Here is a 113264-nt window from a genome sequence, read left to right on the forward strand (position 1 = left end):
CGCTGACCGTCGTCACCCTCCAGTTGGCCAGTAGCCAGTTCTCGCCGCGGCTGCTGCGCACGTTCACCAGCGACGTCTTCGTCCAGGCCACGCTCGCGGTCTTCCTGTCGACGTTCACCTACTCGCTGACGGTCTTGCGCGCGATCCGCAGCACCGACACCGGCGCCGGATTCGTACCTCGCATATCAGTCACGGTCGCGTTCCTTCTCGGGCTCGTCAGCGTCCTTGGCTTGGTGCTGTTCCTGGCCCATCTCGCCCGCCAGATCCGGGTGGAGACGATGCTGCGCGAGGTTCATGACGACACCAACGCCACGTTGCGCAGCGCCACCGCCCCCCTCGCCGACGCGGTACCGCAACCGCCGCTGCCCTCGCCGCCCGCGAATGGGTCGGTCCTCATGGCCCCGTCGTCCGGGTTTCTGACCCACATCAACAATGGCAAATTGCTGGCAGCCGCAACGGAAGTCGATGCTTGCCTGATCATCGACCGCCATCCCGGGGATTCCCTCGTGGAAGGCGTGCCGATCGGTGTCGCCTGGAGGGCCGACGGCGATCTCGACACCGATGCCGTCGGTCGACTCCAGGCCGCGATCCACAACGCCATCGGAATCGGCTACGAGCGCACTGGAGCTCAGGACGTGGGCTACGGGCTGCGCCAGCTCACCGACGTGGCGAACAAGGCCCTCTCGCCCGGAATCAACGATCCGACGACGGCGGTCCACGCGCTGGGCCACGTCTCGGCCATCCTCTGCCAGCTTGCCCACCGCGACCTCCGTCCGGTCGTTCTGCGCGACCGCGACGACGCGGCCCGGGTATTCCTTCGTCGGCCCGGCCTCGATGAGATCGTCGACGCGGCGATCAGCCAACCGCGCCGCTACGGCTCCACGGACCCGCAGGTAATGAAACGCCTGTTCAGCCTGCTCGCGGAGCTCAGCTGGCATCTCGACGACCACACCATGGTCCGTGAGCAGCTCGACCGAACGCGCCAGACCGTCCGGCGGGCGGACTTCGATGAGACCGAGCGACGTCAATTGGAGATCGCCGCCGCCAGCGTCGAGCGGGCGATCGCCCACCGCGTCGAGTAGAGCGCACCATGACCGCCGTGCTGCACGCCAGCTGCCGACCTCAACTGGCTCCGGATCAGCACGCGGCGCACGCCGCTCGTGGCTCACGTATTGGCGTTCGGCTCGTTGTACCAGATCAGCGTCTCGCTGTCGGGATTGGCCACTCGCACCGCCTCTGACCTGCGTCCAAAAAGTGGAGCTAAGGGGATTCGAACCCCTGACCCCCACACTGCCAGTGTGGTGCGCTACCAACTGCGCCATAGCCCCTCAAGTCGTGCTGGTCGACGGTACACCAACCACCACACGCGGTTCAAAACCGGTGGTCAGGGCACGTCGCCACCGGTGTCCGGGCCGAGCGGCCGGGCGGGCGTGTGCTCCGAACCGGCCCGTGGCCTGGTCTCGGGCGCGAAGATCCAGAAGACCGCCGCGGCCAGCAGGATGCCGCCGCTGATGGCGAACGCGGCCCCGTAGGACAGATGCTGGGCGATCTGCCCCACCGCCAATGAGCCCAGGATCGCGCCGAAGTCAGAGGTCATCTGGAAGGCCGCCACGGCCGTGCCGCCGCGGGCCTTGCTGCCGACGATGTCGGCCACCGCCGCCTGCTGCGGTGCGATGAAGATGCCCGTCGCCGCTCCCGTGACGAACGCCGCCACCAGGAACAGCGGCAGCGATGTCGTAAAACCCACCGCCACGGTCGTCGCCGCGGCCACCGGCAATCCGATCAACAGCGGAATGCGCCTACCGACCCGGTCGGACAGGTAACCGCTCAGGATCACCACTGACACATTCCCGATCGCGAACGTCGCGAGCGCCAGCCCGGCGATTCCCGCCCCGCGGTGCAGCACCTCCACTACGAACAGCGGGACCAGCGCGACCCGCAACCCGAACGCCGACCACCCCGTCGCGAAGTTCGACGCCAGCGCCGCCCGGTAGGCCCGGTTGCGCAACGCTGTCCGCACGCTCAGCGCCGGCTCGCTCTGCTCGTCGGGTGCCGCTAGTGACGAACTGCGCAGCACGACCAGCACCACGGCCGCCGCGATCAGCAGCGCGACTCCGTAGATGATGAACGGCATCGACAGCCCGAACCCGACCGTCAGGCTGCCCAGCACCGGCCCGCCCACCGACCCGACGAGGAAGGCCGACGTGAACATCCCCGACACCCGGCCGCGCGCGTTGGCCGGTGAGATCCTGATCATCAGGCCCAGCGACGACACGGTGAACATCGCCGACCCGAGACCGCCGAGGGATCTGAACGCCAGCAGCTGCCAGTAGGTCTGCGCGAACGCACACGCCCCCGTGGACAGAGCGACGATCAGCAGTCCCGAGACGTAGACCCGCCGTTCCCCGAGCTTCTGCACGAGCAGGCCGGCAGGTGGCGCGCCTACCAAACGCATCACCGCAAACGCCGTGATGACGAAGGTGGCCGCGCTGATGCTGACGCCGAAGTTGCGGGCGTACTGCGGCAGGACCGGCGCGACCACCCCGTACCCGAGGGCGACGATCACGTTGCAGAAGATCAGTACCCAGACTTCGCTGGGCAGCTTGTCCTTCGGGGGCGTTCTACAGTCTGCCTCCGCGTCGGTACTCACTCAATCGACCCTATTGGATGACGGAGTTGACCACGTCCTTGGCCGCCCGCTGCACCTCGGCCAGGTGCTCCGCACCCTTGAACGACTCGGCGTAGATCTTGTAGACGTCCTCGGTGCCGGACGGCCGGGCCGCGAACCACGCGTTCTCCGTGGTCACCTTCAGCCCGCCCAGCGGTGCCCCATTGCCCGGCGCGGTCGTGAGCTTCGCGGTGATGGGCTCGCCCGCCAGCTCCGTCGCGCTCACCTGCTCGGGTGACAGCTTGGCCAGCCGCGCCTTCTGATCCCGGTTCGCCGGGGCGTCGATGCGCGCATAGGTCGGCGCACCGTACGTCTCGGCGAGTTCGGCGTATCGCTGCGACGGCGTCGACCCGGTGACCGCAAGGATCTCCGAGGCCAACAGGGCCAGGATGATGCCGTCCTTGTCCGTGGTCCACACCGACCCGTCCTTGCGCAGGAACGACGCACCCGCACTCTCCTCCCCGCCGAAACCTATTGTGCCGCTGATTAATCCGTCGACGAACCACTTGAACCCGACGGGCACCTCGACCAGTTTGCGGCCGAGGCCGGCCACCACCCGGTCGATGATCGACGAGCTCACCGCCGTCTTGCCGACCGCGGTCGTGCCCGGCCAGTCCGGCCGGTGCGAGTACAGGTAGTCGATCGCAACCGCCAGATAGTGATTCGGGTTCATGAGTCCGCCGTCGGGGGTGACGATGCCGTGCCGGTCGGAGTCGGTGTCGTTACCGGTGGCGATCTGGTAGTCGCCAATGTTGCCGATCAGCGATGCCATGGCGTTGGGCGAGCTGCAGTCCATCCGGATCTTGCCGTCGGTGTCGAGGGTCATGAACCGAAAGGTGGCGTCGACGAACGGGTTGACGACGACGAGGTTGAGTTTGTGCCGCTCGGCGATGGCTCCCCAGTAGTCCACGCTGGCGCCGCCCAATGGATCGGCGCCGATTCTGATCTCCTCGGCACGGATGGCATGGATGTCGACGACGTTGGGCAGGTCGTCGATGTAGGCGTTGAGGTAGTCGTGGCGCTCGGCGGTCTGAAGGGCCTGCGCGAGCGGGATCCGCTTCACGTCGGCCAACCCGCCGCGCAGGATGTCGTTGGCGCGCTTGGCAATCACGCTCGTCGCGTCGGTGTCCGCGGGCCCGCCGTTGGGCGGGTTGTACTTGAAGCCACCGTCGCGCGGCGGGTTGTGCGACGGGGTGACGACGATGCCATCGGCCAGATCGCTGTCGCGGCCCCGGTTGAATTGCAGGATCGCGTGGCTGACCACGGGCGTCGGGGTGAACCGGTCGGCACCGTCGATCATCGCCACGACGTCGTTGGCGGCCAGTACTTCGAGCGCCGACACCCACGCGGGTTCGGACAGGGCGTGCGTGTCGCGGCCGATGAACAACGGTCCGGTCGTGCCCTGAGCCGCCCGGTACTCGACGATGGCCTGCGTCGTGGCGAGGATGTGCGCCTCGTTGAACGCGGTGTCGAGGCTGGACCCGCGATGCCCCGACGTTCCGAACGCGACCTGCTGGTCGACGTTCTCCGGGTCCGGCACCAGGCTGTAATACGCCGTCACCACCTGGGCCACGTCGATCAGGTCTTCGGGGAGCGCTAATTGTCCGGCACGGGGGTTGGCAGCCATGAAGCTCATTGTTCCCCTTCAGCGGGTGTCGCATGCACCCGTCGCCGAGAATTCAGATCCGGTCATCTGGCGGGCTCCGGCACGAGCAGGACCGGCCGGCCATGCTTGCGCGTCAACTGGTGGGACACGGACTGCCCCGCGAGCGTGTCGATGAACGAGTGCATGCCGCCGCGCGGCGCACCGACGACGATCATCAGCGCGCCGACCTGCTCGGCGAGGTCGGCAAGGACATCCGACGGCCGCCCGTGAAGGGCATGGTAGGTCCACCCGGACCCCAGTTCCTCGAGGATTGCGCGGGCGCCGGAAGCGTGCGCCTCGACCGTCTGGTGGAACTGTTCTTCCCAGTCCCAGGCGTCCGGATCGATCGGCAGATCGTTGGCGTCGGCGATGTGGACGACGTGCACGTGCGCGTCCAGGTGCCGAGCGAGACCGACCGCGAACCGCAAGGCCGCAGTGCTCGCGAGTTGGCCATCCCACCCCATCACCAATTGCGCTGCAACGTCATTCATGTCGCGCTACCTCCCTCACTCCTAGAGCACCGCGACCGCGGCGAGCCCGCCCGCGCAGGCGGCCACGGACAGGACCAGCGAACCGATCGCGTTGAGCAGGGCCAGCATTCGCTTGTTCTGCTGCACCAACCGGACGGTCTCGAAACTAGCCGTGCTGAACGTCGTGTACCCGCCGCAGAAGCCGGTTCCGAGCACGGTCTGCCACGCGGCCGGCTGGCCGTGAAAGAGCACCAGGCCCGCCAGCATTCCGAGCACCAGTGATCCCGTGACGTTGATGGTTACGGTCGCCAACGGGAACGGAGACCGCCAGTGTCGCTTGATCGACGAATCGAAGAGGAACCGGGTGACGGCGCCGATGGCCCCGGCGACGAGGGTGAGGATCACGATCATGCGCGCGCCCTCCGACGGTGGACGCTCGACGCGACCACGATGCCGAGCCACGCGGCGACGACACCGCCCACGACGCTGAGACCGCCGTAGCCGATCGCTGTGCCGACGTGTCCGTGCCGACCCAGGAGGACGGCCTCCAGAGCAAGGGTGCTGTACGTGGTGAAGGCCCCACAGCCGCCGGTGGCTGCACAGAGACGGGCGCGCTGGCGCCACCCCGAGTCGTCACCGAGCCTCGCCAGCCCCTCCAAGAGGGCACCCAGGACGAATGCGCCAACGAGGTTGATGAGAAAGGTTCCCCACGGCCACGCCGAGCCGTCGTGCGGCAGGAGTTCTTCCACTGCGTATCGCAATGCGGTGCCAACGATGCCTCCCGCGAACACCCACCCCAGCGCCGACGGCCGCAGATGCAGCGGGCGACTCGGTGCCGAGGAGACGTCGGGATCGGTGGGCAACTCGACGTGGGAGTCGTCACCTGAACGATTCATTGGGTCTACCTACTCATCTGATCGACGGTAGGAACTATCAGCCATCTGGGCGGTTCGAGCAACGGCGGCTCGGGCGAGATCCATCACCACTGCAGGAGACCCTACCGCCTGCCGGAGGCCGAACTCAGACGGTGTCAACTCAGGACGGGCAGCCACCGGGCGGCGAGATCAGCCACCCAGTCCGCGGCCGCGGCGGCGTCGTCGGGCGGACCCTCGACGAGGACCAGCTCGTCGATGCCGAGGTCGACGAGTTCGGCGGCGTCGGACGGATGCGGATCGCGCAGCGCCACCGCCAGACGCAGGGTGGCGGCGTTGCGGCCGCGTTCCTCGCACCACGCTCGGATCTTCGCAACGTGCTCGGCCGCGGCCGCCGGTCCCTCGACGTTGAATCCGTACCAGCCGTCCCCCCATTCGGCGACCCGTCGCAGAGCGGCGTCGCTGTTGCCGCCGAGCACGATCGGAATACCAGCGGCACGAACGGGTTTCGGGTTGACCCGCACCGACTCGAACCCGACGAACTCGCCGCCGAAGGACGCGACGTCGTCGCGCCACAGCGTCCGGATCGCCGCGACGTACTCCGCGGTGCGTGCGGATCGTCGCTCGAACGGCACGCCCAGCGCCTCGAACTCCTCGCGCGACCAGCCCACACCGATTCCCATCGTGAACCGCCCACCCGAGAGCGTGTCGAGCGTCGCCGCCTGCTTGGCCACGAGGACCGGATTGTGTTCGGGAAGCAGCAGCACCCCCGTCGCGATACCGATGGTCGACGTCGCCGCCGCGACGAAGCTGAGCCCGATCATCGGATCCAGCCAATCCGCTGCCGACGGAACGGCGATCTGGCCGTCAGCGGAGTACGGATAGCGCGACGCCGATTCGTCGACCATGACCACGTGCTCGCCCGACCACAGCGTGGCGAACCCCGCGTGCTCGGCGGCAATGGCCACCGAGTCGATCACGTCCCGCTTGGCGCCCGCTCCGATGCCGAGCGCGTGGAGGCCCAGTCTCATCGCGCCATGCTCTCACGCACCGATGAGCAGGGCCCCCGTCCACACCAGGGCGATCACCTTGACGAGTTCGAGCCCGACATAGGCGAAGTGGGCCCGAGAACGCCGTCCAGCCTCACCGACGAGGACCGCATTTGCGGGGGTGGCGCCATCGGGGGCGTCACCCTCGAGCACGGCGGCGGTCCGCCGGGCCAGCAGCGGACGGACCGCGATGGTCTGCGTCAACAGGGCGCCCACCGCCACGCACACGGCGATGTTGAGCGCGGCCGACGTCTCGTGGGTGAAGAGCGCGACGGCGATCACCAAGACGAACACGTACTCGAAGACGTTCAGCGCACGGAACACCAATCGTCCGATGCCGAGTCCGACCTTCAGCGTGACGCCCGGTGCGCGAAACTTCAGTGGCGCCTCGACGAACGAAATGGCCAGCACCATGCCAAGCCACACGAATACCGCGGCGACCGCCAATCTCGTACTCGAATCCACCGCCGCAGCCTACGACGGGGATGCGATCGTGAACGCATGCATGGTGATACCCGCGATCGCGTGGCCGAGCTAGTGCGGTGGCAGGAGGCCGGCGCCACCTGGCAGGTGGTGGGGCAGTCGGCGCAAGGCATGACGATCGCCCTGATGCGGTGCGACGGCGGCGAGGAGGTCGACCGGTTCACCTCCGACGATCCGCACCTTCTGGCGTTCGTCGAGAGGAGCCGATCGGATGCGGACTGACGACCGTCGACGGACTACGTGCCTGCTGGCGGCCCTCGTGCTGCTGACGGGCTGCACTCCGGCCGCCCAGACACCGAGAGTGACGACGCCGGAGACCCCGTCCACGCCGGCGGCCACGAGCCCGATGGTCACCACCACGGCGCCGACTCCGACGGCGCGGACGGTGAACTGGTTCGACCTCGACATTGGCGACTGTCTGACCGACCCGCCGCCGGTGGATCCCACCGTGATCATCGTCGCCGTCGTCGACTGCGCGACCCCCCATCGGGCCGAGGTATTCCAGCGTGCGCCAATGGCGGTCAACACCGCGATCGCCGACGTCGTCGACCGCACCTGCGCGCAGGGTTTCGCGGAGTACACCGGCCGCTCGGCAAATGACGGTACCTACTCGTCGACGTACCTCATCGACTCCAATCAGAACCGGACGTCGTCCAATCCCGAGCCGAGCACGGTCATCTGTCTGCTCGAGGCACCGGGTGGCGGGTTGCTGACGCAGTCCGCCCGCCGGTGAGCGCTACGCCGACTCCTCGACCTCCGGTGGCGCCTCGACCAATAGCGACATGCCATGGTGGCGCGGCATTTCCACCGCGAAGCTGTGCAGATCGTCGACCGTACCGACGGTCTTGCCGGTGAACATGTCCATCACGTGACTCCCCGGCGGCAGGTGTTCGGATCGCACGGTGCCCGCGATGTCCTCGTTGGCGAAGTTCAGGATCGTGAGCTGGTGTTGGGTCGGATCCTCGAGCTGGTGCACCAGCACCAGCATCCCCTTCTGCGACACCTCGGGGATGTCGACCTGCCGACTGGTGGCGATGCCGTAGTGCGAGCGCACCCGCAGGATCGCCTGCAACTGGCGCAGAAAACTGGTGTCGTCGTCGAGCTGCTCGGGGATGGAGCCGTAGAGGCTGCGGCCGCGCGGCATGCCCGCCATCGACCGAGTCGCGCCTTCGTTGACGCCCATGAGGTCATGGCCGGCGCGGTGGATCCACCGGGTGTCGCCGCCTCGCATCAGTTCGGCGACGTCGCTGGACGGCAACGTCAACATGCCGCACATGTCCCAGCCCGACAGTGCGAACACGCCGGGCTGCAGCGCGTTGAACATCGCCAGCAGCAGATGGGCCCGGCGGATCGGGTCGATGTCGACGATGTCGTCGAGGTCGGCGATACCCAACGCCGCGGCGACGACGGTCGCGGTGGTCGACGCGATGCCATTGGTGGTGAACACCAGGTTGTACGGCGCGTTCGGTCCGGTGAGCTGGTTCAGCATGTCTTGGCGGACCGACTCGCCCAGTTCCTCGCCGGTGACTTCCTCGCCCTTGTAGGTGTAGACGTCATCGCGGTGGCCGGTGGACCAGTGCACCAGTTCGTAGGTCAACTCGTCGTGGTTCTGCAGGGCGTGGATGAGCGACGCGGGATCGACCCCGAGTTCGTTGGAGGTCCGCAGCGTCAGCCGCAGGAACTCGGAGTCACCGGTGGCCAACGCGTGCTGGTAGGCGGGCCGGTTGATGAAGTCGTAGGACAGGTCCGCGCCGGCTTCGCCGATCTCGCGGATGTCGTCGATGGTGAGGTTCAGCTCCTGGAAGGTGAACCCACCGACCTTGCGCACCATGCTGGCGATGAGGTGGTTGGCCGCTTCCGACAGCGGGTGGCCCTCCGACCAGGCGGGGCTGCCCTCGGCGGCACTCTTCTCCACCCCGAGGAACCCGTTGGCGTCCAAGCGCAGCGCCCCGGTGCCCATGTCGGTCAGCGAGTGCAGCGCGTCGCCCATCACCATGCGCATGCCGGCGAAGCTTGGGTCCAGCCAGTTGATCGAGGGTTGGCCGTCCTTGAAGTAGTGCAGATAGACCCACCGGCGTTCGACGCCGTCGACCCCTACGACGGGACGCGTGACGCTCCAGTTGGTCTCCTTGACGCCCTCGGCGTAGAAGATCACCCGCTGCAGCCGGCCGATGATGTACCCGGCCTTGTCCAGCCACTCCTCGGTGGCGGCGTCGATGTTGACCGAGTCCACCCCGGGCGGGGTGGCGGGCAGCTCGTGCCAATCCCGCGGGTCGATCTCGACCATGTGATAGATGCCGGGGTAGTCCGCGTACTTCATCTCGGCGAGGCGGAAGTCCGCGCCCTTGCCGGTGTGCCCGGGCACGACGTCGTCGATGATGGTACCGCCGTACCAGTTCGCGGTCGCGCACATCTTCCGGAACTCGTCCTCGGTGCCGAAGGCCGGATCGATCTGCGTGCTGATCCGGTCGAAGTGCCCGTCGACGCTCGGCGTGTACTCCCATCCCGAGATGCCTCCCGCCCGCTTCACCGGACCGGTGTGAATGCCCTCGATGCCGATCTCCGAGAACGCCTTCCACATCGCCTCGTCGGCCATCGCCGTCAGGAAGGACTCGTCGGGCCGGGTGATCAGCGAGAGCGGGTAGGCCGTGAACCACACCGACGCCGTGGAGACCGCGGCCCGCGGGTTGGGATTGGCGAACGGGTTCTGCCACATCGAACCCTGGCCGGAGAACTGGGCGCTGATCTGGTTGGCGTCGCTCAACATCGACTCCGACAACAGCCACGACACATACGCCGGGTTGTCGGCGGTCGGCGGACCGTCCTGCGCCAACGACCGCCGCGCGAACGGAGCCTTCACCCGCGGCCGGAAGCGCAAGGTGCCAGGCCGGGCGGGGTGCAGATGTTCGTCGTAGGTGATCTCGGTGGGTTCGCGCGCCTGATCGTCGCTGGCCGTGTCCGTCATCTAATCCTCACCACTCGTTGCTGCCTGTCCAGACGCCTGCTCGCGGCCCGCCGTCCGCGACGTATAGCCACTGACGGAATCTTGAAACTCGGGGCGCGCCACTCTTGGGGCCCCACCAATGTATGCGGGCCCGACGACTGCGGCGCCGCGACCGGGTGGGCGTGCAACGATCGATCGGTGAAGGAGTTCCTCGAGTTCCTCGGTGCGCAGTCACCGTACGACCGGCTCGACGACGACGACCTCCACCGCCTCGCCGCGTCGGTCGAGGTGGAGTACTTCGTGTCGGGCTCGGTGATCGTCGAGGCCGACGCGGCACCGCTGGATTGTCTCTACGTCGTGCGGGTCGGCGCGGTCGAGGTCGTCGACCGTGGGCGGGTCACCGACGTCCTCGGTGCCGGCGAGACGTTCGGCCACATCTCGGTGTTGTCCGGGCTGCCGCCCCCCCTGCAGGTCCGAGCCGCCGAGGACACCCTGTGTTACCGGCTGCCCGATCCTCGGACGCTCCTGAGGCACCCCGACCGGCTGCGCTTCGCCCATTACGGCGGCCTGGTGGCGCGTGAGCGGCTGATCGACTCCGGCGGTTCGTTCACCCGGCTGGAACGTCCGATCGGCGAGGTGGCGCACCCGATCACCTGGTGTGATGGCGACGACTCCGTCCGCACGGTCGCCGCCCTCATGACCAGCGCGGGCCGGTCCTGTGCGCTGTTTCAGCGGCGCGGGCAGATCGGCATCGTCACCGACGACGACTTCCGCCGTCGCGTCGCGACCGGCGAGGTGGGCGTCGACGCGCCCGTCTCCACGATCGCCAGCACCCCGGCGATCGCCATGAGCACCGACCGCACCGTGAGCACCGCGTACCTGTTCATGGTCGAGCACGGCATCCATCACCTCGTCGTCGTCGACGCCGTCGGCACCGCGGTGGGCGTGGTGCGGGTCGTCGACATGGCGGCCACGGAGGTGCGCAATCCGCTCGTGATCCGCTCTGCGGTGGCGTCGGCCACCACCATGGACGAACTCGTCGAAGCGTGCCGTCTACTGACCCCCACCACGGTCGAACTCTGGGACGCCGGCCTGCCGGTCGAACACCTCGGCGCGCTGCTGTCGGCGATGGTCGAATCGATCTTCCGCAAGGTCATCGACCTGCACACGACGACATCCCCGTTCACCGAACTCGATTGCTCCTGGATGCTGATGGGCTCCCTCGGCCGCCGCGAGCCCCTGCCCAACTCCGATGTCGACACCGCTTTGGCCTGGGCGGTGACCGGCGACACCGTCTTCACCCGCGAGCAGGTCGCCGCGGCCACCGCACCCCTGATCACGGCGCTCACCCGCTGCGGTCTCGCGCCATGTCCGCAGGGCCTCAACGCGTCGGCACCACTGTTCAACCGGTCGCAGCGGCAATGGCGTGACGTCGCCGACGTCTGGCGTGCCCATCCCGACAACGTCGACTACCTGCTGATGGCCTCGACGGTGCTGGATGCCCGGCCCATCACCCGCCCGGTACTGATCCAACCGCTGCGCACCGCGCTGGTCGGCGGCATCGGCCGCGACGCGTTCACGCGAGCGCTGAGTCGCTTCTCCATGAACGACCGCCCGCCCAGCGGCTTCGTCCGGGGATTCGTCGTGGAGCACTTCGGTGAGCAGAAGAACCACCTCAACCTCAAGAAGTCCGGTCTGCGTCCGGTGGCGTCGCTGGCTCGCGCACTGGCCCAGCGCACCGGCGACCCCACCGGTACCACCCCCCAGCGGCTCGACAGAGCCCATCGCAGCGGCCTGCTCACCGCCGATGAGGCCGACGCCCTCTCCGGTGCGTTCAGCCTGTGTTACCACCTGGTGTTCGACAGTCAGGTGGCCGCGATCAAGGAAGGCACACCCGTGGAGTCGGCCATCGATCCCAACCGGCTCGACCCCCTCGAACGGCGACACCTTCGCAGCGCGTTCCGGACGGTCAGCGGCATCCAGGACCGGTTGAGCCGCAAGTGGTTCGGCTACGAGGGCATATGACGCCGATGATCGACTGGGCCCGCGGAGTCGCCAGCCGTCGGCCACGGCGGACGTCCGCCGCCGACGTGGACTGGCGGACCGACACCTTCATCGTGATCGACCTCGAGACCACCGGTCTCGATCCCCGACGCGACCACATCGTGTCCTTCGGCGCGGTGCCGATCCGCGACGGCAGGGTCAAGACGGCCGATTCGGTGTACGGGCTCGTCCACGTGCCGGGCATCGTCCCCCCGAGCTCGACCAAGTTCCACAACCTGCGGACCCAGGACCTCGAAGCCGCCCCGCCCCTGACGGATTGCGTGGCGACCCTCGACGAGCTGATCGCCGGCCATTCCGTCGTCGCACACTGCGCCTGGATCGAAAGATCGTTCCTGCGCAGGGCCTTTCGCCGCTCTTACCGGACGTTCGACAGCCCGATCGTCGACACCGCCGTCCTGGCCCGCCGCGTCCTGGACGTCGACCTCGGACCCGATCAGGCGGTGTCTTTGGAGTACGCCGCCAATGCCCTCGGGCTCCCGGTGCACTCCCCGCACCACGCGCTCGGCGATGCGGTCACCACCGCCGGCCTCTTCATCGCACTGGCCGCTCAGCTCGAGCGCGGCACGTCGCTGACCACCGCCAACCTGATCGCCATGTCGGAAGGACGCCCATGACGACGACCCCCGAGGTCTTCGGAACCAATCCCCGCACCGGCGAGCCACTGGCGCCGGTCACCCGCGAAACGACCGAGGCCGAGGTGGCCGCGGTCGCTGCGGCCGCGGCCGAGGCGGCGCCGGGATTCGCCCGCCTCGACCGCGGCGCCCGCGCCGAGATCCTGCACGGCATCGCCGACGGCATCGACGCTCGCCGCGCAGACCTGATTGAGATCGCCGCGGCGGAAACCGGATTCGGCGTGACCAAGCTCGACGGCGAGATCAACCGCGCCGCGTTCCAGTTCCGGTTCTTCGCCGACGTGATCGGCGAGGGCAGCTATCTGGAGGCGATCCTGGATTCGGCGGGTGACACCCCGATGGGCCCGCGCCCCGACCTGCGCCGGATGCTTCACCCGATCGGCCCCGTCGCGGTGTTTGGATCGAGCAACTTTCCCTTTGCGTTCTCCGTCCTCGGTGGCGACACCGCCTCGGCACTGGCCGCCGGCTGCCCCGTGATCGTCAAGGCGCACCCGTCGCACCCGGCCACCTCACGGCTCTCCTTCGACCTCCTCGCGGCCGCGCTCGCCGACAGTCCGGCGCCCCGTGACGTCCTCGGGATCGTCTTCGGCACGTCCGCCGGCGCCGTGCTGGTCGCGCAGCCCGCCGTGAAGGCCGTCGGGTTCACCGGATCGCTGCGTGGCGGCAAGGCGCTGCTCGACATCATCGACACGCGCGACGAACCGATCCCCTTCTACGGCGAGCTGAGCAGTCTCAACCCCGTGGTCGTCACCCAAGGCGCCGCCGCCGAGCGGGCCGAGGAGATCGGCGCAGGACTCGTCGCATCGTTCACCGTCGGCTCGGGCCAGATGTGCACGAAGCCCGGTTTCGTCCTCGTGCCCGACGGCGCCGACGGGGACCGACTGGTAACGGCCGTACACGCCGGACTGGACACGTCATCGGGGCACGTCCTCCTCAACGAGGGCATCTACCGCACGTTTTCCGACGAGACGGCGGCCCTGCGGCAGCGGACCGATGTGACGAGCCACGCCGCTCCCGCTGCCGACGGCGGGGGTTTCACCGCCACGCCCATTGTGGTCGAGACCGCGCTCGACGGGCTGGACCCCGAACTGGTCCACGAAGTGTTCGGGCCGCTCACCATCATCGCCAGGTACCGGGTCGATTCGGTGATTGCCTCGGCGACAACGGTATTCGAGACCTTCCCGCCGTCTCTGACCGCGACCGTGCACTATGCCGATTCCGATGCCGATGCCGATGGGACCCTTCAGGCGCTGACGGACCTGGCGGCCGCCCGGGCTGGACGCGTGATCTACAACGGGTTCCCCACCGGTGTCACGGTGTCGTGGGCCCAGCATCACGGCGGTCCGTGGCCGTCCACGAACTCACTGCACACCTCCGTCGGAGCCACTGCGATCAGGCGTTTCCTGCGGCCAATCACTTACCAGAACGCACCGCAGCGGGTCCTTCCGCCGGAACTGCGCGACGGTTACGACGACATCCCCCGGCGTCTCGACGGCAGGTTGCGCGCCACCGGGGCGTGAGCACCGTACTGTGTCCCCGAATGACGTCGGGGGACGGGCTCTAGACCGAGCCAACGCCGTTCTTCAGCCGTTTGATCGATGTGACATCAGACCCAAGTGTTTCGTCCGGTTTAGGGATGGGAACAACTCGCGCACAGTCCACGTTGTCGCGACAACGCCACTGGACTCGAAAGGACGAAAATGGCCACTGATTATGATGCGCCACGCCAGAAGGAAACCGACGACGTGGTCGACGAGTCACTCGAGGCGCTGGCCGGACGTCGCAACGACGCCGCGACCGCGGTGCTCGACGTGGACGACGGTGAAGAACTCGACGACTTCGAGCTACCCGGCGCGGACCTCTCCGGTGAGGAGTTCACCGTCCGGGTCGTGCCCAAGCAGCGAGACGAGTTCACCTGCTCGAGTTGTTTCCTCGTCCAACACAGCCATCGTCTGGCCCGCCAGGTCGGCGATCGCATGATCTGCGCCGACTGCGCGTAGGTCTGCGCGGGTCTCGTCCGCCAGCCGTGCGGGCGGGGCCGCCCGGCGTGCTGTCGAAAGCATGCGACGGCCACTCCCGTGGCGCCCTGTCCGCCTCCCCGCACAGAACATCACCCCAGCGGGTCTTGCACCCCGGCGACCACCGTTAGCGTGAATCCGCTACGCCGCTGGCAGGGTCAAAGTGAACGTCGCTCCGCCGCCCGGTGTCGGCTCGACCGAGACGTCGCCGCCGTGGGCCAAGGCGATCTCCCGAACGAGCGCAAGTCCGATGCCGTAGCGCTGGCGACCCTCCGAGGCAGTGTGACTCTGCCCGTGGGCGAAACGGGTGAACAATGAGGCCACGGCGTCTGGGTGGACCCCCACCCCGTCATCGCTGACGTCGATGACGACGTCCGCTGCGCGGCGCTCGATGCCGATGACGATCGCCCCGCCGCGGTGTTCGTGGGCAAGTGCATTGTCGACCAGAGCCGTCAGGGCGCGCCGCAGTGCGGCACCCGATCCGAGAACGACGCCGTCCGCCGCGCTAGTCCCGCCCCGCCGGTTCACGCTGAGGCTGACCCCTGCCGCGTCCGCATGTTCGGCCATGCTGTCGCGGACCGCCTCGGCAACAGCGGTGACGTCGACGCGGTCGCGGGCCACACCGTTGTTCGCCATCGTTGCGGACGCCAAGAGGTCTTCGATGACCTCACCGAGCGCCCTGGTGTCCGCCGCCAGCGCATCGATCTGTTTCTTCGCCTCACCCGAATCGTCGTCGTCAAATCGGCGCGCCAACAGCTGAATCCTGGTGTGCAGCACTGTCAATGGGGCGCGAAGCTCATGCGAGGCGTCGGCGACGAATCTGCGTTGCAGAGCCAAGGCGTCGGTGAGCGGGCGAATCGAGCGGCGCGTGAGCAGGACCACGACGGCGACCGAGGCGAGGATTCCCGCGAGTTCCGCGGCGCCCAACGACAGCAGAAGGCGGCGCCGGCCCTCCTCGTAGGACTCCAGCGCGAGCATGGCGACCACCCTCCCGTCGGGCTTGTCGGCCACCAGGAAGCGGTACTCCTCGCCGTCGATCCGGGCCTCCGAGAACCCCGGAGGCCGTGCCAGAAGGTCCGCCACCGGGAGGCCCCCGTCGCTCGCCTGCACGTTGCCCGTGAGGTCTCGGACCACGAGCTGCATGCCCGGCGGCGGATCGGTGGCATCATCAGCCGTCGACGCCACCGAGGTCAGCTGATCGGCGATCTGTTGGTCTTGCACTCGGAGATCGACGAGGAAGACCACCGCTCCGACGACCAGCAGGACCGCAGCCAATGCCAGCGACGCTTGGATCGCGGCGATCCGGCCTGCGCGCCGGACGACGGCGAGATCGCTGCCGTGTGTCATGGCGCCCCGAATCGATACCCGGTGCCATGAATCGTCCGCACCGCCGATCGCCCAAGCTTGCGGCGCAGATAGTGCACGTAGGTATCCACGACTCCGGGCGTGTCGACACCGTCGAACGCGGCGCCGAGCAGCTGGCCGCGGGTGAAGTTGCGGCCAGGGGCAAGCATCAGCACGCTCAGCAGCGCCGCTTCCCTCTCGGACAGCTCCACGTCCGCGAACCCCCAACCGCTCACGGTGCGGCTGACGCGGTTGAGCACCAGTCCATTCACCCGCAGCGTCGAGCCGTCGTCGGGCCGCCGGAGCAATGCCCGAATGCGAGCCAGCAGTTCGGGCACCTCGAACGGCTTGACCAAGTAGTCCTGAGCGCCGGCGTCGAGGCCGTCGACACGGTCTTCCGTCGCACCGCGCGCGGTCAGCAGCAGAATCGGTGTCGCGATCCCCCGCGAACGCAGCACCTCGACCAGTTCGACCCCGTCCATCACCGGCAGGCCACGGTCGACGATCGCCGCGTCGTAGGAACCGGTCAACCCGCGGTGAAGGCCCTGCTGGCCGTCATGGGCAACGTCCACGCGATAACCCTCCTCGCGGAACAACGTCTCGAGCATCCCGCTCAGAGCGCGATCGTCCTCGACGATCAGCAGCGTGGGTGCTGCAGTCCGGTCCGCCACCCGCTGAGCGTGCCACGGGAATTCTTCGAAGGCTTGAAGAAACGGCTGTCAGCATCATCGGCATGGACTCACCCCGTTCGGGATTCCGACGTGCCGCGGCCGCCTCGTGGGCGTTGATGGGGCTCGGCGTCGCCGGCGTGGCAGGTGCCTCTGCCCTCGCCTACGTCGACACCGTGAAGCCCCCGGTGGCGACAGCCGCCGTCGAGTCGGCGCCGCCGCAGGTAATTCCGCCGCTCCTCTCGCCGCCCTTCTCGCCACCCATCGTGGAACCTCCGCCGGTGCCCGACGTCTCGACGACGACCGTCGAGCCGGCACCCGAACCGCAGTACACGCCGGTGCCTGAGTACACCCCGGTGCCCCAGTACACGACGCAAGCGCCCGCACCAAGAGCCAGCACTCCCCCGACGACCAAGCGGCGCCTCGCCCCCACGACGGTGATGGCGCCGAATTACTCGCCGCAGATCACCGTCTCCCGCGGCTCGTGACCCTCACCGCAACGCAGACCGCCGACGTCCGGTGGCAGCGATGGAGTCTGGACATGCAGATCGTCGTCACGGACCCGTCTGCACTCGCCGTGGCCAGGCGGGAGACCGATGCCGAGCTCGACGTCGTCGAAGCGGCCGCGTCACGCTTCCGCCTCGACTCCGAAATCAATTCACTGACACTGACATCCGGCCGTCCGACCCGTGTCAGCGAGACACTGGCGGACCTTCTGGATGCCGCGCTGACGGCGGCCCGGCTGACCGACGGCGACGTCGACCCCACGGTGGGGGCGGCCATGGTCGCACTCGGCTACGACGCCGACATCGCCGACGTCCGAAGTGCCTCGCCCGCAGTGCCGGTCTTCACCACGCCCGCCCACTGGTCGATGATCGCGTTCGACGGTCACGTCGTCACCATGCCCCCGGGGGTCTTGCTCGATCTGGGCGCCACTGCCAAGGCGGTAGCCGCGGACCGCTGCGCCCAGCGCGCCCACACGGTGACGGGGAGCGGCGTTCTGGTGAATCTCGGCGGGGACATCGCCACGGCCGGCCCGGCGCCTGACGGCGGCTGGCAGGTCCTGGTGCAAGACGCGGACGACGAGCCGGCGAGTTCGCTTGCGCTGCCGGCGGGATCCGCGCTGGCGACGTCGAGCACCCTTCGTCGACGGTGGCGCAGCGGTGACGAATTGATGCACCACATCCTCGATCCGAGGACCGGGCGGTGTGCGGACCCGGTGTGGCGGACCGTGAGCGTGGCAGCGCAGACGTGTTTCGCCGCGAACACCGTCGCCACCGCCGCCGTCGTCCGTGGCTGGCCCGCGCTGGAGTGGATCGGCAGGCTCGGGATGGCGGCCCGACTCGTCGACGTGTTCGGGGACGTGCACACCATCGGCACCTGGCCGACCTCCGGAATCGAGGCGCAGCGATGACCGACCAGGCGCTCTGGGCGCTGGGCCGCGGCACCGGGATCACGGCACTCGCCTTCTTCACGCTGTCCATCGGTCTCGGCATCGCCACGCGGTCTGGTCGTCGACTGGCGGGGTTGCCACGCTTCGCCGTGGTCGACGTGCACCGATTCGCCGCGCTGGCCGGAACACTACTGGTGGCAATGCATCTCGGGCTGCTGTTCTTCGACCCGTACGCCCAACTGCGGTTGCTGGACTTCGTGATCCCGTTCCAGGGCGCCTATCGGCCGCTGTGGCTCGGGCTGGGCACTCTCGCGTTCGACGTGCTCCTGGTGGTGATCGTGACCAGCCTGCTCCGGCATCGACTGGGCGTCAACATCTTTCGCGCCGTGCACTGGGTGACCTATGCGTTGTGGCCGATGGCGATGGCTCATGCCCTCGGCAACGGTACCGACGCCTTTCGACCGTGGTTCCTGGCGTTCGCGGCGGCCTGCGCGTTGCTGGTCGCAGCGGCCCTGACATGGCGGGTGAGGGCGAACTTCGTCGAGTACGCCGATACGCGAATTGCGGTGCGTCGATGACGGATCGAGGCCGCCTGCTCACCGCTCGAAGCCCCGGCTTGGCGGAACACCACACCCGGTTCGGTCGCCCACCCACCAAGGCAGTGGACGACCTCGTATCATCGCTCGAGCGGTCCGGTCTGACGGGTCGGGGTGGTGCCGGGTTCCCCACCTGCCGCAAGATCGCATCCGTCACCGGACGGAAGCCGGTCGTGATCGGCAACGGCGCCGAGGGTGAGCCGCTCAGTCGCAAAGACGCGGTGTTGCTCGCCCGATCGCCGCACCTGGTGCTCGACGGCCTGCAACTGGTGGCCGAGACCATCGCCGCCACGACGATCTACCTATATGTACCAAGCCGATTGGCGGCGGCCGCACGGTGTGCGATCGACGAGCGCACGGCCGCCGGTTGGGACCGGCAACCGGTGACCGTCGTGGAGGCACCCGATACGTTCGTCGCCGGGGAGGAATCGGCAGTCGTCGCGCGCGTCGAAGGGCGGCCTGCACTGCCCCGCGATCGCACTGTCCTGACGACGATCGCCGGCGTGCGGGGCCGCCCGACACTGGTCAACAACGTCGAGACCCTGGCCCACGTCGCGCTCATCGCCCGGTACGGCGCCCGCTGGTTCCGGTCCGTCGGAGACCCTGCGCAGCCCGGCACCATGCTGGTCACGTCGTCGGGCGCGTCCGACCGGCCGTCCGTCCTCGAGGTACCGACCGGAACTCCGCTTCTCGACGTGGTCACACACGGCGACCCCCGCCGCACGAGGGCGGCGCTGATCGGTGGCTACCACGGCAGTTGGATTCCCTCGTCCGAGTTCGCCCAGGCCACCCTGTCGCGAGCCGGCCTCGCCCACCTCGGAGCCAGCCCCGGCGCCGGTATCGTCCATACGCTTCCCGTCGACGAGTGCGGCCTCGTACGTACGGCGGAGATCGTCGCCTACCTCGCCGACCAAGGCGCCGGGCAGTGCGGACCTTGCCTCAACGGATTGCCTCGGCTTGCAACGCTGTTCGACGAACTCGCGTACGGAAACGTCGACCAGACCTTGCTCGCCGAGATACACCGAATACTCGGCCTGGTGGACGGGCGCGGGTCATGTCGTCACCCGGACGGCACCGTCCGGATGGCGCGCAGCGCACTCACCGTCTTCGCCTACGACATCGACGAGCACCGCTCGGGCCGCTGCGACGCCGCCTTCGCCACGGTGCAGAGTCAGGGCCGCACGTGACAAGGCACCCAAGCCCCGTGCGACTGCACGTCGACTGGACCAGATGCGACGGACGGGGGCTCTGCACTGAGTTGCTTCCCGCCGTGCTCGACCGAGACGAGTGGGGTTATCCCCTGGCGCGCAACGGCTCTCGCGAGCCCGAGATCCCCTCCGGCGACCTCGCCGAGGCACGCGCTGCCGTGGATCGCTGCCCGCGACTCGCCCTTTCGTTGCTTGCACCACGTCCATCGTGAACGGGCAGCGTCGCCCGACTCCAGTGTTCCGCCAACCTCTACAAGGAATCAACTCGTGACAACGTTCAACGGTCTCCCCATCCATGCGCTGCTGGTCCACTTCATCGTCGTCCTCGCACCCCTCACGGCAGCCCTGGCAATCCTCTGCGCCGTATGGCCAGCCGCGCGAAAACGCCTGACCTGGCTGGTGCTTGGCCTCGCCACCATCACCGTGGTGCTCACGCCGCTGACCACCGAAGCCGGCGAATGGCTCGAAGACAAAGTCGGCCGCTCACCGCTGCTGCACGAGCACACCGAACTCGGAGACACGATGGTGTACTTCGCCATCGCCATGCTCGTCGCCGCGGCGCTTCTGGCGGCCATTCACGTACTCGAGGTTCGCGGCAAGTCCGTCAAACCCGTCGCATCGTGGATCGTGGCCGTCATCGTGGTGGTCCTGAGCATCGCGACCACCGTGCAGGTCTATCGCATCGGCGACTCGGGAGCCGCGGCCACCTGGAGCGACGTGGCCGGCGCCGACGCCAAACCATCCAACTGATCGGGCGACGCCGTGCCCTAGTGCGACCGCGCCACGATGACCGGCATCCGGGACGACTGCGCCACCGCCGAGCTGACCGACCCGAGCTGCATACCGGCGAATCCACCGCGTCCGTGGCTGCCGACGACGACTAGCTGCGCCTGCTCCGCATTCTTGATGAGCATCTCGGCGGGGCGATCGACGACGGCGATCGCGTTCACGTGTACGCCGGGATGGCGCTTCTGCCATGGTCCCAGACGGTCGCTGAGGATCTCGTCGCCCAGCGACTTCATCACCGAGGAGTCGACGGAGGGAAAGTCGCTCAAAGCGGCGTCGCTCCACGCGTGCAAGGCAATGATGTCGACGCCGCGTCGTTCCGCCTCGTCGAAGGCGATCTCGGTCGCCAACTCCGATGCCGGCGAGCCGTCCACGCCGAGCAGGATCGGGGCCCGCGCCGGGTCCGGCATCAACGGATCCTCATCGTGGAGCACCGCGACGGGGCAGTGCGCGTGGTGTACTAGCCCCGCACTGACCGAGCCCAACAGCAACCGCCGAATGGCCCCTATGCCGCGACAGCCCACCACGATCATCACCGCGTCCTTGGTCAGGTCCACCAGGCTGGGGACGGTGGACCCCGCGAGGACGTGACGGTGAATTTCCAGCAACCCGTCGTCCCGGGTGGCGGCCTCCGCGGTCTGCACCGCGGCTCGGATGACGTCATCGGCTTGGGTCTGGTGCCACTCCGCGAGACCCGGCAATCGTTCCGCCTCGCTCCACACCAACATCTCCGGGGTGGGGACGACGTGAACGACGGTGAGCGGGACTCCCCGCAGCAGCGCGTCCCTGGCCGCCCAGTCGACCGCGACCCGCGATGCCGGTGAGCCGTCGACTCCGACGACGATGCCGTGGTGCTTGTCCTGTTTGGCCACGATGGGCTCCCTCTGATTCGCCGACGCCGACCCACGGTCAGCGGATTGAAATGGACTCTCCGGTCACGGATTCGATGTCACCCGCGGTGGTGACGAACAGCTGGCGCGTCAAGTGGGTCAGGGCGCGTGCGACGGCGAGTTCCTCGCCGACCCGCTTGGGATAGCGTTCGCCGTCCTCCAGCTGTGCGTCGCCGACGCCCACCAGGTCGACGTCGTGCCAGCGCAGGCTAGCGGTGGCGTGCGTGCCGTCACCCTTGCGATCGACGTCAATCGTGACGAGGTGCTCGGACTTGCCATGTTTGTTGTGGCTCACTGCAATTCCCTTCTTCGTCTCCCCAGGAGTCTGCCGTCACCAGCGACCCGCTGGCCAGGGTCTTTGGTCCTCGGCCGCCGCGCTACGGATGTCTGGCGACGATTACGGGAACAGTGGCAGACGCGGCGACCGCCGCGCTGACGGAGCCCAACAACATGCCTGCGAATCCCCCGCGTCCGTGACTACCGATCACGACGAGCTGTGCCGACCCGGCGTGGCTGAGGATCGCCTCGACGGGATGCCCGCACACCACGATCCGGTCGACCGCGACGTCGGGGTAGCGCTCCTGCCAGCCGGCCAGACGTTCGGCCAGCGCCAGCTGCGCCTGCGTCCCCGCCCTGGAGAGGTCGTACCCGGGGAGTTCGAAATCCGTCCAGTCGCTCCAGACGTGCAGGGCCCGCAACCGAACACCGCGACGGGATGCCTCGTCGAACGCGATTGCCGTCGCCGTCTCGGACGCAGGGGAACCGTCGATTCCGACCAGTACCGCGGCGTCGGCACGAGGCGGGTCCGCCGACACCTCGTCGGGTATCACCCCGACCGGGCACTTGGCGTGATGCAGCAAGCCGGAGCTCACCGACCCCAGCAGCAGGCGATCGACCGGACCCTGTCCCCGGCCGCCCACCACGATCATGTCGGAGCCCTTCGACAAGTCGACGAGCGTCGGAATGATCGGTCCCACCGACACCTCACCATCGACTTCGACGATTCCTCGCCCAACCGCATCGACCACGACCTCACGTGCTCGCGCGACGACGGTGTCACCGTATTCATGTTGGAGTTCAGACGAATCCGACCACACCATCGGTAAAGGCCAGGACATCTCCAGGGGCATCGGTTGCACGCTGACCAGCGTCAGCGGCACGCCGCGTGATGCGGCCTCGTGCGCGGCCCAACCGATGGCGGCGTCCGACGATGGTGATCCGTCGACCCCCACGACGACCCTGCGTTGACCCGTCGACTCGATCATGGTTCCTCCCGCATGGGTGAGCTTGGTGGAGACCGCCATCGTGCGGCACCGCTCCCGTCGTATGGACGATAGGCCGAAAGACCAATGGGCCCAATGGACATTGGTCACCAACTGCAGGGGCCTTGGTCGGTGCCGGGTCCAATGGCCCGACCGCGGGGACCAAAGACCCTGGTACGCATGGTGGCAATCCCTAGGCTGACATAGGCAGGAGGTCCGTGACCATGACTCGCACGACGGTGGACACCCGAATCGTGACCCAGGCGATTCGGTTGGCCTGCCGGGCGCCCTCCCTGCACAACAGCCAGCCGTGGCGCTGGATCGTCGACGACGTGGCGGTGAGTTTGTACGCCGACTACCGACGCGTCGTACGCTCGGCCGACCGTTCCGGCCGCGAGGCCATCATCAGCTGTGGAGCGGCCCTCGACCATCTCCTGGTCCTAATGACCGTCGCGGGTTGGACGACCACCGTCGCCTCCTTTCCCGATCCCGACGAGCGCGACCATCTTGCATGTCTCGACTTCAGCCCAGCCGAACTGGAGGCCACCGCCGCCGAAAGGTCCCGCGCCGAAGCGGTCGCCTGTCGCCGGACCAATCGGCTCCCGTTTCGGGCTCCCCGCGATTGGGATCGCGTCGAACACATGCTGCGCGAGAGCGTCGATCGGAGCACCGTGACCATCGACGTACTCGCCGACGACGCGCGTCCGGCATTGGCGGCGGCCTCCCGGCGCACCGAGGCATCCCGGCGAACCGATCGGTACTACCACGACGAATTGCGTTGGTGGACCGACCCTCTGCGGTCCTATGAGGGCGTGCCGCCCAGCGCCCTGGTGTCCGAAGACGAGCGCGACCGGGTCGACATCAACCGCGAGTTCCCCGTTGCCCGTTCCAGCGATACACGGTGCGACGTCGCTGTCGACGAAGCCAAGGTGCTGGTGTTGTCCACCCCCGGCGACACCAGGGAGGATGCTCTCGCCTGCGGTCGGGCCCTCTCCACGGTGTTGTTGGGCTGCACCGCAGCCGGCGTGGCCACGTGCACGCTGTCCCACATCACCGAGTTCGCGTCGAGCCGTGCCGTCATCCGCGACCTGACCGGAGGCCAAGGATGCCCCCAGGTGTTGATCCGGGTCGGTGATGCGCCGGTGCCGGATCGGGTTCCAGCGCCCACGCCGCGTCGCCCGTTGAGCGAAGTCATGCAGTCCCGTCATTGAACGAGGAGTATCCGAATGTCGATTAATTGGCGCACAGCAGGAGTAATGGTCGGCGTCGATGGGTCTGCGGAGTCCGACGCCGCGATCCGCTGGGCCGCTCGTGAAGCGGTGCTTCGTCACGCGCCGTTGACGTTGGTCCACGTGGTAGCCCCAGTGGCCGCGCGATGGCCGATGGAACCGATGTTCGCGAACATCACCGAGTGGCAACAGGACAACGCGCGACACGTCCTCGAGCAGGGGCTCAAGACCGCACACGCCTGCATCGACGACAACGAAATGACGGGGATTGCCGACGTCCACACCGAAACGCTGAACGCGAGCGTCGTGCCTGCACTGGTCTCCGCCTCCGATAATCAGAGGATGGTGGTCGTCGGCAGCCGCGGAACGGGCGCGCTTGGCCGGATGCTGCTGGGATCGGTCAGCACGGGCCTCGTCCACCACGCGCATTGCCCCGTCGCGGTCATTCGTCCCGAAGCCGAGGGGGTGGACGCCAGCGCTCCCGTCCTCCTCGGGGTAGACGGCTCCCCCGCGTCGGAGGCAGCGACGACCATGGCCTTCGAGGAGGCGTCGTTCCGCGGCGTGAGCCTGGTTGCCCTGCACGCGTGGAGCGACGTCGCGGTCTTCCCGATGCTGGGAATGGACTGGACGCAGTATGAAAATCAGGGCCACGAGATCCTCGCCGAACGGTTGGCGGGCTGGCAGGAGCGGTATCCGGATGTGCACGTCGAGCGACGGCTCGTCTGTGATCAACCGGCTCGCTGGCTGATTCGTGAATCGGAGGATGCTCAGTTGGTGGTGGTCGGAAGTCGGGGCCGGGGCGGCTTCTCGAGCACCTGGTTCGGGTCGGTGGGCTCGGCGGTGGCTCAGTCGGCCAACGTTCCCGTGCTCGTGGTGCGCGGTACTCCCCCAGGCTCGAAGTAGACGAGCCGGTGAAATCCTCAAGCGAGCGAAGCAGATTCGGCGCGGACATCGTCACCTTGACGATGAATCCGGCGCTGGACGTCACCACCGGCGCCGACTGCGTGGTGCCCACGGACAAGGTCCGTTGCCACGGCGCCCGTTACGACGCGGGCGGCGGTGGCATCAACGTCGCCAGGGTGGCGACCGTCCTGGGCGCATCGGTGACTGCGGTGTTTCCCGTCGGGGGACCCACCGGCGACCTCGTCACCGAACTCGTCGCCGCGGCCGACGTACCGTACCGCCGTGTGGCGATCTCCGAGCCGACGCGCGAGAGCTTCACCGTGGACGAGGGTTGCAGTGGTCGGCAGTACCGTTTCGTCCTGCCCGGCCCTCGATTGACGACGGCCGAACAAGCGAAGTGTCTCGACGAGCTCGAATATGCCGCGCGCTCGGCGCGCATCGTGGTGGCCAGCGGCAGCCTTCCACCCGGCGTTCCGCTCGACTTCTACCAACGGGTCGCCGACATGTGCGGTGAGATCGGGGTGCCGCTGATCCTGGACGCCTCGGGCGGCGGCCTGCAGCACGTCAGGTCCGGGGTGTTCCTGCTCAAGCCAAGTGTCCGTGAGCTCAGGGAGTGCTTCGGACGCGAGCTCGCGACCGAGTCCGAACAGTTGGCGGCCGCGCACTCACTCATCACCGCTGGGGTCGCTCAGGCCGTCGTGGTCTCCGTGGGATCCAAGGGTGCGCTGCTGGCGAGTTCAGCTGGCAGCCAACGGTTTCCGGCAGTACCGGTACGTGCCGTCAGCGGTGTCGGCGCGGGTGACGCGATGGTCGCGGCGATCGCCGTCGGCGTGACCCGTGGATGGCCGCTCGCCAAGTCGGTGCGGTTCGGGATCGCCACGGGCGCGGCCATGTTGATGACACCCGGTACCGCGCCCTGTCAGCGCGAGGAGTCGGAGCGGATCTTCGAGTCGTCTCCCGAAGCCGAAGACGTGGTCGACGGACCGTCGCCGAGCTCAGCCAGCACCGCTGCGACGGCCTTCGGTAGGGCGGCCGCCACGGCTGCCGACAGCCCGACCCCCTGAGCGGTGTCCGCCACCTCTATCGCGATCAGCACGACGGCGTCCGGTAGCCGATCGAGCACCTCGCCGAGCGCGAAGACCGTCGCGAGGTCGACACCGTGCGAGCTGGTGGTCGTCACCGGGTGCAACTGGTCCACCGTGCAGCGATGGATTCGGCCGGGCACCGCTGGCGAGGCGACCGCGGCATCGACGATCACGGCCAGGCGCGCACCGGCCCAGGCGTCGAGCACGCGGCACGGGTCACCGACGTCGCCGATGACGCGGACCCCGGGTGGTGCCTGCGAGGCGACGGCGGCGGCGACGGCGAGACCGACACCGTCGTCACGGCGGAACCCGTTGCCGACGCCAATCACTATGACATCGCCGCCGAGATCGCCGCCGAGGCTCATTTGCGTTCGACGGTCAGGTCGAGGAAGTGCGCCGAGCACGAGATGCATGGGTCGTGGTTGCGAATTGCTCTCTCGCACAATGCCGTCAACGACGCATCGTCCATATCGAGGTTGGCGGCGACCAGCCGGCCCATCTCGTGTTCGATGGCGGCCTGGCTTTGCGCGGTGGGAGGCACCATGTCCGCCGCCTTGATCAGCCCGTCGTCGCCGATTTCGTAGCGGTGGTAGAGAAGGCCGCGCGGGGCTTCGCTGACGCCGTGGCCCACCGCGGCTCGGGACGGAACGTCGACGAAGGGTCGGGACGGTTGCTGATACTCGTCGATGATGCGCAACGCCTCCTCGATCGCGTAGACCACCTCGACCGCCCGAACGATGATGCTGCGAAACGGGTTTCGGCACACGCTGCCGAGCCCGGCGTCGGTGGCCGACTGCCGCGCGATCGGCGAGAGTGCCGCCGAATTCAGCGCGTACCGCGCGAGCGGTCCGGTCAGGTAGCGGCCCCCGTCCAGCGTGGCGTGCAGCGCGGTGGAATGGGCGACCTGCACCTCCCGAACGTGGTCACGGAAATCTGCCACCTCGAACGTGGGTCCGCCACTGCGGGCGATGGTTCCGTTCTCGATGGGGTAGCGGCCCGGTTGGGTCAGCGACAGGAACTCGTGGTCGGATTCCGCGTCGGGGAAGTCGAATTGGGCCACCGACCGCACCGTGAACAGGGCATCGTCGAGGGCGCGGCGCAATTCCTCCGCCATGGAGTCGAGGTCGACACGACGGGGCACCGAGTAGAAGCCGCCCAGCCGCACGTTGATCGGGTGGATCGCCCGGCCACCAAGGAGTTCCATGAGCCGGTTCCCGGTCCGCTTCAGTGCCAGCCCGCGTTCGAAGAACTCCCGGTGGTCCTTGGCGAAGCTGATCGCGTCGGGGTAGCCGAGGAAGTCCGGTGCGTGCAGCAGATAGATGTGCAGGGCGTGGCTGTGAATCCACTCGCCGCAGTACAGTAACCGCCGCAGCTCCACCAGTTCGTGGTCGACGGTGACCCCGCAGGCGGACTCGATCGCGTTGCACGCACTGATCTGGTAGGCGACCGGGCATATACCGCACACCCGCGCGGTGAGGTCGGGCGGCTCGGTGTAGGCGCGCCCGCGCAGGAACGCCTCGAAGAACCGCGGCGGCTCGTAGATGTTGAGCTCGACGCGTTCCAGGATGCCGTTGGCCAACGTCACGTGCAGCGCGCCCTCACCCTCGACGCGGGTCAGCGCACCGACGGTCAGGGTGCGGGTCTCTGAGGTCACTCGTCATTCCGTTCGGCGTTGAATGTGGTGACGTTGAACGTCGTGAACACGCGCTCGACGTCACCGTCGGACATGCGATCGCGGCGCAGCAACGGGATCAGGGCGGCGGTATTGGGGGTCGCCGTGGGCCCGAAACACCCGTAGCAGCCGCGGTGGAACGATGGGCACAACGCCCCACAGCCGGCGTGCGTCACCGGTCCGAGACACGGGATGCCCTCGGCCACTGAGATACACGTGACGCCCCGCATCTTGCATTCGGTGCATACCGTCTTGTCCGACAGTCGTGGTTTGCGTCCGGCCAGCAGTGCGGCGAGGGTGTCGAGCAGCTGCCCGCGATCGATGGGACAACCCTGCAGTTGGTAGTCGACCGCGACGTGCGCCGACGCCGGGGTGGACGTGGCCAGGGTGTCGAGATAGTCGGGTCTGGCGTAGACCACCGAGGCGAATTCCTCGACGTCGGCGAAGTTTCGCAGCGCCTGCACGCCGCCCGCCGTCGCGCACGCACCGAGAGTCACCAGCACGCCGGACTGCTCGCGGATCTCCTTGATGCGACGCTCATCGGCGGCGGTGGTGATCGATCCCTCCACGAACGACACGTCGTAGGGCCCGCCCATGACGGAACTGGACGCCTCCAGGAAGGTCGCGATCTGCACCTCCTCGGAGATGGTGAGCAGCTCATCCTCGCAGTCCAGCAACGTCAGTTGGCAGCCGTCGCACGAGGCGAACTTCCACACCGCGAGGGTCGGGCGACTCATCTACAGCTCCTTCACGCGCAGCAAGGGTTCCGCGACCTCGTAGGTGACGACGGGCCCGTCGCGGCACAGCAGCAACGGGCCCAGCTGACAATGGCCACACCAGCCGATCCCGCACTGCATGTTTCGTTCCAGCGAGACCCGGATATCGTGACCGGACATGCCCTTTCGAAGCAGCTCAAGCGCACCGTTGCTCATCATCGACTCCGGACCGCACAGGAACGCCGTGGTGTTCTCGGCTCGCAGTGACAGCCTGCGCAGGGGCTCGGTGACGAATCCGACCTCGCCGGGCCAGCCCTGCACGGGAACGTCGACGGTCACGTGGACCTCGAGCGCGCCGTCCTGCTCCCAGCCCGCGAGTTCGTCGCTGAACAGGAAGTCGTCGCGGGTCCGGGCACCGGCGATCAGCGTCACCCGTCCATAGCGGTCGCGGTCGGCCAGCGCACCAAGGACGACCGGCCGAAGCGGTGCCAGACCGACCCCGCCCGCGACGATGACCAGATCACGGCCCGCGGCCTTCTCGAGACCCCAGTCGGTGCCGAGCGGTCCGCGCATCCCGATCACGGTCCCGGGTTGGGCGTCGTGCAGCGCACGGCTGATCGCCCCGACGGAGCGAATGGTGTGGGTGACGGCTCCATCGGTCTCGGTGGGACAGCCGCTGACGGAGATCGCCACCTCGCCGATGCCGAACGCGTACATCATCATGAACTCGCCAGGCAGCGGTGCCTGTAGCGATCGGCCCACGGGTTCGAGGCACAGGGTGGCCGAATCGCGGTTCTCGACGACCCGGCTGCGCACCCGGTACGGCACCGGTGCCATCGCCCCAGACGCAGCCTCAGCCATCGCCCGCTGCCGCGTCGCGTTCCCGGTCCTCGGCGTCGAGCCCGGCGAGTGTGGTCATCTCCTCGGTGATGTCGATCCCCGTGGGGCAGAACGCGATGCAGCGTCCGCAGCCCACGCAACCGGAGCTGCCGAACTGGTCGTGCCAGGTGCCGAGTTTGTGGGTCAGCCAGTGCCGGTACCGCGATGGCGCAGACTTCCTGGTGCTTCCCTCGTGCACGAACGTGAAGTCGAATTCGTAGCACGATGCCCAGTTCATCCACCGTTCGGCGTGCTCACCGGTGAGGTCGGTGACGTCCTCCACCGTGGTGCAGAAGCACGTCGGGCACACCATGGTGCAGTTTCCACACGTCAGACACCGGTCCGCGACGTCCTGCCAGTGTGGCGAGTCCCGCGACCGCACCAGCAGCTCGCGGAGGTCACCGCTGGGCATCTGTCGGCCCATCTTGTTCGCGGCCTCGGCGACGGCCGTTCTCGCCGACTCGATCTCGGCGCGCTCGGCATCCCGGTGCACGAGTTCGGCCAGGACCGCAGCACCGGCGTCACTGCCCACGTCGACCACGTACCGGCGACCGTCGCCGTCGATCTGCTCGGTGAGCGCGAGATCGTACCCCGGACCGACGGCGGGTCCGGTGTTCATCGAGGCGCAGAAGCACAGGCCGCCCGGTTCGGTGCAGTTGACCGCGACGACGAAGATCCGGCCGAGCCGGCCCACGAACCCCTCATCGGGATGGGTCCCCACGCCGAGCACTCCGTTCAGCATTGCGATCGCCGCTAGGTCACAGGCGCGCACACCGATGAACGCATACGGCGGCGCCACGTCGGGCTCGAGGCCGTCGGAGGACCACAAGCGTTGCCGGGCGGGGTGCAGGAACTGCTTCCACGATTGCGGTCCTGCGGAGTGACCGAAGAGCGCGTCGTCGTCGCGTCGGCGCAGGCGGTAGTGGCCGGGACCCACGTCGACCCCCCAGCCCTTCGGCAGATCGTCGGCCGACCGCAGTTCGTCGAGGACGATGGCGTTCTCGGACAGGGTCGGACCCACGACGCGGTATCCGCCGTCGAGCAAGGTGGACACCAACTCCCGCAATCCCCCGGCGTCGATCACCGTGGTGTTCACGGTTGGCGTGCCACGATCACCGGCGTCCGTGCCAACTGCACGACGGCCGAGCTGACCGAACCCAGCAGCATGCCCGCGAAGCCGCCGATGCCGTGACCGCCGACGACGACGAGTTGGGCGTGCCGGGACTGGTCGACGAGGACGGTGCCCGGATCGTTGCGGACGCTCTCCCGCTCCACCGGCACGTCGGGATAGCGCTCACTCCAACCGGCCAGCCGCTCGGCCAACGCCTCGTTCTCCACCGTCGCCAGCTCGCTAGTGGCGGTCTTGTTGAACCCGATGTCGGCCATGGCCAACGCACCAATTCCCGTCCACGCGTGCAGGGCCACCAACCCGACGTTGCGCCGCGAGGCTTCGTCGAACGCGATCGCCGTGGCCAGCTCGGCTCCGCGCGACCCGTCGATGCCCACCAGCACCGGCGCCTCGGAGGGATTGTCGAGCGCCGAGTCCTCGTCGTGGATGACCGCGACGGGACAGTGGGCGTGATGGACCACCGCCGAGCTCACCGAACCCAGTGGCCGGCCCCGCATCGTCCCGTTGCCGCGGCGGCCCACGACGAGCAAATCTGCATCCTTGGACAAGGAGACCAAGGTGGAAACTGCTCCGCCAGTGAGCATTTCACAGCTAGTAGGTGGCGGGGCGCCGTGACAGCTCTCCGCGACGACGGCGAGTGCCTCATCGAGCACCTGACGCGCCGCTTCTTTTTGCCCCTTGGTCCACTTCGGTGGCAGCGGGGCACCCAGCCACGTGCCGGCGGTGGCGGTGAGGACGTGCGCGAGGGTGAGCGGGACGTGACGCAGCTCGGCGTCGCGCGCGGCCCACCGGACCGCACGTGTGGACGCAGGCGATCCGTCGACGGCGACGACGACCCCGCGGGACTCGGTGGACTCGGACATGAAGGCTCCCTTGCTCATTCCCTCGCTCAGCGGGTCACGCGACCAGACCGACGAGGTCGACGAGGCGGTGGGAGTATCCCCACTCGTTGTCGTACCAGCCGACGATCTTCACCAGGTTCCCGGTCACCTTGGTCAGCCCCGAGTCGAAGATGCACGACGACGGGTCGGTGACGATGTCGGAGGACACCAAGGGAGCCTCGGTATAGGCGAGGATGCCCTTGAGGTCACCGTCGGCGGCGGCCGCGAACGCGGCGTTGACGGCCTCGACGGTCACCGGCTCGCGGACGGTGACGGTCAGATCGGTGGCCGAGCCCGTCGGCACCGGCACCCGTAGGGCATACCCGTCGAGGCGGCCTTCGAGTTGCGGCAGCACGACGCTGATCGCCCGTGCGGCCCCGGTGGACGTGGGTATCACGTTGATCGCCGCGGCGCGGGCCCGGCGAAGATCGCGGTGCGGGCCGTCCTGCAGGTTCTGGTCGGGGGTGTAGGCGTGGATGGTGGTCATCAGGCCGTGCTCGATGCCGAACGCCTCGTCCATCACCTTGGCCATGGGCGCCAGGCAGTTGGTCGTACAGGACGCGTTCGAGACGACGGTCTGCGAACCGTCGTAGTCGCGGTGGTTGACGCCCATCACCACGGTGAGGTCCGCGCCCTTCGACGTCGCGGACACCACCACCTTCTTCGCGCCACCGTCGAGGTGGCCCCTGGCTTGTTCCGCGGCGGTGAAGCGACCGGTGGCCTCGACGACGACGTCGACGCCCATCTCCCCCCAGGGCACCGCAGCCGGTCCGCCGGCGATGGACCACGCCCTGATCGATCGATCGCCCACCCGAATGTCGTCCCCGTCGACGACCACGTCGTCTGCGAGCCGACCGAGCACGGAGTCGTACTTGAGGAGGTGCGCGAGGGTCGCGTTGTCGGTGAGGTCGTTCACCGCCACGATCTCGATCTCGGTGGTGCCCGCCGCACGTTGCGCATCGACTGCACGGAAGAAGTTGCGACCGACGCGACCGAAGCCGTTGATACCCACGCGAATCACCATGGCCCCAATTCTGACGACCCCCGGCCTACGGCGGCAGAGGACAAAGTCCCAAGTCATTTCGGACTGTTGACCATTGGAGTGACCTTCGGCCCTGTCTCGGGATTGGTGGGCGTGCGAGCGTTTGCACCCGTGACGAGCACACCTTCCTATGTCCAGTTCTTCGAGGCCTTCGGCATCGACGACGTGCCACTCGTAGGTGGCAAGAACGCCTCGCTGGGCGAGATGTTCCAGCACCTGTCCGGACAGGGGGTCCGCATCCCACACGGGTTCGCGATCACTGCCGCGGCGTACCGCCACATGCTGGACGAGGCGGGCGCCTGGGAGCGCCTGCACGCCGAGCTGGACGATCTGGATCCCGACGACGTGGCGGCCCTGGCGCGAAAGGCCAAGCGCGCCAGAGAGATCGTGTACGGCGCCGGTCTGCCCAAGGATCTGGCCGCCCAGATCCTGGACGGCTACCGCGCCCTACAGCGGGAGTACGGCGAGGACGTGAGCCTGGCGGTACGAAGCTCGGCAACCGCCGAGGACCTGCCGACGGCCAGCTTCGCGGGCCAGCAGGACTCCTACCTCAACATCAAGGGTGAGGAGAGTCTGCTCGACACGTGCCGTCGTTGTTTCGCAAGCCTTTTCACTGACCGCGCGATCCACTACCGGATCGACCAGGGCTTCGACCACTTCAAGGTCGCCCTGTCGATCGGCGTGATGAAGATGGTGCGCTCCGACATCGCCTCGTCGGGCGTGATGTTCTCCCTCGACACCGAATCAGGGTTCCGTGACGCCGTATTCGTCACGGGCGCCTACGGCCTCGGCGAGAACGTCGTCCAGGGTGCGGTCGATCCCGACGAGTACTACGTGCACAAGCCGACCTACCTCGCGGGTCACCGCGCCGTCCTGCGCCGGCTCATCGGCGACAAGGCGGTGAAGATGATTTTGGTCGACGGCGAGACGAAGTACTCCACGCGAAACGTTCCCACGCCGAAGGCCGACCGGACCCGGTTCTGCCTCACCGATGACGACGTGCTGGAACTGGCGGGCTACGCCTGCGCGATCGAGAAGCACTACGGCCGACCGATGGACATGGAGTGGGCCAAGGACGGCCTCGACGGAAAGCTCTACATCGTCCAGGCCCGTCCCGAGACGGTGGCCTCCCAGCACAGCGTGACCGCACTCGAGACCTACGTCCTCGAGGGGCGCGGCGCGGTCCTCGCCGAGGGCCGTTCCGTCGGTGAGCGAATCGCCACGGGCGCGGTGAAGCGCATCGAGAACCTCTCCCAGCTGGCAGATTTCAAGCCCGGTCAGGTGCTGGTCGCCGACACCACCACACCCGACTGGGAACCGGTGATGAAGACGGCCGCCGCGATCGTCACCAACCGCGGCGGCCGCACCTGCCACGCCTCGATCATCGCCCGCGAGCTCGGCATCCCCGCGGTGGTCGGCACCGGCGACGCCACCACCGGCGTGCCCGACGGCGCCGTGGTCACCGTCTCCTGCGCCGAGGGCGACTCGGGTCGGGTGTACGAGGGCGCCGTGGGTTACCACGTGGACCGCATCGAGGTCGGTGACATGCCCCGGCCACGGACGCACATCATGCTGAACCTGGGCAACCCCGACCTGGCGTTCAAGACGTCGTTCCTGCCGAATGACGGTGTCGGACTCGCCCGGATGGAGTTCATCATCAGCGAGTACATCCGGGTGCACCCCCTGGCTCTGCTGCACCCGGAGAAGGTCGCCGATCCCGACGCGCGCCGCGAGATCGCCCGGCTCACGACGGGTTACGTCGACGGGAGCGCGTTCTTCGTCGAGCGGCTCTCCGAGGGCATCGGCACGATCGCCGCCGCCTTCTGGCCCAAGCCCGTGGTGGTACGGATGTCGGACTTCAAGACCAACGAGTACGCCAGCCTGCTCGGCGGGCAGGGCTTCGAACCGACCGAGAGCAACCCGATGCTCGGCTTCCGTGGCGCCTCGCGGTACGGGCACCCGGCCTACGCCGAAGGGTTCGCGCTGGAGTGCCAGGCGATGCGACGGGTCCGCGATCAGATGGGGCTCACCAACGTGGTCCTCATGCTTCCGTTCGTGCGTCGGGTGGCCGAGGCCGACCTGGTACTGCAGACCATGGCCGACCTCGGGCTGCGGCGCGGGGAGAACGGCCTCGAGGTCTACGCGATGTGCGAGATCCCCAACAACGTCATCCTGATCGACGAATTCGCCAAGCGCTTCGACGGCTTCTCGATCGGCTCGAACGACCTCACGCAGCTGACCCTGGGGGTCGACCGCGACAGCGAGATCGTGGCGTTCGACTACGACGAACGCGACGAGGGCGTCAAGGAGATGATCCGAATGGCGGTGGAGGGGTGTCGACGCAACGGGATTCACTCCGGCTTGTGCGGACAGGCGCCGTCGGACTACCCCGACATGGCCGAATTCCTGGTCCAGTTGGGCATCGACTCGATGAGCCTGAATCCCGACACGGTGGTCAAGACCACCCGCCAGGTGCTTGAGCTGGAACGTCAGCTCGACCCCGCTCCCGTGTCATGAGCCTGCCCGTCACCATCGACCCGCGCTACCACGACGCGGTGCTCCTCGACCTGGATGGCGCGCGCTCGGATGACGCCGAACTCGTCGGCGCCACCGTTGATCTCGCGCGCAAGCTACACGGCGAAGGCGTCGTGATCGCGGGCTATTCATCGAGCCCACACTGCCGTCGGGAATTGAAGAAGGCGGGTGTCGACGGCTTGTTCGGCGTCTGCATCGACGGGGCGGATGGTGAGCGCGGCACCGCGGACGAACCCGACCCCGCCGTACTGCTGGACGCCGCCCGCCAACTCGGGGCACGCCCGCAGCGATGTGTGGTCATCGAACGCTCGAGTGTCGGGGTAGCGGCAGGTCGAGAAGGCGGGTTCTCCCTCGTCATCGGCATCGACGGCACCGGACGCGCCGACGGCATGCGGCGCAGCGGCGCCGACGTGGTGGTCACCGAACTGGCCGACATCGCCGTGCGCACGGGCGACACGCGGGTCTCCGGACTCCCCAACGCGCTGGCCGCCTACGGCCAGCTGATCGGCATCACCAGCGTGCGGGACTCGATGCTGTTCCTCGACTACGACGGAACGCTGTCCCCCATCGTCTCCGATCCTGCCGCAGCCGTTCTCGGCGACGGCGCCGCCGACGCGCTGAGACTGGCCACCACCGTATGCCCGGTCGCCATCCTCAGCGGCCGCGACCTCGCCGACATCACGAACCGGGTGAACATCCCCGGCATCTGGTACGCGGGCAGCCACGGTTTCGAACTGACGGGACCGGACGGCACCCGCCACTGCAACGAGGCAGCGGCCGCGTTCATCGACGTGCTCGAGCGGGCCGCCGCCGAACTCAGCCGTCACCTGGCCGACGTTCCGGGAGTTCGCGTGGAGCACAAGCGCTTCGCCGTCGCGGTGCACTATCGCGAGGTGGAGCGCGAGCGGGTCGGTGCGGTGGTGGCGGCGGTACATCAGCTTGGTGCCCGCGACGGCCTGCGGGTGACCGCTGGGCGCAAGCTCGTCGAGTTGCGCCCCAACCTCGACTGGGACAAGGGCAGCACGCTGGCCTGGATCCGCGACCACGTCGACCCGTCAGGATCGCTGCTGCCCATCTACGTCGGTGACGACCTCACCGACGAGGACGCGTTCGATGCGGTGCAGTTCGACGGCATCGGCGTCGTGGTCGGACACGACGAGGACGGTGACCGCAAGTCGGCCGCCCACTTCGCCCTCGACAATCCCGGACAGGTCGCCGAGTTCATCGCGCGTGGGTCGCGGTGGCTCGAGCTCAAGCATGAATCATCCAAGACGGCATGGGATTACGTCTTCGACGGATACGACCCGCAGGAGGAGAAACTCCGCGAGGCTTTGTGCACGTCGGGCAACGGCTACTTCGCCACGAGGGGTGCTGCCCCCGAGTGCAAGGCGGCGCAGGTGCACTACCCGGGCACCTATGCGGCAGGGTTGTTCAACCGCCTCGTCGACGACGTGTCCGGAACCGAGATCGACAATGAGAGCCTGGTCAATCTGCCCAACTGGCTGGCGCTGACCTTCCGGATCGACGACGGCGACTGGTTCGACGTCGACGAGGTGACGGTGCTGTCCTATCGGCAGACCCTGGACTTGCGCGGTGCGGTGCTGACGCGGGTGGTGCGCTTTCGCGACGGGGCCGGCCACACCAGCACGCTGACGCAGCGCCGGTTCGTGGCGATGCACATGCCGCACGTCGCCGCGCTGGAGACGACGGTCGTGGCCGAGGACTGGTCCGGGACCATCGAGTTCCGCGCCACCGTGGACGGCAACGTTACCAACTCCCTGGTCGAGCGGTACCGGGATCTGGCCGACGAGCATCTCGACCTGCTGGACAAGCACGCCATCGGTGAGGATTCCGTCCTCCTGTCGGTGCAGACGAACCAATCCCGCATTCCCGTCGCGATGGCGGCGCGAAGCACCGCATGGCGCAACGGCGAACCGGTGGCGGCCACCCACCGCCTGTTCGAGGACCGCGCCGAGATCGGTCACGACATCGCCGTGCGGCTCTCGGCTGGTGAATCGGTGACCGTCGAGAAGGTGGTCACGGTTTACACCGGCCGCGACGTGGCAACGTCCGAACCCGCCGTGGACGCCGAGCGCTGGGTGACCCGGCTCGGTCGGTTCGACGAGTTGCTCCAGGGCCACCTGACCGAGTGGCGACACTTGTGGGAACGCCTCTCCATCGAGTTCGACGACTTCGGCGACGAGTTGAAGATCCTGCGCCTGCATCTGCTGCACCTCGTGCAGACGGTGTCCCCGAACACCGCCGACCTCGACGTCGGGGTGCCCGCGCGGGGACTGCACGGGGAGGCGTATCGCGGGCACATCTTCTGGGACGAGCTGTTCATCTTCCCCGTCCTCAACCTGCGGTTGCCCATGATCACTCGGTCACTGCTGAGCTACCGCTACCGGCGCCTGGACGAGGCCCGCCACGCTGCCCGCGCCGCTGGCCACCGGGGAGCGATGTATCCGTGGCAGTCGGGCAGTGACGGACGCGAGGAAAGTCAACGGCTGCACCTCAATCCGCGGAGCGGGCATTGGAACCCGGACGCCAGCGCGCGCGCCCACCACATCGGCATCGCCGTGGCGTACAACTCGTGGAAGTTCTATCAGGTCACCGGTGACCTCGCGTACCTGATCGACTACGGCGCCGAGCTGCTGGCGGAGGTCGCCCGGTTCTTCGTCAGCCTGGCCTCGTACGACGAGAGTCGGGAACGATTCGTCATCCGAGGCGTGATCGGACCCGACGAATTCCACTCTGGCTATCCGCACGCACCGTACGACGGCATCGACAACAACGCCTACACCAACGTGATGGCCGTGTGGGTGATCGTGCACGCCCTCGACGCACTGACGCTGCTGCCCTTGCCGAATCGTCTCGACCTGCGGGAGAAGCTCGGCCTGCACAGTGCGGAACTCGCACATTGGGAGAAGGTCAGCAGGCGGATGTACGTTCCGTTCCACGACGGCGTCATCAGCCAGTTCGAGGGTTACGGCGAACTGGCCGAACTGGACTGGGACCGGCTCCGCGGCCAGTACGGCAACATCCAACGCCTCGACCGAATCCTCGAAGCCGAGGGCGACGACGTCAACCGCTACAAGGCCTCCAAACAGGCCGATGCGTTGATGTTGCTCTACCTGATGTCGGCCACCGAGTTGCACGAGCTGCTCGACCGGCTCGGTTATCGCTTCCCCCCCGACCAGGTACCGCACATGGTGGACTACTACCTGGCCCGCACGTCCCACGGCTCGACCCTGAGCGGTGTCGTGCACACCTGGGTGCTCGCCAGGGCCAACCGCGACCGCGCCCTCGAATTCTTCCAGCAGGCCCTCAAGTCCGACGTCTCCGACATCCAGGGCGGCACCACCTCCGAGGGCATCCACCTGGCTGCCATGGCGGGCACCGTCGACCTCATGCAGCGGTGCTTCACCGGGCTGGAGACGCGGTCCAACCGCATCATCCTGTCGCCGTACTGGCCGGAATCGCTTGGTGTGCTGGCGATGCCGATCCACTATCGCGGCCTGCACCTGCACCTGCGGATCAGCGGGAAGGGCGTCATCATCAGCGTGGATCCCCGCGACGCCGATGGCATCGAGGTGGAGTGCCGCGGTCGCGTCGTTCAGCTGATGCCGGGGACCACCGTCCGATTCCCCGGTTGACCATGGCCGACTCCGCGGACGTCACACCGCTGGCCAACCTCGCCGCCGGACATGCCAGCGCAGGCCCGGTGCGCGCGCGCCGACCCGTGTACGTCGACCTGTTGCCGCCGTGCAACACCGGGTGTCCCGCGGGCGAGAACATCCAGGCCTGGCTGGCCCACGCCACCGCAGGCCACCACGAAGCGGCGTGGCGACAGCTCGTCAAGGACAACCCGTTCGCGGCGATCCACGGCCGGGTCTGCTACCACCCGTGCGAAACCGTCTGCAACCGAGCGCATCTCGACAGCTCGGTGTCGATTCACTCGGTGGAGCGGTTCCTCGGCGATCTGGCGACAGAACGGGGTTGGGCCTTCGACCCGCCGCCCGCCTCGACCGGTAAGCGCGTGCTCGTCGTCGGAGCAGGGCCCAGCGGACTGTCCGCCGCCTACCACCTGGCGCGGGTCGGTCATCAGGTGGAGGTGCGCGACGCAGGTGCGGCGCCGGGCGGGATGATGCGCTACGGCATTCCCCGCTACCGGCTGCCCCGCGACGTACTCGACGACGAAGTCGCGCGGATTGCGGCAATGGGTGTGCGACTGACGTTCGACCATCCCGTCGTCGACCTCGCCGCCGAGCGCGAGGCCGGCGACTTCGACGCGGTATTCGTCGCGGTCGGCGCGCATCTGGCCAAACGCGTCGACATCCCGGCGCGGGACGCCGGCCCGATGATAGACGCCGTCTCCTTCCTGCACGACGTCGCCGAAGGTGCCCCGCCGTCGATCGGCAAGCACGTCGCGGTGTATGGCGGCGGCAACACCGCGATGGATGCGGCCCGGGTGGCCCGGCGTCTTGGCGCCGAGGACGCCGTGATCGTGTACCGCCGAACCCGCGAACAGATGCCCGCCCACACCGACGAGGCGAGCGACGCCGAGCGGGAGGGCGTGCGCATCAACTGGTTGCGAACGGTCACCGCCTTCGACGGCCCCGAATTGACCGTCGAGGTCATGGAACTCGACGACTCGGGTTATCCGCGCCCGACCGGACGCATGGAGACCCTCGCGGCGGACACGCTGATCATGGCGCTCGGTCAGGAGACCGAGTCGGGTTTCATGCGGACGCTGCCAGGGGTGGAATTCGATTCCGAAGGTCTGGTGCGGGTGTCGGAGTCGCTGATGACCGGCTGTCCGGGTGTGTTCGCCGGCGGTGACATGGTGCCCGGTGAGCGCACCGTCACGGTCGGCGTCGGACACGGCAAGAAGGCGGCGCGTCACATCGACGCGTGGCTCCGCGACGAGACCCTCGCGACGTCGCCGAAACATCCGATCGCAGAGTTCGATTCGCTGCACCCGTGGTTCTTCGGTGAGGCCCAGCGACGCGAACAGCCCGAAGTGCCGCCGGCGGTCCGCGTCGGAAGCTTCGACGAAGTCGTGGGCGGCCTGTCCGCCGAGGCGGCGACATTCGAGGCGGGACGCTGCCTCTCCTGCGGTAACTGCTTCGAATGCGACGGCTGTCTCGGGGCGTGCCCCGAGGACTCGGTGATCAAGCTGGGCATCGGCCTCCGCTACGAGTTCGACTACGACACCTGCACGGGTTGCGCCGTCTGCGCCGATCAATGTCCGGTCCACGCCATCGAGATGTTTCCGGAGCCAACATGACCCGCGCCACGATGGACGGCAACGAGGCGGCCGTCTCGGTGGCCTACCGCCTCAACGAAGTGTGCTGCATCTACCCGATCACCCCGTCGTCACCGATGGCGGAACTGGCCGACGAATGGTCCAGCGCGCAGCGGCCCAACGCGTGGGGCAGCGTCCCGACGGTGGTCGAGATGCAGAGCGAGGGCGGTGCGGCCGGCGCTCTCCACGGCGCGCTGCAGAGCGGCGCGTTGGCCACGACGTTCACCTCATCGCAGGGTCTGCTGCTGATGATCCCCAACATGTACAAGATCGCCGGTGAACTCACCTCGGCCGTCATCACCGTCGCGGCGCGATCGGTGGCGGCGCAGGGGTTGTCGATCTTCGGGGACCACTCCGACGTGATGGCCGTTCGGCAGACGGGGTTCGCGCTCCTCGCGTCGGCCTCGGTGCAGGAGGCGCACGACCTCGCGCTGGTCTCCCAGGCCGCCACCCTGGCGACCCGAATCCCGTTCGTGCACTTCTTCGACGGGTTCCGCACCTCCCACGAGATCAACACCATCGAGACGCTCTCCGACGACGACCTGCGGGCGCTGGTGCCCGAGGAACTGATCTGGGCCCACCGCGGGCGGGCCCTCACCCCCGAGCATCCGTTCATCCGCGGCACTGCCCAGAACCCCGACGTCTACTTCCAGGCCAGGGAGACGGTGAACCCGTTCTACGCCCCGGTTCCGGCCGTGGTCGAGGAACTGATGGCCCGCCTGGGTGAACGCACCGGGCGGACCATGGGCATCGTCGAGTACTCGGGACATCCCGAGGCCGATCGGGTCCTGGTGGTCATGGGTTCCGGGGCTCAGACCGTCCAGGAGACCGTCGCCGCCCTCGTCGCACGCGGTGAGCGGGTCGGGGTGGTGCAGATGCGCTTGTACCGGCCGTTTCCGACCGAGGCGCTGATGGCGGCACTGCCCGAGACCGTCCGCACCGTCGGCGTGCTGGACCGGACGAAGGAACCCGGTTCGATCGGTGAGCCGCTGTACCTCGACGTGGTGGCGGCGCTCGCCGACGCCTGCGCGGACGGCACCCGGGCGGTGATGCCCCGCGTGTGCGGCGGACGGTACGGTCTGTCCTCCAAGGAGTTCACGCCCGCCATGGTCGCCGGGGTGTTCGCCGAACTGGCCGGCGACCACCCGCGGCGACGGTTCACCATCGGCATCGACGACGACGTCTCGCACACCAGCATCGACTACGACCCGTCCTTCGACATCGAGTCTCCGGACACGGTCCGCGCGGTCTTCTTCGGGCTGGGCTCGGACGGTACGGTCGGAGCGAACAAGAACACGATCAAGATCTTGGGCGCCGAAGAGGGTCTGCACGCGCAGGCCTACTTCGTCTACGACTCGAAGAAGTCGGGCTCGCAGACCGAGTCCCATTTGAGGTTCGGGCCAAATCCGATTCGCGCCCCCTACCTGGTGAACGGGGCCAATTTCATTGGCTGCCATCAGTTTCGATTCCTCGACAACGTCGACGTCCTCGGTCGGGCGGCCCGCGGCGCCACGCTGCTGCTCAACTGTCGACGTCCACCGGAGAAGGTCTGGGATGCGCTGCCCCAGAGGGTGCAGCGACAGATCCTCGACAAGGGGATCGCGCTCTACACCGTCGACGCCGATCGGATCGCCCGAGAGGCCGGGCTGGCCGGTCGCATCAACGTCATCCTGCAGACCTGCTTCTTCGCGATCTCGAACGTGCTTCCGAGCGAGCTGGCCATCACGCGGATCAAGGAATCGGTCGAGAAGACCTACGGCAAGCGTGGCCCCGAGGTGGTGGCCAAGGAACTGGCCGCGGTCGACAGCGCCGTCGCCGGGCTTCATCGAGTCGACGTCCCCGACCAGCTGACCTCCACCCGCGTGGCAGCACCGATGGTCCCCGCCTCGGCGCCGGACTTCGTCAGGACCGTCACCGCGGAGATGATGGCCGGGCGCGGGAATGCGTTGCCCGTCAGCGCACTTCCGGTGGACGGTACCTACCCCAGCGGCACCACGGCCTACGAGAAGCGCAACATCTCCGAGCTCGTCGCGGTCTGGGATCCGGATAGCTGCATCCAGTGTGGAAATTGTGCGTTCGTCTGCCCACACGGGGTGATTCGGTCCAAGTTCTACGACGAGTCTCGATTGGATGGGGCACCTGCGGATTTCGACTCGGCACCGCTGGATGCGGTCGGCCTGCCGAATGCCAAGTTCTCGCTGCAGGTCTACGTCGAAGACTGCACGGGCTGCGGCCTGTGCGTCGAGGCGTGCCCCGTCGTCCTTCCCGGCGTCGCGACCACCAAGGCGATCAACCTCGGTCCCGCCGACGTGCGGGTGGCCACCGAGCGGGTGAACATCGACTTCTTCGAGTCGCTCCCGACGAATGACCGGGCCAGGGTCGACTTCGGCACGGTGCGTGGGACGCAGTTCCTGCAACCGCTGTTCGAGTTCTCCGGCGCGTGCGCGGGTTGCGGCGAGACGCCGTACCTCAAGCTGCTCTCGCAGCTGTTCGGTGATCGGCTGATGGTGGCGAACGCCACGGGCTGTTCGTCGATCTACGGCGGCAGTCTGCCGACGACACCGTGGACCACCGACGCCGACGGGCGGGGGCCGGCCTGGTCGAACTCCCTGTTCGAGGACAACGCCGAGTTCGGGCTCGGCCTGCGTCTGGCCAGCGACGGGCACGTCGACCTGGCCACGCGCCGCCTGGGCGAGCTCCGCACCGAAGTCGGTGCGGAGTTGGTGGACGCGATCCTGACCGCACCGCAGCAGAGGGAGTCGGAGTTCGCCGCGCAGCGCGGCCGTATCGCCGAGCTCCGCGACAGGCTCGACGACATTGATCCGGCAACGAGCGCCGATCTGCGCAGCGTGATCGATCACCTGGTCCGGCGCAGCGTGTGGATCGTCGGCGGCGACGGCTGGGCCTACGACATCGGTTCTGGTGGTCTCGACCACGTGCTGGCCAGCGGACGCAACGTCAACGTGCTGGTGCTCGACACCGAGGTGTACTCGAACACCGGCGGTCAGATGTCCAAGTCGACGCCGCTGGGAGCGGTCGCGAAGTTCGCCGCCGCGGGCAAGACGGTGCCCAAGAAGGACCTTGCCCTGCAGGCGATTGCGTACGGCAGCGTGTACGTCGCCAAGGTGGCGATGGGTGCCGACTCGCAGCAGACCCTGCAGGCCTTCCGCGAGGCCGAGGCGTACGACGGACCGTCCCTGATCATCGCCTACAGCCACTGCATCGCCCATGGCATCGACATGAGCCTGGGCATGGATCAGCAGTACCGTGCGGTCGCCAGCGGACACTGGCCGCTGCTGCGCTACGACCCGGTGCTCAGGGCGGCCGGCAAGAACCCCTTCCTGCTCGATTCACATCGACCGCGGATCCCTCTCTCCGACTACGTCTACCGAGAGCTTCGGTACCGTGCCCTGGCCAACTCCGATCCCGAGGAGGCCGAACGGCTGCTCGGGTTGGCGGAGCTGGCGATCGAACAACGGTGGAACGTCTACGAGGAGATGGCTTCCCGTGGACCCGAACACTTCCATCCCGACGCGCGTAGGGAACGATGATGGATCTCGCGACCCGCTATCTGGGCCTGACCCTGAGCAATCCTCTGATCGCGTCGGCATCCCCGCTGTCCAAGACCGTCGACGGGGTCAAACGCCTCGCCGACGCCGGAGTGGGTGCGGTGGTGCTCTATTCGCTGTTCGAGGAACAGCTGCGGGCCGAGGCCGAACGCGATGCCCAACTGAGCCAGGCGGGCTCGGAGAGCTTCGGCGAGTCACTGTCGTACTTTCCGCGGACCGCCGAGGTGGACCACGGCCCCCGGCAGTACCTGAGCCTGCTGGAACGCGCGAGCGCCGCGGTCTCGGTGCCAGTGATCGCCAGCCTCAACGGCAGTACGCCGGGGAGCTGGGCTCGCTACGCGCACGCGATGCAGGAATCCGGCGCGGCCGCAATCGAATTGAACGTCTACTACCTGCCGGGTGATGCCCACGTCTCCGGCCGCGACGTCGAACGACGTCACCTCGACATCCTCGCCGCCGTCAAGGACGCGGTGAGCGTACCGGTGGCCGTGAAGCTCAGTCCGTACTTCAGCGCGACGGCCGAGATGGCGCGAAGCCTCGACCTCGCCGGCGCCGACGGGTTGGTGCTGTTCAACCGGTTCCTGCAACCCGACGTCGACGTCGAGACCCTAGCCGTGGCACCCGGATTGGCGTTGTCGCGGGCCAGCGAGGCTCGCCTGCCCATGACGTGGATCGCGTTGTTGCACGGCCGGATCGATGCGTCGCTCGCCGCGACGACCGGCGTCGAGGGTTCGACGGAGCTGATCAAGTACCTGCTGGCGGGGGCGAACGTGGTGATGACCGCGTCGGCCCTGCTGCGCCACGGTCCCGGTTACGCCACGGTCATGCTCGACGAGTTGCGCGCGTGGATGGAACGCAAGGGATACGGCTCGATCGACGACGTCCGCGGGCTCCTCGCCGTGCCGTTGGGAACCGACGAGGTGGCGCGCGAACGCGGGGACTACGTGAGCACCATGCGACGAGCCAACCACGGCGACTACGGGACCTGGGGCGAAGTCAGGTGACCGATCAGGTCGGCGACGCCGCAAGCGCCAGTACTTCGTCGAAACCCTCGGCGAGGCAGTCGGCGAACACGTCGTAGTCGGGGATCGCGCCGGTGTCCACGTCGATGCCCAGCGCGCAGATGTCCGCGTAGGTCAGCAACGTGACGTTGACCGCGGCGCCCACGGTCGGGCCGAAACCGTACTGGGTCAGCACCCTTGCTCCGCCGAGGAACACCGGTACCGGAATGCCCGGCACGTCACTGCACAGGAAGTCAACGTGGCGCAGGATCGACCCGATGTACCAGCGCGGCATCATGTTCATAACCCCCGCTATCCGCTGCGTGTAGGGCACCGACTTCTCGTTGCGCACCCGGTTGGTCCTCTCGCGAATCTCGCGGATTCGTTGCGCCGGGTCGGCTACGCCGACAGGTACGTCGAAGCGCATCAGGGTGATTCGGTTGCCACCCAGCTCGTCGCCGTCTTCCCGCACACTGATCGGCATCGTGAGATGGAGGTCGCCGACGGTGACGTCGTGCCTCTCGTGGTAGCGGCGCAGCCCTCCGGTCACGCCCGCAACGAACGCGTCGTTCAACGCACCGTCGGCGCGGTGGGCGGCTTCGCGCAGCTGCGCGAAGGGAACCTCGAGCACGCCGAGATGTCGAGTGAGACTGCGCTCGCTCATCAGTGCCGAACCCGTCCGATTGACCGGACGCACGAAGCGGTACAACGATGCCGCCGTCTCGACCGCGGCGGACGCAGTGCGCAGCGGCCGCCGGATACCGTCGGAGATCAGCCTCGGGGCGGTCTTCAACGTGTCCGTGACGGCGGTGCCGACCAGTCGGGCGTCGTACCACGCGGTGTCCCGATAGCCGCTCAGCCATGGCGACGGGTGCACCTCGGGCAGCTCCCCCAACGGTTCGAGCCTCTCGGCGTCCTCGGTGAGGTCGAACAGGAGCATGCCGATCTGGACGCCTCCCACACCGTCGGTGAGGGCGTGATGGAACTTCAGGACCATGGCAGCGCCATCGTTTTCGAGGCCATCGACCAGCGTGGCCTCCCATAGCGGTCGTGCTCTGTCGAAGTCCTCCATCGCGGCGACTCTGGCCATCTCCAACACCGTGTCGAACGTGCCGGGCGCGGGCGCCGTCACCCTGCGCATGTGAAAGCCGAGGTCGAAGTTCGGCGCGGACTCCCACCGCGGCGGCGCGGGCGGTGGAGAGGGCACGACCCGCTGTCGGAACATCGATACCTCGCGCGAGATGAGGTCGAAACGGCTGCGCACCTCGTCCCAGTCCGGAGAGCGCTCGAGCACCACCACGGTGACCACGGTGGACCGCAATCGAGGATCGCTCTCCATCGCCCAGGTGAACGCATCGCTGTTGCGCAAGAACTCGGCCATTCGCCCCAAGCTACGACCCGCGTCGGCCCCCGGTAGCAGCTCCGCTCCGCAGGTGACCTAGGTCCTTCGAGGAGGTGGCCTTCGGCGCTGCGGCCAGCTCCGGCCCTTCGGCACGCTAAACGGGCCGAAGGTCCCTACTGGAACGTCGGCGATCACGGTCAACTGGACCCACATCCAGATGCCGTCCACGGAGGACACCATGCCCACAGTTCGGTACGAAGCGCTCGGACCCACGGTGCTCGACCGACTCCGCTCCGAGGCGATCGAGCATTTCGGACGATTCGGCTTCGACCAGTCGATGCTCGAGGTCTCGATCGCGCTCGACGTGGACGTGTCGACCCTGAGCGATCTGTTCGGATCCATCAACGGCCTGCGCGCCGCCTGCGACGAGGCCGTGCTGTCGTCGATTCGCTCGATGAAGACCGAGGCGCTGGCCAACGAAGACCCCGGCACACTGCTCGACCAGGTCGCGACCATCGACTCGTTCGCCCCCTCGATGTCCTACCTGGCACAGGCGCTGCAGGCGGGCGACGAGCTCAGTCACACCTTGATGCGCGCGATGATCGACGACGCCGAGGCCTACGTCGAGACCGCGGTGGCGAACGGAACCGTCGAGCCCAGCGTCGATCCCAAGGGGCGCGCCCGCTTCCTCATCATGAATGGAGTCGGCGGCTTCCTGCTCTATCGCCAGATGCACCCCACGCCAACCGACATGGGCGCGGTGCTGCGCGACTATGCCAAGGACATGATCTTGCCCGCCATCGAGCTCTACACCCACGGACTGATGATCGACGCCAACATGTATGAGGTATTTAACGCCCGGGGGCATAGCGTCGGAGGATGACCGATCGAACGATGCGCGCATGGCGTGTGCGTATCCCCGGGGCGATGAGCACCCGACCGCTCGAACTCGTCACCGTCAACGTGCCGGAACCCGGCGACGGTGAGGTCCTCATCGCCGTGCGGGCCTGTGGCGTGTGCCGCACCGACTTGCACGTCACCGAAGGAGATCTGGCGGTACACCGCGCGCACGTCACGCCGGGCCACGAAGTGGTCGGCGAAGTGGTGTCACGCGGGCCGGGAGAGACCTCGGCAGTCGCCGCGGGTGACCGGGTCGGGGTCGCCTGGTTGCGGCACACCTGCGGACATTGCCGCTTCTGCGTGCACGATCGCGAGAACCTGTGCCCCGCGTCGCGCTACACCGGCTGGGACGCCGACGGCGGCTATGCCGAATTCGTCACGGCACCAGCAGATTACGTCCACCGGCTGCCCGTCGGTTACAGCGACACCGAGTTGGCCCCACTGCTGTGCGCTGGCATCATCGGCTACCGGGCCCTCCTGCGCGCGGACCTGCCGCCGGGAGGCAGGCTCGGCATCTATGGCTTCGGCGGAAGTGCCCACATCACCGCCCAGGTGGCGTTGGCGCGTGGCGCGGAGGTCCACGTGATGACCAGAGGTCGCGAAGCACAGGAACTGGCACTGGCCCTCGGCGCCGCGTCGGCGCAGGGCGCCGCGGATCGGCCGCCGGTGCCGCTCGACGCGGCAATCCTCTTCGCGCCCGTCGGCGAACTGGTGTTGCCGGCGCTCGAGGCCCTCGACCGCGGTGGCACGCTCGCGATCGCCGGCATCCACCTCAGCGACATCCCGGTGCTGAACTATCAGCACCACCTCTTTCAAGAACGCCAGGTGCGGTCGGTCACGTCGAACACCCGTGCCGACGCCCGCGAGTTCCTGGCCCTCGCCGGTGAACACCACCTCGAGGTCACCAGTCCGCAGTATCCGCTCGATCGGGCCGACGTCGCTCTGAGCGACCTTGCGGCGGGCCGGATCTCGGGTGCAGCGGTGCTGACGATCTAGCGGATTTCGTCGCTGGCGAGGGCGCTCGACATCGCCCAGTCGGCACTCTTCCTCTGCGCGCCGTGCTCGTCGTGGATCAGCGGGCAGGTCTTGACGTCAGCGGCGGCGTCCAGGAATTGGATTAGCACCATGACGTTCGACAACGTTCGGTTGGCTCAGCTGCCGTGTCGATGATCCGCGGCGTACGCCTGGATGACGGCGTCGACGTCACCGTCGAGTCGTAGGAACTCCTGGTTGAGCAGTCCGACGAGACTCTCGACGGCAGCGGTGATGAGAGCGCCGGCGAGCCGCGTCTCTGGCCGTGTGCTTCCGGCAGCATCGGCGGCGAGTCGTGCGGCGTAGTCGAGCGAGGATGCCAACGAGGCGTCCGCTTCGATGTCGCGAAAGTAATAGGTGGCGCCGTATTGCGTGAAGTCGTTTCTGGCTTCGACGATGGCTGCGGCAAACCCGGTGAGCACGCCGATCGGGATGCTGTCGACACTGAGGTCGGGATTCGCTCCGCGTGCCCGACGCAGAGTCGAGAGCTGAAGCGCCAGCACGCGTCTGCGCTCGAGAGCCGGGTAGATCTGGAGAACCCAGGATACGGCCGCCGTCAGGAGCATGAAACCGAACAACGCCTCGAGCGGGACGATCACGCGCAGGAACTCCGACGTCGGCACGATGTCGCCCATTCCGAGCGTCCCAATGGTCACCAGCGACACGTACAGCGCATCGGATGCGGCGTGGCGATCGGACGGACTCAGTTCGGTGCCGTAGGCGAAGCCGTCCGCCATCTGCGGGAAGTACAGCATGGCCCAACCGAGAACGGCCATGGCACCCCAGGTCAACACCACCAGCGCGATCCCGAGCGGGCCCGTCAGCGAAGCGATCCTGCGATCGGACCGAAACAGCCGCAGCAACCACCAGACGAGCCTCATCACCTTCGGCGCGACGCTACCGTGGCCGATCGGATGGAACAGCGTGTGGAACACGTCCCGAACCACCACTGCCACGAGCAATGCTCCGACCACTGTGATCACCCAGTTCGTCACGCGATCATCATGCCTCGCGATGCCCTTTGGTTGTGCCGCAATCGAATTACTAGGCCAGGCCCTCGAGCATGAGGCCAAGCGCTCGATATGTCAGCGAGACGTGGGCCTTCGGAACCAACGTCGGCGAGGAGGGGCAGACTCGCCGCTCGAGTGCCCAGGGCACCACTGGCCGGAGGGCACGCTGCGCCGGACGGCATCGACGTGCATTCCGCAACCCGACCACGTGGTCATTCCGCAGACGCGGCACTTGACTGCGCGACACATGGGATCCCCTTCTCTCGGAGCGTTTCAGGCCAAGCTCAAGAAGAGCTTCTCGAGCTGTTCGACCGTCAACCTCTCGGCGTGACCGGTCTCGATGTCGGGCGAGTCGATACATCTTCGGAGACCGCTTGCGATGATCGTGAAGCCAGCGCGATTCAGCGCCTTCGATACCGCGGCGAGTTGGATGATGACGTCCTTGCAGTCGCGCCCGTTCTCGATCATTGCAATGACGCCGCCGAGTTGCCCGTGGGCACGTCGCAGTCGGTTCAGGGCAGCTGCCGGCACTGTGTCGCAACGCGAACCACGGTCGGACGCATCGCTCACACCTTCACCTGCCGATGCAGTCATGGACTATTTATACCATACCCCCTATGGTATTAATGAGGCGTGAACCAAACGGGCCGACTTGACTTTCGCTCTGGCGCAATGCAAACGGCGACAGACTCGGGACACGACCCGTTCGGCTCGACGAGCGCACCATGAAGTCGATAGCGGGTCTCTTGAAACGGCTCTGGGTGGTCGTGGTGGTCGTGATTGCTCTAGCCGCTGCCTTGGCCATCGTCGGCAGGCTGCGCACCTTCTTCGACTCAGATCAGCCCTATGCCGCCGCGTCGGAGCAGGTGGACGCGATCGTGCCGTTCAACACGAAGCGCGTGACCTACGAGATCATCGGGCCAGGAACGACAACCGGCCGGGTCAGCTATCTCGACGACAAGGGCAAGACGCAGGAGGCGACATTCGCGACTCTGCCCTGGTCGGTGAGTGTCACCACCACCGATCCCGGGATCCTGGCCAACGTAGTGGCCCAGGGCGATGGCGAATCCCTAGGCTGCCGCATCCTCGTCGACGACAGGGTGGTCGCGGAGCACTACGCAGAGGGCCGTGACGCCCAGGCCTTCTGTCTGGACAAGGCCGCATGAGCGCGGACTCCACCCGTCCATTCCTCCCCCGCACGATCCGGCGTGGGGCGGTACCAATCATCCTGATCTGGGTCGCGATCACCGCCGGGCTGAATTTGTTGCTGCCGCAGGTGGAATCGGTCAGCAAGCACAATGCGGTCTCGATGTCACCGCAGGACGCGCCCTCGGTCATCGCCGCCAAGAAGATGGGCACGAAGTTTCAGGAGTCCACCTCCGACAGCATTGCCATGGTGGTGCTGACCAGTGATCAACCGCTGAGCGACACTGCGCACCGGTACTACGACACGTTGATCGGCAAGTTCGAACAGGACGCCCGACACGTCGAGCACGTCCAGAACTTCTGGGGCGACCTCATCACCGCCGCGGGGGTGCAGAGCAGCGACGGAAAGGCCGCCTACGTCCAACTCAACCTCGCAGGCGATCAAGGCAGCACCCTTGGCAATCAATCGGTGGAAGCGGTGCGCGACATCGTCGATCAGACACCACCGCCGGCCGGGGTGCAGGTCTACGTCACCGGCCCTGCACCCCTGACCACGGACTCGCTCGAGACCGGTGACAAGAGCATGGTCAAGATGACCGTCGTCACCATGATCGTCATCACGATCATGCTGTTGATCGTCTACCGGTCGATCAGTACGGTCCTGCTCATCCTGGCCATCGTCGGTATCGAAATGGGCTCGGCGCGTGGCGCGGTCGCTCTGCTCGGCCACTTCGGCGTGATCGACTTCTCGACGTTCTCGGTTCCTCTTCTGACGGCCTTGGCGATCGCTGCCGGAACCGACTACGCGATCTTTCTCATCGGTAGGTACCAGGAAGCGCGCCAGAATGCCGAAGATCCGGAAACTTCCTACTACACGGCCTTTCACGGCGTCGCTCATGTGATCCTTGGTTCGGGGCTCACCATCGCGGGGGCCATGCTGTGCTTGCGGCTGACGCGGCTGGCCTACTTCAAGTCGTTGGCGTATCCGTCAGCGATCGCCCTGATCACGGTCGTCGCGGCGTCGCTCACCGTTGCGCCTGCCGTTCTCGTGGTGGCCAGTCGGTTCGGCCTCTTGGACCCAAAACGCACGATGAAGACCAAGGGCTGGCGACGAATCGGTACGGCGACCGTCCGCTGGCCGAAACCAATTCTCGCCGTGGCGACCGCGATCACCATTCTCGGTCTCCTCGCCACGATCGGATACAAGACCAGCTACAACGATCGTCACTACATTCCCGCCGACGTGCCGGCCAACGTCGGATACACGGCGGCCGAAAAGCACTTCAGCGCAGCACGACTCAACCCCGACATCCTGATGGTCGACTCCAGCCATGACATGCGCAATCCCACCGACATGATCGTGCTCGACAGGATTGCCAAGTCACTGTTCCGGATCCGCGGCATCGCCATGGTGCAGAGCATCACCCGGCCGCTGGGCTCGCCGATCGCGCACAGTTCCATCCCCTATCAAGTCAGCATGCAGTCGGTACCCATCACCCAGAACCTGCAGTTCCTCAAGCAGCGCGTGGGCGACATCGACACGATGTCCGACAACCTGGGCGCGATGGTCACGTCCATGGGGCGGATGTACGAGTTGATGCGCCAGTTCTCGGACGCCACCCACCGCACGGTCGTCACCACTCACCGCACGGTCGACGATGCGAACACGCTCAAGACGTCGTTGGACACGATGCGCGACCATCTGGCTGACTTCGACGACGAGGCGCGGACGGTACGCAACTACTTCTACTGGGACCCAAACTGTTTCAACATTCCGGCGTGCTGGGGCATCCGGTCGGCGTTCGACGCCATCGACGGCGTGTCCACTCTCAGCGACAACATGGCGACACTGTTGAGCGACATGAACGAGCTGACGAATGGCATGGACGACATCGATGCGCTGACTCCGCAGATGGTCGCGCAGTTCCCGCCGATCATCGCGACCGCGACCACGATGCAGCAGACCCTACAGACCATCCACAGCAGCTTCGACGGACTCATCACCCAGATGCAGCAGATGACCGACACCGCCACCGCGATGGGCGAGGCCTTCGACGCCTCGAAGAGCGACGACTACTTCTATCTCCCGCCGGAGGTCTTCGCCAACCCGGACTTTCAGAAGGGATTGAAGCTGTTCCTGTCGCCCGACGGGAAGGCGGCGCGCCTGATCATCACCCACGACGTCGATCCGGCTACCGAGCAGGGCATCTCGACGGTGGACGACGAACTCGTGGCGGCACACGAGGCAGTGAAGGGCACCTCCCTCGCCACTGCGGAGATCACCTTGACCGGTACCGCGGCAACCTACCGAGACATCCAGTCGGGCGCGAAGTACGACACCATGATCGCTGCGTTTGCGGCTCTGACACTCATCTTCTTGGTCATGATCATCATTACCCGGGCGCTGGTCGCGTCATTGGTGATCGTTGGCACCATCGTGTTGTCGCTCGGCGCCGCATTTGGTCTGTCGGTCCTGGTCTGGGAGCGGATCGTGGGCATCGATCTCAATTGGATCGTGCTCGCATTCGCCGTGATCATCCTGATGGCCGTCGGCAGTGACTACAACCTGCTGCTGGTATCACGATTCAAGGAGGAGATCGGCGCCGGCATCAACACCGGGATCATCCGGTCCATGGGCAGCACCGGCAGTGTGGTGACCGCGGCCGGCCTCGTGTTCGCCTTCACCATGGGATCCATGGTCTCGGGCGACCTGCTCAATGTCGGCCAGGGCGGCACCACCATCGGCATCGGCCTACTGCTCGACACCCTGATCGTGCGTTCGCTGATGACACCGTCCATCGCAGCACTGCTCGGCCCCTGGTTCTGGTGGCCGCTGAAAGTCCGGTCTCGTCCCGCGTATCAGCCGCGGAGCCAAGTCGAGGCGGCGGCGCCAACGCCGATGGACGCCGACGCCGGACCTTCCCCAGCCGGTTGACACCCGACCCGTGATGCACCAGACATCTCCGCCACGCTCAAGCTGTGCGATACTATACCCCAGGGGGTATACTATGCGTGAAGGTACACAGCACTTCGGAAGGCACCACGTGACCACCTCAGAAGCACCCGAGCCGCCGACGACATCGAAGCCGCAATCCGCGTGAGCAGCAAGGGGTGATGGACGTGTTTGAGGTCGATCCGGCCGGGGCGATGGGGCTCGTCGACTATTCCGGCGCCCTCCTGCTCGACGTTCGCGAGGACGACGAGTGGGCAGCAGGGCACGCTCCCGGCGCCGTCCACGTGCGACTTGGCGACCTCGACCCGCTCACCTTCGACAGGACCGCTCCCGTCGTCACGGTGTGCCGGTCGGGCAACCGATCCGGTGTGGCGGCAACGAAACTCGCGACGGTCGGGATTACCGTCTACAACTTGGTCGGCGGCATGGGGGTGTGGCAGGAATGCGGACGACCCGTGATTCGCGACGACGGTACGGCGGGCACCGTCATCTGATGCCCGCGCTCCCCCGGCGACTCATGGCGAGGCCGGGGCAAAACCAGTCCCGGTCACGTCGACTGCTCGTCGCTGGGATCAGCGAACTCGCAGAAGGCGGCGTAGGCGCGTGCGCCGTAAATGGTGGCCGGACCACCATGCATCATGATGCTGACGCCGATGGCCTCGGCCGCCTCCTGCTTCGTTGCGCCTGTGCGGACCGCAGCCCGCGCATGGGACGCGATGCATCCGTCGCAACCCTCTACTACTCCGATCACCATCGCCATCAGTTCCTTGATCTTGGCCTCGATTGCGCCGGTGCCCATTGCGGCTCGGCTCAACGCGCCGAACCCGTCGTAGACCTCGGGAATCATCTGCCGAAGTGCACGATGCTGCGGCTTGAGCTCGTCGAGGACGGCGGTGTGGTGTTCGTACTCGGTCATGCGCCCAACATATGCGGCTGCGGCATGAAGCAGCAGAGACTAATGACCCTGGTGTGGAACCACTTACAGGAACCACACTGGCGGTGGCAAAGTCCTCATTCGTCATTCGAGAGGGGGGTGACCACGTGACGACCACCGCCAGGGGTCCGGGCGATCCGGCGTCGCCGCTACCGACCTCTGCCCTCCTCGAGCGGGTCCGGCGGGGCGTCATCGGCGAGGACGCGGTCCTCGACGGGCCATACGGTCGACGCCGGATCACCTATGCCGACTACACCGCATCTGGGCGATCACTGGATTTCCTCGAGGACTTCATCCGAGAACACGTGTTACCGCGCTATGCCAACACCCACACCGAAAGTTCCGGCACCGGGCTACAGACCTCAGTGCTACGGCGAGACGCGCGCCAAATCATCCATGCCGCAGTAGGCGCCACCGAGGACGATCTGGTGATCTTCTGCGGATCCGGCGCGACGGCGGCGGTGAACAAGCTGGTCGACATCCTCGAATTGCGCATCCCGCGCAGCCTGGCCAACCGATACCGATGGAACGATCAGATCTCCGAACAGGAGCGCCCGGTGGTCTTCGTCGGCCCCTACGAACACCACTCCAACGAGCTGCCATGGCGGGAGTCCATTGCCGAGCTCGTCGTGATCGACGATGATGCCGACGGACACATCGATCTAGGGCAACTCGAGCAACGGCTCGTCCACTATGCCGACCGACCATTACGCATCGGCAGCTTCTCTGCCGCCTCCAACGTCACAGGGGTGTTATCCGACACCGACCGGATCGCCGCCCTACTGCATGCGCACGGCGCCTTGTCCTTCTGGGACTACGCAGCTGCCGGTCCCTACGTCCCAATTCGGATGCGAAACAGCGCTTCCGGTCGCGATGACCACAAGGATGCCGTCTTCCTTTCGCCGCACAAGTTCATCGGCGGGCCTCAGACCCCCGGTGTGCTGGTGGTCCGCCGAGAGCTGGTGCGCAACGTGGTACCAACCGCGCCGGGGGGCGGAACGGTCGCATTCGTCGACGCGACAGACCACCGCTACCTCGACGACCCCGTCGCCCGCGAAGAGGGCGGCACCCCGGCCATCATCGAATCGATCAGGGCTGGGCTGGTCTTCGCGCTCAAGGACACCGTCGGGACCGACCTCATCGAGCAGCGCGAACAGCAACTTTGGTGTCGGGCCCTGGACCGCTGGCAGACCCACCCGAACATCGAGATCCTCGGACATCCTGAGGCTCAACGGCTTTCCATCGTCTCCTTTCGGATCCGTTCCGGCGCTCAGCGCTATCTGCACCATAACTTCGTCGTAAGTCTGCTCAACGATCTATTCGGCATCCAGGCTCGCGGCGGCTGCTCCTGCGCCGGCCCCTACGGGCATCGGCTTCTGACCATCGACGCGCAGCATTCTCGCGCCTATCGCGACGTAATCGAGTCAGGTTGTGAGGGAATCAAACCCGGTTGGACTCGGATCAACTTCAACTACTTCATCTCCGAGACCGTGCGCGACTACCTGATCGACGCCGTGGAACTACTGGCCTCATTTGGTCACCGCCTCCTCACCGACTACGTCTTCCATCCAGACACCGGGCTGTGGCACCACCGGATGGGCTCCATTGAGCCACCCCTTCGCCTCACCGATCTCTCCTACGACGATTCCGGCGCCCTGATATGCCCGACGGACTGCGATACCCTCAGCGAATCAGCCCTCGCCGATCATCTCCGTGATGCCCGCGCATTGCTGGACACCCGTCCCGACGAGGCCCCCGATGACATCACCAGCCTGCCTGCGCACGTCGAATCATTGCGCTGGTTCCCGCTCCCCCGACAATGCGTGCTGACGGCCTCCCCGGCTTCCTAGTGGATGAAGACGGTGTCGACGAGCACATAGGCCGCTACGGCGAAGACCAAGTAGGCGAACCAATGTTGGAGTCGTCGGGTGTCGAGTTTGGTGCCGTAGTGGCCAGCGATCAGCGAACCGAGGATGGCGGTACCGACGAATGCGCCGGTGATGGACCAGTCGATGCCGCCCTGACTGACGTGCGAGACGACCCCCGCTGCCGAGTTGGCGACGATGATGAGAAGCGATGTGCCGATGGCGATCGGCATCTCCACTCCGAGCATCAACACCAGGGCCGGAATGATCAGGAAGCCACCTCCGACGCCGAAGAGACCGGTGAGCAGACCGACGAGGAACCCGGCGGGGATGGATCTCGGGGCACAGCGGCGCCAGTTGATACCGGAATCGCCGACCTTGCAGGCAGTCCCGGTGTCGCCGTTGTCCTGCAGCATCCGTATTCCCGCCAACACCATCACCACCGAGAAGCCGATTAGCAGTGCGGGTTGGGGTAGGTGTCTCCCGATGGCGGTACCGAGAAAGGTGGCTGGGATGCCGGCCGCAGCGAAGATCGCGGCCAGGCGCCACTGCACCTGCCCGGCGCGGATCTTGGGCAGTGCGCCCACTGCCGAGGCCGTGCCGACCACGATCAGCGACATCGGGATGGCCTGCTCGATGCCAAGTCCGAGTACGTAGACCAGCGCGGGCACCGCGAGAATGGATCCGCCACCGCCGAGCAGTCCCAGGAGCACGCCAATGACGACGCCAAGGGCCAAGGCGATTCCGATGCTCATCGATTGCCTCTCACCCGCACGTCGCGGGTTCTCGTCACGTGGCCTGAGCGCTGTGCGACAGTGCGTCGATCGCAGCGTGCAGTTTGGCTGCGGCGTCGTCGGCGACCTCGCGCAGGCCGGGGTGATCAGCCACTTGAACCATGATCTCGGGATTCAACGCTTCGACGATCACCGCGCCGTCGTCGTGTGGGTCCGAGCGCACGACCACGTTGCACGGCAACAGGAGCCCGATCTGTCGGTCCACGTTCACCGCCCGATGCGCGAGTGCCGGGTTGCACGCCCCGAGGATCAGGTAGTTCTCCATGTCTTCGCCGAGCTTCGCCTTCAGTGTCGCCTTGACGTCGATCTCAGTGAGCACGCCAAATCCTTGTTCGAACAGTTCTTTTCGGGTCATCTTCACTGCATCGTCGAACGAGGCGCGCAGTGTGGTGGATATTGCAAGGGCCATCTTAGTTCTCCTCTGACAGGAGGGTCTGGTGACCGCGGATGCCGCGCCCCCAGGAGCTCGCCGTGGTGGCATGTGGCTGCGGCGCGGAGTTCGGCGCGCAGGTGCATCGCTGCGCCACCGGAACCGAGCGCATCACGTCGTCGACGTGTTCGCCACAACCGGCCCAGCCGGTCTTACCGCAGGTGGGGCACTTCTCGGCGTAGCACATGGATTCTCCTAGTTTGGTTATAGATTCGGTCAGGCAGTCGCGGCGGCGGCCTTGGCGCGTACTTCGGCCATGTCGAGCGCCTTGACCCTGGCGATGAGGTCCTCGAGGGCCGCAGCCGGCATCGCGCCCGGCTGGCGGTAGACCAGGATGCCGTCGCGGAACGCCATGATCGTCGGGATCGCCTGGATTTCCAGGGCCCCGGCCAGCTGCTGCTCGGCTTCGGTGTCGACCTTGGCGTGGACCACGTCGGGGTGCGACTGGGCGGACCGGTCGAAGACCGGCGCGAACGCGCGACACGGCCCGCACCACGAGGCCCAGAAGTCGACGAGCACGATGGAATGGTCGGCAATGGTGGTCTCGAAGTCGACGCGGGTGAGATTCTTGATGGTCATGGCAGTCTCCTTTGGTTGTGCCGCAATCGGATTACTACGCGAGGCCCTTGAGCATGAGATTCCAGTACATGAACGGAAGCCCGTATTTCTTGAGGTACCAGTACGCGCGGTGGGGAACCGTCGGGTTCAGCAGGGGGAACGATGGCTCCAGGTTCAGGTCGTAGTCGAACTCGGCGAGAAGCATCGCGTGCGACGACGTGACGATCGGGCACGACGAATACCCGTCATAGGACGCCGACAGCGCACGCTGCCCGAGGTAGGCGTCGACGTTGTCGACGACCACGGGGGCCTGCTTGCGGATCGCGGCGCCGGTCTTGGAGTTCGGCGACGAACCGGCGTCTCCGAGGGCGAAGACATTCGGGTACCGCACGTGCTGCATGGTGTGCTTGTCGATGTCGACGTAACCCACGGCGTCACCGGTCGACAGCGGGCTGGACTTGACCCAGTCCGGGGCCGATTGCCTTGGCACGGCATGCAACACGTCGTAGGGCAGCATGGTGTCGGTCCCGCCGGCGGCGACGCTGGTGATGCCGACCTTGCGTGACGCTGCGTCGACGGAGGTGACTTCGGAGTTCGTATGCAAGGTGATGCCGTAGTCGGCGATGACCTTGTCGAGGCTGTCCGCGATCGCCGGAATCCCGAATGGCCGCGCCCCCGGCATGACGAGGTGGACGTCGATGTCCTTGAGCACCCCTTGCGTTCGCCAGTAATCGGCGGCCAGATACGCGATCTTCTGTGGTGCGCCCGCACACTTGATCGCGCCGGAGGGAACGGTGAAAACGGCACTGCCAGAACGGGTGTTTCGGATGAGGTCCCAGGTGCGCGGTGCGAGGTCGTATCGGTAGTTCGACGACACCCCGTTGTGTCCCAGGGTCTCCTCGAGACCCTCGGTGCGATTCCAGTCGAGCTGGATTCCAGGACACACGATGAGCACGTCATACTCGAAATTCGTTCCATCGCTGCAGCTGACGGTGTTCTGCTCTGGGTCGATCGCCGCGGCGGCCTTCTTGATCCACGTCGCACCCTTGGGCATCACCGAGGACTCAGCGCGCTCGGTGGACGACGCGTTGGCCTGCCCACCACCCACCAGGGTCCACAGCGGTTGGTAGTAATGCTTTGACGACGGCTCGATGACCGCGACGTCGGTGTGGCCCTTGCGGAGCAGGCGCGCTGCCACGGTAATTCCCGCGGTTCCGCCGCCGACGATCAGGATCTGATGTTTGGTCGTGATGGTCATGGGGGTGGGTCTCCTAGGTTCGATTAGGCGTTTTGGTGTGCGTCGGCCCAGGCGCCGTAACCGCCCAGGATATCGCTCACGTCATTGAAACCGTTGCGCCGCAGCAGACTTGCCGCCACCGACGACCGATAGCCGCCTGCGCAGTAGACCACCGTCGGCTTGGCGGGATTGAGCTCAGCCAGCCGGGACGGCAGCTGACCCACCGGAATCGGGATCGCGTTGGGGATGGCACCGGCCTCGACCTCGCCGGGGTTGCGGACGTCGACGACCTGTAGATCGCCGATCCGCGACTCCCGTTCGTCGAACGCGTTGGCCGTCAACCGCGAGGCCACGTGGACGTCCCCCTGGTGGGTGAGCATCGTCTGAAACGGCTTTGCGAGGTAACCGATCACCCGGTCGAAACCGATCCGGGCGAGCCTGTTCTTACCTTCGCGTTCCTGGCCGGGTTCGGTGAACAGCACGACGTCGACGTCCGACGGCAGCACCGACCCGGCGAACTCGGCGTAACGACCTTCGAGTCCGATGTTGATCGCATCGCGCAGGTGCCCCATGGCGAACTCCTCGGGTGAGCGCCCGTCGACCAGGACCGCGCCGGCGTCGATCGCGGCCCGCACCTGCTCGTAGGACATTGCGGTGGGCATCTTGGTCTCGTCGAGCAGGCCGCGGTCCTTGCGGTTGAGGATGGCGTCGTAGACGAAGTAACCCGGCGCGGGTGGCTGGCCCTCGGTGACCAGGCCCATGAACGTCGCCTTGTCCGGCGCCCGCAGCGCGTAGTTGGTGGCCTTCTGGTCGCCGATGGTCGAGGACAGGTCGGTGGACAGGTTCTTCCCGCACGCCGAGCCCGCACCGTGCGCGGGATACACCCGCGTGGCGTCGGGCAGGGTCATCAGCTTGTCGTGCAGCGAGTCGTAGAGTTTGTCGGCGAGCTCTTCACGCGTGAACCCGATCGAGGCCAGCAGGTCGGGGCGGCCCACGTCACCGATGAACAGGGTGTCCCCCGTCATCACCCCGTAGGGAGTCGGGTCGTCGGCATGTTCGTAGACCACGATGCTCAACGACTCCGGGGTGTGCCCCGGGGTGTGGCGGAACTCCAGCATCACCTCGCCGAGCGGATAGCGCTGCCCGTCGGTGACGCCCATCGACGCGAACTCGGTCTCGGCGACCGAGGAGAACACGATCGTCGCGCCGGTGGCCTTGGCCAGCTCGAGATGGCCGGACAGGAAGTCGGCATGGAAGTGGGTCTCGATGACCAGTTCGATGGTCAAGCCCAATTCCTTTGCGTCGGCGATGTATTCGGCCACGTCGCGCTGCGGGTCGACCACGACGGCCCGACCGGTGGTCTCGTCACCGATCAGGTACGAGGCGTGGGACAGGCAGTCCAGGTAGTACTGCTGCAGGATCATCTTCGTCTTCCTTCTCGAGGTGCGGGACCGCCATCTTGGCGATGCCCCTACTCCTAAGTCAAGTACCCCCGGGGGTATTATATTCCAGCGCCGACAATACCCCACTGGGTATCTTGGCCACGCGTTTCAGCATACCCCCGGCGGTATATGTGAGCTAGAGACTTTCGTCACCGACGGGATGGTTCGGTCCGCCGACGACGTCTATACCCCCGTAGGTACCATGGAGGTGCCAGTAGGACGACTGACGGAGGACGACGCATGGTTGGCGACGAGCAGAGCATTGGCGCCGTGTTGAACCGGCTCCGGCGGGCGCAGGGGCAACTCAACGGCGTGATCACCATGATCGAACAGGGCCGCGACTGCAAGGACGTCGTGACGCAACTGGCCGCGGTCTCGCGCGCGCTGGATCGCGCGGGTTTCAAGATCGTGGCAACGGGACTCCGCGAATGCCTGACCGGTGAAGGCGCCGACGGTGCCAAGCCCATGACCGAGGCGGAATTGGAGAAGCTGTTCCTCGCCCTCGCGTGACCGCAGGTGATGGCCGCAGGCGGACGGCTAGCCGGTCCGGTACCGAAGCACCGCGCCGATGCCATCGGCGGGATCGTAGCTCGCGTCGGCGAGCACCAGGGCCGCCCCGCAACCGATGGCGGCGAACGGCAGCGCCTCGTCGGCCCTGACCACCCGTGCCACCGGTTCGCCGAGTTCGGATAGCGTGTCGGCGTCCGGGGCGACCGTTCGCCGATCCGCACCGGTGAGAACCGTTTGCTCACCGAGCTTCCCGACGATCAGGGTTTCGACGTCACCCGTGCGCAGGGCAGCGCAGACCGCGGCCATTCCCTCCGCGGCGAGCCCGGATCCTCGGGCCAGCTCGCCCGCGAAGTGCTCGCGGTGCCGAGCGTCCTCACCCGCCCGTCTCGTCCCGAATTCAGTGGCGACGGCGTCGTCGATGTCGACCTGCTGGGTCACCGAGCCGCGGGCGGCCGCGGGCAGTTGCGTGACGCAGGAAGCGATCCGTGGCGGCAGGGCCGCGACGACCTCCGTGCGAGACCGAACCGCACCCGCGACGAAGACCGCCTTCGCATCGACACGGTCGGCGAGCACGGTCAGCCGATCGGCCACGGCGCGGGTGTTCTTCCGAATCGCCTCGAGCGTTCGCGGCGAGGTGTCGGCGTAACCGTCCCCCGACGTTCCCCGATGTGCCGAATGTCCCGACGCGCTGATCTTCTCGGACCACCCTCGCGTTCCCCTGCTCACCACGACGTCTGCGCCCGTGTGGTCGACGCAGGCGAACACATAGGGCGAACGGCAGGTGCCGAACTCCACGAAAGGCATTACATGGGGATATTCGGAGATCCGAACCTCCGCAGTGACCGGCGGTACCGACAAGACCTCGTCGATCACGACACCCGAGGCCGTGGCGATGATGCCGCGGCCACGCCGCCCCACCACCGGCCGTCGGTGCAGCACGGCGGCTTCCAGGAGCGCCACTACGGCGTCGTCGACGCCGTCGAGCTCCTTGCGCAGATCGCTCCAGCGCGTCTCCAGCTGTGCCTGCGCGTCCGCGGTGTCATGGGAATCGTCGAAGTACATCGACACGAACGGCCCCGCCTGGGACACCAATGGTCGAAATCGCTGCGAGTGCACGTGAGGCTCCTAGTCGGGTCGGACGACCGGCGTCGATCGCTTCCGAACCTAACTGCGGTGAAGGCCGTGGGGCAGAGCCGTTCGCCACTCGATTCGGGTCTTTGGTCCCGAGGGGTCGGCAGGGCAAACGGGCCCTCCGGCTCTATGACCGACGCCGAGGTGATGGTCGAATTCGTCAGGAATCCAGGAGAGGTCGCCGATGATGCCCGACACAGATCTCGTGCGGGGCGCCGGTGAGACCGGCGTCGTAAGCCGGCGTTCCGGGCTCAACTGGCTGCTGGCACTCTTGACCATCCCCGGGGCGGCCCTTGTCATGCTCTACGCGGTCGGGCAGGTGATGACGTCGACGACCGGCTGTACCGACGAGGCGTGTCAACAGTCGGGGCCCGGCGACCTCTGGTTCGGCGTATTGACCTACGGCGCACCGATTGTCGCGCTGGTGACGATAGGTCTTTCATTCTTCACGGCGAAGCGGACGTTCGGGATCGTGGTGCCGCTAGCCGGTCTGGCCCTTCTCTTGCTCGAGGTCGCGGTCCTGGCGAAGACGTTCGGACACTAATTCAGAGCGCGGCGACCAATGGAGTGTCGACACCGACGCGGCCCAGCCCTTCTGCACCGCCGGGCATCCCCAGCGGCTGATCCCGCCCCGGCAGGACGTCGTGGAAGAACGCTGCGTTGTCCGCCAAGTGCTGGAGCTGGTCCTGGGGCACGTCGGTTTCGTAGTAGATCGCGTCAACCCGGCAGGCGATTCGGCACGCGCCACAGTCCACGCATTCCTCGGGCTGGATGTAGAGGATCCTGTCACCTTCGTAGATGCAGTCGACGGGACACTCCTGCACGCAGGACTTGTCCATGACGTCGACGCAGTCGCTTCCGATCACATAGGTCATGCCGAGCAGAATATCCAGTGGGCCGCCGCTCGACATGGGCCGAAGGGCACCTCGTGGAGGGCCCTTGGGCCTTACGACTGCAGGATCGGGCGCAAAGCGTGCAGCACCGCCGGGTCCTCGATCGTGGACGGAATGGGCTCATCCCTGCCGTGGGCGATACCGCGCATCGCCTTGCGCAGAATCTTTCCAGACCTGGTCTTGGGCAGCGCGGGGACCACGTCGACGTCTCGCAGACAGGCAACCGCGCCAATCTCCTGACGCACCAGCGCAACCAGCTCACCTGCCACGCCCTCGGCGGAGGCGCCCGCCTGAAGCACGACCAGTCCGCGGGGCACCTGGCCCTTGATCTCGTCGGCGACGCCGATCACCGCGCATTCGGCCACGGCGGGGTGTGTGGCCAGCACCGCTTCGATGGCCCCGGTGGAGAATCGGTGTCCGGCAACGTTGATCACGTCGTCGATGCGGCCCAGGACGAACAGGTAGCCGTCGTCGTCGAGATAGCCGCCGTCACCGGTCAGGTAGAAACCGGGATGCTCGCACAGATACGACGCCTCGTAGCGCGCGTCGTCACCCCACAGAGTGGGCAGAGTCCCCGGCGGCAGCGGCAAACGCAGGCAGATGGCGCCCTGCTCGCCTGGCTCACATCTGCTGCCGGAGGGGTGCAGGATGTGCACGTCGTAGCCGGGCATGGGGACCGTCGGCGAACCCGCCTTGAACGGCAGCGGCTCGATTCCCATGGGGTTGGCGGCGATTGGCCAACCCGTCTCGGTCTGCCACCAATGGTCGACGACCGGAACGTTCAGCCGGTCGAGTGCCCAGTGGTACGTATCGGGATCCAGACGCTCCCCCGCAAGGAACAGCGCCGTGAGCGTCGAGCGGTCGTGCTCGGCCAGGCATCGCCCCTCGGGGTCTTCCTTCCGGATGGCTCTGATCGCCGTCGGAGCGGTGAGAAGAACCTTCACCCCGTGCTCGGCGATCACGCGCCAGAAGGCTCCGGGATCGGGTGTGCCGACGGGCTTGCCCTCGTAGAGCACCGTCGTCGCACCGACCAACAGCGGGCCGTACACGATGTAGGAATGCCCTACCACCCAGCCGACGTCGGAGGCAGCCCAGAACACGTCCCCGGGCCCGACGTCGAACACGTGGCGCATGCTCCACGACAGTGCCACGGCGTGTCCGCCGTTGTCGCGGACGATGCCCTTCGGCGTACCGGTGGTCCCCGACGTGTAGAGCACGTACAGAGGGTCGGTCGCCGCGACCGGCACCGCGGCCACCGGCTGTGCCGTCGTCATCAGCTGATGCCAGTCGAGATCGCGTTCGGGCTTCAAGTCGCAGCGTTGCCGGTCACGCTGGACGATGACACAGTGCCGCGGCGGGTACTGCGCGGCGTCGAGGGCGGCGTCGAGCATCGGCTTGTACTGCACGACGCGGGACGGCTCGATGCCGCACGACGCCGACACGACCACACCGGGCCGGGCGTCGTCGATGCGCGCAGCGAGTTCGTGTGGTGCGAAGCCTCCGAACACGACCGAGTGCACCGCGCCGATGCGGGCGCACGCCAACATGGCGATGACGGCCTCGGGGATCATCGGCATGTAGATCACCACGCGATCGCCCCTGGCGACCCCCAACCCCCGAAGTACACCGGCGAAACAGGCTGTCTCGTGGAGCAACTCACCGTAGGTGTAGGTGCGCTGCGATGCGCTGACGGGTGAGTCCCAAATCAACGCCGGCTGGTTCGCGCGGCCATCGGCGACGTGACGGTCCAAGGCGTTGGCGCACGTGTTCAGCTCAGCGTCGGGAAACCACCGGTAGAACGGCGCCCTGGTGTCGTCGAGAACCCTGCGGGGCTCACGCGTCCACGTCACGGCCTTCGCGGCGTCCGCCCAGAATGCCGTCGGAGCTTCGAGGCTCGCCTGGTAGGTCGCGTGGTAGCCCGTGCGTTCGCTCATCGACCCGGCGCCGAACGGCCGGGCGCGGCCGCCCCGCCGTGGCGCATCTCCCGCTGGATCATGCCAAGTCGCGCATCCGTGCGCTCATCTGCAGCGCGCTGCTCCCCCGGGGTGACGATGACCGCGTCCGGGCCGGGAAAGACCAGTGCGTCATGATCGTTGGCTAGCCATCGCACCACGTATGGCGGTGTGCCGTCGGCAGAATGCACCTCGGTGATCAGCCCACGCTGCTCGGCACGCCCCGTCGTTGCGCTCTTGACCACCAACCAGTCACCGGTCTCGGCCTTCATCAATACTCCTCCATCGAGCTATGCCGCGATCATGCGACGCCCCGCCCCGGCACCGGCAGAGCATTTCGGCCGCGAGGTACTGCCAAAGGTCTCCGATCGGGGCGCAGGGACCTATGGCCCTGTGCAGCCGAGGCCGAAGTTGCGACAGTGGGGTTTTCGCCGGGGTTTCGCATCTGAAGGGAGTACCGGGATGCACAACGAGCGCTTGTCGGTTCTGGACGCTGGATTCCTGGAGGCCGAGGACTCCGACAGTCACGTGAGCCTGGCGATCGGCGCCCTGTCGATCCTCGAGGGACCGCCGCCGGCCTTCGCCGACCTCGTCGCACTGATAGGCGAACGCGTGCAGAGGATTCCGCGCTGCACCCAGGTGGTCAAACTGCATCAGTGGGACTGGAGCGCGCCGGAATGGGTCGCCGACACCGCGTTCGACATCGAACACCACGTCCGGCACACCGGGGTGACGAACCCGGGTGACGAGCCGGCCCTCTTCCGCGTCGTCGCCGATCTGATGGAACGGAAGTTGGACCGCACCCGGCCGCTGTGGGAATGCTGGATGATCGACGGAGTCGCCGACGGCCAGTGGGCGCTGCTGATCAAGATTCATCACTGCATCGCCGACGGCATCTCCGCGGGCAGCATCCTCATGCAGATGTGCGATGGCGACGATCCCGCGACGTTCGCCACCGACATCCACGGCAGCAAGACCGTCGAGCGGCGGCCCCGAATCGGTCTGCCCAGCTTGAATCCTCTCGATTGGGCGGCCGAATCCTGGCGTCTGTCCACGAGTGCCGCGCGCACCGCGTACCGGGTGACGGCAGGAGCCGCCGAGATCGCCGCGGGGATCGTCTCACCCGCCGCGCCGTCACTCACGGGCGCGGTGAGCGACCAACGGCGCTACAGCGCCGCCCGGGTCCCGCTGGCCGACCTCGACTCGGTCCGGAAGCGTTTCGAGGTGACCATCAACGACGTGGCGCTGGCCGCGATCAGCGACAGCTTCCGGATGGCGCTGCTGCGGCATGGCCGTGATCCGAAGCGAAACTCGTTGCGCACGTTGATACCGGTGTCGTTGCGCTCCGCCGACAGCCTGCACGAGCCCGACAACCGGGTATCGGTGATGTTGCCTCTGCTCCCGATCGAGGAAGCCGACCCGGTACAACGACTGCTCACAGTGCATACCCGCTTGATGACGGCGAAGTCCAGCGGCCAGCGCCAAGCCGGCGGGATGATGGTCGCGGGGTCGAACCGTCTCCCGTTTGCGCTCACCGCATGGACGGTGCGGTTGCTCACCAGACTTCCGCAGCGCGGCGTGGTCACCGTGGCGACGAACGTTCCGGGGCCGCGTGAGCGGCTACGCGTAATGGACCGCGAGGTAGTCTCCTTGATGCCCGTGCCGCCCATCGCACTTCAGCTGCGGACGGGCATCGCCATCATGACTTATGCCGACCAATTGGTATTCGGCTTGATCGGTGACTTCGACGCCGAGGTGAGCGTCGACGAGCTAGCCGCGGGCATCGGCGAGGGCGTGCAGCGGTTGATCGACGTCTCGCTCGTCCACGATCGGTCACGCCGTCGCTGAATGGCACAGCACGACCGGAACTAGGGAGTGGTGCAGGAGATTCAGGGTGGTGGATCCGAGCAGGACGCCGGCAAGGGCGTTGCGTCCTCGATTGCCCACCACGATCAGCTGTGCCCCCTCAGCGTGCGCCAGCAGGGCCTGGCTCGGGCCGTACGGTTCGACGAAGGTGGTCACCTCCACGCGAGGGTAGCGCGCGCGCCATGCAGCGACCGATTCGGTCACCGCCCGACGCTCCGCGGCCTCCAATCGGCTTCCGTCCGTGAGGAAGGGAGCGATCGCCTCGTCGAGGGCCACCAATGTGGACCAACAGTGCACGACGCGTAGCGGCGCACCGAACAGATCCGCCAGCGCGAACGCTGCCGCCAGGGCCGCGTCACCGTGGGGCGAGCCGTCGATCCCGACGACCAGGGGTTGCACCGTCGGCGCCACGGCGACACCCCGCCATGCGACGAGCGGGCACATCGCGCGTCTCGCCACCTCGAGTGTGGTGGACCCCAGCAGCAGTGCGCCTGCGGGCGTCACCGCGGGGCCGCCCACGACGACGAGCCGGGCATGACCGCTGAGACGTGAGAGGACGGCACTGACGGGTTCGGCGAAATCCATTGTCGTGACGCTCAAGTCGTCGAAGTCGGCACGGACAGCCTCCTCAGCGGCCTTGAGGATCGCGGCGGCGGTGTCTCTCTGTTCGGCGATCTCCGCAGCGCGGATGGCCGCTGCGGCGTCGGACATGCTGTGCCCGAAGTAGGGATCGGCATGAACGAGGTGCAGAGGGCACGCCGACGCGTGCGCGATCGCGCCCGCCCAACGTGCGGCCGTCACCGACGACGGAGTGCCGTCGACGCCGACGACCACGGGTGCCGAATCGTTGGACATGTCCCTCCCCCTATCAGATGGCAAGGCAGCAGATCTGCTGCGCCTCGGCGACCGAATCACGCAGCGGCCCATGGGTATCGATGTGATGGAACTCGCTCCAGTCATCGCCCTCGGCCTCGAGGAGACCGGCGATGCGCGGAGTGGCATCGGAGTTGGTTCCCACCCGAGTGGCGATGCGCCGCTGCGCCTCGAGCAGAGGTACCGTACACGCGAGTTCCACGACGGGACAAAAGTGTTGGCGCGCCACGTCGCGCGCACCCTGACGCTGGCCGGGGTCACGCCACGTCCCGTCGAGGACGACCGACCGACCGCGGGCCAGCGTCACTGCCGCCCGGTGCAGGACTTCGTCGTAGACCGCCGCCACGTTCTCGTCACCGTAGAGGCCGGCGTCCGGGATGCCGACGACGCCGGCGATCTCGCCTACTTCGCGGAGTTCCTGGCGCACGTCGTCGGTCGAGATGACCCGGGCTCCCATCGATTCACCGAGTGCGCGGGCCAGTGTGGTCTTACCGCTCCCCGGTCCGCCGCCAACCAGCACGAGTCGAACCGTGCCCGTCTGAAGGTGGTTCACGGCGATGTCGAGATGGCGACGAGCGTCGACTTCCGCGGCCCCGTGACCCTGGTCGACCCTGATGCAATCGATCTTGGCGCGCACGACGGCGCGGTAGGCCACGTAGAAGTCGGCCAACGCGGCGTGCGCGACGTCGCCCGACTGCCGGCGATATTCGGCGAGGAAGAAGTCCGCCAGGTCCTTTCGCTCGAGGAACTCCAGGTCCATCGCCAGGAAGGCGACGTCGTCGATGCAGTCGACATGGCGCAGTCCGTCGTCGAACTCCAAGCAATCCAACAGCACTGGGCCACGGTCGGGGCAGAAGACGTCGTCGGCCAGGAGGTCGCCGTGCCCGTCGACGATGCGGCGCTCGGCGATCCGTTCGGCGAACAGCTCCGCCCGCCCGGAAATGAACTGGACGGCAAGACGTTCGATCTCGGCCAATGGCTCGGGCCCGACCACGGTTCCCACGTAGCGGCGCAGCTCCGACAGATTCTCCTGCCATCGCGCGCCGACCGCTCCCACCGTGGCCGAGGCGTCGATTTGGCGCGACCGGTCGGTGCGCTCGTGGAAGCGCGCCATCGTGGCCGCGATGGCCGTCAACGAGTCCTGCACCTGCTCGCCGCGGCGGACCATCGACGACAACCGCAATGAATCGGGGTACCGGCGCATGACGATGACCGGTTCGGCGGGCCCGCATCCCGGGCCACTCAGGTGGGCTAGGCCCAGGTAGCTGTCGGGAGCGAGGCGGCTGTTGAGCGCGACTTCCCTGGCGCAGACGTGTTCCCGGCTCTCGACCGTCCGGAAGTCGAGGAAGTCGGTGAGGACGGGCTTCTTGATCTTGTAGGCCCGATCGCCCACCAAGAAGACGATACCCGTGTGGGTTTCGCAGATCTGGGCGTCCGCCAAGGCAGGTGCGAGAACCACCGGGACGTCCGCGGAGGCTGCACTCATACCCACGATCATGTGCCCCGCGCGGGGCGCGGCGTACCGGCCGTCGGCCCCCTATTCCACGGGAAAGGTCCCAACTGTGAAGGGCATAAATACCCTGTTGCGCCGGAGCTGCCGGAGGCACGCTCGGTGGTGAACGATTCGCCAGGAGGACGACCATGCCGCAGACCGCGGTCGCGTACGAGGTCATTGAAGCCGCTGTCCAGCTGGCCTGCCGCGCGCCGTCCTACCACAACAGCCAACCCTGGCGGTGGGTCGCGGACGGAAGCACGCTCGACTTGCACCTGGAGCGCGACCGTCTGGTCACCACCGACCGTTCGGGCCGGGAGGCGTTGATCAGCTGCGGTGCCGTCCTCGACCATCTACGGGTCGCCATGGCCGCCGCCGGGTGGACGGCCAACGTCGACTACTTCCCAAATCCGAACAAGACCACGCACCTGGCGACCGTCGACTTCTCCGCGATGCCGTTCGTCACCGACGGCCACCGTCACCGGGCCGACGCGATCCTGCAGCGACGCACCGACCGCCTGCCGTTCGCACCCGTTCCCGATTGGGCCGCCCTCGAGGATCTGCTGCGTCGCGCGCTCGACGACGACGGGGCCGTCATGGACGTCCTGCGCGACGACGCCCGGCCTCAGCTCGCCGAGGCATCTCAGCTGACCGAGTCGCTGCGTCTCTATGATTCGTCCTATCACCAAGAATTATCCTGGTGGACATCGCCTTTCGACGTAACCGACGGAATACCGCAGAGCGCCCTGGTATCAGCGGCCGAAAGTGACCGCGTCGACGTCGGTCGAACGTTTCCGGTGACCCGACACGCCGAACGCCGCCTCGAGGTGCCCGAGGACCGCTCCACGATCGTCGCGCTGTCGGCCGTGGCCGATGACCACGGGGACATTCTGCGCTGCGGCGAGGCGCTCTCCGCACTACTCCTCGAGGCCACCCTCGCCGGGATGGCCACCTGCACGTTGACCCACCTGACCGAGGTCGCCGCGAGTCGCGACATCGTCAGCGGTCTGATCGGGCGCCCGTACCCGCAGGCGCTGATCCGGATTGGCCTGGCTCCGTCGCTCGATGAAATCCCGCCGCCCACGCCGCGTCGTCCCCTCTCCGACGTCCTGAAGTTCTCTCTGCGGGATGACAGGGGTCGTCTCTAGCTTCAGGACCATCGACGTCCAATCGGGGACTTAAGCCCCTGATCGAACCTGGCTGCCAGGCCTAGCGTCGATGGGCAAGAGCTTGCAAACCGTTGGGAGACACGATGCAGGACACGCACCAACCCTCACCGTGCGTAGTGGTCGGCATCGACGGATCTCGGGCAGGGGTCACGGCTGCGCTCTGGGCCGTCGACGAAGCCGTGCAACGTGACGTGCCGCTTCGGCTGCTCTACGCGATCGAGCCGAGTGCCGACAGCGACGAGCACCCGGACGTCGCCGCCCGTAGGTTGGCCACCGCCGAGCTGGCGATCCGCTATGCATTCGCCGCCGTCGAGGCCGCCGACGAGCCGGTGAAGATCGAGGTGGAGATCCTGCAGGAGCGGCCGACCGTGGCGTTGCTGAGGGCCTCGAGAACGGCGGCGATGCTCTGCGTGGGTGCCATCGGGCTCAGGCACACGGCCATGGGCCGGCTCGGTTCGACCGCGGCCATGCTGGCCTCGTCGGCGCAATGCCCGGTCGCCATCATCCGCGGCACCGAAGCCGGTATCGTCCCGCCGCGTCCCGTGGTCGTCGAAGTCGACGAGATGATCTCCTGCACCAACGTCTTGCAGCTCGGCATCGCCGAGGCGCGGCTGCGCGGCGCACCGTTGCGCGTGCTCACCACGTGGCAGTCCAGGTTCACCGACATCCACGATGCGCGCGCCGTCAGCGACGGAAACCGCCGCGCGAAGGCCCAACTCGACCGGCGCCTCTCCTGGTGGATCCGTAGAAACCCCGACGTCGACATCAAACCGGTGGTCGCGCACTGCAGCACGCTGAACTACTTGAGCAACAACGCCAAGAAGATTCAGTTGGTCGTGGTCGGGCGTGAGCGGTCACGCGGGCTCGGCGACGTGGTGGGCGCCGGCGTCGAAGTCGCCCTCCACGATTCTGGTTGCTCGGTTCTCGTGTGTGAACCGCACAACGCGTTATGATCCCGTCGAATACTCCGCGAAGGGCGTGCACATGGTCAGAGTCTTTCTCGTCGACGACCACGAAGTGGTGCGCCGCGGGCTGATCGACCTGCTGTCCGCCGATCCCGAACTCGACGTCATCGGTGAAGCCGGAACGGTCGCGCACGCGATGGCCCAGATTCCCGCCCTGCGTCCCGACGTCGCCGTGCTCGACGTCCGGTTGCCGGACGGAAACGGCATCGAGCTGTGCCGTGATCTGCTGTCCCGCCTGCCCGACCTGCGCTGCCTGATGCTGACGTCGTTCACGTCCGACGAGGCCATGCTCGACGCCATCCTCGCCGGCGCCAGCGGTTACGTGGTCAAGGACATCAAAGGCATGGAATTGGCGAAGGCGATCAAGGACGTTGGTGCCGGTCGCTCGTTGCTCGACAACCGCGCTGCCGCCGCCCTCATGGCCAAGCTCCGCGGCGCTGCCCAGCGCTCGGACCCCCTGTCGGCGCTCAGCGATCAGGAACGTATCCTGCTAGACCTGCTCGGCGAGGGCCTGACCAACAAGCAGATCGCGGCCCGGATGTTCCTCGCCGAGAAGACGGTGAAGAACTACGTGTCCCGCCTGTTGGCCAAGCTTGGCATGGAGCGACGGACCCAGGCGGCGGTGTTCGTGTCGAAGCTGGACCGCGCGCCGCAGCCCGACCGGTGACCGACCCCGGTGAAGACGGCGCGGCCCGACCCGTACGGGCCACGCTCTCGAGATTGCGGCTCCGCGAACTGCTCAACGAGGTGCAGGAGCGCGTCGAGCAGATCGGCGAGGGCCGCGAAAAACTCGACGGCCTGGTCGACGCGATGCTGGTCGTCACGTCGGGCCTGGATCTGGCCGCGACGCTACGGACCATCGTGCACACCGCAATCGAGCTGATCGATGCGCGCTACGGCGCCCTCGGCGTGCGAGGCCACGAGCACGAACTCACCGAGTTCATCTTCGAGGGAATCGATGACGACACCCGTCGCCTGATCGGTCCGTTGCCACAGGGGCATGGCGTCCTGGGGGCCCTAATCGACGAACCCAAGCCGATTCGGTTGAACAACATCGTCGACCATCCAGCCTCCGTGGGCTTTCCGCCCAACCATCCACCGATGAAAACCTTTCTCGGCGTACCGGTTCGGATCCGCGACGATGTGTACGGCAACCTCTATCTCACGGAGAAGGTCTCGGGCCAACCGTTCAGCGAGGACGACGAGGTTCTTGCGCAGGCGCTCGCCGCCGCGGCCGGAATCGCCATCGACAATGCCCGCCTCTACGAGCAGTCGCGCACCCGCCAGTCATGGGTGGAGGCCACCCGCGACATCGCGACGCAATTGTTGTCCGGCGGCGATCCCGCGCAGGTGTTCCAGCTCGTCGCCGCCGAAGCACTGAAACTGACCGGCGCCGACGTGGCCCTGGTCGCCGTGCCGCCGGGCACCGACCTCCCCCTGGCTGACTTCACCGAGCTGGAGATCGTCGAGATGGCGGGCGGTGACGAGGACGTCGTCGCGACGACGATACCCGTGCAGGGAACCACGGTGGGAAGAGTCTTCCAGCATCGAACCCCGCACCGCGGCAACGCCATCGACGCAGAATTCAAGCTGTTCCTCGACGACCCGGGCCCGGCCCTGGTGCTACCGTTGCGCGCCACCGACACCGTCGCCGGTGTGGTCATCGCACTGCGGCGGCGCGGCGCGCCGCCGTTCACCGACGAGCAGCTGGACATGATGGCCACGTTCGCCGATCAGGCCGCCCTGGCGTGGCAGCATGCCAGCACCCAACGGCGTCTACGGGAACTGGACGTCATCACCGACCGCGACCGGATCGCAAGAGACCTGCACGACCACGTCATCCAACGGCTCTTCGCCATCGGGCTGGCCTTGCAGGGCACGATCCCCCGTACGCGGTCACCGGAAGCCCAGCAGCGCCTTTCCGATTCGGTCGATGACCTGCAGGGGGTCATACAGGAGATTCGGACCACGATCTTCGACCTGCACGCAGGTTCGGCCGGGACGACACGGCTGCGGCAACGGCTCGACGAGGCGGTGGCCCAGTTCGGCGGGTCGGACGTGCGCACCACGGTGCAGATCGTCGGACCGCTGTCGGTGGTCGAGCCCGCATTGGCCGACCACGCGGAAGCCGTTGTGCGCGAGGCGGCGAGCAACGCCGTGCGGCATGGCGGGGCGACGGAGTTGAGCGTGCTGATCACCGTCGACGACGACCTCTCCATCGAGGTCACCGACAACGGGTGTGGCATCGGCGAGAACGTGACCCCCAGCGGGCTGACCAATTTGCGACACCGCGCCGAGGACAGTGGCGGGACGTTCAGCGTCGCGAAGAGCGGCGCCCGCGGCACGGTCTTGCGCTGGTCGGCACCGCTGCCCTAACACGTTGCCGCGAGTTCGTCGACCGGTGACCTTTGGCGCGGTGCACGAGGCCGAATTGCTCATGATCGGCCGCGTGTAGGGCCCTAGCGTTGAACCCGATGAAGGGAGAACGACCATGACTGAGCACTCCACCGATCGGATAGTCGTCGGGGTCGACGAGTCCGCCGCTTCGGACGCCGCCATCCGCTGGGCCGCCAGGGAGGCGGCGATGCGTAGCGTCGCCCTGACGCTGTTGTACGCCATCAATCCCGCCGAGCAGGCGTGGCGCGTGGGATACGCGAGAGCCCCGCTGCCGCCTGCCCACGGCGAGCTTCAGCGAGAAGAGGGTGAGCGCGTTCTGGAGTCGGCGCGACGCATCGCACAGGCGGCGGTCGGCTCGGACGAGCAGGTTCGGATCGACACCGAAGTGGCGGTCTCCGTACCCATCCCGACGCTGATCGATGCGACCAAGGACGCTCAGATGATCGTCGTCGGCAGCCGGGGCCGAGGAGCGTGGCGCCGGGGTCTCTTCGGATCGGTCAGCACCGCCCTGGTCCATCACGCGCATTGCCCCGTGGCCGTCATCCGGGAACCGGCCGACGCGGTCGGTGAGAGCCGCGGCCCCGTCGTCGTCGGCATCGACGGTTCGCCGGCGTCGGAGTTGGCCACAGCGGTCGCCTTCGACGAAGCTTCCTGGCGCGGAGCCGAATTGGTGGCCCTTCACGCGTGGATCGATTCCGAGCCGCCGGGCCTGCCCCCGCTGGCCTGGCCGAACTTCCAATCCGCGGCCGAGGAGACGCTGGCCGAGCGGCTCGCCGGCTGGAACGACCGCTATCCCGACGTCGTCGTCCATCGGCGGGTGGTTTTCGATCAACCGGCCCGCCATTTGCTCGAGGTCGCCGAAGCCGCCCAGCTGCTGGTCGTTGGTAGCCACGGTCGCGGGGGGTTCGCGGGCATGCTGCTCGGCTCCGTCAGCACCACGGTCGTCCATGCGACGAGCACGCCGGTGATCGTGTGCCGTCAGAACTGACCGATCTCGGCGAGTCGCCGCCGCGTGAGCACGGCGATGATCGGACCGGCCGCCTCCGCAACGAAGACGTCACCGGGGTGGCGTAGCGCGATCCGCAGCCGCACGATCACCCTGGTCCGGTCGTCCCAACGGGATTCGGCGGACCAGGCCCAGGTCACGTCGATGGGGACCGCTCGGGGAACCGTCCGCAACACCAGGGAGCGACCGTCGACACCCTCGACGACCGACATGGCGATCCGTCGGTATCTGGTCAACCGCAGCTGCACGATCTCGCCGCGAATTGGGTCGGCATCTTGCTGGTGCAGTGTGGCTTTCAGCACTCGGGGCCACACGGACTCGATCGGCGCGTCGATCCACTCTGCGGAGGTGCTCTGGGCAGCCGGCTCGTGAATGAGACCGTCGCCGGGCATCCGGGCGTGGCTCTCCTGCTTGGTGGCCCCCCAATTGCGGTAGTAGCGCCGGGCGGCGTAGAGCGCAGCGGCACCGGCGAGCGCCGGCCCTAGGTCCCGCCTCACGGCTCGCGAGCGACGATCACCGGTGTCCGGACCGCCTGCACGACTGCGGAACTGACGGATCCGAGCAACATCCCCGCGAACCCGCCGCGGCCGTGGCTTCCGACGATGGTGAGTTGCGCGGCCTCCGATGCCGCCAGCAGTTGGTACGCCGGCTCGCCGTACACCAGGCGTCGCTCGACGGCGACGTTCGGATACCGCTGCTCCCAGACGGCCAGGTGTTCGGCCAGGGCCGCCTTTCCCTCGCCGAGCTGTTCCTCCCAGTCGATCATCGGGACTTGATACGGGCCGTACTCTCCCCACGAATGCATGGCAATCACGCCGACTTGGCGTCGCGACGCTTCGTCGAAGGCGATCGCCGTTGCCTGGTCCGACGTCGGCGAACCGTCCACGCCCACCAGCACCGGCGCCGTCGCGAGCGGCTGCACTTCGTCATGGACGATCGCGACCGGGCAGTGCGCGTGCCTAATCAGGCCCGTGGGAATCGACCCTAGAATCGGGCGATCGTCGTCATCGCGGCCGCGACATCCCACCACGACCATCGCCGCGTCCTTCGACAGGTCGATGAGCGTCGGTAGCGTGTTCCCCGAGAACGTCCGATGCTCGATCGACGCGAGGTGGACGCCGGACTGCTCGGCGACCGCGACGGCATCGTCGATGATCTGGTGACCATGCCGTTCGTAGAACTCACGCTGGTGGGTCCGAGTCCTCAACGGCTCCGGCCACATCGTGATCAACGGTGCGGGGAGCACGTGGACCAGGGTGAGCGACTCCTTCCGCAGGGCGGCCTCGCGCGCCGCCCATTCGACCGCCACGTTCGACGCTGGTGAGCCGTCGACGGCGACGATGATGCCGTGGTGCGTGGTGGAGGTGGTCATCTTCGCACTCCTCGATCGAACCGGTCGCGCATGCGACTACTGTGCACCCTCCACGCTAATGACCGCCAGCAGGCGCGGTCTGCTGGCGCAAGTCACTGCCGCAGTGGCCTTTCGGCCCTGTCGATCGGGTGACCCAGTGGTGCAGCATCAACTGTCGTGCCCGCCCCCGTGACCATCGACGCTCGCCACCACGACGCCGTGCTCTTCGACATGGATGGGGTACTCACCGACACCGCGTCCGTACACGCCGTCGCGTGGACGGAACTATTCGATGGGTTCCTGGCCCGACGCCCATCCCGGCCCGGGGAAGACCACTCACCGTTCACGGCCGCCGACTATCGCGCGCACGTCGACGGCAAACCCCGCGAGGACGGCATCATCGACTTCCTCGCAGCCCGGGGCATTTCACTGCCTCTGGGGTCGGCGACCGACACGGGCGCGGACACCGTGTGGGGACTGGCCGCGGCAAAGCAACACAGTTTCGAGCGGCTCCTCGACACCGGACTGACCGTCTTCGAGTCCACAGTCGCGTTGGTCCGCAACCTCCGCGACCTGGGGTTCGGCGTCGCCCTATACACGTCGAGCCGAAACTGTGGCCGGGTACTCCATGCGGCGCGGCTCGACGACCTGTTCGCGGTCTGCGTCGACGGGCTGCTCACCGAGGCGCTCGGACTACCCGGAAAGCCCGATCCCGCGGTGCTTCTGGAAGCGGCGGACAGACTCTCGGTTAGACCGGACCGCTGCGTCGTCGTCGATGACGGCAGATCGGGATTGGCCGCAGGGCGCAAGGGAGGGTTCGCGATGATGATCGGCGTCGCCCGCACCGACGGTGCTCACGATGAGCTGCTCGCAGCCGGTGCCGACGCCGTCGTCCGCGATCTCGCCGAGGTGAGGGTCACGGGCCCCCGGTGAATCGCCCGCCACCGGAGAGCATCCGGAGATCGCGGTCCCATGCGGCGTAGCGAGTCCGATTCAGCCGCCGCCGAGACAACATGACGCAGCCGACCATGGTTCCGACGACGCCCAGCCACACCAGTACCGCGGCGCCAAGGGCCTCCTCACCTGCGCGGCCGGACGGGCTCGGCGCCGACACCTGACGGCCACCCTCGTCCACCCAGACGTCGACGAGGTCGCCGGCCTTGACCGCACTGGTGACAGGAACCACCTCGATGTGGTTGCCGCCGAACGCATTCCATCGCGCCTTCACATTGAGGTCGACCGCGTTGCCGTACGGAACCACTTCGGAGTGCTCGATCGCGGTGGCCTTCAGCACGTGTCGAGTCAGCGCCTCTTCGGCGTAGACCAGTGATCGCGTTTCGTGGATCGCCGTTCCCATCGCGCCCACCACGGGTATTGCGACCATTGCCAGCAACACGGCGAGGACGACGGCCAGTGCCTCGACCCGGTCGCTGGTCCGAACCAGAGGATGCCGCCCGAACAACCGCCGTAGGAAGCTGCGGCCCAGGTGGATGGTGAAGGTCTGCATGACATCTCCCTCCGCAGCACCACCGGTGCGACCCTGCACCGTCCGATCCTGGTGTCGAGTCGACGTGTCCTCAAGGGTCCAACGTCCCGTCACCGTCGGCAGACGTCACTCCTCCCACCAAGGCACCCCGGCCCGGCGGCACGCGGGACCTCCGGCGTTCGACGAGGGACCAACGGCCCCAGTGCACGCGTCGTCATACCGAATAGCGTTGGGCAATAGACGTCGCCCTAGGCGTCCGGATCCAAGGAGCCGTAATGCCGACCGATTCTTCTGCACCCGTGGTGGTCGGCATCGACGGTTCGGATGCCTCGACCGACGCGGCGCTCTGGGCCATCGACGAAGCGATCTCCCGCGACGTTGCGCTGCTCCTGGTTCACGTCATCCCCGTGGCTCACGCCCCGGAGGAACCGATCGACCCGACCATGCTCGAGGGCGAGTATGCCGAGACCGCGCTGCGCGCAGCGTCAGCCGTGGTCGCCGCCGCCGACCGTCCGGTCAAGGTAGAGACCGAAATCATCTGGGGTCGACCGGATCTGGCAATGCTCGAGATGTCCAGACGGGCATCGATGGTGTGCGTGGGTTCGGTGGGCATCGGGTTCATCGCCCGGCGGTTCCTCGGATCGACGGCAGCCGCGTTGGCCGAACGAGCCCACTGCCCCGTTGCCATCTTGCGATCACCACATCAGGTTTCGAGTGCGGGAACCGATTGGATCGTCGTGCCGGTCGATGCGTCCCCCGGCAACGCCGATGTCGTCGAGTTCGCAATGGACGAGGCTCGACTGCGGCACGCGCCGGTCCTCGCCGTCGGCGTGTGGGACGACGACTTCGGCGATACCTCCTACGACGATCTCGATCAGCGGGTCAGCGAGATGACGCGGCGCCACCCCGGCGTGCACGTCTATCCCGTGGCGACGCGGTCTCGGGTCGCGGGCTTCCTCGCCGACAATCACGGCGAGTCCATCCAGCTAGCCGTCCTCGGCGCCAATGTAGCCGGGCAGGTGGCGCAGATCATCGGCCCTCACAGCCGTCCGCTGATCGCGCACGGCGAGTGCTCGGTCGTGGTCGTTCGCTAGCTCCAGATCCGAGGAACTACGGAAGGCTTTCCACGACATGGTCACTACGACTGGGCATCATCGTCGCGCGTCAGTGATCACGAGCCGGCCGTCATCGCTCACCCTCATCGACGGCGCCAGCGTCCTCATCCGTCAGCTCGAGCCCGATGACTACGACGCGGTCGTCGCATTGTCGGACACCCTCAGCGACACGGAGCGCTACATGCGTTTCTTCACGACACATCCCGGCTACCTCGACCAGTGGGCCCGCACGCTCACCACCCGCTCCGACGAGCAGTGCGCGCTCGGCGTCTTCGAGGACGATGCGCTGATCGGCACGGCGAGTTACGTCTTGACCGTGGAGCCCGGCTGCGCCGAGGTATCCGTCGTCATCGCGCACCTGCAGCACGCACGCGGTGTCGGAACAGCGCTCCTCCGCACACTCGGCCGCATCGCAGCCGACGACGGCATCCACCATCTGGTGGCCGACGTGCTCGCCGAGAACAGTTCGATGCGCCGAGTCATCACCGACGGTGGTTGGCCCTGTACTCAGCGGCTCGACGGGTCCGTCCTGAGCATCCGCGTTGACCTCGACGCCATCCACGACGAGGGCGCCGACTAGACCGTCACCCGAAGGGTGAACCGTCCAGCATCGTCACGGTGTCGGCCAATGGGCGGCGCGGCGTGGCCGGGAGCGGATCGGCGTTCACCGGCGCCCAGCCCACGCGAATCAGCATCTGTGGAAAGGCCTTCAGACCAAAGACTTCCGCCCGGACGGCATCACGGGTCGCCGGTACCTCGAGCACCTCTGTCACCGGGCAGGTGGCCATCCCGACCGCCGTTGCCGTCAGTAACACCAGGCTCGTCGCCTCACCTGCCCGTAATCGCGCGAGCACGTCATCCTCGACGGTGCCCAGCCCCACCAGTATTCCGTGATCGTCATCCACACTGGCCCCGGGCGGCTGGGCCAACGCCGCACCGGCGAAGAATCGACCGGGGACCTGCGCGTCGGGTTCCGAGACCGGCGTACTTCGCGCCGGTACACCCGCAGTCGAGGCGTGACGTCCGCTCCACACCGCCAACTCGGTGAGATACTCGGTGTCGTTGATGTGTTCGTGGACCGCGTTGGCCAGCAACACCTTCAGGTCGGCAGCGGTGTCGATACGCCGGACGGTGACTCCCGCTCGAGCCGCGCGCGCTCCCATCAGTGCGACGTCACCGTGCGGCACGGGCCAGGGGCTGTACAACCGGCGATCGGTACGGCGACGTGGAATCGCCGCGGCGAGAGCCACATCCACTTCACTGGGCGTCCAAGGTTGCACCTCGATCGCGGCAAGATGATAGGGATCACCCGCATTGGGGAAGCGGTGAATCTTGGTCTGCCAGCCCAAGGCCGCCAGCGCCAGTGTGAGGTGGTTGAGTGCCGCTCCGCAGCTGATGATCAGATCGCGACTGTCGGGATCGGTGTGTTGCAGCTGCAGGGACGGCTCCGCGAAGAGGTGCAGGCTCTCGTCGCCGACGCGCCACCGCCACGGCTGGGTGTTGTGTACCGACGGCGCTCGCGCGGCCAACGACAAAGCGGTGTGCACGGTTTCGTTTTCTGGGAAACTCGAGCTCATCTCGACCACCTTCGCAAAAGGGCATTCATCACCCCTCACAGTGCCGTTGCGATCGCGCCACCGCGAGGGTCCGAAGACCCTTGTCCGTGGGAAGTGGATAGCATTACTCGTTGCCGCGCCGAGGACGAATGACTCTGTCCAATCGGTCATTCGACGAGTTAGCGTCGCGCGGTGACCAATCAAAGAGCTTGGCTGGCAGGTGCCCTGGCGGTCGTCGGGATCAGCACGTGGTACCGGGCCCACCTAAGGCCCTGGATGTACCGGTGGGGGTCGACGCCCGAGGAGTACGCGGCGGGCCTGCCCGGTGACGATCTGGTCGCCGACGGAGCCGTGCGTACTACCCGGGCGATCACCGTTCACGCGCCCGCCGACGCCGTCTGGCCCTGGCTAGCGCAGATCGGTGAAGACAGGGGAGGTTTCTACAGCTACAGCCTCCTCGAACGTGCCGTCGGTGCACGCATCCGCAATGCGGACGACATCCACCCCGAATGGCAGAACGTCCAAGCGGGTGACACGGTGTGGATGGCAAGGCGTTACGGCCGCAAGGCTTCTCAAGCAGTGGCCGCGGTGGAACCTGAATTATTTCTGATCCTGGTCTCCCAAGACGACTACGACGACATCGAGAGCGGCGGGAAGGCCTCTGGCAGTTGGGCATTCCATCTGTTCCGGGATGGCGCGAACACCCGTCTCGTCGTGCGCGGCAGCGGGGGTCCGACCGGCCACGTCAGCTTCGACATCCCGCACTTCGTCATGGAGCAGAAGATGCTCCGGGGCATCCGCGACCGGGCCGAGCGCTTTCGCCGAGACTACGTGCACCCTAAGTTCCGCATCGCGCCCGCCGAGGAGACCACCGCTGAGAGAGGTCCCGAAGCGCAGGAGGGATTCCATCGGATCATCTGAGTGGATCAGGCCGGACTGGACCAGTCGTCGGGTTCACCACCGAAGCGGAACCGCCGGCCACTGATCTCGTGGGGCGTGATCCGCAGGAAGCGACGCTTGATCGTCGGGATCCAGGGTAATACCTGCGCACGTTCGGCCTCGGCGATGTCGGCGGAGTCGTCGAGGATCTCTGCCTGGCCCTTGACGATGACGCTCCACCCCTCGTAGACGTCGTGGTCGTCAGCTTCGAACGCGACCCGCTCGTTGATCAGTGCGCTCATGAGCTTGGTGCCCTCCGCGGTACGCAACAGGATGGTGTGCCGCTGCACTACGAAGTTGACTGGAAAGATCTCCGGCTGCCCCCCGACGCTGGTAGCCAGCCGCCCCAGCGTGACACTGGCCAGCTTGGCCCAGGCCTCCTGCGTCGTCAGCTCGAGGACGGGGTCGGGATCGAAAGCCGTCATCGTTGGCCCTTCTCGTGGGAACGCTTGCTTCAGAACGTAAAACAACCGAGCCGGCGTGTAACGGGGCATGCGTCACGACTCGAGGGGTACAAAGTCCCACGTGACCTGGCAGGACGGCGGCGCGCAGCCCCGGCCGAATCGCTGCGGCCACGACCACCCCATCATCCAGTTCGCCGGGCTTGGGATAAAACGCGCTGTGCGCGAGTAGAATTGGCACGTCGCTCGCGGAGCGGCAAGGGGAGCGACACCATGGACCGAGCTCGGCGCGACTCAGCCTTCGCGCAACTCGGAAGCCGAAGGCTCATGGGCCGCATGCACGAGGACCTCGATGAGTTGCTGGCCAGCCGCGACCAGATGGAGCGGCTGCTCCAGATCTTCCTCGAGATCGGGGCTGATCTCGACCTCGAGGCGACGCTGTCGCGCATCGTGACCGCCGCCATCGAGCTGACCGGAGCCGAGTTCGGTGCGCTCGGCGTGCGGGCCCCGGACGGAACGCTGAGCTCCTTCGTGCACAGTGGGATGGACGCTCCGACGGTGGCGAAGATCGGCCACCTGCCCGCTGGCAAGGGGGTCCTGGGCCTCCTGCTGGACACCACCGACGTAATCCGGCTGAACGACTTGACCGCGCACCCGACGGCCGTCGGACTCCCGGAGCACCACCCCCCGATGGCCGGCTTCCTGGGCGTGCCGATCATCATCCGCGGGGACGCGTTCGGCAGCCTCTACCTCACGCACTCCGACCCCGCCCGAGTCTTCGACGAGTCGGACGAGGTCGCCGCGCGCGCCCTGGCCACGGCCGCCGCCGTCGCCATTCAGAACGCGAGCCTCTTCGAGCGGGTGCGTGCGAGTGCGAAGTGGATGCAGGCCAGCCGCGAGATCACCACGGCTCTGCTCTCCGGAACGGAGTCTTCCGTCAGGCCTATGTGGCTGATCGCCGAGCGAGCCCGCGAGCTCGCCAAGGCGGAGCAGGCGATCGTCCTGGTCGCCGCCGACCCCGACGCGCCGCGGGAGGAGGTGACGACCCTCGTCGTGTCGACCGCAGTGGGTGTGCACGCGGACGACGTCATCGGACGGCAGGTACCGGTCGAGGGGTCGACCACGGGCGCGGTGTTCACCTCGGGCCGTGCGGTGATCACCGACCGCTTCCGGCATCCGATCCACAGCTTCACCGACGTGGGCGAGCGGCCGGCGATCGTGATGCCGCTGCGGTACGAGGACGACGTCATCGGCGTCATCGCCGTGGCCCGGCACGAGAGTCAGCCGCCGTTCGACAGCGGCGAGCTCGCGCTGATCGGCGACTTCGCCCACCACGCGGCGGTGGCGCTGACCCTCGCGGCAGCGGGCGAGCGGATTCACGAGCTCAGCATCGTGGCCGACCGCGAGCGCATCGCCCACGATCTGCACGATCACGTCATCCAGCGACTGTTCGCGACCGGCATGCACCTGCAGGGCACCATCGCCCGCTCGCACTCCCCCGAGGTCGTCGAACGCCTGAACCGTACCCTGGATGACCTGCAGGCCACGATCGAAGACATCCGCACCACCATCTTCGGACTGCAGTCACCGGTGCGCGGCAAGGGTTTTCGGCAGCGAGTTCAGCATTTGTTCGCAGGTCTCACCGAGGACCTCGCCACCGAGACGCGTCTGCATCTGTCCGGCCCACTCACCGTGGTCGACGGATCCCTCGCCGAACACGCCGAGGCCGTCCTCACCGAACTCATCAGCAACGCAGTGCGACATTCCGGCGCGGGCCTCATCACGGTGGACGTCGCCATCGCTGACGAGCTGGTCATCCAAGTCATCGATGACGGGCACGGCATCCCGGCCGACAACCAGCGCCACAGCGGTCTGTCCAACGTCGAACGCCGTGCCGAGCAGGCCGGTGGCCGTTGTGAAGTCTCGTCGACCGCGGGCCTGGGCACGTCGGTGACTTGGCGCGCACCGCTGACGGGATACTGACCCCGTCCCGGGACCACTGGCCCTGCCCCCAGGGCCTGCTCGAAGCGACGATGCTGACATGAAAGTCCAACCGCTGTTCTTGATTTCGACCCTCGTGGCGCTCATCGCCGGCGGTGTCGCATGCCTGTCGGGACGCACGCCTCTCGCCGACGGGTTCTGGTTCGCCGGAACGTTGGTGGCCGTCATTCCAGCGATCTGGTGGGCGATGGTGGGGTTACGCCGCGGTCGGGTGGGGGTCGACGTCATCGCGGTGCTGTCACTCGTTGGTGCGATGGCCGTGGGCGAGTACCTCGCAGGCGCGCTGGTGGGCCTCATGCTGGCGACGGGCCAGACGCTGGACGCTGCGGCCGAACGGCGTGCCACGAAGGATCTGCGCAGCCTGCTCGCGCATGCCGCGACGACGGCGCGACGCCGCGCGGCCGACGGACTCGAGGTGATCGCGGGCAGCGCCGTCATGGTGAACGATCTGATCGTCATGGGCCCTGGCGAGGTCGTGCCCTTCGACGGCCGGATCACCACGGGCAGTGCGCTCCTCGACGATTCGGTGTTGACGGGCGAATCGGCGCCCGTCGAGCGACGAGCAGGTGAGGTCATCCGCAGCGGCGCCGTCAACGCCGGCGGCGCGGTCGAAATCAGTGCCATCGCCAGCCCCGTCGAGCGACGACGACGGCGAGGCAGGACCGTAGCTCACGCGAGCGACACGATCCCCAACGCGACGACGCACAGCACCACCAGGGCGATCGTCAGACCGTAGGCAACCATCCCCCAGCGTCCAATGGTGAAGTGGCCCATCAGGTCACGGTCACGTCCGATGCCGACCATGGCGAACAGCAGCGGCACCAGGAGGACGGCGTTGAGGACCTGAGTGGCCACCAGGATCGTGACCAGGGGAACGTTGGGGATGAGCACGGTCACCGCTCCGAGGACCGTGACGATGCCGAACGTCAGATAGAAGGTCTTGGCGTCGTGGAAGGTGTCGTCGATGGCCGCCTCGATACCCGCGTACTCGCATACCGAGTACGCCGTCGACAGGGGCAGGATCGACGCCGCGAGGAACGCCGCCCCGATCAGGCCGACGGCGAACAGCTGCGAGGCCGCTGTGCCCGCGAGGGGTTGGAGGGCGACCGCGGCGTCGGCCGCATCGTGGATCGAGCGGCCGTCGCGGTGCAGGGTTGCGGCACAGGCCACTACGACGAAGAATCCGATGACGCCGGTCAAGACGGCGCCGGTGACCACGTCGATCCGGACGAGCGCGAGGTCTTCGGTGCGCAACTTCTTGTCGACGGCGTAGGACTGGATGAACGACAGCCCCCACGGCGCGAGCGTGGTGCCCACCGTTGCGGTGATGATCGCGATGGCCTCGCCGGTCGTGGGCATGGTCGGGATCAGGAGCCCGCGCCCCGCGGCACCCCAGTCCGGCCGGGCGAGGACACCCGACGCGATGTAGGCCACGAACACCGTCGACAACAGCAGCAGGAAGTGCTCGACGCGACGGAAGCTGCCTCGGAGTACGAGGAGAGAGACGATCACCGCGGACGCCGGGACGCTGATGTAGCGGCTGATGCCGAATAGTTCGAAACCCGCAGCGATGCCAGCGAATTCGGCACAGGTAGTCCCGACGTTGGCCACGACCAACGCGATCAACGCACCGCCACCCAGCCGGACGCCGTAGCGTTGCCGAACCAATCCGATGAGGCCCTGGCCCGTGACGACACCCATGCGCGCGGCAAGCCCGTGGAAGAGGATGAGGGCGATGGTGGACAACAGCAGAACCCAGAGCAACTGGTAGCCATGATTGGAACCGAGCACCGAATAGGTCGTGATGCCCGCGGGATCGTCGTCGGAGAGTCCAGCCAGCAGGCCCGGTCCCACCACCGCGAACAACGCCGCCAGACCGACGCGCTTGCGACGCAACAGCATCAGGATGTCGACCGATCCGCATGCCGCCGTCGGCGCGGCCACACCCTGGTGTGCTCGAGCCGTCGCTCCAGCAGCGCGGGAGCCCGCGCCAGGCGGGTTCGCCAGCGGGCGGCATGCTCATCGGGCATGGCGGCCACGATCTCGGCGGCATCGTCATCCTCCATCGCCCTGAGTAGGCGCTCGGCGACCACGGGATCGACGATTCCCATGGCGCCCGCGGCGACGCCGGGTTCCCTCGCAGCCAGCACCTCGGTGGCGGATTCCGTGTCCAGCGTGGCGATGAGCGCGGCCAGTCCGCGCACGTCGAGGTGGTGGACGGCGGACCGCGGTGCCGCAAGCTGCACGGCATGGCCGCGGTCGGAGGTCAGGTGGACATCGGTCCATGCCACGGCGTCCTCGCCGACGCGGGACGCCTGGCGGCGCAGACCAAGCCTCCGGAGCACGCCGCCGAAACCCACCTCGACGCCAACGAGGTTGAGACGCCCGTCCGGCGCCCGGGCCAGAACCACGTCGGCGACGCGCGCCAGTCGCTGCCCCACCACGTCGACGATCTGGGTGTCGAGGACGTCGCGACCGAGCATGATCTCGTCCGCGAGCAAGGCGTCGGCACCTGAGGTGATCTCACACGCTGTCAATTCGTCTGTGCCGTAGCTTGTTTCGACGTCAACGGTGCGTACCCGATGCACCGCGGTCCATGGCACCAACAGGCTCGGCGCGCGATCACGTTCGACGAGCAGTCGTTGGACCATGTGTGGCCCGGTGTCGTCACCCAGGCGGACCGTCAGATCGTCCAGACGACCGATCGCGGCGCCATCCTTGGTGCGGACTTCCCTGCCGATGACCTGACTGAGCAACCACACCCGAGGCGCTGTTCAGCCGGCAGCATTGGAGTCGAGCGCGGCATCGAACTGAAACCGGCGGCCGGTGACGTTGAGCGGGCGGATTCGCACGAAGTGTTGCTTGGTGGTCGCCGTCCACGACAGCAGTCCGGCACGGTTGGCCTCGTCGAGATCCTCGTCGGACCGCAGCACACTTGCCGATCCCGAGACGATCACGCTCCAGCCCTCGGCAGCGTCGTAGTGATCCGCCTCGAAGAGCACGTCGTGGTTGATCGCGGTGCTGACCAGCTTGGTGCCTTCGGCGGTGCGGAACAGGATGGTGCGGCGCTGCACGGCGAAGTTGACCGGGAAGATCGCCGGGCGACCATCGACGCTGGTGACGAGCCGCCCGAGCGGCATATTGGACAACAGGTCCCAACAATCGGCTACTGACAAAATGGATACTGGCGCAAGCAGGTCAGACATGGCCGCAACGCTAATCGGCGCACCATCCAGGCGACGGGGCACAAGGTCACTTCTTCGGCCTACCAATGGCCCCCGCACCACGGACGGGCGGCGGCCCCGGAGCCGCTAGGGGGAGAGCTCCGAGACCGCCGGGTCTGTGCAAGGCCGATCCCACCATCGGAATGCCTTGCTTCGAAAGGGCTAAAGGTCACCTGGGCGTTGCGCCGGCGTGCAACATCACCGAACAGGGGAGAACGCCCAGCGCGCACTCGGCGGCAGGGTCGAGCACCGTGCCGATGTCGTGCGACTGGCGGTCAGCGGCGATGAACAACGCGATCTGACCGACGCGAGCGCGGAGATAGGACTCCAGCTCGACGCCTGGCTCCACCGCGACGTCGAGCCCGGGGTGCCTGCCCACCCGCGCGTCGATCTCCCGGGTCAGGCGGGTATCCAGCTCGGCGGGGTCCGTCGCCCCTTCGCGCCTCGTCCAATGGGTCAACAGCCGCAACGGCTTCCGACGCAGGACTGCCTCGTCGACGGCCACGCGCAGCAGGTCCGTCGCGGCCGGGTCGCTACCGAGCCGGGCGACGATCCAGCCGTCGGCGAGAGGGTCGCCCCTGACGATCGTCACCGGGCAGTCGGCGTCCAGCAACACTTCGGTGGCGGTGCCCACCCGGTGACCAGGGTGCGGTGGCCGCGGCCCGTTGGAGCCGACGCAGATCATCACCGCGGAGTCGCGGGCAAGCGCGACGGAGGCGGTGGCATAGTCGATCTCGGCGACCACGTCGATCGAGCGGCTGGCGCGCCGAGCTCGTTCGGCTGCAGCGATCAGAGCGGTGTCGTGCGGCCCGGCGGGCAGGCGCCCGGTTCCGGTCGTCGCAGCGTCCGACGGGTCGACCGCATAGACCAACCGCAAGGGTACGCAACGTAGTTCGGCCTCGACAGCCCCCCAGGTCACCGCTTTCAACGCACCAGGCAGCCCATCGACGCCGACGACGACCTCAGGCCGGGGGTCGACGACCACGGGCTGACGGTGGTGCCGTTGCAGGGTCAGGGAGTCGGCGAGCGCCGAGCACACGACGAAGGCCTCGAAACGGTGCGTTTGGGAAGTCATGCGGGCCACTCCTTCGGGTCATTGCGATATCGGACTGTCGAACGGAATCGAGCGTCGGTTCCCCTCACGAGGCCGGCGGGTCGTGATGCGCCTGCGCCCGCTCATAGGCCTCGACGGCCGTGGGCAACGTCATGTACAGCCGGTCTGAGCCGATCTTGTCGAGCATGCCCGCGGCGTCGAGCGCATCGTGAAGGTCCTGTTTGACCCGGGCCATGGCGAAGACGATTCCCCGGCCCGAGAGTTCCTCGCGGAGCCGTTCCAGCGCATCGAGTGCGGTCATGTCCACTTCGACGTTGGCCTCGGCGTTGAGGACGAACCAGTTGACCGGTCGCGGCGAGTGGTCGGCGGCAGCCAACGCGCGATGCCGAAAGTCCTCGGCGTTGGCGAAGCACAACGGCGCGTCGTAGCGGTAGACGATCAACCCCGGAATCAACGTGGCGAGTGGGTAGTCGTCGACGTCGTGCATGCCCGCGAGGCCCGGCACCAACCCCTGGACACTGTCGTGCGCGCGGGCCAGCCGCCGCAGCAGGTCCAAGATCGACAGCAGGACCGCGGCGATCACCCCGTACAGCACGCCCAACCCGCACACGGCGACCGCCGTGATGGCGGCGAGCACGAACTCGCTGCGGCGGAAGCGAGCCAGCCTGCGAAATTCCCCTACGTCGACGAGCTTCGTTGCGGCGTAGAAGATCAGGGCGCCAAGGGCTGCCGACGGGATGTACGCGATGAAGCCGCCACCGACCACCACCACGCAGATCACTACGAGGAAGACCACCAGCGAGTACACCTGCGTGCGGGAGCCCGACGCGTCGCCGAGCGCGGTCCGGCTGCCGCTGGAGCTCACCGGGAAGCCCTGGGTGAAGCCCACCGCGACATTGCACACCGCGAGGGCGCGCAGTTCGGCGTCGGCGTCGATGTCCGCCGAGCGACGCGCGGCGAACGAGCGGGCCGTCAACACGTTGTCGGAGAACGCCACGACGGCGATTCCGAAGGCGGGCCCGAGCAGATCCTGCAGGGACTGGCGGGTCAGCTCGGGAACCTGGAACGGTGGCAACCCGGTGGGTACCGCGCCAACGACGTCGATGCCGTGACGTCCCAACCCGAAGACTACGACCGCCGTGGCCGCGCAGAGCACCCCGATCAGCGGTCCGGGCAATCGCGGCGTCCAGCGGCTCAGCGCGATGATCAGCGCGAGGACGCCCACGGCGAAGGCAGCTGTCGGCCAGTGGAATTCACGCGCTCTCACGGTGACCGACATGACTTGCTGGACGACGGTGTCACCCGAGGTGGCCACTCCGGTCATCTTGCCCAGCTGGCTGACGATCATGACGATCGCGATACCGGTGAGGTAGCCGACGAGCACCGGTCTGGACAGCAGATTGGAGAGGAAGCCGAGCCTGAGCACGGCGGCGATCAGGCAGATGACGCCGACGAAGACGGCGAGGGTGGCCGCGTAGTGCGCATACCGCGTCGGATCGCCGAGCGCCAGAGGACCCAGTACGGCCGCCGTCATCAACGCCGTCGTGGACTCGGGTCCGACCGACAGCTGGCGGGACGACCCGAGCACTGCGTACAGCACCAACGGCGGTAACGCCGTCCAGAGCCCGACGATGGGACTCAGCCCGGCCAACGCCGCATACGCGAGCGCCTGGGGGATCAAATAGGCCGCCACGCTGAGACCGGCCTGCACGTCACCCCGCCACCACGAAGACGAATACCCGCGAAGACCGAGGAGGTTTGGCAGCAGGGTATTCGGCCACGAGGTGTCCGACGAGGTGGTCAACCCGTGCGCTGGCTCAGCACCGGACATCGTGTTGCGACCGTCTCTCGGCTCGACGTCGCGACCGATTCATGCATCAACCGCAGACTGCGGTTCAGGGTCAGTGGGATCAGGTGCGCGGTCACGGTGGCGCCTGCCTTCAGATGCCGGAAGGCACCCTCGACCAACGTCTCGACGTCCGCGCGAGGCGAACCCGGGAACCTGGCGCACACCGCCGAAATGATTCCAGCGAGTTCGTCGGTCTCCATTCTCGTGGCGCCCGGGGCGGGCGGGCGGGAACCATCCGGCGCCATGGCGACGTCCGACGACGTGTCGGCAACCGCACGAAGATCGCTCACTACGGTCATTCCGCACCTCTGCCACGCAGGCGTCGGGGTCGGTCCTCGATTGCCATGGTCGACCTCTCGGAAGTAACTGAGCACCCGTCGTACCCGAGTTCGCGCTCACGTTAGGACGGGTCCGGGTCTGGCCGTAGGGCCGAAGGGCACGGAAAGCCCGCCGTTCGACCCAGGCTTCCGCTCCCCCACTGCCCGCGTGACCAACGACTGCGTGCGCGACCAACGACCTCGTAGTGCAGGCCTTAGGCCCCTACCCCGTTGGCCGCTCGAGTGATCGGATCGAGGGAGGGCGCGCACACGAGAGGCCCTGCGTGCGCCGGACCGGAACGACATCCAAGGAAGATCATGCTGTCATCAAACCCCGCGCCAGGTAACGAGATCCCCACGGCGACAATCGTTCTCGACGAGTACAGCCGCCACGGCCGCGCGATGGTACGTCTGCGATGGCAGGAGGCCAGCCTGGTCGGACGTGGCCTTTCCCGGCTGGACGCCACCGACGAGCCCGAACACACGATAGGCCAGAAGCTGGCGCTGGCTCGGGCCCTGTCCCATCTGGCCCGACAGCTCTTCACCGAGGCGGCGAGCGACATCGAGGGCGCGTCGGCCGCCCGCTCGGCATGACGCGCCGGGTCCGCGACTCCGGCGCCGCGGTTTTTCGCAGCCGCGAAGAAGCCGGACGTGTCCTCGGCGATCTGCTCAGCGCCTATGAGGGCCGCACCGACGTCGTCGTGCTGGGGCTGGCCCGTGGCGGCGTTCCGGTGGCATACCAGGTGGCATGCGCCCTGGGCGCTCCGCTGGACTGCTTCATAGTGCGCAAGCTGGGAGTACCCGGTCACGACGAGTTCGCCATGGGCGCGATCGCGAGCGGAGGACGAACCGTCCTCAACGATGACGTCATCCGGGGACTCGGACTCAACTCGGCTCGGGTGCGCGAGGTGCTGGAACGCGAGGGCCGCGAGCTCATTCGCCGCGAAGCCGCTTATCGCGGCGACCGGCCGCCGATTCAGTTGAGCGGCAAGACGGTGATCGTCGTGGACGACGGTCTGGCCACCGGCTCGAGCATGCTCGCGGCGGTCCTTGCCATCCGCGATCAGGAGCCGGCGCAGATCGTGATCGCCGTGCCTGCCGCACCCGAGCCGACGTGTCGGGAATTCGCCAGCATGGTCGACGACGTCGTCTGCGCGTCGATGCCGACACCGTTCACCGCCGTCGGTGCCTCCTACTGGAATTTCACCCAGGTCGACGATGACGAGGTCCGCGGCCTCTTGAGTAAACCGACCGTGGCGGCGACAAGCCCAGCACCCCAACGACATCGGTCCGCTGAGGCCGTACGACGAAGCGCGGTACCGGCACCCGGTGGTGTTCCCGCTCCCGAAGTGCTGGCCGACCTGATCGGAAACGCTCGCGTGGTGCTCATCGGCGAGAGCTCGCACGGTACGCACGAGTTCTACCAGGCCCGGGCCGACATCACGCGGTGGTTGATCGAACACCAGGGCTTCACGGCCGTCGCCGCCGAGGCCGACTGGCCCGACGCCTACCGCGTCAACCGCTTCGTCCAGGGGGTGGGCGGCGACGCGACTGCAGATGAAGCTCTGAGCGGGTTCGAACGCTTTCCCGCGTGGATGTGGCGCAATGTCGTGGTCCGGGACTTCGTCGGCTGGCTTCGCCGACACAATGAACTCGGCCGCCGCGAGGGCTTGCCGCAGACGGGTTTCTACGGGCTCGACCTGTACAGCTTGCACCGGTCCATGCAAGCCGTCGTCGACTACCTCGACACGGTGGACCACGTCGCCGCGGCGCGCGCGCGACAGCGCTACGCCTGCTTCGACCACACGTCCGACGACGGTCAGGCGTACGGCTACGCCGCCGCCTTCGGGGCGGGCGAGTCGTGTGAGGACCAGGCGGTGGAGACCTTGCTCGAACTTCAACGCAGCCGCATCGCCTATCTCGCCGATGACGGCAGACAGGCCGAGGACGATTTGTTCTGCGCCACACAGAACGCCGCAGCGGTCCGAGACGCAGAGGCCTACTACCGCTCGATGTTTCGTGGGCGCGTGGATTCGTGGAACCTTCGCGATTCGCACATGGCCGACACTCTGGACGCCCTGCTGGCTCACCTGGACGTGCAACGAGGGCGACCAGGCAGTACCCGAATCGTGGTGTGGGCGCACAACTCGCACGTCGGTGACGCACGCGCCACCGAGATGGGCGCCGACGGCCAACTGACCCTGGGCCAGTTGGTGCGTGAACACCACGGCGAGCACAGTCGGCTCATCGGATTCAGCACCTATCAGGGAACCGTCACGGCGGCCAGCGAATGGGGCGGGCCCGCGGAACTGAAGTCCGTCCGGCCGGGTCTACCAGGAAGTCTTGAGGAGCTCTTTCACGAGGCTGGTCCAGCGCCGTTCCTCATTCGGATGGATGGGGACGGGCAATCCGACGCCGCCGAGGCCCTGAGCAGCGTGCGGTTGCATCGCGCCATCGGTGTCATCTACCGGCCCGAGACCGAGCGTCACAGTCACTACTTTCACGTTCGACCCGCCGACCAGTACGACGCGATGATTCATCTCGACGTCACCACGGCGTTGACACCCCTCGAGTCAGCCAGTCTTCAGGTCGAGGGCCAGACGCCCGAGACGTACCCCAGCGGCCTGTGAAAGCTCACCAGAAGAGGACCTTTGCCCATATCGGTTAACTACCAATGCGTTTAGCGTTAATGGTGACCACAACGAACAAGGAGTGAACGAACGATGACCAAGACCACGAGTACGGACGTCGCAACCCCCCGAACGGTGGATCTCGCCGACGAGGTACGCGAATCCGCGAGGACAGGACAGCACGCCGCCAGCGAGGCGTTGCGCAAGTTCCGCCACACGGTCGACGAGGCGCTTCCCGAATCCGTACAACCGCTGCGCAAGAAGATCGTCGATGCGGCAATCGAATTGGCCGATCAGCTGGTCACCGCCCAGTACGAGTTCAACCGCAGCATCGTGGCGACCGCGGATCGCGCATTGACCAAGGCGGACGGCGATCGCCAGTAGGCAAGTAGCCCAGCGCGCCGAGACTCGGTAGCGTCGCCGAGCGTGCGTAAAGTCCCGATTTCCCTCGGCGTGTCGCCCACCGACACGCACGCTCGCGGGAGAGGGGGGACTAGGGCACGTGGGCGGGGATCCGCAGCAGCAGTCGCGCACCACCTAGCGGACTGACGTCGAGATGCGCCGAGACGCCGTGCTTGACCGCGTTCGCGATGGCGTTGTCATCACCAACCGAAGCCCCGCCGGCAACCCCACGATCAGCTTCGGCGACGGCGACAGGGTGACCTGCAGGTCGGGATAGACGCGCGGAGCGTCGTGCGCCGCGCGGTCGAGTAGCTCGGTGACGTCGAACTCGACGAAGTCGTCGGCGGTCGTCAGCTCGCCCTGCGCGAGCCGCTCCAGCGCCGTCAGCCCCGTCAGGCGTAGAGACGCTATCTGCTGGGGTGCTCGTTGACGGGATGCACTTCAGCGAGTCCCGGGGGGGTCGTCACGAACTGTTGATAAGTCGGCTGGCATGGGTCGTGATGGTGAATCCGGTGGTGGCACTGGGCTTCACGTCAGCTGCGCACGCAGAGCCCAGGCCCCCGAACCCCGTCGACAAGCAGTTCGTGACAACCGAGTCGCGCACAGTCGGATGCGTCGTTACACCCGGCACAGTCCTGTGCACTGGCAACTTTGCGAACGCGCCGACCCGGTGCAGCGAGACGCAGGACTGCGATCCGGACAGTCTGGGGACACGCGACCACACGGTATGGGTCAATGCCGAGGGGGGAGGGTTGCAGTGGAATGACTCCAATTTTCAGTCTTACGGCTACACCGAATTGGTCCTCACCTATGGTCAGGTATTTCACCTCAAAGGATGGACCGTCGAGCCCAGCTCGGAGGGAACGCGTTTCACCAACGACGGCACGGGCCGCGGCATGTTCGTCAGCCGACAGGGCGTGACCTATCTTGCGGCCCCTGCGGCCCCGGAGGGCGTCGACGTGTGCGCGGCGGCGACAGAGGAGGCGCTGCTGGCAGAGCTGAAATCCAGTCCCAACTTCTACGAGCGAGTGGCGTACGCCACCGGCTTCTGGCGGGTCCAATGCTCGCCGCCGTTTGCACTGGGAGCGACCCAGGGCACGGTGCAGTCGTCGGGGGCCCTGTTCCGTCGCGACGGTTCCCGCTGGACGGTTCTCGACGTGGGGTCGGCGATGGCGTGCGCCCAGTACGGCGTCACCGCTGCCGACGCACTCGAGGGTTGCGTCGTCTGACGACTGCGGTCTGACCTCTTTTCGAACGCATCGCTGCACATCACCCCGCCCGCAGCGCCCTGGTCATCGGCGCGTCTCTCACCACTGCAAGAACACCGCCACTTATAGCCGCGAGTCACACGCTCGCCGCTCGCTAGGCGCTGTCTCTTTTCTCTAGTAGTGAGACTCCGGCTGTGCGGCAGCTGGAGTATGCGTGGTGCCTGCCACGTACGCGGGCGCGGGGCACCGGCGCGGAGAGACAAGTGCACCTTCCGGCACGGATCGGCAAACCGGCGACGATAATCAGCACATGCATGACGTCTGGGGGGTCTCCGACCACGCGTTTGTGATGTGGTTCGTGGTGGCCGCGACATTCGTCGCCACCGCTTCGATGGCGTACCGGCTCATCGCGTTCCGAGGACGCCCCGCGTTCAGCGATGACGTCGACGCCCACCAAGCGGCCTTCCTTGCAGGAGGTCCTCATTTGGCTGTGTACTCCGCACTCGGGGAGCTGCGCCGCACCGGCGCGGTCGGCGTCAACCCCGACCGTGTCCTTTCGCAGGTTGCGCCACTGCCAATGGACGCGACACGGCTGGAGCGGGCGGTCTACGAGGCGACGCCGGGCCACACCGCAGTCGAACTACCTGGACAGCCTGCGGTCAGCGCGACGCTCGCACGAATCTGCGGCGGCCTCGAGGAGTCCGGGCTTTTGTTGTCACCGTCGCAGCGGGCAAGTACCCGTTGGTTCCTGTACGCGCTACTGGTGGTGTTGGGAATTGGAGTGGCGCGCGTCGCCGCGGAACTCATCCGTGGCGCGCCGGTCGGCGGTCTGTTCAGTGCCCTGGTTGTCATTGGCGTCTTCGTGACGTTCATGGTGACGGTGCCGAGACGCACCCGAGCCGGCACAACCGTGCTTGCTGAATTGCGTCGGCGGCACGCCCACCTCACACCACCGAGGCCGGTCATCGAAACCGGTGCTGCCGCGCTTCTCACTGAATGGCGGCGACGGCATCCACCACAGAAGCCGCCCCTTGACGCTCCCGGCGCAGCCGCTCTCGCAATTGGTCTTTTCGGCACTGAGTCGCTGTACGCGTTCGACCCGGTATTCGCCTCGAACGTCGGCGCTCCGCGACACCGCCCCACCTTCGACGTGATAAGTCTTGGCAGCCCGTAGGGAAGGCGACTGGTCCGAGCCCTGCAGTCGGCTCGACGCACACTATTCGCTGCGCTCAGACGACTCGCCCGAAAAGGCCGATCCCGACAGCGGTGAGGTGATGGTGAGGTCGACTATCCGCACATCTTCACCTCAACAGCACAGTGCATCTCGACGCACTGCGCAACACGACCGACGTCCTGTCGCCGTATGTCGACGGCCTACCCACCACGCTATGACCGCCACGCACGGCGCACCCCGACGCCACACCGCCGTGCAGTCCTGGCCCGAAATTCGCCCCAAGTGAAGACAAGTACTGATCACTGCCGTTTCCCTAGTCCGAAATGAAGGTGACGTGGGACTATCTCGTTAACGGTGTTTCCGGCGGTTTTCATCAGTAGGTTTCGGCTGCCGGGAATCGGTCGCCGAAGGTGATCGCGAACGCATTCAGCGCGGGTTTCCACCGCATCGTCCATCGTGCCCTGCCGACGCCGGTCGGGTCCAGGGATCGGGTGACGAGGTACAGGCATTTCAGGGCGGCCTGCTCGGAGGGGAAGTGCCCGCGGGCCTTGATTGCGCGGCGGTAGCGGGCGTTGAGTGACTCGATGGCATTCGTCGAGCAGATCACCTTCCGTATCTCCACGTCGTAGTCCAGGAACGGGATGAACTCGTTCCAGGCGTTGTCCCAGAGTTTGATCACCGCTGGGTAGCGCTGTCCCCATTTCTCGGCCAGATCATCGAACGCCGAGCGGGCCGCAGTAGCATTGACCGCGGTGTAGATCGGCTTCACATCGCGTTTGATCTCATCCCAGTACTTGCGGGACGTGAGCCGAAAGGTGTTGCGTATCAAGTGAATGATGCACGTTTGGACGATCGCTTGGGGCCACACGTTGCTCACCACTTCGGGCAGTCCCTTGAGGCCGTCGCAGACCACGAAGAAGGTGTCCTTGACGCCGCGGTTTCGTAGGTCGGTGAGCACGGCCATCCAGAACTTGGCGCCTTCACCGCCGGTGCCGGCCCACAGGCCGAGGATGTCGCGTTCCCCGCCCAGGGTGACCCCGATGGCGGCGTAGAACGGTCGGTTGGCGACCTGGCCGTCGCGGACCTTCACCACGATCGCGTCGATGAAGATCGCGGCGTAGGTCTCATCCAGAGGCCGTACCGTCCATTCGTTCATCTCCTCGAGTACCTTGTCGGTGATTCGGCTGATCGTCTCCTTGGAGACCGAGGCACCGTAGATCTCGGCGAAGTGCGCCGAAATCTCGCCGGTGGTAAGCCCTTTGGCGTACAACGACAGCACGACCTCATCGACACCGGTGAGCCGGCGCTGCCGTTTCTTGACGATCTGCGGCTCGAACGTCGCCGCCCGATCCCGCGGTACGTCGATCTCGACCGGGCCGGTGGTGTCGGTCAGGACAGTCTTGGACCGGGTGCCGTTGCGGATGTTGCTCGACCCCGCCTCGGGCGGGTCGTGTTTTTCATAACCGAGGTGCTCGGTCATCTCCTCGTTCAGCGCGGCCTCGATCACCGTCTTGGTCAGCTGTTTGAGCAGCCCATCGGGTCCGGTCAGTGACAGGCCCTGTTCCTGGGCCAGCCGCACCAGCTCGACCGCGGCCTTCTGCTCAGCGGACTGCTCAGCCTTCTTCTTGGTCACGTCATTCAGTGTCGTCATCGTGGCGACCTTTCTCGCCGAGCATCGCTCAGCGTGTCAGGCCGGAAACACCGTTAAATCCACAGTCCCGGTGACGTGCGTACGGTCGTGCGCGGTGTCCTTCGGTCCGATCAGGCGGCGGGGTTGACGGTGACGGTGTAGCCGAGAGCTTGGAGTTGGCGAATATGATTGCGTATCTTGGTCTCCGAGTTTGACGTGGCGGGTGAACTGATCGGCACCGAGATCGGTGAACGCGGCCTGCTCATCGGAGAGCAAGTGTAGTCAAGGTGTCCCTGGCGGGACGCCCGTTCCGGGGTGAAAATGGCGTGTGGTCGCCTTGTCGACGCCGTTTCTCTTTGGGCCTGTGAGGCCGTTTTGTAGCCGGGCGTTGGGGGTCACGCCGTGGGCCCTTCACTGTTGCCGCTTCATCGAGCACGAGGATTAGATTCGTTGTCTCCCTTGTGATCCCCACTGGGCAACCACCCGCGTCAGTGGGCGGTTGCCGCTAGTGAGGAGAGCGCGACGTTGAGTGAATCCGATGACGACGAACAGATCATCGCCAGGGTGCACGCGCCACCGAGATGGGCGCCGACGGCCAACTGACCCTGGGCCAGTTGGTGCGTGAACACCACGGCGAGCACAGTCGGCTCATCGGATTCAGCACCTATCAGGGAACCGTCACGGCGGCCAGCGAATGGGGCGGGCCCGCGGAACTGAAGTCCGTCCGGCCGGGTCTACCAGGAAGTCTTGAGGAGCTCTTTCACGAGGCTGGTCCAGCGCCGTTCCTCATTCGGATGGATGGGGACGGGCAATCCGACGCCGCCGAGGCCCTGAGCAGCGTGCGGTTGCATCGCGCCATCGGTGTCATCTACCGGCCCGAGACCGAGCGTCACAGTCACTACTTTCACGTTCGACCCGCCGACCAGTACGACGCGATGATTCATCTCGACGTCACCACGGCGTTGACACCCCTCGAGTCAGCCAGTCTTCAGGTCGAGGGCCAGACGCCCGAGACGTACCCCAGCGGCCTGTGAAAGCTCACCAGAAGAGGACCTTTGCCCATATCGGTTAACTACCAATGCGTTTAGCGTTAATGGTGACCACAACGAACAAGGAGTGAACGAACGATGACCAAGACCACGAGTACGGACGTCGCAACCCCCCGGACGGTGGATCTCGCCGACGAGGTACGCGAATCCGCGAGGACAGGACAGCACGCCGCCAGCGAGGCGTTGCGCAAGTTCCGCCACACGGTCGACGAGGCGCTTCCCGAATCCGTACAACCGCTGCGCAAGAAGATCGTCGATGCGGCAATCGAATTGGCCGATCAGCTGGTCACCGCCCAGTACGAGTTCAACCGCAGCATCGTGGCGACCGCGGATCGCGCATTGACCAAGGCGGACGGCGATCGCCAGTAGGCAAGTAGCCCAGCGCGCCGAGACTCGGTAGCGTCGCCGAGCGTGCGTAAAGTCCCGATTTCCCTCGGCGTGTCGCCCACCGACACGCACGCTCGCGGGAGAGGGGGACTAGGGCACGTGGGCGGGGATCCGCAGCAGCAGTCGCGCACCACCTAGCGGACTGACGTCGAGATGCGCCGAGCCGCCATGCAATTCGGCCTGCTGTGCGACCAGCGCCAAACCCAAACCCGATCCCAACCGCGACGCCGTCGTGCCGCGGGCGAAGCGCTCGAACACTTCGGCACGCTCCGCCTCGGGCACACCCACACCGTTGTCGTCGACCGCGATCTCTACGCCCGCAACCGAACTCACCACGCTCAGCCGGATCTCAGTGGCTCCGCCGTGCTTGACCGCGTTCGCGATGGCGTTGTCGATCACCAACCGAAGCCCCGCCGGCAACCCCACGATCAGCTTCGACGGCGACGGCGACAGGGTGACCTGCAGGTCGGGATAGACGCGCGGAGCGTCGTGCGCCGCGCGGTCGAGTAGCTCGGTCACGTCGAACTCGACGAAGTCGTCGGCGGTCGTCAGCTCGCCCTGCGCGAGTCGCTCCAGCGCCGTCAGCGTCGCCTCGATCCTGCCCTGGGTCCGCACCACGTCGCCGATCACCTCGTCACGCTGATCGCGCGCGAGGTCGAGCGTCGACAACACCTCGAGGTTGGTCCGCATGGCGGTCAGCGGGGTGCGCAGCTCGTGGGATGCGACGGCGGCGAAGTCGCGAGCTGACTCCAGCGCGGCCCTGGTGCGCTGCTGTTCGGTGCCGATGCGGGCGAGCATCCCCTCGACGGCCTCCGCGATCTCGACCGCCTCCCGCACACCACGAACCTGCACCTCGTCGGGCATCGACTGCGCGTTGATGGCGCGGGCCTGCTGGGCCAGCAGGCGAAAGGGAACGATCATCAGCAGCGAGATCACCCAGCCGACCAGGACGGTGCCGACGATGACACCGCTGCAGATCAGCAGCACGCGCAAGTGGAGTTCGTCGATGCGGTGCTGCGTCTCGGCCAGTGGCGCCCCGAGCGCGATCGAACCCGGGCCCGCGGCGAAGGTGCGCACCCGGTACTGCACGGCGTCGATCTCGGTGGTGGCGTAGCCATTGGGGAGTTCGGGCAGGACCACGTTGCTCGGCACGGAGACGGTGACACCGCCGATCCGCGCGGTCCGCACGACGTTCCCGTCCGGCTTCGGCTGGCGCGCATCGGCGCTGGGCGAGCTGTTCAGCAGGTCGCTCACGTCACCGAGGCTGCTCACCGAGTCGAGCCGGCGGTCCAGCTGGCTGTACTGATCGTCGGTCACGCCGACCCACACCCAGGTGCCCAGGACGATGACCAGGACGACCACCGACGCCGCGGAGACCAGGACGATGGCCCGCAGCGAAACGACCTTGATCAGAGGACGTAGGAGCCGGTAGACGCGGTCGTTGAGATCCACTATCGAAGCCGCGCGATGAACCCAGCGCGAGGCGCGGTGTGCAGAAACCCGGTCGACATCTGCATCAGGTTACTGATCATGGGATCGGGACCCCGAATCACGGACCCACTTCGATCTTGATGGTGGTCCATGCACCGACGTGGATGCGGTCGCCATCGGACAGGGGCGTCTCCACGCCATTCGCCAACAGGTCCTCGCTCTCGTTCAGGCTGGTGCCGTTGGTGGAGCCGAGGTCGGTGATCGTCGGACCGGTGTCTCGGACGCGCAGCACCGCGTGCTGTGTGGACACGCCGCGGTCGGCGGGTTGCAGACCAAGGTCGATCTCGGGCACCACCCCTTGATCGCGGTTGTGCCGTCCGATCAATGCGGTATCGCGCTGAAGCTCGATCCGGCGCTCGGGGAAGAACTCGGGAAAATCGACGCTGTCCGGTCCCCCGCGGGCAACGACGCGCTCGTAGAACTCTCGGTCGGCGGTCACCACCGCCGTCCAGGTCACGGTTGCCGAGACGGGCGTGGCCGGAGCGGGCAGTGCTGAGTCGTGACCGCACGTCTCGCAGAAGCGTCCACTGACCGACGCCCCGCACGCCGGGCAGGCCTTGGCTTCGGCGGCCGGAGCCGACGGGACGGAGGACACCGCCGGAGACCCGATCGCCGCCCCGCACACATCGCAATAGTCCTCGGCAGTCGAGGTATGTCCTTCTGGGCAGGTCGGCATCAGACGGGCCCTTCCTTCCGTACGCGTGCTGTCTTCGTCGAGCGCGCGTCGAGTGCCATCTCGTCGGCCGCAGCCACCTCGCGTTTGAGGCGGGCGGTCCCCGTCCGCTGGTCCACCTCGATCACCTTGCCGAGTTCGGTGACCTTCTCGTCGTTACCGGACTCCACGGCCAGTTCCATCGCGCGCCGCAGCTTCGCCGTGGCCGTGGCGACGTCCCCTTCCCGGCGCGCGGCCAACCCCTCCTGGACCGCATCGGCCAGCTCGGCCTGCCCGGTGTAGTGCGCCACTCGACGATTGATCCGCGCCGACAGCGCCGTGTCACCCGTCCATAGCGCGTTGACGAGGCCCTGCCCCAGAACCTCTTCGCCCGCAATGACACTCACCCGGGCGGCCAGCTTCTCCTTGCCTGCCGCCGCAGGGTCGACGGTGACCTGAACGTGGTAGTCACGGTCCTCGGCTCCCCAGGAGCCCAGCGCGTACTCCCCGATCTGCGTACCCGCGTCGACACGCCGCTGGGTCAGGTCCTCGACGGTCGGGGCGACCTGCTTGACGAATTCGACCGTCGCACCTGCGGGCGTCCACAACCGCAGCGTCAGCTCCGGGATGGACTTGCCCATCGACGTCCGCATCATCGCCGCGAAGTCTTCGGCGAGGTCCTCGGCATCGGCGACGATGTCCACGGTCCCCATCAAGGCCGAGGCGATCGAGCGCAGCTCGTCCACTCGCCAGGCCGTACCCACCCCACGGCAGTCACAGGTGAACTCGCCGACGCTGAGCGCGATTTCGTGTTGCAACTGCTCGGGGGTCTCGTGCTCGTCCTTGCCATCGGTGAGCAGGATGGCGTGCGTGAGCGCCCCCGGGTACTGCCCAACGATCTCGCGGACATAGGCGAGCCAGGTGCCCATCGCGGTGCCGCCGTTGGGCCGCAGACCGTCGACCGCTCGCGTCGCCTTCGCCTTGGTCGCCTCGTTCGCCCGCGTCGGCACCCCGTCGGTGGGATACACGGCGACGGCCTGACCGGTGCCGGCCACGATGATGAAGTACGTGCCGTCGCTGAGTTCGTCGATGGCGGCGACCGTGGCGCGCTTCGCGCCGTCGAACTTGCCCGCCGGCTTGAGCATCGACGTCGAGCAGTCGACGATGATCGCCTCCACGCGTTCGGCGGGAGCGGCCGCCACCGCGGCCTCGCTTCCCACCGTGATGCTGACGATGGCATCGACCGTCCCGGCACCCTCGGGGAGATAGGGATTGTGATCGACGTCAACCGAAATACCCTGTTGCGTAGATGAACTCACTTAGATCCTCCGATCGGGATCACCACGACGGTGATGTTGTCGCTGCCGCCCGATTGCAGGGCGTGTGCGGTGAGTGCGCGCGCCGCCGCAGTCGGCTCGGCGCCTGAGCAGAACCGGGCGATGTCCGCGGCGTCGGGTAGGTAGTTCCACAGTCCATCCGAACATAGAAGCAGCGATCCGGGTTCTACGACGGTGATCGTCCGAACGCTGGAATCCGACCAGGGTTTGGCCTCGGAGTCGGCGCCCAGCCATCGGGTGATGGTGTGCGCACCGCCCAACACGAACTCCGAATTCGGTGCGGCACCGGCGGTCATCAACTCCTGCGCCACTGAGTCGTCGACCGTGAGCTGTTGCGGTAGCCCGGGCGGGTCGGGCAGCCAGTAGGCCCTGCTGTCGCCGACATTTCCCACCGTGATCTCTACGGCGCCACCGGCTTCCGGCGCGACGGCGGCACCGGTGTACGTGCAGGACGGTGCGTTCGCCGGGTCCAGACCCGCCCCGGCGTCCGTGGCCGCCCTGGTCGCCTCGACGAGGCCGGCGACCACCGCCGCGTGCGTGGTGCCGGCGGCCGCCAGCACGGTGAGCATGCCCTCGACCCCGGCCTTGGACGCGGCGGCCGATGCCACCTGTGGTTCGCCCGAGGTCGACACACCGTCACAGACGACGACGGCGAGCGCCTCCTGCCGACCGGGAAGGCCGGTCACGGTCCCCGCCGCAGCCGCATCCTCGTTGCGCTGATGGAGCAGACCGCGGTCGGTGACGAGCACCGCCTCACCCAGCCGCGCTTCGTCACGGTCCGGCGCAGTGCGGCGGTGACCGCATTCACTGCAGTACCCGTCGGAGAAGGTGCCGTTACCGCATTCGGTGCACGCACTCTCGACCGGATCACTGCGCGGTATCGCGACGCGGGTGAGGGTCGGTTCGGGCGGCGCGTCGAAGAGTGGACCCCCGCAGCTTTCACAGAACCGGTCCGACGACCCCACCGGCGTGGCGCATCTCGGGCACGCGGCCGGCTCGCCGCTCATACCCGGGTCCGCGGCCTGATCGCGTTGGCCTTCTCGACCAACTCGATGCGCTCCCACACGCCCGACGACTCGCGCGCCAATTCGCGGTAGCAGCGCTCCATGCCCGTGCGCACCCCTGATTCGTGGAAGTCGCCCCCGAGCAGGCGCGGCGACGTGGACTGCCGCCCCGGCAGCAACCACTCCAAGGCGGCACTGAGGACCCGCAGGCGGATCGTCGCCCGCTTCGCGGTGGATTCGAGGGTCAGAGCCCCGGCCCGCCGGTCGACGTCGAGCAACGTCTGCTCGTCCAGATCCTTCGACGTTCGACCCTCGAGCAGGATCTCGATCGCGGTAGCCCCGGCATCGGTGAAATGCGCCGAGGCCGCAGGAATCTGGTCCAAGGCGAAGACTGCGCCTGCGCGGTCACCCGTCCGCTCCCGTTGCCTGGCGAGTCCGAACGCGGCACTGACGTAACCCTGGTCCGTCCGCCACACCATCTCGTAGTAGCGCAGGGCATCCTTGCGGGCCCCGCGAAGCTCCGCGGTCGCGGCCATCGCCAGCTTGGGGGCGAGCTCACCCGGCAAGGTGGCCAGGACGGTGTCGAAATCGGCTGCGGCATGACCGAGTTCATCCTCGAGAAGGGCGCACTGCCCGCTGTACCACGCCAGCCGCCAGTCACCGGGGATGACGGAGCCGAGCTCGGCGAGGCGCGCACGGGCGTCCGCCACGGCACCGAGTTCCAACGAGGCCCGGACCAGCCGCAGCGGGATCTCGACCGACGTGCTCCTACCCCGGTCGGCATCGCCGCGCGCGAGGTTCAATGCTTGCTCGAGTTGCGCGGGTGGGGTGCCACTGGTCGTCGCCAGCAGGGCGGCACCCGGATCGGTCGGATCGACCACGGGAACGGGCAGTGCCGCGATCACCCGGGCAGGTTCGACCGGCACGTTCAAGCCGGCGCCGTACACCTCGCGCTGCGGGCTGAAGAAGGTCGACTGCCGTGGCTGCGCGACACCCGTGTCGGCGGAGACGATCTCGTGGAGTACGCCGGTCAGCTGGTCGGCCATCTCCTCCATGGAGGCGAAGCGCCGCAGCGGATCCGGGTCCGTCGCGCGAACGATCGCCCGGTACAGCGATTCGTACTTCGCGAGCACGGGCACGGTGTCGGGGCCCGGCAACTGGTCGACGAAGCGGCCGTGTTCCTGTGGCACATCCATGATCAGGACCGCGAGAGTGCGTCCGACGGTGTACACGTCGCTGGCCACTGTCGGGCCGGTCTGCGCGATCTCCGGTGCCTGATAGCCGGCGGTCCCGAAGATCGCACTCTCCTCGTCGTCCATGGCGATGACGGCGCCGAGGTCGATCAGCTTGAGCTGCTCGTCGGTCTGCATCACGTTGTCCGGCTTGAAGTCGCAGTAGGCCAAGCCTTGGGCGTGGAGGTAGGCGACGGCCGGCGCGATCTCGACGAGGTAGGCGACGGCTTGGTCCGGAGGAAGTGGACCGTTGTGGGCCTTGCGAATCTGCTTGAGCGACGTGCCGCCCACGTACTCCATGACGATGTACCCGACGGGTGCCGACGCCCCGGCATCCAGGTGCTCGACGAAGTTGTAGATCCGGACGATGTTCGGGTGTTCGACTTCGGAGAGCGTCAGAACCTCGGCCGCGGCGGCGGCCATTGCATCGGCGTCGGTGGAATTGATCAGACCCTTGAGGACCACCCAGCGGTTGTGGACGTTGCGGTCCACGGCCAGATAGATCCAGCCGAGTCCACCGTGCGCAATGGCGCCCTGCACCTCGTACTGGCCGCCGACCACGTCACCGCGAGACAGCTTGGGAACGAATGAATATCGCGTCCCGCACTGAGTGCAGAAGCCTTCGAGCCGTCCGGAATCACCGTTACTGCTCCGTCCGACGGGCTGGCCGCAATCGGTGTTGCCGCAGAACCGACTTCCCTCCGGCACCTTGGCGTCGGTCAGGATGGCCGCAGCCGGATCGCCCTTCGGAATCCGCGGTATCGACACGATTCCGGCGCCCAACCGGCCGCGTGTACTGGACGACCTCGAGGATCCGGTTCGCGCCGAGCCCACCGATCGTGCGGTCGGCCGACTGACGGCGGACTGCACCGTCGGCGGGGCGGGCGGCGGGGTGGGCACCGACCCCGGCGGCGGCGGGGCCGTGCCGCAGACGTCGCAGTAGCCGTCGACGATGGTCCCGGCGCATCCCGGTTCGGTGCACGTCATCGCACACTCCCCTGCTTCTCGGCGAGCAGCTGCTGGTAGTCCGCGACGACCCTGGTGACGGCACGGAGGTCGCACGGCTGCCGGTGTAGCAAGCCGGAGGCAATCCTGCTGCACGCCAGGAGGTCTCGATCCTCACCGAGATCCAGGCGCGCCGCCTTGGCCTGATACGCCGTGAGCCGCCCCTTGAGTTCGGTCCGGCGGTCCAACAGACCCTGTGCGAGCTCCTCGTCCTTGGCGACGACATCGAGGGCCGCGGCGATTCGACGTCTTAGCGCGCGCAACGCAGCCGGATCCGGCGCCGTGATCGCACCGAACTCCGCGCGCAGGCTCGGCTCGGCGTCCTCGTGCCTCGGTAGCGGACTCGAGACCACGTCACGCTCGGCCCGATCGCGGGTCTCCACCAGCCGGTCGAACGCCGCCCGCAAGACGTCGAGTCGGGCCGCCGTCTCCTCGAGCGCAACAGGCCAATTCGCCCGCAGCGCAGAAAGTTCGGCGAGATCGGACGACCGTCGTTCGACCTCCTCGGCGATAACCCGAATCCGTTCCTCGATGTCCACGAGCGACAGGGAGAGCGGATCGGTCGCCGACGCGGCCAACAGATCGGCGACCTCCTTGGGGTAGGCCGCGCCCGCGTCGTCGAGTCGCTGCTGCAGCGGCGCAAGGCGGTCGGCGATCAGCGAGTTGATCCGGTCGACGTCGTCGAGGAACGCCGCGACCGCGGGGTACGCGTCACGCATGTCCGCTGCCATCTCGGCGAGACCGACGTAACCGACGGCCTCACCGGGACCGGTGATCACCCGCTTCGCCAGGGGGATCTGCTCCCGGGACACCTCGAGCGGGCGTTCGCGCAACCATCTGGTCAACTCGACGCGGTCGTCCTCGTCGAGTTTCGATCGCCGGGCCCTGACCGCCTTGGCGGAGGCGAGAATCGACGTCATCCGTCCCATGGCCTCCCATAACCCGTCGAGGGACTTCTGCACCTCCGCCCACCGCTGAGCGGTCGCGCCCGCGGGGGAATAGCGACGAACGTGCTGCAGCCCAGGATGATTGTCGAGTTCCAACAGTGTTGCCGAGGCGGCGTTCACCTCTTGGGTGCGGGCCTCGAGCTCGCGATCGATCTCATCAGTGGTCAACATCGTCGTCAATCCTGATAGCGCGCCGTCGGCGGACCGGGTGACGGCCCGAGTGACTGCAGGTTTGTTTCATACAGGCGCTCCCACGTGCCATCCTCGCGCATCTGCTCGAGGGCACCGTTGACGAAGCGCACGAGGTCGGGGCTCTGCAGCTTGATCCCGATGCCATACAGCTCGTCACCGATGCTGGCGCCGACCAACTCCAGGTTCTTGCGATCCTGCGCCAGCAACCCGGCGAGCACCACGTCGTCGGTGCTGATCGCATCAACCTGGCCCTGTTGGATCATGACCAGGCAGTCGGTCCACTGGCCCACTCCATACAGCGTCGGCCGAGGATCGAGTGCATACAGGGCGGCCAGTGACGTCGTACCCTTCACCGCGCACACTCGCTTGCCGGAAAGATCTGCAGCAGTTCGGATTCCAGAATCCCTGGCGACGAGGATCCTCTGCTCGGCAACGTAGTACGGGGTGGAGAAGGCGACTTTCTGCTTGCGGTCGCAGGTGATCGAGTAGGTCCGCACCACCACGTCGACCTGACCTTCCTGCAGTGCCGTCTCCCGTTGTGCCGCGGTCACCACCCGCAGATCGACGCGGTCGGGATCGCCGAAGATGCTGCGCGCGAGTTCGCGCGCAAGGTCGATGTCGAAACCCTCGAGTTGCCCGGTGGCGGGATTGCGCGAGCCGAATAGGTTGGTCGACTGATCGACACCCACGACGAGGCGACCCCGGGCGAGGATCTTCTCCATCGTCGATCCGGGGGGCATCGCGCCTGGCGCAGGCTGCGGGCCGGGACGCAGACTCGCCTCCCTCTCGCAGTCCGCGTTTCCGGCGGCCGGAGCGGCCGTCACTTCCTCAGCACCGCCCGGCATGGCGTTCACGGGTGTGACGGTGACCGCCTGTGGCGCTTCGGGATTCCCACACGCAGCGGTGAGTGCGAGTACGGCGAGCGCCGCCGCCAATCGCGCCCTCACAGGAACTCCTTGAGCCGGGGCCACAGACCTGCGATGGCTGCCGCGGCAGCGATCACCATCAGCACCAACGTGCCCGTCGGACTCCACGCCAGGCGAGTCGCCGCCAAGGAGACGTCTGCGCGCAACCCCGTCCGGGTCTGTTCGATGGCCTCGCCGACACTCGATTCGACCGCACCGAACTGCGCCGCCGAACCTCGCGGATCGCTCCCGATCGCCTGCGCGAGGGCCGCCGGATAGTCCCCGCTCTGATAGAGCTCCACCTGTTTGCGGTGGCTGGCGGACCACTCGAGGACGCCGTCGGCCGCGGCCGCGGGTCCCTGGGCTAGCAACGCGGTCAGCTGATCAAGGCGTTCGTTGAACGCCTTCTCTCCCGCGGTGATGTCACCGCGGGAGATGAGCTGCAGGGTCTCGTCGGTCCTGGCCTTCTGCGCGAGGACACGCGCGTTGGCGAGCTGCTCGAACCGCGCGGTGCCCTCGGTTCGACTCCGTTCGACGCTGCTCGCCGCGAACCGGTTGGCCACCACGACCCATGCCATGACCAGCAGTATGACGCCCGCGGCTGCCACCAGGCCCCTGTTGAACTGGCGATTCGTCCGGCCGACCAGGATCAGCGAGCCGACGCCGACCACCACCAAGGCGATCAATAGGAGCACCAGTCCGACGATCGGCAACGATGCGACTGCACCCTGGTCCTCGTCGAGCGCGGCGAGGGCTCCCGCGTAGACCCGCTCGGCGCTGGGCAGCATCGAGGTCTGCATCAACGAGGAGGCTTCCCGAAAGTACGCCGCACCGACCGCGAAGCCCTGCCGGTTGTTGGCCCGCGCCGACTCGACCTGACCCGTATAGGAAGCCAGCTCGACCGAGATCTGCGCGAGTGCGGTACGGGTCTGGGTGTCCGTCGCGCCCAGCGTGGCATCGGTCAAGGCCCCGGCGGCGTCGGCAAGGGCTTGCTGGTAGCGCGATCGCATCGCCGCCGTCTCGAGCCCGCCGGACAGGTACTCGGTCGCGGCAGCGGCATCGGCGGCCGACAGAGCGGCGTACAGCTTCTGCGCCGAGTAGGCGAACGGCTCGGACCGGTCGAGAATCGACGTGCTCTTCGCGATCCGGCTATCGAGCTGACCCCCGACGACGACACCGGCGAGCACGCAGGAGGCCGCGACGACAACCGCGACGAGTCCGACCACGCCGGGCGTCGTCCTGGCAAAACGCCGCAACCACCCCGCGGTGGCGCGCGCGCCGACTGCAGGCGTATTGGTCATCTCGTCACCCCCGGCCGCATCGTAGCGTCACACGTTCTCGGCCGCGGGTTCCACGACCCACGCCCCGCGGCGCAGCACACCCGCCACTGCGAGCTGCGAGTCCATCACCACCGCGTCGGCGCGGGCGCCGGGGACGAGTCCGGTGCAGGACAACCCCAACGCCCTGGCCGGATTGAGCGACGACTGGCGCACCGCCATCTTCAACGCCTCGTCGCGGGACGACCCGCCGTGCTCCACGGCGAACCGGAACAGCCGGTCCATCGTGGCGGTGCTTCCGGCGATGGTGTCGGTACCCGCCACCCTCGCCACGCCGTGGACGACCTCCACCGCCAATGGCCCCAGGTGATAGCGACCGTCGGCCATCCCCGTCGCCGCCATCGCATCGGTCACCAGCGACACCCGGTCGGGTCCGGCGCTACGTGTCACGTGCCGGTAGATGGCGGGGTCGACGTGGACGCCGTCGGTGATCATCTCGACGGTCACGCGCGGGTCCTCGAGGAGCGCGATGATGGGACCCGGCTCGCGACGGTCGATGGGGCGCATCGCGTTGAACAGGTGCGTGCCCACGGTCGCGCCGGCCGCGATCGCCGCCCGTGTCTGCTCGTAGGTGGCCTCGGTATGGCCGACGGCCACCGCGACGCCTGCCGCGACGAACTGCCGGATCGCCCCCAGCGCGCCGTCGCGTTCCGGGGCGACGGTGACCATCCGGATCGCACCGTCGGCCGCCCCGAGGACGCGGGCGATCTCCGCGGGATCCGGATCACGCATCAGCGACGGCTGATGGGCACCGCACCTCCTGGTGGACAGCCACGGCCCTTCAAGGTGGATGCCGTCGATCAGGCCGCCGCGAACGTCCTCGGCCAATCCCCTTACCTGCCTCAGTAATTCGTCGGGGCCAGCGGTGACGAGGGAGGCGACGAGCGCGGTGCTCCCGTGCCTGCGATGCAGCTCGACCACGGTAGCGGTGTCGCCGTGGCGGGCGGAGGTGAAGTTGGCTCCCCCGCCGCCGTGCACGTGGGTGTCGACGAAGCCGGGAATCACCGTCACCGCCCCCAGATCCCGGTCGACGGCTCGGGGCGCGGCACCGCTGCCCACCGCCTGCACGACACCGTCGGAGATCTCGATCCACCCTGGCCGCAACAGTTCTCGGCCGGTCAGCAGGGTGTCGGCGGTGATCAGCACTCAGATCCCCTGCCATCCCGGCTTGGCGAGGTACGTCTCGCGGTAGTAGTCGACGAGCTGCAACCGACGGGCCGCGGCGTCGTCGAGCAGCACGGTGACGTGGGGGTGGTGCTGCAGGATGGTTGCCGGCCACATGGCGCTGACCGCGCCCTCCACGAGGTGGTGCACCGCTTCGGCCTTGCTGCGGCCGGTGGCCACCAGCACCAGGTGGCGGGCCTCCATGATGGTCGCGAGCCCCTGCGTCAAGCAGTGCGTGGGTACGGATTTGACGTCGCCGTCGAAGAATCGCGCATTGTCGATGCGCGTCTGCCGCGTCAGTGTCTTGATCCGCGTGCGAGACGCCAACGACGATCCCGGTTCGTTGAACGCGATGTGCCCGTCGGTCCCGATGCCCAGGATCTGCAGATCGACGCCACCCGCGGCCCGGATCGCCGCCTCGTAGGCGGCGCAGGCGGCCAGGATGTCCGACGCCACACCGTCCGGGCTCTGCACGGCACCGGGAGCGAAGTCCACGCGAGACACCAACACCTGGTCGATGACTGTCCGGTACCGCTCGGGGTGGTCCACCGGCAGGCCGACGTACTCGTCGAGGGTGAAGCCCATGGCATGCCGGAACGACAGCAGGCCTGCATCGCAGCGCCTGGCCAGTTCGTCGTAGATCGTCAGGGGTGACGACCCGGTGGCAAGGCCGAGGACCGCGTCGGGCCTTCGCTCCAGGAGGGCGCCGATCGCGTCGGCGGCGATGACGCCGATCTCCTCGGCATCCCGGCAGACGATGACTTCCATCTACTTGCTGGCGATGAAGAGGGCTGTGCCCGAGGCGATCTCGGCACCCTCGAAGACGGCCTCGGAGGCCACCACGTTCCCCGCCTCACGCTCGTCCATCACCACCACGGGAACGATGGGATTGAGGCCCTTGGCCACGATCGCCGGGACGTCGTAGGTGATCACCAGCTGACCGGCCGCCACCTCGTCGCCCTGGCTGACGTGGGCGGTGAAGCCCTCACCCTTCAGCGCGACGGTGTCCAACCCGAGGTGGACCAGGACGCCGACACCGTCGGCTGTCATGACGATGAAGGCGTGCGGGAGCAATTTCAAGATCTTGCCGCCGACGGGGGCGACCGCCTCGACCACACCGTGTTGGGGGTCGACGGCGGCGCCGTACCCCACCATGCCCTGGGAGAAGACGGGGTCGGGGACGTCGTGAAGTGGTACCGCGCGCCCGGCGACGGGGGCGAGGACGTGCGTCGTACTCATGCGCCCAACAATACGAGCGCAACGGCAACTCGGTCTCGTGTTCACGGGTTCTCGTCTAAGCTTCGGCGGCAGCTTCGGCGGTAGGCCACACTGCGGCGGAGGAGGGGGACCGGAGATGAGCGGTACGACGGAAACTAAAGGGGCGCAGAAGAAGTCGGGGATGCGCATTCCCGGGTTTGCGCAACTGCAGCGGCTGGGCAAGAGTCTCATGCTGCCGATCGCGGTGCTACCGGCGGCGGGAATCCTGCTCCGGCTGGGTCAAGACGATCTGCTCGGCCGGATCAAGGCGCCCGTCATCGGACCCTTCTTCCAGGCGATGAGCGCGGCCGGTGATGCGATCTTCAGCAATCTTCCGCTGCTCTTCGCGGTCGGCGTGGCGATCGGATTCGCCAAGAAGGCCGACGGCTCCACCGCACTGGCCGCAGTAGTGGGCTATCTCGTGGTGCAGGCCGTGTTCAAGACCATGTCGCCGATCGTGCTCGCGGGTGAGGTCGACAAGGCGGGCGAGCAGGCCCAGATCAACTACAGCGTGTTCGCCGGCATCCTGGTCGGCCTGCTCACCGCCTGGCTCTTCGACCGCTACCACACCATCCAATTGCCTTCGTATCTCGGCTTCTTCGGGGGTCGGCGGTTCGTCCCGATCGTGGTGTCGCTGGCGTGCCTGTTCCTAGCCTTCGCCATGAGTTACTGCTACCCGCTGTTCGACGCGGGCTTGACCGGACTCGGCAAGTTCATCGGCGGCTCGGGCGCCATCGGTGCCTTCATCTACGGGTTCGCCAACCGCATGCTGATCCCGCTGGGCCTGCACCACATCGTCAACTCGTTCGTCTGGTTCATCTACGGCGACTACCAGGCGCCCGACGGCAAGGTGGTCACCGGCGAGCTCACGCGCTTCGCCGCGGGCGACCCGTCGGCCGGGATCCTCACGTCGGGTTTCTACCCCATCCTGATGTTCGGCCTGCCCGCCGCCGCGCTGGCCATGATCCACGTCGCGAACAAGAAGCAGCGCAAGGTCGCGGTCGGCATCCTCTCGGCGGCCGCGCTGACCGCGTTCCTGACCGGCATTACCGAGCCGCTCGAGTTCGCGTTCATGTTCGTCGCCTTCCCTCTGTACGTCATCCACGCCGTGCTCACCGGGCTCTCGCTGGCGATCGCCTACCTGCTCGACATCCACCTGGGATTCTCATTCTCCGCGGGCCTGATCGACCTGCTGCTCTACGGCACCGCCCCCGCAGCGAAGAACATCCCCCTGCTCATCGGCATGGGCGTCGTGTTCTTCGTCGTCTACTACGTGCTGTTCCGGTTCGCGATCACGAAGTGGAACATGCGGACGCCCGGCCGTGAGCCGGAGACCGAGTTCGACGCCGATGAACGCGCCAACCTGGGCGAAGCGGCCGATTCCGCGACCACCGTTACGGCCGGCGGCGCGGCGCTAGCACCCGCACCGACGGTCACCGACACCCGGGCCGAGCAACTCATTGCGGCGTTCGGCGGCCGGGAGAACCTCGTCAACGTCGATGCCTGCATCACCCGCCTGCGCATGGAGGTGGCCGATACCTCCAAGGTGGATCAGGATCGCCTGAAGAAGCTCGGGGCCGCCGGTGTCATCGAGGTGGGCAACAACGTCCAGGCGGTATTCGGCACGCAGGCGGAGGCGCTCAAGAACGACATCGTCGACATCCTGTAGTCCTCGACGGTCGCGTATCCCGCCGAAACGCATCGCCCGCGAGGAGGCCCCTGTCAGGATGCACGACGTGGAACAGCTATCAGCATGGGTAGGCGCGGGCCTGGTCACCGCGGGAGTCTCGGCGGCTCTGCTCGCCGGCACCGGCGTCGCGAGTGCGGATCCCGATGCCGGACCCGATTCCAGCGGTTCCCCTTCGTCGGAGTCGACGGGTTCGGATACGCCCAAGCCCGACAAGCCCAAGACTGACACGCCCGACACCCCCAAACCCGCGAGCACCTCCGACGAGGCCGACGCGGACGACCCCACCGACGAGACGACGCCCGCGGACGCCGACGGCACCACGACGAAGCCGACCAAGACGTCGCCTCAGGACGAGGTAAGACACACCTCGAAGCGCAAGACGCCGGCCGCCGCCACCCCACAGGAGAAGCCGGCCGCGACCGAGTCCGTCACCGCCGAGC

At 67.2% G+C, this 113264-nt stretch carries 108 protein-coding genes, 1 tRNA gene, 3 pseudogenes and 1 riboswitch (2 of these 113 only partly in view); of the genes and pseudogenes, 50 read left to right on the forward strand and 62 right to left on the reverse strand.

Translation table 11 applies throughout. The features are described 5' to 3' along the window. Positions 1–1082, forward strand: the 3' portion of a protein-coding gene (locus QUE68_RS20375; RefSeq protein WP_284235430.1) for a DUF2254 domain-containing protein. The gene continues 241 nt to the left of window position 1, outside the view; 1082 of the gene's 1323 nt are visible here — the last part of the coding sequence; the start codon falls outside the window, past its left edge; the stop codon is at positions 1080–1082. A gap of 173 nt (positions 1083–1255) precedes the next feature. Here QUE68_RS20375 and QUE68_RS20380 read toward each other — a convergent pair. From QUE68_RS20380 to QUE68_RS20415, 8 genes are all read right to left on the reverse strand, one after another. After that, positions 1256–1328, reverse strand: a tRNA-Ala gene (locus QUE68_RS20380). A gap of 56 nt (positions 1329–1384) precedes the next feature. Further along, positions 1385–2650, reverse strand: coding sequence for an MFS transporter (locus QUE68_RS20385; protein WP_284228034.1), 1266 nt, complete (start codon positions 2648–2650; stop codon positions 1385–1387). 10 nt (positions 2651–2660) lie between these two features. Further along, positions 2661–4295 (reverse strand): phosphoglucomutase (alpha-D-glucose-1,6-bisphosphate-dependent), encoded by a 1635-nt coding sequence (gene pgm / locus QUE68_RS20390; RefSeq protein WP_286274304.1) that lies wholly within the window; start codon positions 4293–4295, stop codon positions 2661–2663. A 62-nt stretch (positions 4296–4357) separates the two neighbouring features. Continuing rightward, positions 4358–4804: a universal stress protein gene (locus QUE68_RS20395; protein ID WP_286274305.1), complete on the reverse strand. Its 447-nt coding sequence runs from the start codon at positions 4802–4804 to the stop codon at positions 4358–4360. Between the two features lie 21 nt (positions 4805–4825). Then, on the reverse strand, positions 4826–5194 hold the full coding sequence (crcB, locus tag QUE68_RS20400; RefSeq protein WP_284228037.1) for a fluoride efflux transporter CrcB: 369 nt from the start codon (positions 5192–5194) through the stop codon (positions 4826–4828). Next, positions 5191–5679: a fluoride efflux transporter FluC gene (locus tag QUE68_RS20405; protein ID WP_284228038.1), complete on the reverse strand. Its 489-nt coding sequence runs from the start codon at positions 5677–5679 to the stop codon at positions 5191–5193. The genes crcB and QUE68_RS20405 overlap by 4 nt, the downstream gene beginning before the upstream one ends. Before the next feature lie 21 nt (positions 5680–5700). After that, positions 5701–5776: riboswitch (Fluoride riboswitch) on the reverse strand. A 37-nt stretch (positions 5777–5813) separates the two neighbouring features. Further along, a complete protein-coding gene (locus QUE68_RS20410; protein ID WP_286274306.1) occupies positions 5814–6686 on the reverse strand; it encodes an LLM class F420-dependent oxidoreductase in 873 nt (290 codons plus the stop codon). A gap of 12 nt (positions 6687–6698) precedes the next feature. After that, positions 6699–7169 carry a hypothetical protein gene (locus tag QUE68_RS20415; protein ID WP_284228040.1) on the reverse strand — a complete coding sequence of 157 codons (471 nt, stop codon included), beginning with the start codon at positions 7167–7169 and terminating at the stop codon, positions 6699–6701. 36 nt (positions 7170–7205) lie between these two features. Between QUE68_RS20415 and QUE68_RS20420 the strand changes: the two genes are divergently transcribed. Both QUE68_RS20420 and QUE68_RS20425 read left to right on the forward strand, forming a co-directional pair. Beyond that, positions 7206–7409 (forward strand): hypothetical protein, encoded by a 204-nt coding sequence (locus tag QUE68_RS20420; protein WP_284228042.1) that lies wholly within the window; start codon positions 7206–7208, stop codon positions 7407–7409. Then, positions 7399–7920 (forward strand): hypothetical protein, encoded by a 522-nt coding sequence (locus QUE68_RS20425; RefSeq protein ID WP_286274307.1) that lies wholly within the window; start codon positions 7399–7401, stop codon positions 7918–7920. Before QUE68_RS20420 ends, QUE68_RS20425 begins: the two co-directional genes overlap by 11 nt. 3 nt (positions 7921–7923) lie before the next feature. On the opposite strand, the gene treS is transcribed toward QUE68_RS20425, so the two are convergent. Then, a complete protein-coding gene (gene treS / locus QUE68_RS20430; protein WP_286274308.1) occupies positions 7924–10152 on the reverse strand; it encodes a maltose alpha-D-glucosyltransferase in 2229 nt (742 codons plus the stop codon). Positions 10153–10329: 177 nt separating this feature from the next. Here treS and QUE68_RS20435 point away from each other — a divergent pair, with 177 nt between their 5' ends. The 4 genes from QUE68_RS20435 (at position 10330) to QUE68_RS20450 (ending at position 14827) form a co-directional block, all read left to right on the forward strand. Next, on the forward strand, positions 10330–12156 hold the full coding sequence (locus QUE68_RS20435; protein WP_284228047.1) for a putative nucleotidyltransferase substrate binding domain-containing protein: 1827 nt from the start codon (positions 10330–10332) through the stop codon (positions 12154–12156). Then, complete coding sequence (locus QUE68_RS20440) at positions 12153–12809, forward strand: 3'-5' exonuclease (RefSeq protein ID WP_286274309.1); 657 nt, start codon at positions 12153–12155, stop codon at positions 12807–12809. Before QUE68_RS20435 ends, QUE68_RS20440 begins: the two co-directional genes overlap by 4 nt. Further along, entirely contained in the window at positions 12806–14347 is a 1542-nt protein-coding gene (locus QUE68_RS20445; RefSeq protein WP_286274310.1) for an aldehyde dehydrogenase (NADP(+)), read from the forward strand. The genes QUE68_RS20440 and QUE68_RS20445 overlap by 4 nt, the downstream gene beginning before the upstream one ends. A gap of 180 nt (positions 14348–14527) precedes the next feature. Next, positions 14528–14827, forward strand: coding sequence for a DUF4193 domain-containing protein (locus tag QUE68_RS20450; RefSeq protein ID WP_284228051.1), 300 nt, complete (start codon positions 14528–14530; stop codon positions 14825–14827). A 159-nt stretch (positions 14828–14986) separates the two neighbouring features. Here QUE68_RS20450 and QUE68_RS20455 read toward each other — a convergent pair whose 3' ends face one another. Next, positions 14987–16192 carry a sensor histidine kinase gene (locus QUE68_RS20455; protein ID WP_286274311.1) on the reverse strand — a complete coding sequence of 402 codons (1206 nt, stop codon included), beginning with the start codon at positions 16190–16192 and terminating at the stop codon, positions 14987–14989. Further along, on the reverse strand, positions 16189–16860 hold the full coding sequence (locus tag QUE68_RS20460; protein ID WP_284228056.1) for a response regulator transcription factor: 672 nt from the start codon (positions 16858–16860) through the stop codon (positions 16189–16191). The genes QUE68_RS20455 and QUE68_RS20460 overlap by 4 nt, the downstream gene beginning before the upstream one ends. 62 nt (positions 16861–16922) lie before the next feature. Here QUE68_RS20460 and QUE68_RS20465 point away from each other — a divergent pair, with 62 nt between their 5' ends. The 6 genes from QUE68_RS20465 (at position 16923) to QUE68_RS20490 (ending at position 20804) form a co-directional block, all read left to right on the forward strand. Next, positions 16923–17345, forward strand: a complete 423-nt coding sequence (locus QUE68_RS20465; RefSeq protein WP_286274312.1) for a hypothetical protein — start codon at positions 16923–16925, stop codon at positions 17343–17345. Next, positions 17342–18271 (forward strand): FAD:protein FMN transferase, encoded by a 930-nt coding sequence (locus QUE68_RS20470; protein WP_286274313.1) that lies wholly within the window; start codon positions 17342–17344, stop codon positions 18269–18271. Before QUE68_RS20465 ends, QUE68_RS20470 begins: the two co-directional genes overlap by 4 nt. Then, positions 18268–18828: a ferric reductase-like transmembrane domain-containing protein gene (locus QUE68_RS20475; RefSeq protein WP_286274314.1), complete on the forward strand. Its 561-nt coding sequence runs from the start codon at positions 18268–18270 to the stop codon at positions 18826–18828. Before QUE68_RS20470 ends, QUE68_RS20475 begins: the two co-directional genes overlap by 4 nt. After that, positions 18825–20033 carry an NADH-ubiquinone oxidoreductase-F iron-sulfur binding region domain-containing protein gene (locus tag QUE68_RS20480; protein WP_286274315.1) on the forward strand — a complete coding sequence of 403 codons (1209 nt, stop codon included), beginning with the start codon at positions 18825–18827 and terminating at the stop codon, positions 20031–20033. Before QUE68_RS20475 ends, QUE68_RS20480 begins: the two co-directional genes overlap by 4 nt. An 83-nt stretch (positions 20034–20116) precedes the next feature. Next, positions 20117–20266, forward strand: coding sequence for a hypothetical protein (locus QUE68_RS29540; protein WP_353507033.1), 150 nt, complete (start codon positions 20117–20119; stop codon positions 20264–20266). 55 nt (positions 20267–20321) lie between these two features. Next, entirely contained in the window at positions 20322–20804 is a 483-nt protein-coding gene (locus QUE68_RS20490) for a DUF2231 domain-containing protein (protein WP_286274317.1), read from the forward strand. A gap of 17 nt (positions 20805–20821) precedes the next feature. Here QUE68_RS20490 and QUE68_RS20495 read toward each other — a convergent pair whose 3' ends face one another. From QUE68_RS20495 to QUE68_RS20505, 3 genes are all read right to left on the reverse strand, one after another. Then, on the reverse strand, positions 20822–21712 hold the full coding sequence (locus QUE68_RS20495) for a universal stress protein (RefSeq protein ID WP_286274318.1): 891 nt from the start codon (positions 21710–21712) through the stop codon (positions 20822–20824). A gap of 37 nt (positions 21713–21749) precedes the next feature. Next, positions 21750–22025, reverse strand: a complete 276-nt coding sequence (locus tag QUE68_RS20500; protein ID WP_284228069.1) for a dsRBD fold-containing protein — start codon at positions 22023–22025, stop codon at positions 21750–21752. 82 nt (positions 22026–22107) lie between these two features. Then, complete coding sequence (locus QUE68_RS20505) at positions 22108–22995, reverse strand: universal stress protein (protein ID WP_286275885.1); 888 nt, start codon at positions 22993–22995, stop codon at positions 22108–22110. Positions 22996–23216: 221 nt separating this feature from the next. Here QUE68_RS20505 and QUE68_RS20510 point away from each other — a divergent pair, with 221 nt between their 5' ends. Genes QUE68_RS20510 through QUE68_RS20520 form a run of 3 tightly spaced genes read left to right on the forward strand, consistent with a single transcriptional unit; the run spans position 23217 to position 26188 of the window. Beyond that, the gene (locus tag QUE68_RS20510; protein WP_286274319.1) at positions 23217–24203 is read left to right on the forward strand and encodes an Acg family FMN-binding oxidoreductase; all 987 of its coding nucleotides are present in this window, start codon (positions 23217–23219) and stop codon (positions 24201–24203) included. Positions 24204–24218: 15 nt separating this feature from the next. Next, positions 24219–25124 carry a universal stress protein gene (locus QUE68_RS20515; protein WP_286274320.1) on the forward strand — a complete coding sequence of 302 codons (906 nt, stop codon included), beginning with the start codon at positions 24219–24221 and terminating at the stop codon, positions 25122–25124. A gap of 8 nt (positions 25125–25132) precedes the next feature. Continuing rightward, on the forward strand, positions 25133–26188 hold the full coding sequence (locus QUE68_RS20520; protein ID WP_455012326.1) for a 1-phosphofructokinase family hexose kinase: 1056 nt from the start codon (positions 25133–25135) through the stop codon (positions 26186–26188). On the opposite strand, the pseudogene QUE68_RS20525 reads toward QUE68_RS20520, so the two are convergent. From QUE68_RS20525 to gap, 7 genes and pseudogenes are all read right to left on the reverse strand, one after another. Beyond that, a pseudogene (locus tag QUE68_RS20525) lies at positions 26176–26622 on the reverse strand (hydrogenase maturation protease); the annotation flags it as partial. The gene QUE68_RS20520 and the pseudogene QUE68_RS20525 sit on opposite strands and share 13 nt — an antisense overlap. Continuing rightward, positions 26571–27863 carry a Ni/Fe hydrogenase subunit alpha gene (locus tag QUE68_RS20530; RefSeq protein ID WP_284228074.1) on the reverse strand — a complete coding sequence of 431 codons (1293 nt, stop codon included), beginning with the start codon at positions 27861–27863 and terminating at the stop codon, positions 26571–26573. The gene QUE68_RS20530 and the pseudogene QUE68_RS20525, both read right to left, overlap by 52 nt. After that, entirely contained in the window at positions 27860–28618 is a 759-nt protein-coding gene (locus QUE68_RS20535) for an NADH-quinone oxidoreductase subunit B family protein (RefSeq protein ID WP_286274321.1), read from the reverse strand. Before QUE68_RS20535 ends, QUE68_RS20530 begins: the two co-directional genes overlap by 4 nt. Beyond that, a complete protein-coding gene (locus QUE68_RS20540; protein WP_286274322.1) occupies positions 28619–29458 on the reverse strand; it encodes an FAD/NAD(P)-binding protein in 840 nt (279 codons plus the stop codon). Further along, positions 29451–30572, reverse strand: a complete 1122-nt coding sequence (locus tag QUE68_RS20545) for a 4Fe-4S dicluster domain-containing protein (RefSeq protein ID WP_286274323.1) — start codon at positions 30570–30572, stop codon at positions 29451–29453. Before QUE68_RS20545 ends, QUE68_RS20540 begins: the two co-directional genes overlap by 8 nt. Beyond that, entirely contained in the window at positions 30569–31468 is a 900-nt protein-coding gene (locus QUE68_RS20550) for a universal stress protein (RefSeq protein ID WP_286274324.1), read from the reverse strand. Before QUE68_RS20550 ends, QUE68_RS20545 begins: the two co-directional genes overlap by 4 nt. A 34-nt stretch (positions 31469–31502) precedes the next feature. Then, positions 31503–32510 (reverse strand): type I glyceraldehyde-3-phosphate dehydrogenase, encoded by a 1008-nt coding sequence (gene gap, locus QUE68_RS20555; protein WP_286274325.1) that lies wholly within the window; start codon positions 32508–32510, stop codon positions 31503–31505. A 129-nt stretch (positions 32511–32639) separates the two neighbouring features. Here gap and ppsA point away from each other — a divergent pair, with 129 nt between their 5' ends. The 5 genes from ppsA to QUE68_RS20580 are packed head-to-tail and all read left to right on the forward strand — an operon-like array spanning position 32640 to position 44944. After that, on the forward strand, positions 32640–35045 hold the full coding sequence (gene ppsA, locus QUE68_RS20560) for a phosphoenolpyruvate synthase (RefSeq protein WP_286274326.1): 2406 nt from the start codon (positions 32640–32642) through the stop codon (positions 35043–35045). Continuing rightward, entirely contained in the window at positions 35042–38719 is a 3678-nt protein-coding gene (otsB, locus tag QUE68_RS20565; RefSeq protein ID WP_286274327.1) for a trehalose-phosphatase, read from the forward strand. Before ppsA ends, otsB begins: the two co-directional genes overlap by 4 nt. Before the next feature lie 2 nt (positions 38720–38721). Beyond that, positions 38722–40353 (forward strand): NAD(P)-binding protein, encoded by a 1632-nt coding sequence (locus QUE68_RS20570; protein ID WP_286274328.1) that lies wholly within the window; start codon positions 38722–38724, stop codon positions 40351–40353. Further along, positions 40350–43922 carry a pyruvate:ferredoxin (flavodoxin) oxidoreductase gene (gene nifJ / locus QUE68_RS20575; protein WP_284228089.1) on the forward strand — a complete coding sequence of 1191 codons (3573 nt, stop codon included), beginning with the start codon at positions 40350–40352 and terminating at the stop codon, positions 43920–43922. The genes QUE68_RS20570 and nifJ overlap by 4 nt, the downstream gene beginning before the upstream one ends. Beyond that, complete coding sequence (locus tag QUE68_RS20580; protein WP_284228090.1) at positions 43922–44944, forward strand: dihydroorotate dehydrogenase-like protein; 1023 nt, start codon at positions 43922–43924, stop codon at positions 44942–44944. Before nifJ ends, QUE68_RS20580 begins: the two co-directional genes overlap by 1 nt. 4 nt (positions 44945–44948) lie before the next feature. Here QUE68_RS20580 and QUE68_RS20585 read toward each other — a convergent pair whose 3' ends face one another. Beyond that, positions 44949–46322 carry a wax ester/triacylglycerol synthase domain-containing protein gene (locus tag QUE68_RS20585; protein WP_284228091.1) on the reverse strand — a complete coding sequence of 458 codons (1374 nt, stop codon included), beginning with the start codon at positions 46320–46322 and terminating at the stop codon, positions 44949–44951. Positions 46323–46521: 199 nt separating this feature from the next. Here QUE68_RS20585 and QUE68_RS20590 point away from each other — a divergent pair, with 199 nt between their 5' ends. Both QUE68_RS20590 and QUE68_RS20595 read left to right on the forward strand, forming a co-directional pair. Further along, positions 46522–47166 (forward strand): TetR/AcrR family transcriptional regulator, encoded by a 645-nt coding sequence (locus QUE68_RS20590; protein ID WP_286274329.1) that lies wholly within the window; start codon positions 46522–46524, stop codon positions 47164–47166. After that, positions 47163–48179, forward strand: a complete 1017-nt coding sequence (locus tag QUE68_RS20595) for a zinc-binding alcohol dehydrogenase family protein (RefSeq protein ID WP_286274330.1) — start codon at positions 47163–47165, stop codon at positions 48177–48179. Before QUE68_RS20590 ends, QUE68_RS20595 begins: the two co-directional genes overlap by 4 nt. Here the strand turns inward: QUE68_RS20595 and QUE68_RS20600 are convergent. From QUE68_RS20600 to QUE68_RS29545, 3 genes are all read right to left on the reverse strand, one after another. After that, positions 48176–48310: a hypothetical protein gene (locus QUE68_RS20600; RefSeq protein WP_284228095.1), complete on the reverse strand. Its 135-nt coding sequence runs from the start codon at positions 48308–48310 to the stop codon at positions 48176–48178. The genes QUE68_RS20595 and QUE68_RS20600 overlap by 4 nt on opposite strands. Positions 48311–48334: 24 nt before the next feature. Then, positions 48335–49210 carry a potassium channel family protein gene (locus QUE68_RS20605; protein WP_284228096.1) on the reverse strand — a complete coding sequence of 292 codons (876 nt, stop codon included), beginning with the start codon at positions 49208–49210 and terminating at the stop codon, positions 48335–48337. 288 nt (positions 49211–49498) lie between these two features. Further along, positions 49499–49819 carry a metal-sensitive transcriptional regulator gene (locus tag QUE68_RS29545; RefSeq protein ID WP_284228098.1) on the reverse strand — a complete coding sequence of 107 codons (321 nt, stop codon included), beginning with the start codon at positions 49817–49819 and terminating at the stop codon, positions 49499–49501. Positions 49820–49950: 131 nt separating this feature from the next. On the opposite strand from QUE68_RS29545, the gene QUE68_RS20615 reads away from it, so the two are divergent. The 3 genes from QUE68_RS20615 (at position 49951) to QUE68_RS20625 (ending at position 53818) form a co-directional block, all read left to right on the forward strand. After that, positions 49951–50391, forward strand: a complete 441-nt coding sequence (locus QUE68_RS20615) for an MmpS family transport accessory protein (protein WP_284228099.1) — start codon at positions 49951–49953, stop codon at positions 50389–50391. Next, positions 50388–53306 (forward strand): MMPL/RND family transporter, encoded by a 2919-nt coding sequence (locus QUE68_RS20620; RefSeq protein ID WP_284228100.1) that lies wholly within the window; start codon positions 50388–50390, stop codon positions 53304–53306. Before QUE68_RS20615 ends, QUE68_RS20620 begins: the two co-directional genes overlap by 4 nt. Before the next feature lie 179 nt (positions 53307–53485). Beyond that, the gene (locus QUE68_RS20625; protein WP_284228101.1) at positions 53486–53818 is read left to right on the forward strand and encodes a rhodanese-like domain-containing protein; all 333 of its coding nucleotides are present in this window, start codon (positions 53486–53488) and stop codon (positions 53816–53818) included. A 53-nt stretch (positions 53819–53871) separates the two neighbouring features. Here QUE68_RS20625 and QUE68_RS20630 read toward each other — a convergent pair whose 3' ends face one another. Beyond that, complete coding sequence (locus QUE68_RS20630) at positions 53872–54240, reverse strand: carboxymuconolactone decarboxylase family protein (protein WP_284235424.1); 369 nt, start codon at positions 54238–54240, stop codon at positions 53872–53874. A 125-nt stretch (positions 54241–54365) separates the two neighbouring features. Between QUE68_RS20630 and QUE68_RS20635 the strand changes: the two genes are divergently transcribed. Beyond that, a complete protein-coding gene (locus QUE68_RS20635) occupies positions 54366–56108 on the forward strand; it encodes an aminotransferase class V-fold PLP-dependent enzyme (RefSeq protein WP_284235423.1) in 1743 nt (580 codons plus the stop codon). Here QUE68_RS20635 and QUE68_RS20640 read toward each other — a convergent pair. From QUE68_RS20640 to QUE68_RS20665, 6 genes are read right to left on the reverse strand one after another with little or no spacing between them, the layout of a single operon-like run. Continuing rightward, a complete protein-coding gene (locus QUE68_RS20640) occupies positions 56105–56878 on the reverse strand; it encodes a sulfite exporter TauE/SafE family protein (protein ID WP_284235422.1) in 774 nt (257 codons plus the stop codon). The two genes, QUE68_RS20635 and QUE68_RS20640, sit on opposite strands and share 4 nt — an antisense overlap. A 34-nt stretch (positions 56879–56912) precedes the next feature. Beyond that, complete coding sequence (locus tag QUE68_RS20645) at positions 56913–57326, reverse strand: DUF302 domain-containing protein (protein ID WP_284235421.1); 414 nt, start codon at positions 57324–57326, stop codon at positions 56913–56915. Between the two features lies 1 nt (position 57327). After that, positions 57328–57534: a hypothetical protein gene (locus QUE68_RS20650; protein ID WP_284235420.1), complete on the reverse strand. Its 207-nt coding sequence runs from the start codon at positions 57532–57534 to the stop codon at positions 57328–57330. Positions 57535–57563: 29 nt separating this feature from the next. Beyond that, the gene (gene trxA, locus QUE68_RS20655) at positions 57564–57926 is read right to left on the reverse strand and encodes a thioredoxin (protein WP_284235419.1); all 363 of its coding nucleotides are present in this window, start codon (positions 57924–57926) and stop codon (positions 57564–57566) included. 34 nt (positions 57927–57960) lie between these two features. Further along, entirely contained in the window at positions 57961–59163 is a 1203-nt protein-coding gene (locus QUE68_RS20660; RefSeq protein WP_286274331.1) for an NAD(P)/FAD-dependent oxidoreductase, read from the reverse strand. 23 nt (positions 59164–59186) lie between these two features. After that, positions 59187–60566 carry an MBL fold metallo-hydrolase gene (locus QUE68_RS20665; protein ID WP_284235418.1) on the reverse strand — a complete coding sequence of 460 codons (1380 nt, stop codon included), beginning with the start codon at positions 60564–60566 and terminating at the stop codon, positions 59187–59189. Positions 60567–60824: 258 nt separating this feature from the next. On the opposite strand from QUE68_RS20665, the gene QUE68_RS20670 reads away from it, so the two are divergent. Next, complete coding sequence (locus QUE68_RS20670) at positions 60825–61094, forward strand: metal-sensitive transcriptional regulator (RefSeq protein ID WP_284235417.1); 270 nt, start codon at positions 60825–60827, stop codon at positions 61092–61094. Between the two features lie 27 nt (positions 61095–61121). Here the strand turns inward: QUE68_RS20670 and QUE68_RS20675 are convergent, their stop codons facing one another. Further along, complete coding sequence (locus QUE68_RS20675; protein ID WP_284235416.1) at positions 61122–62210, reverse strand: Rv2629 family ribosome hibernation factor; 1089 nt, start codon at positions 62208–62210, stop codon at positions 61122–61124. 202 nt (positions 62211–62412) lie between these two features. On the opposite strand from QUE68_RS20675, the gene QUE68_RS20680 reads away from it, so the two are divergent. Further along, on the forward strand, positions 62413–62769 hold the full coding sequence (locus tag QUE68_RS20680; protein WP_284235415.1) for a hypothetical protein: 357 nt from the start codon (positions 62413–62415) through the stop codon (positions 62767–62769). 1 nt (position 62770) lies between these two features. Here QUE68_RS20680 and fdxA read toward each other — a convergent pair whose 3' ends face one another. The 3 genes from fdxA to QUE68_RS20695 form a co-directional block, all read right to left on the reverse strand. Continuing rightward, entirely contained in the window at positions 62771–63100 is a 330-nt protein-coding gene (fdxA, locus tag QUE68_RS20685) for a ferredoxin (RefSeq protein ID WP_284235414.1), read from the reverse strand. 71 nt (positions 63101–63171) lie between these two features. Then, positions 63172–65052 (reverse strand): acetate--CoA ligase, encoded by a 1881-nt coding sequence (locus QUE68_RS20690; RefSeq protein ID WP_284235413.1) that lies wholly within the window; start codon positions 65050–65052, stop codon positions 63172–63174. Beyond that, positions 65049–65342 carry a DUF1918 domain-containing protein gene (locus tag QUE68_RS20695; RefSeq protein WP_284235412.1) on the reverse strand — a complete coding sequence of 98 codons (294 nt, stop codon included), beginning with the start codon at positions 65340–65342 and terminating at the stop codon, positions 65049–65051. Before QUE68_RS20695 ends, QUE68_RS20690 begins: the two co-directional genes overlap by 4 nt. 190 nt (positions 65343–65532) lie before the next feature. Between QUE68_RS20695 and QUE68_RS20700 the strand changes: the two genes are divergently transcribed. Next, entirely contained in the window at positions 65533–66918 is a 1386-nt protein-coding gene (locus QUE68_RS20700; RefSeq protein ID WP_284235411.1) for a wax ester/triacylglycerol synthase family O-acyltransferase, read from the forward strand. Here the strand turns inward: QUE68_RS20700 and QUE68_RS20705 are convergent. Together QUE68_RS20705 and QUE68_RS20710 are read right to left on the reverse strand one after the other, a co-directional pair. Continuing rightward, complete coding sequence (locus QUE68_RS20705) at positions 66904–67791, reverse strand: universal stress protein (RefSeq protein WP_284235410.1); 888 nt, start codon at positions 67789–67791, stop codon at positions 66904–66906. The two genes, QUE68_RS20700 and QUE68_RS20705, sit on opposite strands and share 15 nt — an antisense overlap. 13 nt (positions 67792–67804) lie before the next feature. Then, positions 67805–69295 (reverse strand): bifunctional aminoglycoside phosphotransferase/ATP-binding protein, encoded by a 1491-nt coding sequence (locus QUE68_RS20710; protein WP_284235409.1) that lies wholly within the window; start codon positions 69293–69295, stop codon positions 67805–67807. A 155-nt stretch (positions 69296–69450) separates the two neighbouring features. Between QUE68_RS20710 and QUE68_RS20715 the strand changes: the two genes are divergently transcribed. From QUE68_RS20715 to QUE68_RS20735, 5 genes are all read left to right on the forward strand, one after another. Further along, on the forward strand, positions 69451–70449 hold the full coding sequence (locus QUE68_RS20715) for an Acg family FMN-binding oxidoreductase (protein WP_284235408.1): 999 nt from the start codon (positions 69451–69453) through the stop codon (positions 70447–70449). 104 nt (positions 70450–70553) lie between these two features. Beyond that, positions 70554–71423, forward strand: coding sequence for a universal stress protein (locus tag QUE68_RS20720; protein WP_284235407.1), 870 nt, complete (start codon positions 70554–70556; stop codon positions 71421–71423). A gap of 31 nt (positions 71424–71454) precedes the next feature. Beyond that, positions 71455–72102, forward strand: coding sequence for a hypoxia response regulator transcription factor DosR/DevR (gene dosR / locus QUE68_RS20725; RefSeq protein ID WP_284228127.1), 648 nt, complete (start codon positions 71455–71457; stop codon positions 72100–72102). Continuing rightward, on the forward strand, positions 72099–73811 hold the full coding sequence (locus QUE68_RS20730) for a sensor histidine kinase (protein ID WP_284235406.1): 1713 nt from the start codon (positions 72099–72101) through the stop codon (positions 73809–73811). Before dosR ends, QUE68_RS20730 begins: the two co-directional genes overlap by 4 nt. A 115-nt stretch (positions 73812–73926) precedes the next feature. Further along, positions 73927–74820 carry a universal stress protein gene (locus QUE68_RS20735; protein WP_286274332.1) on the forward strand — a complete coding sequence of 298 codons (894 nt, stop codon included), beginning with the start codon at positions 73927–73929 and terminating at the stop codon, positions 74818–74820. Here QUE68_RS20735 and QUE68_RS20740 read toward each other — a convergent pair. Continuing rightward, positions 74811–75335: an SRPBCC family protein gene (locus tag QUE68_RS20740; protein WP_286274333.1), complete on the reverse strand. Its 525-nt coding sequence runs from the start codon at positions 75333–75335 to the stop codon at positions 74811–74813. The genes QUE68_RS20735 and QUE68_RS20740 overlap by 10 nt on opposite strands. Next, positions 75332–76210, reverse strand: a complete 879-nt coding sequence (locus tag QUE68_RS20745; RefSeq protein ID WP_286274334.1) for a universal stress protein — start codon at positions 76208–76210, stop codon at positions 75332–75334. Before QUE68_RS20745 ends, QUE68_RS20740 begins: the two co-directional genes overlap by 4 nt. 156 nt (positions 76211–76366) lie before the next feature. On the opposite strand from QUE68_RS20745, the gene QUE68_RS20750 reads away from it, so the two are divergent. Continuing rightward, positions 76367–77122, forward strand: coding sequence for an HAD family hydrolase (locus QUE68_RS20750; protein ID WP_286274335.1), 756 nt, complete (start codon positions 76367–76369; stop codon positions 77120–77122). Here the strand turns inward: QUE68_RS20750 and QUE68_RS20755 are convergent. Then, positions 77106–77696 (reverse strand): Rv1733c family protein, encoded by a 591-nt coding sequence (locus QUE68_RS20755; RefSeq protein WP_286274336.1) that lies wholly within the window; start codon positions 77694–77696, stop codon positions 77106–77108. The genes QUE68_RS20750 and QUE68_RS20755 overlap by 17 nt on opposite strands. Positions 77697–77950: 254 nt before the next feature. Here QUE68_RS20755 and QUE68_RS20760 point away from each other — a divergent pair, with 254 nt between their 5' ends. Both QUE68_RS20760 and QUE68_RS20765 read left to right on the forward strand, forming a co-directional pair. Next, a complete protein-coding gene (locus QUE68_RS20760; RefSeq protein WP_286274337.1) occupies positions 77951–78769 on the forward strand; it encodes a universal stress protein in 819 nt (272 codons plus the stop codon). A 73-nt stretch (positions 78770–78842) separates the two neighbouring features. After that, the gene (locus tag QUE68_RS20765) at positions 78843–79370 is read left to right on the forward strand and encodes a GNAT family N-acetyltransferase (RefSeq protein WP_286274338.1); all 528 of its coding nucleotides are present in this window, start codon (positions 78843–78845) and stop codon (positions 79368–79370) included. Positions 79371–79374: 4 nt separating this feature from the next. Here QUE68_RS20765 and QUE68_RS20770 read toward each other — a convergent pair whose 3' ends face one another. Next, positions 79375–80367: an Acg family FMN-binding oxidoreductase gene (locus QUE68_RS20770; RefSeq protein ID WP_286274339.1), complete on the reverse strand. Its 993-nt coding sequence runs from the start codon at positions 80365–80367 to the stop codon at positions 79375–79377. A gap of 171 nt (positions 80368–80538) precedes the next feature. Between QUE68_RS20770 and QUE68_RS20775 the strand changes: the two genes are divergently transcribed. Next, complete coding sequence (locus tag QUE68_RS20775) at positions 80539–81267, forward strand: hypothetical protein (protein WP_286274340.1); 729 nt, start codon at positions 80539–80541, stop codon at positions 81265–81267. 5 nt (positions 81268–81272) lie between these two features. On the opposite strand, the gene QUE68_RS20780 is transcribed toward QUE68_RS20775, so the two are convergent. After that, complete coding sequence (locus tag QUE68_RS20780; protein WP_284228147.1) at positions 81273–81710, reverse strand: pyridoxamine 5'-phosphate oxidase family protein; 438 nt, start codon at positions 81708–81710, stop codon at positions 81273–81275. A 303-nt stretch (positions 81711–82013) separates the two neighbouring features. Here QUE68_RS20780 and QUE68_RS20785 point away from each other — a divergent pair, with 303 nt between their 5' ends. Beyond that, positions 82014–83669, forward strand: a complete 1656-nt coding sequence (locus QUE68_RS20785; RefSeq protein WP_455012340.1) for a GAF domain-containing sensor histidine kinase — start codon at positions 82014–82016, stop codon at positions 83667–83669. A gap of 58 nt (positions 83670–83727) precedes the next feature. Continuing rightward, on the forward strand, positions 83728–84423 hold the full coding sequence (locus QUE68_RS20790) for a P-type ATPase (protein WP_286274341.1): 696 nt from the start codon (positions 83728–83730) through the stop codon (positions 84421–84423). Here QUE68_RS20790 and QUE68_RS20795 read toward each other — a convergent pair. The 6 genes from QUE68_RS20795 to QUE68_RS20820 all read right to left on the reverse strand — a co-directional run bounded on the left by QUE68_RS20795 (position 84357) and on the right by QUE68_RS20820 (position 90113). Next, positions 84357–85631, reverse strand: a complete 1275-nt coding sequence (locus QUE68_RS20795) for an Nramp family divalent metal transporter (RefSeq protein ID WP_286274342.1) — start codon at positions 85629–85631, stop codon at positions 84357–84359. The two genes, QUE68_RS20790 and QUE68_RS20795, sit on opposite strands and share 67 nt — an antisense overlap. Next, positions 85589–86449 (reverse strand): magnesium transporter MgtE N-terminal domain-containing protein, encoded by an 861-nt coding sequence (locus tag QUE68_RS20800; RefSeq protein ID WP_286274343.1) that lies wholly within the window; start codon positions 86447–86449, stop codon positions 85589–85591. The genes QUE68_RS20795 and QUE68_RS20800 overlap by 43 nt, the downstream gene beginning before the upstream one ends. A gap of 12 nt (positions 86450–86461) precedes the next feature. Next, on the reverse strand, positions 86462–86893 hold the full coding sequence (locus tag QUE68_RS20805) for a pyridoxamine 5'-phosphate oxidase family protein (protein ID WP_286275891.1): 432 nt from the start codon (positions 86891–86893) through the stop codon (positions 86462–86464). A 187-nt stretch (positions 86894–87080) separates the two neighbouring features. Continuing rightward, positions 87081–87986, reverse strand: a complete 906-nt coding sequence (locus tag QUE68_RS20810) for a universal stress protein (protein WP_286274344.1) — start codon at positions 87984–87986, stop codon at positions 87081–87083. 64 nt (positions 87987–88050) lie between these two features. Beyond that, positions 88051–89796: a SulP family inorganic anion transporter gene (locus tag QUE68_RS20815; RefSeq protein WP_286274345.1), complete on the reverse strand. Its 1746-nt coding sequence runs from the start codon at positions 89794–89796 to the stop codon at positions 88051–88053. Then, positions 89766–90113: a hypothetical protein gene (locus tag QUE68_RS20820; RefSeq protein ID WP_286274346.1), complete on the reverse strand. Its 348-nt coding sequence runs from the start codon at positions 90111–90113 to the stop codon at positions 89766–89768. The genes QUE68_RS20815 and QUE68_RS20820 overlap by 31 nt, the downstream gene beginning before the upstream one ends. Before the next feature lie 336 nt (positions 90114–90449). Here QUE68_RS20820 and QUE68_RS20825 point away from each other — a divergent pair, with 336 nt between their 5' ends. The 3 genes from QUE68_RS20825 (at position 90450) to QUE68_RS20835 (ending at position 93145) form a co-directional block, all read left to right on the forward strand. Continuing rightward, entirely contained in the window at positions 90450–90725 is a 276-nt protein-coding gene (locus QUE68_RS20825) for a dsRBD fold-containing protein (protein ID WP_286274347.1), read from the forward strand. Then, positions 90722–92761, forward strand: a complete 2040-nt coding sequence (locus tag QUE68_RS20830; RefSeq protein WP_286274348.1) for an erythromycin esterase family protein — start codon at positions 90722–90724, stop codon at positions 92759–92761. Before QUE68_RS20825 ends, QUE68_RS20830 begins: the two co-directional genes overlap by 4 nt. A 93-nt stretch (positions 92762–92854) precedes the next feature. After that, positions 92855–93145 (forward strand): hypothetical protein, encoded by a 291-nt coding sequence (locus QUE68_RS20835; protein ID WP_284228157.1) that lies wholly within the window; start codon positions 92855–92857, stop codon positions 93143–93145. A 160-nt stretch (positions 93146–93305) separates the two neighbouring features. Here the strand turns inward: QUE68_RS20835 and QUE68_RS20840 are convergent. Continuing rightward, positions 93306–93550 (reverse strand): annotated as a pseudogene (locus QUE68_RS20840) (two-component sensor histidine kinase); the annotation flags it as partial. A 365-nt stretch (positions 93551–93915) separates the two neighbouring features. Here QUE68_RS20840 and QUE68_RS20845 point away from each other — a divergent pair. After that, positions 93916–94392, forward strand: coding sequence for a hypothetical protein (locus QUE68_RS20845; protein WP_286274349.1), 477 nt, complete (start codon positions 93916–93918; stop codon positions 94390–94392). Between the two features lie 289 nt (positions 94393–94681). After that, complete coding sequence (locus tag QUE68_RS20850; protein ID WP_286274350.1) at positions 94682–95545, forward strand: TIGR04222 domain-containing membrane protein; 864 nt, start codon at positions 94682–94684, stop codon at positions 95543–95545. 373 nt (positions 95546–95918) lie between these two features. Here QUE68_RS20850 and QUE68_RS20855 read toward each other — a convergent pair whose 3' ends face one another. Beyond that, entirely contained in the window at positions 95919–97196 is a 1278-nt protein-coding gene (locus tag QUE68_RS20855) for an IS256 family transposase (RefSeq protein WP_286274351.1), read from the reverse strand. A 533-nt stretch (positions 97197–97729) separates the two neighbouring features. Here QUE68_RS20855 and QUE68_RS20860 point away from each other — a divergent pair. Next, positions 97730–98209 (forward strand): annotated as a pseudogene (locus QUE68_RS20860) (erythromycin esterase family protein); the annotation flags it as partial. Positions 98210–98302: 93 nt separating this feature from the next. Then, positions 98303–98593 (forward strand): hypothetical protein, encoded by a 291-nt coding sequence (locus QUE68_RS20865; RefSeq protein WP_284228157.1) that lies wholly within the window; start codon positions 98303–98305, stop codon positions 98591–98593. Between the two features lie 108 nt (positions 98594–98701). Here the strand turns inward: QUE68_RS20865 and QUE68_RS20870 are convergent, their stop codons facing one another. From QUE68_RS20870 to QUE68_RS20920, 11 genes are all read right to left on the reverse strand, one after another. Next, a complete protein-coding gene (locus QUE68_RS20870; RefSeq protein ID WP_286275892.1) occupies positions 98702–100021 on the reverse strand; it encodes a sensor histidine kinase in 1320 nt (439 codons plus the stop codon). A 139-nt stretch (positions 100022–100160) separates the two neighbouring features. Then, complete coding sequence (locus tag QUE68_RS20875; protein WP_286274352.1) at positions 100161–100778, reverse strand: FHA domain-containing protein; 618 nt, start codon at positions 100776–100778, stop codon at positions 100161–100163. Continuing rightward, the gene (locus QUE68_RS20880; protein ID WP_286274353.1) at positions 100778–102073 is read right to left on the reverse strand and encodes a VWA domain-containing protein; all 1296 of its coding nucleotides are present in this window, start codon (positions 102071–102073) and stop codon (positions 100778–100780) included. The genes QUE68_RS20875 and QUE68_RS20880 overlap by 1 nt, the downstream gene beginning before the upstream one ends. After that, a complete protein-coding gene (locus QUE68_RS20885) occupies positions 102070–103098 on the reverse strand; it encodes a protein phosphatase 2C domain-containing protein (protein ID WP_284228160.1) in 1029 nt (342 codons plus the stop codon). The genes QUE68_RS20880 and QUE68_RS20885 overlap by 4 nt, the downstream gene beginning before the upstream one ends. Further along, entirely contained in the window at positions 103095–105314 is a 2220-nt protein-coding gene (locus tag QUE68_RS20890; RefSeq protein WP_284228161.1) for a serine/threonine-protein kinase, read from the reverse strand. The genes QUE68_RS20885 and QUE68_RS20890 overlap by 4 nt, the downstream gene beginning before the upstream one ends. Continuing rightward, positions 105311–106450 carry a hypothetical protein gene (locus QUE68_RS20895; protein WP_286274354.1) on the reverse strand — a complete coding sequence of 380 codons (1140 nt, stop codon included), beginning with the start codon at positions 106448–106450 and terminating at the stop codon, positions 105311–105313. Before QUE68_RS20895 ends, QUE68_RS20890 begins: the two co-directional genes overlap by 4 nt. A gap of 5 nt (positions 106451–106455) precedes the next feature. Continuing rightward, complete coding sequence (locus QUE68_RS20900) at positions 106456–107418, reverse strand: glutamate ABC transporter substrate-binding protein (RefSeq protein ID WP_284228163.1); 963 nt, start codon at positions 107416–107418, stop codon at positions 106456–106458. Next, positions 107415–108677 (reverse strand): hypothetical protein, encoded by a 1263-nt coding sequence (locus QUE68_RS20905; protein WP_286274355.1) that lies wholly within the window; start codon positions 108675–108677, stop codon positions 107415–107417. The genes QUE68_RS20900 and QUE68_RS20905 overlap by 4 nt, the downstream gene beginning before the upstream one ends. Positions 108678–108704: 27 nt before the next feature. Next, on the reverse strand, positions 108705–109859 hold the full coding sequence (gene nagA, locus QUE68_RS20910; RefSeq protein ID WP_286274356.1) for an N-acetylglucosamine-6-phosphate deacetylase: 1155 nt from the start codon (positions 109857–109859) through the stop codon (positions 108705–108707). Then, positions 109860–110645, reverse strand: coding sequence for a glucosamine-6-phosphate deaminase (gene nagB / locus QUE68_RS20915; RefSeq protein ID WP_286274357.1), 786 nt, complete (start codon positions 110643–110645; stop codon positions 109860–109862). After that, on the reverse strand, positions 110646–111116 hold the full coding sequence (locus tag QUE68_RS20920; RefSeq protein WP_286274358.1) for a PTS sugar transporter subunit IIA: 471 nt from the start codon (positions 111114–111116) through the stop codon (positions 110646–110648). Positions 111117–111231: 115 nt separating this feature from the next. On the opposite strand from QUE68_RS20920, the gene QUE68_RS20925 reads away from it, so the two are divergent. Then, positions 111232–112803, forward strand: coding sequence for a PTS transporter subunit EIIC (locus QUE68_RS20925; protein WP_284228171.1), 1572 nt, complete (start codon positions 111232–111234; stop codon positions 112801–112803). 67 nt (positions 112804–112870) lie between these two features. After that, positions 112871–113264, forward strand: the 5' portion of a protein-coding gene (locus QUE68_RS20930; RefSeq protein WP_286274359.1) for a hypothetical protein. It continues 1277 nt past the right edge of the window; the window shows 394 of its 1671 coding nt (coding positions 1–394); the start codon lies at positions 112871–112873; its stop codon lies off the right edge, out of view.

The sequence above is a fragment of the Mycolicibacterium sp. TUM20985 genome (genome assembly GCF_030295745.1).
Lineage (GTDB): Bacteria > Actinomycetota > Actinomycetes > Mycobacteriales > Mycobacteriaceae > Mycobacterium.

Excerpts from the sequence above, each read along its gene's own strand:
- pgm (WP_286274304.1), bottom strand. The coding sequence starts at position 4,295 with ATGGCTGCCAACCCCCGTGCCGGACAATTAGCGCTCCCCGAAGACCTG.
- QUE68_RS20395 (WP_286274305.1), bottom strand. The coding sequence starts at position 4,804 with ATGAATGACGTTGCAGCGCAATTGGTGATGGGGTGGGATGGCCAACTC.
- crcB (WP_284228037.1), bottom strand. The coding sequence starts at position 5,194 with ATGATCGTGATCCTCACCCTCGTCGCCGGGGCCATCGGCGCCGTCACC.
- QUE68_RS20405 (WP_284228038.1), bottom strand. The coding sequence starts at position 5,679 with ATGAATCGTTCAGGTGACGACTCCCACGTCGAGTTGCCCACCGATCCC.
- QUE68_RS20410 (WP_286274306.1), bottom strand. The coding sequence starts at position 6,686 with ATGAGACTGGGCCTCCACGCGCTCGGCATCGGAGCGGGCGCCAAGCGG.
- QUE68_RS20420 (WP_284228042.1), top strand. The coding sequence starts at position 7,206 with ATGCATGGTGATACCCGCGATCGCGTGGCCGAGCTAGTGCGGTGGCAG.
- QUE68_RS20425 (WP_286274307.1), top strand. The coding sequence starts at position 7,399 with ATGCGGACTGACGACCGTCGACGGACTACGTGCCTGCTGGCGGCCCTC.
- treS (WP_286274308.1), bottom strand. The coding sequence starts at position 10,152 with ATGACGGACACGGCCAGCGACGATCAGGCGCGCGAACCCACCGAGATC.
- QUE68_RS20440 (WP_286274309.1), top strand. The coding sequence starts at position 12,153 with ATGACGCCGATGATCGACTGGGCCCGCGGAGTCGCCAGCCGTCGGCCA.
- QUE68_RS20445 (WP_286274310.1), top strand. The coding sequence starts at position 12,806 with ATGACGACGACCCCCGAGGTCTTCGGAACCAATCCCCGCACCGGCGAG.
- QUE68_RS20450 (WP_284228051.1), top strand. The coding sequence starts at position 14,528 with ATGGCCACTGATTATGATGCGCCACGCCAGAAGGAAACCGACGACGTG.
- QUE68_RS20455 (WP_286274311.1), bottom strand. The coding sequence starts at position 16,192 with ATGACACACGGCAGCGATCTCGCCGTCGTCCGGCGCGCAGGCCGGATC.
- QUE68_RS20465 (WP_286274312.1), top strand. The coding sequence starts at position 16,923 with ATGGACTCACCCCGTTCGGGATTCCGACGTGCCGCGGCCGCCTCGTGG.
- QUE68_RS20475 (WP_286274314.1), top strand. The coding sequence starts at position 18,268 with ATGACCGACCAGGCGCTCTGGGCGCTGGGCCGCGGCACCGGGATCACG.
- QUE68_RS20480 (WP_286274315.1), top strand. The coding sequence starts at position 18,825 with ATGACGGATCGAGGCCGCCTGCTCACCGCTCGAAGCCCCGGCTTGGCG.
- QUE68_RS20505 (WP_286275885.1), bottom strand. The coding sequence starts at position 22,995 with ATGATCGAGTCGACGGGTCAACGCAGGGTCGTCGTGGGGGTCGACGGA.
- QUE68_RS20510 (WP_286274319.1), top strand. The coding sequence starts at position 23,217 with ATGACTCGCACGACGGTGGACACCCGAATCGTGACCCAGGCGATTCGG.
- QUE68_RS20515 (WP_286274320.1), top strand. The coding sequence starts at position 24,219 with ATGTCGATTAATTGGCGCACAGCAGGAGTAATGGTCGGCGTCGATGGG.
- QUE68_RS20535 (WP_286274321.1), bottom strand. The coding sequence starts at position 28,618 with ATGAGTCGCCCGACCCTCGCGGTGTGGAAGTTCGCCTCGTGCGACGGC.
- QUE68_RS20540 (WP_286274322.1), bottom strand. The coding sequence starts at position 29,458 with ATGGCTGAGGCTGCGTCTGGGGCGATGGCACCGGTGCCGTACCGGGTG.
- QUE68_RS20550 (WP_286274324.1), bottom strand. The coding sequence starts at position 31,468 with ATGTCCGAGTCCACCGAGTCCCGCGGGGTCGTCGTCGCCGTCGACGGA.
- gap (WP_286274325.1), bottom strand. The coding sequence starts at position 32,510 with ATGGTGATTCGCGTGGGTATCAACGGCTTCGGTCGCGTCGGTCGCAAC.
- otsB (WP_286274327.1), top strand. The coding sequence starts at position 35,042 with ATGAGCCTGCCCGTCACCATCGACCCGCGCTACCACGACGCGGTGCTC.
- QUE68_RS20570 (WP_286274328.1), top strand. The coding sequence starts at position 38,722 with ATGGCCGACTCCGCGGACGTCACACCGCTGGCCAACCTCGCCGCCGGA.
- nifJ (WP_284228089.1), top strand. The coding sequence starts at position 40,350 with ATGACCCGCGCCACGATGGACGGCAACGAGGCGGCCGTCTCGGTGGCC.
- QUE68_RS20580 (WP_284228090.1), top strand. The coding sequence starts at position 43,922 with ATGGATCTCGCGACCCGCTATCTGGGCCTGACCCTGAGCAATCCTCTG.
- QUE68_RS20585 (WP_284228091.1), bottom strand. The coding sequence starts at position 46,322 with ATGGCCGAGTTCTTGCGCAACAGCGATGCGTTCACCTGGGCGATGGAG.
- QUE68_RS20590 (WP_286274329.1), top strand. The coding sequence starts at position 46,522 with ATGCCCACAGTTCGGTACGAAGCGCTCGGACCCACGGTGCTCGACCGA.
- QUE68_RS20595 (WP_286274330.1), top strand. The coding sequence starts at position 47,163 with ATGACCGATCGAACGATGCGCGCATGGCGTGTGCGTATCCCCGGGGCG.
- QUE68_RS20600 (WP_284228095.1), bottom strand. The coding sequence starts at position 48,310 with ATGGTGCTAATCCAATTCCTGGACGCCGCCGCTGACGTCAAGACCTGC.
- QUE68_RS29545 (WP_284228098.1), bottom strand. The coding sequence starts at position 49,819 with ATGACTGCATCGGCAGGTGAAGGTGTGAGCGATGCGTCCGACCGTGGT.
- QUE68_RS20615 (WP_284228099.1), top strand. The coding sequence starts at position 49,951 with ATGAAGTCGATAGCGGGTCTCTTGAAACGGCTCTGGGTGGTCGTGGTG.
- QUE68_RS20620 (WP_284228100.1), top strand. The coding sequence starts at position 50,388 with ATGAGCGCGGACTCCACCCGTCCATTCCTCCCCCGCACGATCCGGCGT.
- QUE68_RS20625 (WP_284228101.1), top strand. The coding sequence starts at position 53,486 with ATGGACGTGTTTGAGGTCGATCCGGCCGGGGCGATGGGGCTCGTCGAC.
- QUE68_RS20630 (WP_284235424.1), bottom strand. The coding sequence starts at position 54,240 with ATGACCGAGTACGAACACCACACCGCCGTCCTCGACGAGCTCAAGCCG.
- QUE68_RS20640 (WP_284235422.1), bottom strand. The coding sequence starts at position 56,878 with ATGAGCATCGGAATCGCCTTGGCCCTTGGCGTCGTCATTGGCGTGCTC.
- QUE68_RS20645 (WP_284235421.1), bottom strand. The coding sequence starts at position 57,326 with ATGGCCCTTGCAATATCCACCACACTGCGCGCCTCGTTCGACGATGCA.
- QUE68_RS20650 (WP_284235420.1), bottom strand. The coding sequence starts at position 57,534 with ATGTGCTACGCCGAGAAGTGCCCCACCTGCGGTAAGACCGGCTGGGCC.
- trxA (WP_284235419.1), bottom strand. The coding sequence starts at position 57,926 with ATGACCATCAAGAATCTCACCCGCGTCGACTTCGAGACCACCATTGCC.
- QUE68_RS20660 (WP_286274331.1), bottom strand. The coding sequence starts at position 59,163 with ATGACCATCACGACCAAACATCAGATCCTGATCGTCGGCGGCGGAACC.
- QUE68_RS20665 (WP_284235418.1), bottom strand. The coding sequence starts at position 60,566 with ATGATCCTGCAGCAGTACTACCTGGACTGCCTGTCCCACGCCTCGTAC.
- QUE68_RS20670 (WP_284235417.1), top strand. The coding sequence starts at position 60,825 with ATGGTTGGCGACGAGCAGAGCATTGGCGCCGTGTTGAACCGGCTCCGG.
- QUE68_RS20680 (WP_284235415.1), top strand. The coding sequence starts at position 62,413 with ATGCCCGACACAGATCTCGTGCGGGGCGCCGGTGAGACCGGCGTCGTA.
- fdxA (WP_284235414.1), bottom strand. The coding sequence starts at position 63,100 with ATGACCTATGTGATCGGAAGCGACTGCGTCGACGTCATGGACAAGTCC.
- QUE68_RS20690 (WP_284235413.1), bottom strand. The coding sequence starts at position 65,052 with ATGAGCGAACGCACGGGCTACCACGCGACCTACCAGGCGAGCCTCGAA.
- QUE68_RS20695 (WP_284235412.1), bottom strand. The coding sequence starts at position 65,342 with ATGAAGGCCGAGACCGGTGACTGGTTGGTGGTCAAGAGCGCAACGACG.
- QUE68_RS20700 (WP_284235411.1), top strand. The coding sequence starts at position 65,533 with ATGCACAACGAGCGCTTGTCGGTTCTGGACGCTGGATTCCTGGAGGCC.
- QUE68_RS20705 (WP_284235410.1), bottom strand. The coding sequence starts at position 67,791 with ATGTCCAACGATTCGGCACCCGTGGTCGTCGGCGTCGACGGCACTCCG.
- QUE68_RS20710 (WP_284235409.1), bottom strand. The coding sequence starts at position 69,295 with ATGAGTGCAGCCTCCGCGGACGTCCCGGTGGTTCTCGCACCTGCCTTG.
- QUE68_RS20715 (WP_284235408.1), top strand. The coding sequence starts at position 69,451 with ATGCCGCAGACCGCGGTCGCGTACGAGGTCATTGAAGCCGCTGTCCAG.
- QUE68_RS20720 (WP_284235407.1), top strand. The coding sequence starts at position 70,554 with ATGCAGGACACGCACCAACCCTCACCGTGCGTAGTGGTCGGCATCGAC.
- dosR (WP_284228127.1), top strand. The coding sequence starts at position 71,455 with ATGGTCAGAGTCTTTCTCGTCGACGACCACGAAGTGGTGCGCCGCGGG.
- QUE68_RS20735 (WP_286274332.1), top strand. The coding sequence starts at position 73,927 with ATGACTGAGCACTCCACCGATCGGATAGTCGTCGGGGTCGACGAGTCC.
- QUE68_RS20745 (WP_286274334.1), bottom strand. The coding sequence starts at position 76,210 with ATGACCACCTCCACCACGCACCACGGCATCATCGTCGCCGTCGACGGC.
- QUE68_RS20755 (WP_286274336.1), bottom strand. The coding sequence starts at position 77,696 with ATGCAGACCTTCACCATCCACCTGGGCCGCAGCTTCCTACGGCGGTTG.
- QUE68_RS20760 (WP_286274337.1), top strand. The coding sequence starts at position 77,951 with ATGCCGACCGATTCTTCTGCACCCGTGGTGGTCGGCATCGACGGTTCG.
- QUE68_RS20770 (WP_286274339.1), bottom strand. The coding sequence starts at position 80,367 with ATGAGCTCGAGTTTCCCAGAAAACGAAACCGTGCACACCGCTTTGTCG.
- QUE68_RS20780 (WP_284228147.1), bottom strand. The coding sequence starts at position 81,710 with ATGACGGCTTTCGATCCCGACCCCGTCCTCGAGCTGACGACGCAGGAG.
- QUE68_RS20785 (WP_455012340.1), top strand. The coding sequence starts at position 82,014 with ATGGGCCGCATGCACGAGGACCTCGATGAGTTGCTGGCCAGCCGCGAC.
- QUE68_RS20790 (WP_286274341.1), top strand. The coding sequence starts at position 83,728 with ATGAAAGTCCAACCGCTGTTCTTGATTTCGACCCTCGTGGCGCTCATC.
- QUE68_RS20805 (WP_286275891.1), bottom strand. The coding sequence starts at position 86,893 with ATGTCTGACCTGCTTGCGCCAGTATCCATTTTGTCAGTAGCCGATTGT.
- QUE68_RS20810 (WP_286274344.1), bottom strand. The coding sequence starts at position 87,986 with ATGACTTCCCAAACGCACCGTTTCGAGGCCTTCGTCGTGTGCTCGGCG.
- QUE68_RS20815 (WP_286274345.1), bottom strand. The coding sequence starts at position 89,796 with ATGTCCGGTGCTGAGCCAGCGCACGGGTTGACCACCTCGTCGGACACC.
- QUE68_RS20820 (WP_286274346.1), bottom strand. The coding sequence starts at position 90,113 with ATGACCGTAGTGAGCGATCTTCGTGCGGTTGCCGACACGTCGTCGGAC.
- QUE68_RS20825 (WP_286274347.1), top strand. The coding sequence starts at position 90,450 with ATGCTGTCATCAAACCCCGCGCCAGGTAACGAGATCCCCACGGCGACA.
- QUE68_RS20830 (WP_286274348.1), top strand. The coding sequence starts at position 90,722 with ATGACGCGCCGGGTCCGCGACTCCGGCGCCGCGGTTTTTCGCAGCCGC.
- QUE68_RS20835 (WP_284228157.1), top strand. The coding sequence starts at position 92,855 with ATGACCAAGACCACGAGTACGGACGTCGCAACCCCCCGAACGGTGGAT.
- QUE68_RS20850 (WP_286274350.1), top strand. The coding sequence starts at position 94,682 with ATGCATGACGTCTGGGGGGTCTCCGACCACGCGTTTGTGATGTGGTTC.
- QUE68_RS20855 (WP_286274351.1), bottom strand. The coding sequence starts at position 97,196 with ATGACGACACTGAATGACGTGACCAAGAAGAAGGCTGAGCAGTCCGCT.
- QUE68_RS20865 (WP_284228157.1), top strand. The coding sequence starts at position 98,303 with ATGACCAAGACCACGAGTACGGACGTCGCAACCCCCCGGACGGTGGAT.
- QUE68_RS20875 (WP_286274352.1), bottom strand. The coding sequence starts at position 100,778 with ATGCCGACCTGCCCAGAAGGACATACCTCGACTGCCGAGGACTATTGC.
- QUE68_RS20885 (WP_284228160.1), bottom strand. The coding sequence starts at position 103,098 with ATGAGCGGCGAGCCGGCCGCGTGCCCGAGATGCGCCACGCCGGTGGGG.
- QUE68_RS20890 (WP_284228161.1), bottom strand. The coding sequence starts at position 105,314 with ATGACGTGCACCGAACCGGGATGCGCCGGGACCATCGTCGACGGCTAC.
- QUE68_RS20895 (WP_286274354.1), bottom strand. The coding sequence starts at position 106,450 with ATGTTGACCACTGATGAGATCGATCGCGAGCTCGAGGCCCGCACCCAA.
- QUE68_RS20905 (WP_286274355.1), bottom strand. The coding sequence starts at position 108,677 with ATGACCAATACGCCTGCAGTCGGCGCGCGCGCCACCGCGGGGTGGTTG.
- nagB (WP_286274357.1), bottom strand. The coding sequence starts at position 110,645 with ATGGAAGTCATCGTCTGCCGGGATGCCGAGGAGATCGGCGTCATCGCC.
- QUE68_RS20920 (WP_286274358.1), bottom strand. The coding sequence starts at position 111,116 with ATGAGTACGACGCACGTCCTCGCCCCCGTCGCCGGGCGCGCGGTACCA.
- QUE68_RS20925 (WP_284228171.1), top strand. The coding sequence starts at position 111,232 with ATGAGCGGTACGACGGAAACTAAAGGGGCGCAGAAGAAGTCGGGGATG.